At 44.9% G+C, this 81061-nt stretch carries 78 protein-coding genes and 1 pseudogene (1 of these 79 only partly in view); 63 read left to right on the plus strand and 16 right to left on the minus strand.

Annotated features, from left to right (window positions below; translation table 11 throughout):
- The 12 genes from CBF27_RS08095 to CBF27_RS08150 all read left to right on the plus strand — a co-directional run.
- Positions 1 to 809, plus strand: partial view of an extracellular solute-binding protein gene (locus tag CBF27_RS08095; RefSeq protein WP_126813811.1) — the 3' portion only. The gene continues 454 nt to the left of window position 1, outside the view; 809 of the gene's 1263 nt are visible here — the last part of the coding sequence; its start codon lies off the left edge, out of view; its stop codon occupies positions 807 to 809.
- Between the two features lie 59 nt (positions 810 to 868).
- Positions 869 to 2173 carry a carbohydrate ABC transporter permease gene (locus CBF27_RS08100; RefSeq protein ID WP_126813812.1) on the plus strand — a complete coding sequence of 435 codons (1305 nt, stop codon included), beginning with the start codon at positions 869 to 871 and terminating at the stop codon, positions 2171 to 2173.
- A gap of 1 nt (position 2174) precedes the next feature.
- Positions 2175 to 3023 carry a sugar ABC transporter permease gene (locus CBF27_RS08105; protein ID WP_126813813.1) on the plus strand — a complete coding sequence of 283 codons (849 nt, stop codon included), beginning with the start codon at positions 2175 to 2177 and terminating at the stop codon, positions 3021 to 3023.
- A gap of 9 nt (positions 3024 to 3032) precedes the next feature.
- Positions 3033 to 3854: a hypothetical protein gene (locus CBF27_RS08110; protein ID WP_126813814.1), complete on the plus strand. Its 822-nt coding sequence runs from the start codon at positions 3033 to 3035 to the stop codon at positions 3852 to 3854.
- A 4-nt stretch (positions 3855 to 3858) separates the two neighbouring features.
- Positions 3859 to 6147 (plus strand): glycoside hydrolase family 65 protein, encoded by a 2289-nt coding sequence (locus CBF27_RS08115; protein ID WP_281273680.1) that lies wholly within the window; start codon positions 3859 to 3861, stop codon positions 6145 to 6147.
- Between the two features lie 29 nt (positions 6148 to 6176).
- Positions 6177 to 6839, plus strand: a complete 663-nt coding sequence (gene pgmB, locus CBF27_RS08120; RefSeq protein WP_126813816.1) for a beta-phosphoglucomutase — start codon at positions 6177 to 6179, stop codon at positions 6837 to 6839.
- Between the two features lie 151 nt (positions 6840 to 6990).
- Positions 6991 to 7920, plus strand: coding sequence for an HPr(Ser) kinase/phosphatase (gene hprK / locus CBF27_RS08125; protein WP_126813817.1), 930 nt, complete (start codon positions 6991 to 6993; stop codon positions 7918 to 7920).
- 10 nt (positions 7921 to 7930) lie between these two features.
- Positions 7931 to 8749, plus strand: coding sequence for a prolipoprotein diacylglyceryl transferase (gene lgt, locus CBF27_RS08130; protein WP_126813818.1), 819 nt, complete (start codon positions 7931 to 7933; stop codon positions 8747 to 8749).
- Between the two features lie 2 nt (positions 8750 to 8751).
- A complete protein-coding gene (locus CBF27_RS08135) occupies positions 8752 to 9396 on the plus strand; it encodes an HAD-IA family hydrolase (RefSeq protein WP_126813819.1) in 645 nt (214 codons plus the stop codon).
- A gap of 26 nt (positions 9397 to 9422) precedes the next feature.
- Entirely contained in the window at positions 9423 to 10442 is a 1020-nt protein-coding gene (locus CBF27_RS08140) for an NAD(P)H-dependent glycerol-3-phosphate dehydrogenase (RefSeq protein WP_126813881.1), read from the plus strand.
- An 11-nt stretch (positions 10443 to 10453) separates the two neighbouring features.
- Positions 10454 to 11356 carry a UTP--glucose-1-phosphate uridylyltransferase GalU gene (gene galU, locus CBF27_RS08145; protein WP_126813820.1) on the plus strand — a complete coding sequence of 301 codons (903 nt, stop codon included), beginning with the start codon at positions 10454 to 10456 and terminating at the stop codon, positions 11354 to 11356.
- 61 nt (positions 11357 to 11417) lie between these two features.
- The gene (locus CBF27_RS08150; protein ID WP_126813821.1) at positions 11418 to 12410 is read left to right on the plus strand and encodes a nucleoid-associated protein; all 993 of its coding nucleotides are present in this window, start codon (positions 11418 to 11420) and stop codon (positions 12408 to 12410) included.
- 102 nt (positions 12411 to 12512) lie between these two features.
- On the opposite strand, the gene CBF27_RS08155 is transcribed toward CBF27_RS08150, so the two are convergent.
- The gene (locus tag CBF27_RS08155; protein ID WP_126813822.1) at positions 12513 to 12716 is read right to left on the minus strand and encodes a hypothetical protein; all 204 of its coding nucleotides are present in this window, start codon (positions 12714 to 12716) and stop codon (positions 12513 to 12515) included.
- Between the two features lie 103 nt (positions 12717 to 12819).
- The gene (lexA, locus tag CBF27_RS08160; RefSeq protein WP_126813823.1) at positions 12820 to 13440 is read right to left on the minus strand and encodes a transcriptional repressor LexA; all 621 of its coding nucleotides are present in this window, start codon (positions 13438 to 13440) and stop codon (positions 12820 to 12822) included.
- A 135-nt stretch (positions 13441 to 13575) separates the two neighbouring features.
- On the opposite strand from lexA, the gene CBF27_RS08165 reads away from it, so the two are divergent.
- From CBF27_RS08165 to CBF27_RS08185, 5 genes are all read left to right on the plus strand, one after another.
- The gene (locus CBF27_RS08165; protein ID WP_126813824.1) at positions 13576 to 13815 is read left to right on the plus strand and encodes a DUF896 family protein; all 240 of its coding nucleotides are present in this window, start codon (positions 13576 to 13578) and stop codon (positions 13813 to 13815) included.
- Positions 13816 to 13918: 103 nt separating this feature from the next.
- Positions 13919 to 15916 carry a transketolase gene (tkt, locus tag CBF27_RS08170; RefSeq protein ID WP_126813882.1) on the plus strand — a complete coding sequence of 666 codons (1998 nt, stop codon included), beginning with the start codon at positions 13919 to 13921 and terminating at the stop codon, positions 15914 to 15916.
- A gap of 379 nt (positions 15917 to 16295) precedes the next feature.
- Positions 16296 to 17768 (plus strand): glycosyltransferase family protein, encoded by a 1473-nt coding sequence (locus tag CBF27_RS08175; RefSeq protein WP_170175054.1) that lies wholly within the window; start codon positions 16296 to 16298, stop codon positions 17766 to 17768.
- A 168-nt stretch (positions 17769 to 17936) separates the two neighbouring features.
- The gene (locus CBF27_RS08180; RefSeq protein WP_126813826.1) at positions 17937 to 18932 is read left to right on the plus strand and encodes a glycosyltransferase family 2 protein; all 996 of its coding nucleotides are present in this window, start codon (positions 17937 to 17939) and stop codon (positions 18930 to 18932) included.
- Complete coding sequence (locus CBF27_RS08185; protein WP_126813827.1) at positions 18901 to 20469, plus strand: glycosyltransferase family protein; 1569 nt, start codon at positions 18901 to 18903, stop codon at positions 20467 to 20469. The genes CBF27_RS08180 and CBF27_RS08185 overlap by 32 nt, the downstream gene beginning before the upstream one ends.
- Before the next feature lie 40 nt (positions 20470 to 20509).
- Here the strand turns inward: CBF27_RS08185 and CBF27_RS08190 are convergent, their stop codons facing one another.
- Complete coding sequence (locus tag CBF27_RS08190) at positions 20510 to 21934, minus strand: APC family permease (protein ID WP_126813828.1); 1425 nt, start codon at positions 21932 to 21934, stop codon at positions 20510 to 20512.
- Between the two features lie 94 nt (positions 21935 to 22028).
- On the opposite strand from CBF27_RS08190, the gene lepB reads away from it, so the two are divergent.
- From lepB to tagD, 20 genes and pseudogenes are all read left to right on the plus strand, one after another.
- The gene (gene lepB, locus CBF27_RS08195) at positions 22029 to 22577 is read left to right on the plus strand and encodes a signal peptidase I (protein ID WP_425469924.1); all 549 of its coding nucleotides are present in this window, start codon (positions 22029 to 22031) and stop codon (positions 22575 to 22577) included.
- 41 nt (positions 22578 to 22618) lie between these two features.
- A complete protein-coding gene (locus tag CBF27_RS14035) occupies positions 22619 to 22870 on the plus strand; it encodes a hypothetical protein (protein ID WP_148112287.1) in 252 nt (83 codons plus the stop codon).
- Positions 22871 to 23002: 132 nt separating this feature from the next.
- Positions 23003 to 26578, plus strand: coding sequence for a PD-(D/E)XK nuclease family protein (locus tag CBF27_RS08200; protein WP_126813830.1), 3576 nt, complete (start codon positions 23003 to 23005; stop codon positions 26576 to 26578).
- Complete coding sequence (gene addA, locus CBF27_RS08205; protein ID WP_126813831.1) at positions 26568 to 30311, plus strand: helicase-exonuclease AddAB subunit AddA; 3744 nt, start codon at positions 26568 to 26570, stop codon at positions 30309 to 30311. The genes CBF27_RS08200 and addA overlap by 11 nt, the downstream gene beginning before the upstream one ends.
- 59 nt (positions 30312 to 30370) lie before the next feature.
- The gene (locus tag CBF27_RS08210; protein ID WP_211334641.1) at positions 30371 to 31216 is read left to right on the plus strand and encodes a DUF975 family protein; all 846 of its coding nucleotides are present in this window, start codon (positions 30371 to 30373) and stop codon (positions 31214 to 31216) included.
- Between the two features lie 343 nt (positions 31217 to 31559).
- Positions 31560 to 32012 (plus strand): annotated as a pseudogene (gene tnpA / locus CBF27_RS08215) (IS200/IS605 family transposase).
- Between the two features lie 463 nt (positions 32013 to 32475).
- A complete protein-coding gene (wecB, locus tag CBF27_RS08220; protein ID WP_281273679.1) occupies positions 32476 to 33618 on the plus strand; it encodes a non-hydrolyzing UDP-N-acetylglucosamine 2-epimerase in 1143 nt (380 codons plus the stop codon).
- Positions 33619 to 34227: 609 nt separating this feature from the next.
- Complete coding sequence (locus CBF27_RS08225; protein ID WP_126813884.1) at positions 34228 to 36030, plus strand: polysaccharide biosynthesis protein; 1803 nt, start codon at positions 34228 to 34230, stop codon at positions 36028 to 36030.
- A gap of 10 nt (positions 36031 to 36040) precedes the next feature.
- A complete protein-coding gene (locus CBF27_RS08230) occupies positions 36041 to 36658 on the plus strand; it encodes a sugar transferase (RefSeq protein WP_126813833.1) in 618 nt (205 codons plus the stop codon).
- A 2-nt stretch (positions 36659 to 36660) separates the two neighbouring features.
- Positions 36661 to 37533 carry an NAD-dependent epimerase/dehydratase family protein gene (locus tag CBF27_RS08235; RefSeq protein ID WP_126813834.1) on the plus strand — a complete coding sequence of 291 codons (873 nt, stop codon included), beginning with the start codon at positions 36661 to 36663 and terminating at the stop codon, positions 37531 to 37533.
- Positions 37534 to 38295, plus strand: a complete 762-nt coding sequence (locus CBF27_RS08240; RefSeq protein WP_126813835.1) for a glycosyltransferase family 2 protein — start codon at positions 37534 to 37536, stop codon at positions 38293 to 38295. It abuts the gene before it with no gap.
- 85 nt (positions 38296 to 38380) lie between these two features.
- On the plus strand, positions 38381 to 39199 hold the full coding sequence (locus CBF27_RS08245; RefSeq protein WP_245986001.1) for a glycosyltransferase family A protein: 819 nt from the start codon (positions 38381 to 38383) through the stop codon (positions 39197 to 39199).
- A 61-nt stretch (positions 39200 to 39260) separates the two neighbouring features.
- Positions 39261 to 40373, plus strand: coding sequence for an O-antigen ligase family protein (locus tag CBF27_RS08250; RefSeq protein WP_211334642.1), 1113 nt, complete (start codon positions 39261 to 39263; stop codon positions 40371 to 40373).
- Complete coding sequence (locus CBF27_RS08255; RefSeq protein ID WP_126813837.1) at positions 40345 to 41241, plus strand: glycosyltransferase; 897 nt, start codon at positions 40345 to 40347, stop codon at positions 41239 to 41241. The genes CBF27_RS08250 and CBF27_RS08255 overlap by 29 nt, the downstream gene beginning before the upstream one ends.
- 25 nt (positions 41242 to 41266) lie before the next feature.
- Positions 41267 to 42136, plus strand: coding sequence for a glucose-1-phosphate thymidylyltransferase RfbA (gene rfbA, locus CBF27_RS08260; RefSeq protein ID WP_126813838.1), 870 nt, complete (start codon positions 41267 to 41269; stop codon positions 42134 to 42136).
- A gap of 13 nt (positions 42137 to 42149) precedes the next feature.
- On the plus strand, positions 42150 to 42710 hold the full coding sequence (rfbC, locus tag CBF27_RS08265) for a dTDP-4-dehydrorhamnose 3,5-epimerase (RefSeq protein WP_126813839.1): 561 nt from the start codon (positions 42150 to 42152) through the stop codon (positions 42708 to 42710).
- Positions 42710 to 43693, plus strand: coding sequence for a dTDP-glucose 4,6-dehydratase (gene rfbB / locus CBF27_RS08270; protein ID WP_126813840.1), 984 nt, complete (start codon positions 42710 to 42712; stop codon positions 43691 to 43693). Before rfbC ends, rfbB begins: the two co-directional genes overlap by 1 nt.
- 11 nt (positions 43694 to 43704) lie before the next feature.
- Positions 43705 to 45111: a lipopolysaccharide biosynthesis protein gene (locus tag CBF27_RS08275; protein WP_170175056.1), complete on the plus strand. Its 1407-nt coding sequence runs from the start codon at positions 43705 to 43707 to the stop codon at positions 45109 to 45111.
- 18 nt (positions 45112 to 45129) lie between these two features.
- Positions 45130 to 45975, plus strand: a complete 846-nt coding sequence (rfbD, locus tag CBF27_RS08280; RefSeq protein WP_126813842.1) for a dTDP-4-dehydrorhamnose reductase — start codon at positions 45130 to 45132, stop codon at positions 45973 to 45975.
- Between the two features lie 70 nt (positions 45976 to 46045).
- Positions 46046 to 46447: a glycerol-3-phosphate cytidylyltransferase gene (tagD, locus tag CBF27_RS08285; RefSeq protein ID WP_126813843.1), complete on the plus strand. Its 402-nt coding sequence runs from the start codon at positions 46046 to 46048 to the stop codon at positions 46445 to 46447.
- A gap of 89 nt (positions 46448 to 46536) precedes the next feature.
- Here the strand turns inward: tagD and CBF27_RS08290 are convergent, their stop codons facing one another.
- Positions 46537 to 46872, minus strand: a complete 336-nt coding sequence (locus CBF27_RS08290) for a helix-turn-helix domain-containing protein (protein WP_126813844.1) — start codon at positions 46870 to 46872, stop codon at positions 46537 to 46539.
- A 373-nt stretch (positions 46873 to 47245) separates the two neighbouring features.
- On the opposite strand from CBF27_RS08290, the gene CBF27_RS08295 reads away from it, so the two are divergent.
- From CBF27_RS08295 to CBF27_RS08315, 5 genes are read left to right on the plus strand one after another with little or no spacing between them, the layout of a single operon-like run.
- The gene (locus tag CBF27_RS08295) at positions 47246 to 47482 is read left to right on the plus strand and encodes a PTS sugar transporter subunit IIA (RefSeq protein WP_245986004.1); all 237 of its coding nucleotides are present in this window, start codon (positions 47246 to 47248) and stop codon (positions 47480 to 47482) included.
- A complete protein-coding gene (locus tag CBF27_RS08300; protein ID WP_126813845.1) occupies positions 47479 to 47949 on the plus strand; it encodes a PTS sugar transporter subunit IIB in 471 nt (156 codons plus the stop codon). The genes CBF27_RS08295 and CBF27_RS08300 overlap by 4 nt, the downstream gene beginning before the upstream one ends.
- Before the next feature lie 16 nt (positions 47950 to 47965).
- Positions 47966 to 48733 (plus strand): PTS mannose/fructose/sorbose/N-acetylgalactosamine transporter subunit IIC, encoded by a 768-nt coding sequence (locus tag CBF27_RS08305; RefSeq protein WP_126813846.1) that lies wholly within the window; start codon positions 47966 to 47968, stop codon positions 48731 to 48733.
- 18 nt (positions 48734 to 48751) lie between these two features.
- A complete protein-coding gene (locus tag CBF27_RS08310; protein WP_126813847.1) occupies positions 48752 to 49567 on the plus strand; it encodes a PTS system mannose/fructose/sorbose family transporter subunit IID in 816 nt (271 codons plus the stop codon).
- Positions 49568 to 49603: 36 nt separating this feature from the next.
- Positions 49604 to 50569 carry an SIS domain-containing protein gene (locus CBF27_RS08315; RefSeq protein WP_126813848.1) on the plus strand — a complete coding sequence of 322 codons (966 nt, stop codon included), beginning with the start codon at positions 49604 to 49606 and terminating at the stop codon, positions 50567 to 50569.
- A gap of 76 nt (positions 50570 to 50645) precedes the next feature.
- On the opposite strand, the gene CBF27_RS08320 is transcribed toward CBF27_RS08315, so the two are convergent.
- Entirely contained in the window at positions 50646 to 51602 is a 957-nt protein-coding gene (locus CBF27_RS08320; RefSeq protein ID WP_126813849.1) for an LPXTG cell wall anchor domain-containing protein, read from the minus strand.
- Positions 51603 to 51758: 156 nt separating this feature from the next.
- Entirely contained in the window at positions 51759 to 52955 is a 1197-nt protein-coding gene (locus CBF27_RS08325; protein WP_126813850.1) for an AraC family transcriptional regulator, read from the minus strand.
- A gap of 120 nt (positions 52956 to 53075) precedes the next feature.
- On the opposite strand from CBF27_RS08325, the gene CBF27_RS08330 reads away from it, so the two are divergent.
- Entirely contained in the window at positions 53076 to 54047 is a 972-nt protein-coding gene (locus CBF27_RS08330) for an NAD-dependent epimerase/dehydratase family protein (protein ID WP_126813851.1), read from the plus strand.
- Between the two features lie 83 nt (positions 54048 to 54130).
- On the opposite strand, the gene CBF27_RS08335 is transcribed toward CBF27_RS08330, so the two are convergent.
- From CBF27_RS08335 to CBF27_RS08345, 3 genes are all read right to left on the minus strand, one after another.
- The gene (locus CBF27_RS08335) at positions 54131 to 54343 is read right to left on the minus strand and encodes a DUF2922 domain-containing protein (protein WP_126813852.1); all 213 of its coding nucleotides are present in this window, start codon (positions 54341 to 54343) and stop codon (positions 54131 to 54133) included.
- 14 nt (positions 54344 to 54357) lie between these two features.
- On the minus strand, positions 54358 to 54561 hold the full coding sequence (locus CBF27_RS08340; RefSeq protein WP_126813853.1) for a DUF1659 domain-containing protein: 204 nt from the start codon (positions 54559 to 54561) through the stop codon (positions 54358 to 54360).
- A gap of 81 nt (positions 54562 to 54642) precedes the next feature.
- Positions 54643 to 55173, minus strand: coding sequence for a sigma-70 family RNA polymerase sigma factor (locus CBF27_RS08345; RefSeq protein WP_148112288.1), 531 nt, complete (start codon positions 55171 to 55173; stop codon positions 54643 to 54645).
- 218 nt (positions 55174 to 55391) lie between these two features.
- On the opposite strand from CBF27_RS08345, the gene CBF27_RS08350 reads away from it, so the two are divergent.
- Positions 55392 to 56168 carry a competence protein ComK gene (locus CBF27_RS08350; RefSeq protein ID WP_126813855.1) on the plus strand — a complete coding sequence of 259 codons (777 nt, stop codon included), beginning with the start codon at positions 55392 to 55394 and terminating at the stop codon, positions 56166 to 56168.
- Positions 56169 to 56222: 54 nt separating this feature from the next.
- Here CBF27_RS08350 and CBF27_RS08355 read toward each other — a convergent pair whose 3' ends face one another.
- On the minus strand, positions 56223 to 58343 hold the full coding sequence (locus CBF27_RS08355; RefSeq protein WP_126813856.1) for a heavy metal translocating P-type ATPase: 2121 nt from the start codon (positions 58341 to 58343) through the stop codon (positions 56223 to 56225).
- A gap of 154 nt (positions 58344 to 58497) precedes the next feature.
- On the opposite strand from CBF27_RS08355, the gene recX reads away from it, so the two are divergent.
- The 4 genes from recX to CBF27_RS08375 all read left to right on the plus strand — a co-directional run bounded on the left by recX (position 58498) and on the right by CBF27_RS08375 (position 61700).
- The gene (recX, locus tag CBF27_RS08360) at positions 58498 to 59322 is read left to right on the plus strand and encodes a recombination regulator RecX (RefSeq protein ID WP_126813857.1); all 825 of its coding nucleotides are present in this window, start codon (positions 58498 to 58500) and stop codon (positions 59320 to 59322) included.
- Positions 59291 to 60505: an A/G-specific adenine glycosylase gene (gene mutY, locus CBF27_RS08365; protein WP_126813858.1), complete on the plus strand. Its 1215-nt coding sequence runs from the start codon at positions 59291 to 59293 to the stop codon at positions 60503 to 60505. Before recX ends, mutY begins: the two co-directional genes overlap by 32 nt.
- Before the next feature lie 89 nt (positions 60506 to 60594).
- Positions 60595 to 61131 (plus strand): nucleoside tri-diphosphate phosphatase, encoded by a 537-nt coding sequence (gene ntdP, locus CBF27_RS08370; RefSeq protein ID WP_126813859.1) that lies wholly within the window; start codon positions 60595 to 60597, stop codon positions 61129 to 61131.
- A 107-nt stretch (positions 61132 to 61238) separates the two neighbouring features.
- Positions 61239 to 61700, plus strand: coding sequence for a GNAT family N-acetyltransferase (locus CBF27_RS08375; RefSeq protein ID WP_170175057.1), 462 nt, complete (start codon positions 61239 to 61241; stop codon positions 61698 to 61700).
- A gap of 7 nt (positions 61701 to 61707) precedes the next feature.
- Here the strand turns inward: CBF27_RS08375 and CBF27_RS08380 are convergent, their stop codons facing one another.
- Entirely contained in the window at positions 61708 to 62142 is a 435-nt protein-coding gene (locus CBF27_RS08380; protein ID WP_245986006.1) for a GNAT family N-acetyltransferase, read from the minus strand.
- Between the two features lie 109 nt (positions 62143 to 62251).
- On the opposite strand from CBF27_RS08380, the gene CBF27_RS08385 reads away from it, so the two are divergent.
- The 6 genes from CBF27_RS08385 (at position 62252) to CBF27_RS08410 (ending at position 67448) form a co-directional block, all read left to right on the plus strand.
- Entirely contained in the window at positions 62252 to 63367 is a 1116-nt protein-coding gene (locus CBF27_RS08385; protein WP_126813861.1) for an AI-2E family transporter, read from the plus strand.
- 95 nt (positions 63368 to 63462) lie between these two features.
- Positions 63463 to 64818, plus strand: coding sequence for a hemolysin family protein (locus tag CBF27_RS08390; RefSeq protein WP_126813862.1), 1356 nt, complete (start codon positions 63463 to 63465; stop codon positions 64816 to 64818).
- An 80-nt stretch (positions 64819 to 64898) separates the two neighbouring features.
- Positions 64899 to 65453 (plus strand): helix-turn-helix domain-containing protein, encoded by a 555-nt coding sequence (locus tag CBF27_RS08395; RefSeq protein WP_245986008.1) that lies wholly within the window; start codon positions 64899 to 64901, stop codon positions 65451 to 65453.
- Between the two features lie 122 nt (positions 65454 to 65575).
- Entirely contained in the window at positions 65576 to 65953 is a 378-nt protein-coding gene (locus CBF27_RS08400) for a GntR family transcriptional regulator (protein ID WP_126813863.1), read from the plus strand.
- A complete protein-coding gene (locus CBF27_RS08405) occupies positions 65950 to 66666 on the plus strand; it encodes an ABC transporter ATP-binding protein (RefSeq protein WP_342774789.1) in 717 nt (238 codons plus the stop codon). Before CBF27_RS08400 ends, CBF27_RS08405 begins: the two co-directional genes overlap by 4 nt.
- Before the next feature lie 131 nt (positions 66667 to 66797).
- On the plus strand, positions 66798 to 67448 hold the full coding sequence (locus CBF27_RS08410; protein WP_126813864.1) for an ABC-2 transporter permease: 651 nt from the start codon (positions 66798 to 66800) through the stop codon (positions 67446 to 67448).
- A gap of 96 nt (positions 67449 to 67544) precedes the next feature.
- Here the strand turns inward: CBF27_RS08410 and dhaS are convergent, their stop codons facing one another.
- Positions 67545 to 68096 carry a dihydroxyacetone kinase transcriptional activator DhaS gene (gene dhaS, locus CBF27_RS08415; RefSeq protein ID WP_126813865.1) on the minus strand — a complete coding sequence of 184 codons (552 nt, stop codon included), beginning with the start codon at positions 68094 to 68096 and terminating at the stop codon, positions 67545 to 67547.
- A 156-nt stretch (positions 68097 to 68252) separates the two neighbouring features.
- Between dhaS and dhaK the strand changes: the two genes are divergently transcribed.
- The 5 genes from dhaK to dhaQ all read left to right on the plus strand — a co-directional run bounded on the left by dhaK (position 68253) and on the right by dhaQ (position 72456).
- Positions 68253 to 69239, plus strand: coding sequence for a dihydroxyacetone kinase subunit DhaK (gene dhaK, locus CBF27_RS08420; RefSeq protein ID WP_126813866.1), 987 nt, complete (start codon positions 68253 to 68255; stop codon positions 69237 to 69239).
- A 12-nt stretch (positions 69240 to 69251) separates the two neighbouring features.
- Positions 69252 to 69830 (plus strand): dihydroxyacetone kinase subunit DhaL, encoded by a 579-nt coding sequence (dhaL, locus tag CBF27_RS08425; RefSeq protein WP_126813867.1) that lies wholly within the window; start codon positions 69252 to 69254, stop codon positions 69828 to 69830.
- 1 nt (position 69831) lies between these two features.
- Positions 69832 to 70200 (plus strand): dihydroxyacetone kinase phosphoryl donor subunit DhaM, encoded by a 369-nt coding sequence (gene dhaM, locus CBF27_RS08430; protein ID WP_126813868.1) that lies wholly within the window; start codon positions 69832 to 69834, stop codon positions 70198 to 70200.
- Positions 70201 to 70218: 18 nt separating this feature from the next.
- The gene (locus CBF27_RS08435; RefSeq protein ID WP_126813869.1) at positions 70219 to 71349 is read left to right on the plus strand and encodes a glycerol dehydrogenase; all 1131 of its coding nucleotides are present in this window, start codon (positions 70219 to 70221) and stop codon (positions 71347 to 71349) included.
- A gap of 111 nt (positions 71350 to 71460) precedes the next feature.
- Positions 71461 to 72456: a DhaKLM operon coactivator DhaQ gene (dhaQ, locus tag CBF27_RS08440; protein WP_126813870.1), complete on the plus strand. Its 996-nt coding sequence runs from the start codon at positions 71461 to 71463 to the stop codon at positions 72454 to 72456.
- A gap of 100 nt (positions 72457 to 72556) precedes the next feature.
- On the opposite strand, the gene CBF27_RS08445 is transcribed toward dhaQ, so the two are convergent.
- From CBF27_RS08445 to CBF27_RS08455, 3 genes are read right to left on the minus strand one after another with little or no spacing between them, the layout of a single operon-like run.
- The gene (locus tag CBF27_RS08445; protein ID WP_126813871.1) at positions 72557 to 73327 is read right to left on the minus strand and encodes a LytR/AlgR family response regulator transcription factor; all 771 of its coding nucleotides are present in this window, start codon (positions 73325 to 73327) and stop codon (positions 72557 to 72559) included.
- Positions 73324 to 73929: a GHKL domain-containing protein gene (locus CBF27_RS08450; RefSeq protein ID WP_126813872.1), complete on the minus strand. Its 606-nt coding sequence runs from the start codon at positions 73927 to 73929 to the stop codon at positions 73324 to 73326. Before CBF27_RS08450 ends, CBF27_RS08445 begins: the two co-directional genes overlap by 4 nt.
- Before the next feature lie 50 nt (positions 73930 to 73979).
- On the minus strand, positions 73980 to 74621 hold the full coding sequence (locus CBF27_RS08455; protein ID WP_148112289.1) for a hypothetical protein: 642 nt from the start codon (positions 74619 to 74621) through the stop codon (positions 73980 to 73982).
- Positions 74622 to 75285: 664 nt separating this feature from the next.
- Between CBF27_RS08455 and CBF27_RS14480 the strand changes: the two genes are divergently transcribed.
- The 4 genes from CBF27_RS14480 (at position 75286) to CBF27_RS08475 (ending at position 80683) form a co-directional block, all read left to right on the plus strand.
- Positions 75286 to 75840 carry a lectin-like domain-containing protein gene (locus CBF27_RS14480; protein ID WP_126813874.1) on the plus strand — a complete coding sequence of 185 codons (555 nt, stop codon included), beginning with the start codon at positions 75286 to 75288 and terminating at the stop codon, positions 75838 to 75840.
- Position 75841: 1 nt separating this feature from the next.
- Positions 75842 to 78004 (plus strand): SpaA isopeptide-forming pilin-related protein, encoded by a 2163-nt coding sequence (locus CBF27_RS14485; RefSeq protein WP_126813875.1) that lies wholly within the window; start codon positions 75842 to 75844, stop codon positions 78002 to 78004.
- 14 nt (positions 78005 to 78018) lie between these two features.
- Complete coding sequence (locus CBF27_RS08470) at positions 78019 to 79587, plus strand: SpaH/EbpB family LPXTG-anchored major pilin (protein ID WP_126813876.1); 1569 nt, start codon at positions 78019 to 78021, stop codon at positions 79585 to 79587.
- A 241-nt stretch (positions 79588 to 79828) separates the two neighbouring features.
- Positions 79829 to 80683, plus strand: a complete 855-nt coding sequence (locus tag CBF27_RS08475) for a class C sortase (RefSeq protein ID WP_126813877.1) — start codon at positions 79829 to 79831, stop codon at positions 80681 to 80683.
- A gap of 187 nt (positions 80684 to 80870) precedes the next feature.
- Here the strand turns inward: CBF27_RS08475 and CBF27_RS08480 are convergent.
- Positions 80871 to 81061, minus strand: a 191-nt coding sequence (locus CBF27_RS08480; RefSeq protein WP_148112290.1) for a transposase domain-containing protein, incomplete at its 5' end; no start/stop codon positions are given.

The following is an 81061-nucleotide window of genomic DNA, read 5'->3' on the forward strand; positions in this document are numbered from 1 at the left end:
CAGAATTATTAAACGAAGCACCAAAAACATTTAACGAATTGGAAGAAATCGCCAAGGACGACAAATTTGCTTTTGAGAGCGAACAAGGCAAAAACGTCGGCTTCCTGGCTAAATGGACCGACTTCTACTTCTCTTACGGTCTGATTGCCGGCTACGGCGGCTACGTCTTCGGCGATAACGGCACGAACCCGCAAGAAATCGGTTTGAACAATGAAGGGGCGATCGAAGGTATCGAGTACGCAGTGAACTGGTTTCAGAATGTTTGGCCAAAAGGCATGATGGATATCAAGAGTGCCGGTGATTTTGTAACAGACCAGTTTACAAAAGGCAACACTGCGGCAATCATTGACGGACCATGGGCAGCCAACACGTACAAAGAAGCCGGCGTGCCGTTCAGCACAGCGAAGATTCCGACATTAGTAAACGGAAACGAGTATGAAGCATTCGGCGGCGGTAAAGCATGGGTTGTCAGCAACTACTCCAAGAACAAAGAAGTCGCTCAAAAATTTGTTGACTACGTGACTAACGAAGCCAACCAGACAAAATTGTACGAAATGACAAATGAAGTACCAGCGAACAATAAATCACGCGATGCAGCTGCCAAAGGCGATGATGCCTTGACTCAAGCGGTTATCGCTCAGTATGAAAATGCGTCGCCGATGCCGAATATCCCAGAGATGGGCGAAGTTTGGACCGGTGGTGAGAACTTGATGTTTGATGCTGCTGCCGGCAAGAAATCAGTCCAAGAAGTTGCGGACGCAGCGGTACAGACAATCAAGGAAAGTATTGCCCAGAAATACGGCAACTAAATGTTATAAAACGGCAGAGTTGCATCGCTTCTCTGCCGTTTTTATAAGATAGGAGAAAAATGATGGACAAAACACAGCAAAACAAAGATGTAAAAAAAGCGACATTATTGTCTCTAGTTCCTGGCTTGGGGCAATTTTATAATCAACAGCCGCTGAAGGGTGTCCTGTTTTTACTGATTACTGTTGCATTTGTTGTCGAACTGTTTCTGTTTGGATTTAGTGCAATTAAAGGATTTATAACACTCGGCAGTACACCGATTGAAGACAACTCGCTGTTTTTACTGATTGAAGGTACCCTGCAGCTGATTATCACAGTTCTGTTTCTTATTTTTTACGCCATCAATATTCGTGATGCCCGCATTATTGCAAAACGGTGGAATTCCGGACAACCGGTCAACACGTCAGCTAAAGCTATTTTGGCAAATCTTTTTGACCAAGGATTCCCGTATTTGCTGACATTTCCTGCGTATATTGTCATGACGATCGCGATCGTGTTCCCTGTGCTGGTGACACTGTTTATGGCATTTACCAACTATGACTTTTATCACATCCCGCCGGCCAACTTGATTGACTGGGTCGGGTTTAAAAACTTTTTCAGTATTTTCTTTTTAAGCTCTTATCGGGCGACATTCCGTTCAGTTTTAAGCTGGACAGTGATTTGGACATTGTGCGCCTCCACGCTGCAAATCGTGCTGGGGATTTTCACGGCGGTAGTTGCCAACCAGCAATTTATTAAAGGCAAACGCATCTTCGGCGTCATTTTCCTGCTGCCGTGGGCGGTGCCGGCGTTTATTACGATCATGAGTTTTTCCAATATTTTCAATGACAGTATCGGCGCGATTAATTCACAAGTGATTCCGTTGTTGAATAATCTCCCGTTCGTTGATATCAATGCCATCCCGTGGAAAACCGACCCGTTCTGGACGAAAGTCGCCATCATCATGATTCAAGGCTGGTTGGGCTTCCCTTATATTTACGTGATGACGACAGGGATTCTCCAATCGATTCCGTCAGAATTGTATGAAGCTGCCAAAATCGACGGTGCCAATGCTATCCAGCGGTTCAAAAATATTACCTTGCCGATGATTCTCTTTGTGGCGGCACCGGTTTTTGTCACGCAGTACACAGGCAACTTCAACAACTTCTCGATGATTTACCTGTTTAACGAAGGTGGACCGGGCAGTGTCGGCGCCGGTGCCGGTTCAACGGATATTTTGATTTCATGGATTTACAAATTGACCACCGGTAGCTCGCCGCAGTACTCAGTCGCTGCCGCAGTGACACTCTTGATTTCGATTATCGTCATCAGCGTCTCGATGATTGTCTTCAAACGGACGAAAGCATTTGATATGGAGGGGATGTAACATGAACCAGCTGAAATCAGTTAAAGTGAATCGCTTTTTGACCCGCTTTTTTACGTATCTTTTTTTAGTCGGCTTGTCAATCGTGATTATTTACCCGCTGCTGATAACCGTCAGTACTGCGTTTAAAACAGGGAACATCAGTGCTTTCAGTTTGGACTTCAACAGCCAATGGACGCTTAACAACTTCAACCGCTTGTTTAACGAAACGCTTTACGGCGACTGGTATAAAAACACGCTGATCATCGCCATTGTCACCATGTGCTGTCAGGTCGCCATCATTACGCTGGCCGGCTACACATACAGCCGTTACCGTTTTGTCGGCAGAAAAAACAGCTTGAAATTCTTTCTGATTGTACAGATGGTGCCGACGATGGCCGCTTTGACCGCTTTCTATGTCATGGCACTGCTGCTTGATGCCCTTGACCGTCCGTGGTTTATCACACTGATTTATATCGGCGGCGGTATCCCGATGAATACGTGGCTGATGAAAGGTTACTTTGATACTGTGCCGATTGATTTGGACGAGTCGGCCAAACTGGACGGTGCTGGTCATGTCCGGATTTTTGCACAAATCATTTTGCCGCTGGTCAAGCCGATGATTGCCGTTCAGGCGCTGTGGGCGTTTATGGGACCGTTTGGCGACTTCATGCTGGCAAAATTCTTGCTGAGAACACCTGAAAAATTCACCGTTGCGGTCGGTTTGCAGACGTTTATCAGCAATCCGCAAGACCAGAAGATTGCACTGTTTTCAGCCGGAGCCATTCTGATTGCCTTGCCGATTTCAATTTTATTCTTCTTCTTGCAGAAAAACTTTGTGTCCGGCTTGCTGTCAGGAGGAACGAAAGGATAAGGAAAAACAATGAAGAAAGTGCCCTTTCCAGTGAACTATTTCCAGTCGATTATCCATCCGGCCAAAGCATTTGCCAACCGCCGGTCATTGACTGTTTTGCAGCTTGTCATCGTGTTTATCTTTCTTAATATGCTGCTCATCAACCCGATTGTCTTTCATGCAGCAGCTCATCCCGCGGTTCAGCTGCAAGATGTCATGCCGGGGGTTGTCGAACAACTGGATGACCAGACATTTGAGCACCTGCAGCAGGTGCTAAAAGATGGCGCCATACCTGAAGATCAGCCTGCAGAGTTCATGAACGACCAGCAGACAGTGGGCGTCAACCTGACACAGACGCAGTTTGACGGTTTGACGAAGGGCATCAATGTGACACATGAGGCCATCTTGTTGAAAAGCGGCAGTGCAGCCGTGTTCACAGTGCCGTATTCCAAAACCTTCGACTGGACAAAGCCGGCAAACAGCCGGGAGCTGCAGGAAGCCGTCAGCCAAGAGTGGCAGTTGAGCAACAGGGTCAACTTGATGCTGACCACGACAGCTGTTTCCGGAGGGCTCATCGTTGTCAGCAATTTCTTGATCGTCCTTGGCGTCGCCGCCTTTGTCTGGCTGACCCGGATGAGCAGCTATTCGGCTATCCGGACGTACAAAGAATCAGTCAATCTCATTTTGAATTGTCTCGGTCTCAGCAGTCTTGCTGCGATGATAACCGGGTTCGTTCAGTTTGATGTGATTGTGATGATGATGGTTCAATCGTTCGGCATGGTACTGATGCTGCTGGCAGTGTTTGCGAAAACTAAATTTCAGGATAAACAAATGATTAAAATGAAAGAGTGAGGAAATCAACATGTTTAAACGACTTTTCGATATAGACCCTTGGAAGCTGACGTGTTCAGCTTTCGACAAAGAGAATGTCAGACTTCAGGAGAGTCTGACCGCCATCGGCAACAGCTATATGGGCATGCGCGGCAACTTTGAAGAAGGTTACTCGGGCGACTGCCATCAGGGGACATATATCGCAGGAATCTGGTATCCTGATAAAACACGGGTCGGCTGGTGGAAAAACGGCTACCCTGATTACTTCGGCAAAGTGATCAATGCTACGAACTTCATCGGTGTCGACATTATCATCAATGATGTCAAAATCGATTTGGCCACGGTTGCCCACAAAGACTTCTACATCGAATTGGACATGAAGTCAGGTATCTTCAAACGGAATTATACCGTGGAGCTTCCTGACGGTGTTGTGGCGAAGCTGGCGTTCGAACGTTTCGTCAGCGTTGCAACCAAAGAGCTGGCACTGATCAACGTGCACATCTCCTTGCTTGCCGGCAGTGCCTCAGTACAGCTGGTCCCTTATATGGACGGGAATGTGGTCAACGAGGACAGCAACTACGAGGAAGTTTTCTGGAATGAAACAGCCCGTGCGGCACAGCCATATCCGTTTTTGACGATGGAAACCAAAGAAAACCCGTTTGATGTGCCGCAGTTCAGTGTCACGACAATGATGGCTAACCAAGTGTCCTCAAACGGCAACATCCTCAAAGCACATACCGGCCAAAGGGAAAAATACCTCAGCGAGACGTACACAGTCGCACTGGAAGCCGGCGGCGAAGTCAGTCTGGAGAAATATGTGGCGGTCGTCACGAGCCGTGATGTCGCCGAAGAGGCTCACAGCCAAACGGCTGCGCTGATTCTGGAGGATGCTGTTGCTGAAGGTTACGGCCAGGCATTCGCAAAACATCAGGCCGTCTGGGCCGAGCGCTGGGAAAAAGCCGATGTGACGATTAGCGGCGACGATGAAGCACAGCAGGGCATCCGTTTCAACATCTTCCAGCTCTTCTCGACATATTACGGCGAGGACGAGCGGTTGAATGTCGGACCGAAAGGCTTTACCGGCGAAAAATACGGCGGTGCGACATATTGGGACACGGAGGCGTATATCGTGCCGATGTATTTGTCGGTGGCAGACCCGCATGTCACACAGCAGCTGCTGAAATACCGTCACAACCAGCTGCCGGGGGCATTTCACAATGCCCGCCAGCAAGGGTTGAAAGGTGCTTTGTACCCGATGGTCACTTTTACCGGTGTCGAATGCCACAATGAGTGGGAAATTACGTTTGAAGAAATTCACAGAAATGCCGCGATTGCCCATGCCATTTACAATTACACCATGTATACAGGTGATGAAGCGTATCTGGTGACAGACGGCATTGACGTCCTGGTTGCCATAGCCAGATTCTGGGCAGACCGTGTGCATTATTCCGCACGCAACGACAAGTACATGATTCACGGCGTGACGGGACCAAACGAATATGAAAACAACGTCAACAACAACTGGTATACAAATACGATGGCCGTCTGGGTCTTGCGCTACACGCTCGAGTCCCTGAAAAAAGTAGCTGCTGACAAGGCAAAAGAGTTGGCGGTCACAGCAGACGAGCAGGCTAAATGGCAAGACATCATCGACAAGATGTATTACCCTGAGGACAAGGAGCTGGGCATTTTCGTGCAGCACGATACGTTCTTGGATAAGGACTTGCAGCCGGTGTCGACACTTTCCAAAGAGGACTTGCCGCTCAACCAGAACTGGTCATGGGACAAAGTGCTGCGCTCGCCGTACATTAAACAGGCAGACGTGCTGCAAGCACTGTACTTCCTGAATAACGAGTATACACTGGAAGAAAAACAGCGCAACTATGATTTCTATGAGCCGCTGACGGTTCACAAATCGTCCTTGTCGCCATGCGTGCACAGCATTTTGGCTGCCGAGCTGGGGATGGAAGAAAAAGCTGTCGAGCTGTATGCCCGGACCGCCCGTCTGGACTTGGACAATTACAACAATGACACAGAAGACGGCCTGCACATCACTTCCATGAGCGGCAGCTGGCTGTCGATTGTCCACGGCTTTGCAGGGATGCGGACGCTGGACGGCAGTTTGACCTTTGCACCGTTTTTGCCGCAAAACTGGCAAGGCTACAGCTTCAAAATCAACTACCGCGGCCGCTTGATTGATGTGGCTGTTTCGCGGGGAGAAGTGGTATTCAAACTACTCAAAGGTGCTGCGCTTGATGTGACCGTCTGCGGGCAGCCAATGCGTCTGACAGACAGCAGCCGCGTGACATTGTAAGAAAAAATGACAGTCAGTGAAAGGATAAGATGATGGCGATTAAAGGATTTGTATTTGATTTGGACGGTGTCATCACCGATTCGGCAGAGTATCATTATATTGCCTGGAAAAATTTGGCAGCCGGACTGGGCATTGAGCTGGACCGCGCATTTAACGAACAGCTAAAAGGCATCTCGCGGATGGATTCGCTCAACAGGATTTTGGCCTACGGCAATCAGTCTGACATGTATGATGCGGCGCAGAAAGAAGCACTCGCTCAGAAGAAAAACGACGAGTATGTCAAACTGATTCAGCAGGTGACGCCGGCAGATATCCTGCCGGGCATCAGCGAGTTGTTTGCGGATTTAAAGGCAGCCGGCATTCGCATTGCCTTGGCATCAGCGAGCAAGAACGGTCCGTTTATTTTGGAACGGCTGGGATTGATGGCTCAAGTCGATACAATCGTTGACCCGGCAGAGTTGGCAAACGGCAAGCCTGACCCGGAAATTTTTCTCAAAGCAGCGGAACAGCTGAACTTGGCGCCGGCCGAATGTGTCGGCGTGGAAGATGCCGAAGCCGGGATAGAGGCAATCAACCGTGCGGGGATGTTCTCGGTCGGGGTCGGCACGAAAGAGGCAATGAAAGATGCTGATTACTATGTAACATCGACGCAAGAGCTGAAATTATCAGAGATTCTGCGGCGGGCATCGTAACAAGACAATGAAACAGCGGACAGGAAAAGAACACCTGCCGCTGTTTTTTTGTGTGCTTTCACAGTGGAACAAGGCGTGAAAGCTAGAATAATCCGCTATTAAATGATAAAATGTAACAGTTAGAAAGAAAGCGAAAAAAGGAAGTGAATCTGTGTTAACAGTTAAGGAATTAGTCAATGAACTCCAGCTGGAAGTCGTCTCCGGCGACAACTATTTGGAGCGTGAAATAAAATCAAGCGAAATTTCAAGACCCGGTCTGGAGCTGACAGGCTATTTCAGCTATTATGCCCACGACCGCATTCAATTATTCGGTAAAAAAGAATCCACGTTTTCTGACCAAATGACCTCAGAGGAACGCTACATTATCTTTAAGCGTCTGTGCGGGGAAGAAACGCCTGTTTTTGTGTTTGCAAGAGATTTAACAGTGCCGGAAGAGCTCAGCAAAGTGGCAACCGACAAGCACATCCCGATTCTACGTTCGCCAATCCCGACATCGCGGATTTCCGGCGTGATTTCCAATTTTGTCGAAAGCAAGCTGGCAGAACGGACAACAATCCACGGGGTATTGGTCGAAGTTTACGGCTTAGGTGTATTGATTCAGGGACAAAGCGGTATCGGCAAAAGCGAGACCGCACTTGAACTGATTAAAAAAGGACACCGGCTGATTGCGGATGACCGCGTGGATATTTATCAGCAAGATGAACGGACGATTATCGGCGAACCGCCGAAAATTTTGGAACATCTAATGGAAATCCGCGGTATCGGCATCATCGACGTGATGAATCTGTTCGGTGCCAGTTCTGTCAGAAACCATGCCCACATATCATTGGTGGCCAATCTGGAAAACTGGACGCAGGACAATTCATTCGACCGCCTTGGCAGCGAGCCGGAAACGATTCTTCTGGCCAATGTACCAGTGCCGAAAATTTCAATTCCTGTTTCAACCGGGCGTAACGTGTCAATCATGATTGAAGTGGCGGCCATGAATTTTCGGGCAAAGAGTCTGGGATACGACGCTTCGAAAAAATTCGAAGAAAATCTGACACGCCTGATAGAGGAAAATTCAAACGAGACGAAGTGAGGAGAAGAGCATGGCAGCATATATTGATCCGACGGCATTTACATTCTTCGGCATCGACATCAAATGGTACGCGATTATCATCGTGTCGGGCATTGTGCTGGCCGTCTGGCTGGCCAACAAAGAAGCAGTCAAAGTCGGACTGCGCGAAGACGACATCACCGACTTTATTTTATGGGCGCTGCCGCTGGCATTTATCGGCGCACGGCTGTACTATATCATCTTTGATGACTGGCGCTATTATCTGGAAAACCCGCTGATGATTCTGGCTTTTCGAAACGGCGGACTGGCCATTTACGGTGGCTTGATTGCCGGCGGACTGGTGGTTTACTTTTTCACACGCTACCACTTTATTTCAACTTGGAAGTTTTTAGATGTCGCAGCACCGAGCGTGATTATTGCGCAATCCATCGGCCGCTGGGGAAATTTCATGAACCACGAAGCATTTGGCGGCAACACGACCCGCAGTTTTCTGGAAGGCCTGCATTTGCCTGAGTTTATCATTGACAACATGTACATCGACGGCATTTACCGGCAGCCGACTTTTTTATATGAAAGTCTGTGGAACCTGCTCGGTTTTATCGTTCTGATTGTTTTGCGCCGCCGGAAAGAATTTTTCCGCGAAGGCGAGATTTTTCTCAGCTATTTGCTGTGGTACGGATTCGGACGCTTCTTTATCGAAGGGATGCGCACCGACAGTCTGATGGTTTTCGGACAGCTGCGGGTTTCGCAGCTGTTGTCGGCAGTCTTGTTCTTGGCGGCGGCAGGACTGATTGTTTACCGCAGAAAAGTGGTACAATCGCCTTATTATGACCGTAAAAAGGAGAAGTGATTATGACGGCCATTGATACGATTTTATTTGATTTTGACGGCACACTGGGGGATACGAACCGCTTGATCGCGGAATCTTATCTGTATGTATTCGACAAGTATTTTCCCGGCCAGTATGATTTGAACAGCGTGCGGAAGTTTAACAGTCCGCCGCTCTACGACGTTTTTGCCGAAGTCTACCCGGAGGATCCGCAAAAACTGGTGGATGAGTACCGGGCATTCAATCAGGAAAAGCACGATGAACTGATCCGGCCGTTTCCGCATGTGACAGAAGCGCTGGATGAACTGAAACACCACCACCTGCAGCTGGCAGTGGTCTCGACGAAAAAGCGGAGTGTGCTGAACCGGGGGCTGAGCGCTCTGAATCTGACTGGCTATTTTGACGTGATTTTAGGCGGCGATGAGTATCAACATGCCAAACCGGCACCGGACGGACTGGATACAGCTGTCACGCTGCTTGGCGCAGAAAAGGAGCAGAGCATCATGGTCGGCGACAACTGGCATGACATCGAAGCAGCGAATCAGGCGAAGATGCGCGGCGTTTTTGTGGAATGGTCTGAAAAGCCGCTCACGGAAATCTTGCCTTACAAGCCTTATAAAACTGTAAAGAGTATGTTAGAATTAACTTCATGGGTTCTTTCTAGCTAATTAAACGGAGGAAAAAAAGAAGAATGATCAAACAAAAAGTTGCCGTTTTAGGTGCCGGTTCTTGGGGCACAGCACTGGCAAAAACGCTCGTGGAAAACGGACACGATGTGATGATATGGGGCAATCACGAAAAGCAGATTGACGAAATCAATGAACACCACACCAATACGCATTATTTGCCGGACGTCAAATTGCCGGAAGCACTGAAAGGCACGCTTGATTTGGCAGCTTGTATTGCAGATGCGGACGCGGTGCTGTTTGTCGTGCCGACCAAAGCAACACGTGAAGTTGCAGCCAAATTTGCAGCAGTGTGCCAAAACAAACCGGTCGTCATCCATGCCAGCAAAGGGCTGGAGAAAGACACGCACAAGCGGATTTCAGTCGTACTGGCGGAAGAAATACCGGCAGACAAGCGGCAAGACATTGTGGTGCTGTCAGGCCCCAGCCATGCGGAAGAAGTGGCTGTCCGGGATGTCACGACCATTACGGCAGCGAGTGAAAACTTGGCGTCTGCCGAATATGTGCAGTCACTGTTCTCAAATGAATATTTCCGGATATACACGAATCAGGATGTCATCGGCGTGGAAACCGGCGCAGCGCTCAAAAATATCATTGCGCTGGGTGCCGGCGCACTGCACGGTTTAGGCTTCGGGGATAATGCCAAGGCAGCCATCATGACCCGGGGACTGGCGGAAATCAGCCGTCTTGGTGTCGCAATGGGCGCAGACCCGCTGACATTTATCGGCTTGAGCGGCGTCGGCGATTTGATTGTCACCTGCACCAGCGTCCACTCGCGTAACTGGCGTGCCGGTGATTTGCTCGGAAAAGGGCACAAGCTGGACGGTATCCTCGAAAACATGGGCATGATTGTGGAAGGTGTTTCCACCACCCGTGCCGCTTATGAACTGGCGCAGGAGATGGGAATCGAGATGCCCATCACACAGGCGATTTACGATGTGCTGTACAATGATGTCGACGTTGACGACGCGATACGGGCCATCATGCTCAGAGATTACAAATCCGAACAAGAATTTACGTTTAACTAAGGAGGAAGAAGATGCAAAAAGTGAGAAAGGCAGTTATTCCAGCTGCTGGACTGGGGACACGTTTTCTGCCGGCAACCAAAGCCATGGCCAAAGAGATGCTGCCGATCGTTGATAAACCGACGATCCAGTTTATCGTAGAAGAAGCCAGAGAAGCCGGTATAGAAGATATTTTAATCGTTACCGGCAAGGCGAAGCGGCCGATTGAGGACCACTTCGATTCCAACTTGGAACTTGAAATGAATCTGAAGGAAAAAGGCAAGACGGAATTGTTGAAGCTGGTGGAAGAAACGACCGGATTGAACCTGCACTTTATCCGCCAATCCCATCCGCTGGGTTTGGGGCATGCTGTGCTGCAGGCAAAATCCTTCGTTGCCAATGAGCCGTTTGTCGTCATGCTGGGCGATGACATCATGTCTGACAAGGTTCCGTTGACTAAACAGCTGATGACCAATTACGATAAAACTCATGCGTCAACGATTGCTGTCATGGAAGTGCCGCGCGAAGAAACAAACCGCTACGGCATCATCAACCCGGGCGAACAAGTCGCCAAAAATGTGTTCAATGTCATCAACTTCGTCGAAAAGCCGCCGGTTGAAGAAGCACCGAGCAATATGGCGATTATCGGACGCTACTTGCTGACGCCGGAGATTTTCAACATTTTGGAAAATCAGAAGCCCGGCGCAGGCGGAGAAATTCAGCTGACCGATGCAATTGATTCGCTGAATAAAATCCAACGCGTCTTTGCCTTGAATTTCACAGGAACACGCTATGATGTGGGCGACAAATTCGGCTTCATGAAAACCAGTATCGAATACGGTCTGCAACATCCGGAAGTGAAAGATGATTTGACTCAGCTGATTCTCGACTTGAGCGACCAGATCCGCGCTGAGAAAAAACCAAAAACAAAAGAGTAATCAATGAAAAGAAGGAATGTACTTCCTTCTTTTTATTGTCGCAAGCAGGAGGACATGACAAATGGAAATCACACAAGCGATACTGCATGTGCTGGACAAGGAAGCCAATACACTGGTCTGTTCCCAAAAGGAACTGGACATCACTGAGTATGCAGTCAAAAATTATTTGGAAAGTATTGTGAAACGTCTGCAAAAAGCTGATGTCAAACTCGGCAAGCTGGCGGAGAGTTCCGATGTGGCGCAAGTCGTCACCAATGACGCCCTCGATTTCGTTGACCAGAGCAGCGAGTTGGCAAAGCTGCTGTTTGACTTGGTTGCAGTCGGGGAAGATATACCCGGCGGCGACTTGCTGGTATTTACCGCCCGCACGTTTGACGAGGAGCCGCTTTTGGGACTGGTCAAGCTGAACTACAAGCCCTTTTTCACCCATTATGTGGACTATGTGGACGATGAAATGCGCAATAATATCATTGTCAATAAAACGATACTCCCTGCTTTGACCCAAAAACTGGATGAATTTGCCCTGATTAATGTTGACACGCTGGAAACGCAGCTGGTTGAAAAGAAGTATCTGTTTGAAGGAGAGAAAGTCCAGCTGTGGTCGGAGCGGTTTTTACAAGTTGATCCGACTCCGACGGTGACGGAGAATATTAAAATCGTCAAAAAGGCGGTGAAGGAAGTCGCCGACAAATACAATGAAGAAAAATTCATCAGCATGTCCAATGTGCAGCAGGCCGTATTTGAAAGCATCGAAGAAGACGGCATCATCAGTAAAGAGCATATTGCCGACGTCGTATTTGAAGACAATGCCTCAGCCAAAACCGAGTATTTGGAAAAAATGGCGCAAACCCGCTTTACGGAGCATGTGCCGATGGACGTGCCGAAATATGAAAAAAAATACAGCAAACAAAAATTTAAACTAGCCAACGGGATTGAACTGTCGATTCCTGTTGACGTGTTTAAAAACAAAGACCTGGTGGAGTTCATCAACAATCCTGACGGCACCATCTCAGTGATGATTAAAAACGTGGAGGATATTGTCAGCAAATTTTAACCGTATGGCCAAGCAAAAAAGACAGGGAAATCGTCAAAGATTTTCCTGTCTTTTAAAATAAACGGTCAGTCAAAAAGGCACTGCGTCGTATCACGGGGCAAGCTACTGCTGGTGTTTGTAGACATAGCCGTCCTGATAGTAGCGCTTGTACTGTGTACGGCGGTAACTTTTTTCATCCCAAAGCATAAACCAGATGAGGACCAGAGGCGCTATCGTCAGCAAAGCAATCTTCCAGCCAAGCATGCCCAGAACCACACCCACCAATAAAACCACTAATAATAATGCATATCTTCTAATTGCTGCCATTTTTCTCACCTCATAAGTTATGGAACGTTTGTTCGTATCTATATTATACGAATAAACGTTCGCTTTGTAAAGAGGGAATTTAAAAAAGCATGAAAATCATGCTTTAAATGTGGCTGCGGTAAAGACCGACGACTTTGCCGAGTATTGTTACAGTGTCGAGAATAATCGGCATCAGCTGGTCATTTTCCGGTTGCAGCCGGAAGTGGTTTTTTTCTTTGTAGAATCGTTTGCAGGTTGCCTCGTCTTCGGCGGTCATGGCGATGACAACATCGCCGTTGTCGGCAGTTGCCTGCTTACGGACAATCACATGGTCGCCGTCAAATATTCCGGCGTTGATCATACTGTCGCCCCGGATCGTCAGCATGAAGAGCGAATTGTCCTCGTACTTCAAATCAGGCGGAATCGGGAAGAAATCAGACGCATCTTCCACTGCCAAAATCGGTTCCCCGGCTGTGACAGTTCCCAGCATCGGAATGACATTGGGACGGATGCCGATGGATTTCAAACCGGCGGCAGTCAGTTCGATGGCGCGCGGTTTTGTCGGATCGCGCTGGATAAGACCTTTCTTTTCCAAACGGGACAAATGGCCGTGAACTGTCGAGGTGGAGGATAAATCGACCGCTTCCCCGATTTCACGGACAGTCGGCGGATATCCTTTTTCTTCGACCTGGTCGTAAATATATTGTAATACCTGAAGCTGGCGCGTTGATCGTTTGTTTGTCATGAATATCCCTCACTTAAGGTGGTTTACTAAAGTCTACCATAACCGCTGTTAAAAATCAAACATCCGTTCGCATTCGCATTCGTTGTGTTTTTGCATAAATTACGATACTATATGACTATCTGGGAGGAATGGAACATGTTATCAAAAGAAAAAATGACCCGCATTAATTTTTTGGCTAAAAAAGCCAAAGCAGAGGGCCTGACGCCGGCTGAAAAAGCAGAGCAGAAGCGTCTCCGCGAAGAATATATCAAAGTGTTCAGAACAGGCATGCGTCATCATATCGAATCCATGAAAGTGGTTGATCCGGAAGGCAATGATGTGACGCCTGAAAAAGTTAAGAAAATTCAGAAAAGAAAAGGACTGCATGGGAGATAATTGTCGGAAACTTACAAAAGAGCATTGCTTTTCATCAATGAAACGTGTAAAATATAATATAAGTAAAAAAAACCTAAAACCTATTATGGAAGGAATGATTAATTTGTTCGACAATATTGATCAGCTAGGGGTAAACACGATCCGTACTCTCAGCATGGACATGATTCAAAAAGCGAATTCCGGACACCCGGGATTGCCGATGGGCGCCGCACCGATGGCTTACGCTTTATGGACAAAGCACCTGAAAATCAACCCGGCAACATCGAGAAACTGGGCAGACCGCGACCGTTTCATTTTATCCGCAGGTCATGGCTCGGCCATGCTGTACAGTCTGCTGCATCTAGCTGGCTATAATGTGACGATGGATGACATCAAGCAGTTCCGTCAGTGGGGAAGCGCCACACCGGGACACCCTGAAGTCCATGACACAGACGGCGTGGAAGCGACTACCGGACCGCTTGGACAAGGACTGGCAATGAGTGTTGGCTTTGCTATGGCGGAAGCACATCTTGCCGCAACGTACAACAAACCGAACTACCCGATCGTTGATCACCATACGTATGTGATTTGCGGCGACGGCGATTTGATGGAAGGGATTTCCCAAGAAGCAATCAGTTTAGCTGGTCATTTGAAGTTAGGCAAATTAATTGTTCTCTATGATTCGAATGATATTTCCCTTGACGGTCCTTTGGAGAAAGCGTTTAGCGAAGATGTCAAAGGTCGTGTGGAAGCGTCCGGCTGGCAGCATATCCTTGTGAAAGACGGAACTGATTTGGCGGCTATTTCAAATGCCATCACAGAAGCACAGACAGAAACCGGCAAACCGACATTGATTGAAATCAAAACAGTAATCGGCATCGGAGCACCTCTTGAAGGCACAAACAAAGTGCACGGCGCACCTCTGGGAGCCGAGGGAGTGGCAGCTGCAAAAGCGTCTTACGGCTGGGATTACCCGGAATTTACCGTACCGGAAGAAGTAGTGGCACGCTTCCAAGAAGCTGTCAAAGATAAAGGGGCCAAAGCCGAGTCTGCTTGGAACGAGTTGTTTGCAGCTTATCAAGCTGAGTATCCGGAATTGGCAGCCCAATTCAAAGCAGCCTTTTCAGGTGAAGTACCTGCCAACATTGATGAGATTTTACCTAAGTTCGAGCTTGGCACCAGCGCGGCCAGCCGTGTTACAAGCCGTGACACAATTCAGGCACTGGCTAAAGAAATGCCGGCTCTGTGGGGCGGTTCGGCCGACCTGTCTTCATCTAACAACACGATGATTGCCGACAGCACTGACTTTGCGGCTGATAATTATGAAGGAAGAAACATCTGGTTCGGCGTGCGTGAGTTCGGCATGGCAGCAGCGATGAACGGGATTGCACTGCACGGCGGTACGAAGGTGTACGGCGGGACATTCTTTGTCTTCGTAGATTACTTGAGACCGGCACTGCGTCTTTCGGCCATTCAAAAAGCACCGGTGACCTTTGTCTTGACTCATGACTCTATTGCAGTCGGTGAAGACGGCCCGACGCATGAACCGATTGAACAACTTTCCAGCTTGCGCAGTATGCCGAATGTCAACCTGATTCGTCCGGCTGACGGTAATGAAGTAGCTGCTGCCTGGAAGCTGGCAGTCAGCTCGACAGACACACCGACAGTGCTGGCGTTGTCACGTCAAAATCTGCCTGTTGTGGAAGGCACTGCTGAACTGGCACTGGCAAATGTGGCAAAAGGCGCATACGTTCTGTCTCCGCAAGAAGGCGATACCCCAGACGGTATCATCATCGCTACCGGGTCGGAAGTTTCCTTGGCTGTGGCAGCGCAAAAAGAACTGCGCAAAGCAGGTCAGGATGTATCCGTCGTGTCAATGCCAAGCATGTATCTGTTTGAAAAACAAGACGCTGCATACAAAGAATCTGTCTTGCCAAAAGCAGTGACTAAGAGACTCGCAGTGGAAATGGGTGCAAGCTTCGGCTGGGAACGCTATGTCGGCTTTGAAGGCGGCACTGTTTCCGTCGACAAATTCGGTGCAAGTGCTCCAGGACCGCTAGTGATTGAAAAATATGGCTTCACTGTGGAAAATGTGGTTGCAGCCTTTAACCAGTTGGGATAAAAACAATTTAGCGCACAAAAAACGCGGAAGGAAACTTCCGCGTTTTTTGTGCAGATGCGTGTCCGCCTGATTGCCGTCGGGCGGTCAGGTACGTCGCTTTTCAGTCACGGGTTTCGTTTATTCTAATAAAAAATTATGATATAATGGTATGAAAAATTCTTTGTTAATGATCCGTTTAGCAAAAATGCGATATAATCGATTTTCTGAATTAACGATCAAATGAGGGAGACATTAAAACTTTGTATTGTGAGGGTAAATAATAATGACAGCTAAAACAGTAGATAGAATACGTAACCAGCAAAACAAAAAAACATTGTGGCATAAGTTATTGTCAAAAGGACATTATATTTTTTTATTCCTAGTTGCGATTGTAACTATAATGATTGTCAGTAAAAATTCGCCACTCTATATTCTTAACAACTGGGTAGATTTAAATGCATTTTTGACGATGGGAAAAGGATGGGCACATGGCCTGATCCCTTATAAAGATTTGTTTGAACAAAAAGGGCCGGCGTTATTTTTTATTTTTAGAATTGCCGCTTGTCTATCAAACAGTTATTTTGGAGTCTTTCTGGTAGAGATTGTATTCTTTTTTGTGACTCTTGTGCTTATTTTCAAAATTGCGCGGTTCTTTCTGGATATTAAATCAAGTCTGATTATGTGCTTTATTAGCACTGTTTTTTTGACGATGGGACCTTATTTCAGTAACGGCGGCAGTGCGGAGGAGCTGGCTTTCCCAGCTATTTTTTACACGCTTTATCTGATTTTTAAATTTCAGCATTATGGTTTTCGACTGAATCCGCCATCATACATTTTAGCCGGTGTCTCTTTAGGCTATTTGTTTTGGTCCAAGTACACGATGATTGGCAGCTGGATTGGTTTTTTCGTTGCACTGGCCATTTGTTTGCTTATATTAAAAGATCTGAAGCAGCTGATTCAGGCAGTGGTGTACAGCTTGTTTGGTTTTTCCGCGATAAACTTTCTAGTGTTTGCTTATTTTTATGTCAACCAGGCATTAAATGATTTGTATTTTGCTTACTTTTATTCCAACATAAAGCTTTATCCGACGGCTCAATTACCAACCGTGTTAAGCAAACTAGTCAATGCGGTGATGATATTTGTCGCTCAATTTAAAGATAAACCTCTGCTGCTGGTGTTTCTGATTATAGGGATATTCGTCACCCTGTTTGACAAAAAAATTTTTCAGTCGAACTACACTGTTTTCCTGTATTTGTCAGCTTACTTTTTGTTGATTCTAACTACTTTCTATGGAGGCAAGACGTTTATTTATTATTATTTGATTTTGATGCCTTTTGCGTGTGTGCCGATACTGTCATTATTTGTTAGAATTAATCAAGATCACATGTCATTTTTGCGTCTTGGACTACTTAGTCTGGCCTGTGCAGTTCTGTCAATGGGTATGAACGGCAATATCAGTTATTCCAAAATTTTCCCTCAAAACGCTGGTGTCTCCTTAAATAATACTGACTCAGAACCTGCCCAAGTGAGGTTTGCCAAAATTATAAGACAGGAAAAGAATCCGACATTGCTGAATTACGGACATTTAGACATGGGACTTTACCAAGCTGCAGATATTCTGCCAATCAACTATTTTTTTCATCGGGTCAATATTCCACACAATCATTTGCCGGAAATGATGGACGAACAAAATCGTGTTGTCAATAAAAAACAGGTAATGTTTGTTGTGTGTCGGACACCTTATGGGAAAAAAGAAGAAGATATTCCCAAAAATATCCGTGATAATTATGAACTGGTTGCAAAGCAAGATCAGTATAGCGGAATGGATTTGACATTCTGGCTGTACAAAGTCAAAGGTCAGTCAACCCCTTAACAATAGTTCTGCCTGCTTGTAAAAATCAGACTGGTGCTGATTTTTTGCGAAAGATTCACTTATCATTGCGGGTCACCGTAATAGATGTGCTATAATTTTAAAAAATAAACGAACGTTAAACAAAGGCTGAAGGGTAATAGAAGTCCAACCCGGAGTAAGGTGATTAGGATGACACACACATTAACCATCATCATTCCTTGTTACAATGAGGAGGAGATGCTGCCGGTATCAAGCGCGAAAATTACTGAGGAGCTGACCCGTTTAATCGATACGAATAAAGTGTCGGCTCAAAGCTGTCTGCTGTTCGTCGATGACGGCAGCCGCGATGACACCTGGCAAATCATTGAGCAGCTTCATGAAAAGAATCCGGTCTGGCTCAAAGGGTTGAAGCTGAGCCGGAACTTTGGCCATCAGCATGCCTTGCTTGCGGGGATGTCGGCAGCATGCGGGCGCTCGGAGATGGTAGTTACGATTGATGCGGATTTGCAGGATGACATTCATGCCATTGAGAAAATGGTGGATGCTTATAATGAGGGCTATGATGTTGTTTACGGCGTTAGAAGCAACAGGGACACGGATACTGCGTTTAAAAGACAGACGGCGGCACTGTTTTATCAGCTTATGAGAAAAATCGGCGTGGAGATGGTGCCGAATCATGCGGACTTCCGTTTGTTGAGCCGAAGAGCGGTTGCGGCTTTGCTTTCTTTTAAGGAGCAAAATCTTTTTTTAAGAGGTTTGGTCCCGCTAGTCGGCTTTCCATCTGCCAAGGTCTATTATTTCAGGGAAAAGCGGGCCGCCGGGGAGTCTAAATACCCGCTCAAAAAAATGGTGCAGTTTGCCATGGAAGGCATCTCGTCCTTTTCGATTATGCCGATCAGGCTGGTTCGCAACTTAGGGCTGTTGACGTTTTTAATAGGCATTGTTTATATGTTCTACGTGCTTGTTCAAAAAATGAGCGGAAACACAGAAACAGGCTGGTCATCACTTGCGATGAGCATCTGGCTTTTGGGCGGGGTCCAGCTTATCGGTCTGTCGATTATTGGCGAATATATCGGCAAAATCTATTCGGAAGTGAAACGCAGACCGCGGTTCATTATTGAAAAAAATTTATACAGTGAGGAACAACACCATCATGAGTCAACCGACACTACCCATTCAATCTGAACAATCGGCAAGTATGAGGTATCAGGATAAATACACCTATGTTCTGCTTCTGTTGTTTGCGGCCGGCATCATGTTGGTCGTCAGCAAAAGCTCACCGCTTTATGTCATCAATGACTGGGTCGATTTGAATGCCTTCTTGACGATGGGCAAAGGGTGGGCGCACGGTCTAGTCCCGTACAGGGATTTGTTTGAGCAGAAAGGGCCGGTTTTGTATGTTCTGTTTTTGCTCGCTCATCAAATAGCCAACAGCTATCTGGGCGTTTTTATCATAGAAACGTTGTTTTTCTTTCTCACGCTGGTCATTCTTTTTAAGACAGCCCGTTTTTTCTTGTCCAGCCGGATGAGTCTGGTGCTGTGTTTCATCAGTGCCATTTTTTTGACGCTGTCGCCTTTTTTTAAGGCCGGCGGAAGTGCTGAAGAATTAGCATTTCCGGCAATCGTTTATACGATTTATTTGGTGTTCAAACTGCAAGCGCAAGCGTTTAAACTCAGCAAGATGTCATATTTATTGTCAGGTGTGTCGCTGGGCTGTCTATTTTGGGCCAAATATACTATGATCGGCAGCTGGGTCGGTTTTTTTCTCTCTTTGGCTGTTTGCCTGTTAATCCAAAAAGAACTGAAGGAGCTGCTTGGCGCCGTGACATATAGTCTGCTCGGATTTAGTCTTGTCAGCTTTGCGGTACTGGCCTATTTTTATGCTACTGGTGCGCTGGGTGATTTGTATCATGCGTATTTTTACGCCAACATCGCACTGTATCCGCCCGAGGGGGCATCGTCTGTCGCCGGCAAATTAATCAATGCTATCGTGATTTACGTGAGCTACTTAAAAGATTATCCGCTGCTGTTTGCAGCACTGCTTGGCGGACCGTTTATCGCCCTATTCGATAAACAAATTTTTCGAACAAACGGCGTTCTCTTTATGTATCTGTCCTCGTACTTTCTGTTGATTGCCACGACATTTTTTGGCGGAAAGTTTTATGAGTATTATTTTCTGGTTTTATGCCCGTTTGCCTGTCTGCCGCTCTTGTCGGTATTAGTCCGGCTCGACCGGCAGCCTGTCACGCGTCTGCGGCTTTTGCTGACCAGTGTGACGTGCCTGTTGTTCAGCATGGGCATGAACGGCAACATCGTTTTTTCCAAACTGTTTCCTGATAATCCCAGTATTTCACTGGACGGCTCTGCGCCGGAGCCGGCTCAGCTGCGGTTTGCAAAACTTATCAGACAGGAAGATAACCCGACTTTGCTGAATTATGGCCAGCTTGACATGGGACTATACCAGGCGGCAGATGTCTTGCCAGTGAACTACTTTTTTGAAAAACAAAATATACCGGACAGCCGCCTGCCGCAGATGATGGCCGAACAAAACCGACTGGTTGACGAAAAGCAGGTCATGTTTGTTGTGGTGAGGACGCTGCAAGGGAAAAGCGAAACAGAAATACCGGAACATATCCGTCGAAATTATGACCTGATTGCTGTGCACGACCAGTTTTTCGAGCAAGACCGGACGTACTGGCTGTATAAAGTAAAACCGGATTAGCAAAAAACATCCTGATGTTTAATCATCAGGATGTTTTTGGTCAAGATGCGGCTGTCGCGTGTTTATCGGCGTACAAATAACCTGCCAGACAAAAGAAAAAGCAGATCGCTGCAAAAAGCGACATAGACAACGGATTGGCGAGGAAACCGCCGAGGACGATAATCACACTGCCCAGCATGCCAAGGAGCGGTGCGACGACGCCCAGAAACACATTGGTGATGTCTTTTTGCCGGTAGAGCTGCATGACTTTCACGTACAACAGAAAATAGCACGCATAGCCAAATACAATGGCGATTTCGCTGACATCGCCGGGAGCCATGATACCTGTCAGCTGTGTCACGTAATGAACTGCATACCAGAACAGTGAGCAGACAACGCTGACTTTAGCAGAGGGCATGGAGAGCGACCGCTTCAAATCAATTTGGCGGATGCGCTCGGCATCAGGAATCAAGCCCTTTGATGCCAGAGCTTGCGGCATACGGAGATGCCCCAGCAAAACACCATTGACCACGCCGAGAATCGCTATTAACACAAATATCAGCAAGATGGTGGACCCGAGCTCGCCAAAAAGCATGTAGCCCAGCGTCATGACAGCATCATCGCCGGTCGAAATAATGAACTGCGGCCCTAAAATCGCGTTCATCCCTAAAAAGTAAGCCAGATAAACGACCAGCACCACCAACGGGCCAATAACCAGCGCTAAAGGCATGTTTCGCTTCGGGTTCTTCACCTCGTTGGTGATGCTCAACGCAATCGGCCAGCCGTCATACGAGAACGCAGCTGGTGCCAGCGCAGCCAGCCAGCCCCAGCCGACATCGGTCAATTCTTTGACGGCAACACCTTCCGGGATAGGCGGCGCTTCTTTTGTCCAGAAAAAACCTAACAAACCGATACCAATCAGCGGAATCAGCTTGGTCACGGTGGACAGTACTTGGAAATACCCGCCGGCTTTGACTGATAAAATATTGATGGCATAAAATAAGAGCAAGTAGCCCAGTCCAAGCAGCATCTGCCTATTTAACGTATTGTCCAAACCAAACAGCATGCACGTATAAATACCCGCTGCCCATGAAACGACGACCGCAATCGTCGGGTAATAAAGAAATGTTTGAAACCAGCCGAACGCACTGGCCATTTTATTTGAGAAGAAGGCCTCAAAATAGCCGACCATCCCGCCGCTGTTGGTCGTTCTGACAGACAAACTGGTCAGACTGATGCTGCCGAAGATGATGGCTAATGCACCGATGATGAAAATCATGGTGCCCAGCAGGACATTGCCGCCGGTAAAACTGAGGATATCATCCACCTTAAAAAAGATACCGGAACCAATGCAGATGCCGACGATCATTGTCGTGGCCGTCCACAAACTATAAGTTTTTTTATTAATGTAGAAAACTCCTTTCGAACATGAATGCAGCACACCATATTTTACCACAAATCGGAACGCGTGGAAGAAAGTTGTCATTCTTTTTTGCTATGACATCTATTTTCTTTATGGTAGAATGTAAAGAACAGCAGACGAAGCAAAAATGCTTACGTTTCAGGAAGGATTTTTAAGTATCATGTCAAAATTTAAAATTACAATCAGTGATGTTTTATGGGTAGTCGGTCTGATCATTGTGGTTTGGCTGCTAAAACAATATGTGTTTTTGTCGGTGATAGTCTCAGGGAGTTCCATGGACCCGACAATGGCAGACGGCGAACGGGTAATCGCCTTAAAAATGACCGAGGTGGAACGCTTTGATATCGTCACGTTTCCAGCTCCCGATGCCCCGGATAAAAGCTACATCAAACGGGTAATCGGTCTGCCCGGCGACACCGTCGAATACCGTGACGACACGCTTTATATCAACGGCAAAGCATATGAAGAACCATATTTGGAAGAGTTTAAAAGCCGATTGCCGGAAGGCCAGCTGTTAACGTATAATTTTACGCTGGAAGAAGTGACAGGGCTTGACACTGTACCGGAAGACAGTGTGTTCGTTATGGGGGACAACCGCCAAAACTCAAGAGACAGCCGGTCGTTCGGTTTTATTAAAAAAGCTGATATTTCAGGCGACGTCTGGTTCAGCTTCTGGCCGCTGGATAAAATCGGTGCAGTAGACTAGCTGCCACATCTCCGTGCCATGAATTGTACGGCTTAAACAACGTGAAAGCCATGATTGTCTGTGGCGCAGCTACAGCTGAATACTTTATAGAACAGTATCTGTTTATCGGATGTCACCTCCAAGTATATTTGAGCGGTCAAATAACTATGGAGGTGGCATATTTGTGTGTTTTGCCAGATATTTCTACACAAGTAAGGGAGCAAGCATTATCCCGGACCAAAGTCGAAGCTGTATCAATGCCTGCCCTGACCGGTGAAAGCCCGGCAATTTTTCTGGGCAGCAACAAACAGTAAACAGCCTGACTCTGGTATAAGGGACAGGCTATTTGGCGTGTAGATACCGTTTTATCAGGCGTTTACGTTTTTTAATAGCTGAACGCCAAAATATGTTACACTAAACACATCAGAATAAAGCGAGGGCTATGAATGGGATTGAAATTTATTATCGGTACCGGAACACAGCGTCACGACGATGCGTTATTGGCTAAAGCAGTTGCTTGGCTTGACCAAGATCCGCGACGCGACGTGTTCTATCTTGTACCTAATCATATAAAGTTTGAAACAGAAGTATCCGTGCTGACCAAGCTGGGCCAACAGCCCGCTTTTGAGGACAAACACGAAGTTGCTGCCACACGTCTTCAAGTATTCAGTTTCTCCCGGCTGGCATGGTACTTTCTACAGAGGGAACCAGTCAGGCAGTTTGAAAAAGTCAGCGACGTGGGTGAGCATATGCTTGTCCGCAAAGTGCTGCTGGAAGAAATGGATAACTTGAAACTCTTCTCGCGGGATATCAAAAAGCAGGGATTTATTGAGCAGCTGGTTGCTTTGTTCGGTGAATTGCAGGAAGGCAATGTCACTGATGCTGATTTGGCAACGGCTGTCGGTATGCTGGGGGACTCCGCATCAGATGCTGATGCCCGTCTGAAACTGACCGACCTTCAGCAGCTTTACCACAGTTATCTTGCCAAAAAAAGCGCGCTGAACATGGGCGATGTGCCTTTACTGACTCAATTGGCAGAGCATCTGAGCGGGAAAGATTTGTCCCACGTGATGTTTGCGATATCCGGGTTTCATTCTTTTAATGCGGTGGAACAGCAGCTGATTCAAACACTGCTGCAAGTGGCCGGCAATGTGACGTTGGCTTTGGTTTTGGATAAAGCCCATGTCCACGAGCCGCCGCAGCCGCAAGACCTGTTTTACAGTACAGGCCGTATTTATTATGATTTTTACCAGTTTGCCCGTGCCAACCAGCTGGCTGTGCAGCGGGACACGGTTCTGCGACAAGGTGCGACGGCTGATTTCGATACGCTTGACCAATACTGGCAGGACAGCCAACGCCTGTCGCCTGTTCAGACACATCAACTGCGGGAAAACCGCATCGTGCTTTGGGAAGCCGGCGACAGTTACCGTGAAGTGACAGCTGTTGCTGCGGAAATCCGCCGCCTGGTGACAGAAGGACCTTACCGCTATCAAGACATACAAGTACTGACGCGGGAGATGCCCTATTACCGCCGGATTATTCCCGAGATATTTTCAAATTATGAGATTCCATATTATTTGGATGAAGAAATGGCGATGAAGCATCATCCGTTGCTGGAATGTCTGCTGGCGCTGTTCGATATGCTGCAAAACCGCTTCAAGTACCGGGACATCATGCGCTTTTTACGGACGGAGCTTTTCTTGCCGGAAGCCGCACAGTTGACCGCTTTATCCGAGTGGGCAGAGGCGCAGGCCGCTTATCGCCGGAAAATCGACTACACAGAAAACGTCATCCTTGCATACGGCTATGAAGGCCACTACTGGACACGCGAGGCTGACTGGGAGTATGTTGATTATGCATATGAAGTTGACGATGCTGCCAGTCAGAAGGACCAGCTCGTTCAACAACTTTCCAATGAGGTGCGCCGGGATGTCAGACAGCTTATCGTGCCGTTTTTCAAAGAGATTCGCCAAGCCACGACCGGCAGAGAAGCTGCGGCAATCTTTTACCGGTTTTTGACACACATCGGTATCGACAAACAGCTGATGTTTATCAGAAATCAGGAAATCGAGCGCGGTGATCTGGTCAAAGCCCGCATTCACGAGCAGACATGGGAGGCGTTTGTTTCAGTGCTGGATGATTACGCGGCACTGCTGGGTGATGAGCCGTTTGAACTGGACGACTTTGTCCAAATCATCCGCAGCGGGCTGGAAGGGTTGACTTACAGCAAAGTGCCGACCGCTATTGACCAGGTACAAGTTTTGCCGCTGGATATGGGCAGCAGTATCAAACGCCGTGTGACGTTCATTATCGGCGGTACCGACCAAGTCCTGCCGAAAAAAGTGGAAAATCAATCCGTACTTTCTGATGATGAGCGGGCGCGGCTGTCCGAGCAGCTGGCGGATGGCAAATATTTGCGCGACAATCCGCTGACTGAGCTGGCGAAAGAGCCGTTTCAATTTTATGTGGCGCTGCTGTCAGCAACAGAAAAGCTCTACCTCAGCTACCCGCTGACACGGGATAATGCGAAAGATCTGAAGCCGTCGCCGTATTTTCGCCGCTTGCAGACACAGCTGGGCGTGCCGGTGTCTCGTTACACCCAAGCGCTGGATGTGACCGACCGCACTTTGTTTGAGCCGTTCAGCACGTACCGCACCTTATTACCGGCATTGGTCGCTGTCAGGAGACAGGCAACAGAGGAGAAGCAGCCGCTGCCTGCACTGGCACGAATGCTGGAAAAATTGCTGGATTACCGCTATCCGGTCGAAACAGAACGTTTGATGGACAGTCTTGCCCACCGGAATGTACCGGAAACATTAACAGCAGAAACAGTCAATACACTTTACGGCAAAGTGATTCATGCCTCTGTGTCAAAAATCGAGAACTTCAATCATTGTGAATACCGTTATTTCCTGACGTACGGTCTGAATTTGAAAGAGCGGGATGTATTTGAATTGTCGCCGGCAGCGGCTGGGGATTTCTATCATGAGGCGTTGGACTTGCTCTTTAAAGAACTGCTCCGGCGCAACATCCTGCTTTCCGAATTGACGGACGAAGAGGCTGCCGAACTGACGGAGGCGGTCTTGCTTCAGGTGCTGGGAGAAAATAAATTTGCGATTCTCAACAGTTCCAATCGGATGAACTACATCCGTTACCAGCTGAAGCAGACGATAAAACGTGTCGGCTGGGCTTTGAGGCGGCAAAGCAGCCGCACTAAGATGACGACACTGCAGACAGAAGTGTTGTTTGGTCAAGTCATGCAGGAGACAGGGATTGAAAGTCTGAATTTTTCATTGAAAGGCGACAAACAGCTGAAAGTCCGCGGAAAAATCGACCGGCTGGACGCAGTGACGGTCAAAGACGACTTGTTTTTTGCTGTCGTGGATTACAAATCCAGCCAGCACCGCTTCGACTTCCGCGATGTGTATTACGGTCTGGCGATGCAGATGGTGACCTATCTGGATATCGCCTTGAAAAATACAGTCAAACTCGTCGGGAAAAAAGCAGAAGCCGGCGGGGCATTTTATCTGCACATTAAAAATCCTTTGTTGGATACGACCAAAAACGGCAGTCTGGAGGAACAGCAGGAAGAACTGCTGCGGACATTCGGATATCAGGGGATATTATTAAAAGACGAGGCATTGGTTGACCAGCTGGATGTCACCGTTGAACCGAGAATGAGTTCGGCAGTCTATCCGTTTTCCCGGACGGCCAAAGATGAACTGCGTTCTCCCCAGTTTGTCAGCCGCGAGGAAATGCAGCAGCTGATTGCCCATAACCGGAAAAACTTCCAGCAGGCCGGCGAAAAAATTGTTGACGGTTCAATTAAACTGAACCCTGCTTACAAAGACAAGACACGCATTGCCTGCAGTTACTGTCCGTTCCGCAGTGTTTGCCAGTTTGACGTGATGCTGCCGGAAAACAGTTACCACCGGATTGACAAATTGAGCAAGGACAATGTATTGGATAAATTAAATTCGGCAGCATTGCCGGAAAAGGAGGAAGAAGCCGATGACGAATAAACTGCCATTAAAACCTGCCGGCAGTACGTTTACCGACCGACAATGGCAGGCAATATATGATAGCGGGAAAAACATTCTGGTGTCTGCTTCTGCCGGCTCCGGAAAAACCACTGTCCTAGTGGAACGCGTCATTCAAAAAATCAAAAACGGGACCAATGTGGACGAACTCCTGATTGTCACTTACACAGAAGCGGCCGCCAAGGAAATGAAACAACGGATTCAGGCAGCCGTCCAAGAAGCTGTCGGAAAGGAGAAGGAGCTCTCAGCCAAGCAGCACCTGATGCACCAGCTGACACTTCTGCCGACAGCCAATATCAGTACACTCCACGCTTTCTGTCTGCAAGTCATCCGCAGATACGGTTACTTGATTCATTTGGACCCGGTGTTCCGTCTGTTGACAGATGAAACGGAGATGCTGCTCTTAAAAGAAGATGTCTGGGGGGAACTGCGCGAAAAACTATACGGGGAACATCAGGAAGCTTTTTATCAGCTGACGGAAAATTTTTCCAACGACCGCAACGATGACGGTTTGATGGAGCTGATGTTTGCCCTTTATGATTTTGCCAAGGCCAACCCCAGCCCGGAAGACTGGCTGGCTGAGCTGGCTGATGCCTATCAGGTGACTGAAGGTGTCAGTTCGTCGCCTCTTTATCAGACGGTTATCAAAAAACAATTGCAAGACACACTCTTCGGGGCACAGCGCAACAGCGAGCGCATGAAACGGCTGGCTGAGGGCGAACCGGAACTTGAAAAAACACTGGCGCAAGTGCTGACCGAAGCGGCTGAGCTGGACGATTGCCGGCAGGCGCTTCAGGCAGACGATCTGACGGCTTTCTACCAGCTGATTAATGGGCTGGCGTTTCCGCGTTTTGCCGGGGCTAAACGCAACGCCGAAGACGCGGTGAAACAGACAGCGGCGCAAATAAAAAACTTGCGCGATGAAAATAAGAAAGCCGTCCAGACGATTCAGAAAGGTCTGTTTGCCTATTCGCCGGATGAGATGAAAGAGATAATGGAAAAAGCGGGGCAGACTGTGACAGAAATGTCGCAAGTGGCATCAGCCTTCATCCAAGTGTATCAGGACAAGAAAGAACAGCTGAACTTAGTGGACTTTAATGACTTGGAGCACTACACGCTGCAGATTTTGGCTGACAGGACAGCAGACGGCGGCTGGACCGCCACAGAGGCATCTGCCCATTACCGGGAAATCTTTGCGGAAGTACTGGTAGACGAGTATCAAGACATTAACCGCCTGCAGGAGAGTATTTTGTACTGGCTGCGCCGCCCTGCAGAGGATGCGGGTAATTTGTTCATGGTAGGCGATGTAAAACAGTCCATCTATTCTTTCCGCTTGGCTGACCCGACGCTGTTCATTGAAAAATATGAAGCATACGGCAAGAAGGAAACAAAAGACACACGGATTGTCCTGCCGCAAAACTTCCGCTCCCGCAGTTCAGTGCTGGATTTTACCAATTTGGTTTTCATGCAGCTGATGAACCGGACCGTCGGGCAAATTGATTACGATGAGGATGCGCAACTGATAACCGGCGCCACAAAGTACGCTGCAAGCAACCGGCACCATACAGAGCTGCTGATATATGAAACAAGTCAGGAAGAAGAAGACGCGGAAGCTGACCTGCCGCTGGACTTTGTTATTGATGACAAGACTGAGGGCGAGCTGCGCGTGGTCGGGCAAAAAATCAAAGAACTGATTGCAGAAAAGTTCCCGGTTTTTGACAAGGAGACAAAGGGAACCCGGCCGATACAATACCGGGATATCGTCTTGCTGACACCGACCAAGAAAAACAATTTGACATTGCTGGATATGTTTAAAACAATGAACATCCCGCTGTATATTAATGACACACAAAACTATTTTCAAGCCACTGAAATCCGGGTCATGCTGGCACTGTTTCAAATGATTGATAATCCGCTGCAAGATATTCCGGTGGCAGCAGTTCTGCGCTCGCCGCTGGTCGGTATCAAAGAAAATGACATGGTGGCGATTCGTTCATACGACGCAGGCTATTATTATGAAGCACTGACCGCCTTTTTGGAAAACGCGGATCAACATACAGCTCTTTATCAAAAAGTCAGCCGGTTTCACGATCAGTTTCTGACGTGGCGCGAACTGTCGCGGCGCGAAGAACTGGTGACGCTGATTTGGCGGATTTATCAGGATACGGGGTTTCTGGATTACGTGGGCGGGCTGCCGTCCGGCAAACAGCGTCAGGCGAATTTGCATGCTCTGTACGAGCGGGCGGCCAGCTACGAAGAGTCCAGTTTTAAAGGTCTCTTCCAGTTTATCCGCTTCATTGAAAAAATGCAGCAGAAGGACAAAGACCTAGCTGAGCCGACCAACATCTCAGATGACGAGGATGCTGTGCGCGTCATGACCATCCACGCCAGCAAGGGACTGGAATTTCCTGTTGTTTTCGTGCTGGACATGACCAAGCGCTTCAATCAGACGGACATCCGGCGGCATTATATTTTTGACGAGAAGCTGGGTGCCGGCATCAAGTATGTCGACACGATGGCAAGATTGTCTTATGTCACTTTGCCGTACCTGGCCATCAGACAAGAGCGGAAAGCCAAGCTTTTGGCAGAAGAAATGCGCAAACTGTATGTCGCCCTGACGCGTGCGGAAGAAAAACTGTTCTTGGTCGGTTCCTACAAAGACCGGGATGCGGCATTGAAAGAATGGGCGCAGTCAGCGGATATGGAGGAGCTTGTGCTGGCGGATGATGTCAGGCTGAACAGTCAGACATTTATGAAATGGGTCGGCATGAGCCTGATGCGCCATCCGGACATGGCAGATGTCAATCAGGCGTATCCAGTCGTCAAACTGGCTGAACTGCAAAATCACCCCGCCCGGTTTGCTGTCAGCTTCTTCAGACAAGAAGACTTGCTGACAGCTGAGACAGCAGAAACAGAAGCAACCTCACTGCCGGAGCTTCAGCCGGACGAGTTTGACGAAGAACGCTATTTAGACATCGTCCGCCGGTTGGACGCGGTTTATCCGCATCAGATGGCTGCACGCACAACGAGTTACCAGTCAGTCTCGGAAATCAAGCGTGTCTTTGAAGACCCGGACAATCAGGAACTGCTGGTGCTGGACTTGTCAGACGGCCAGCCAAAATCTGCGCGCCGCTTTGTTGAAGATTCGTGGGCCGAGCCGGCATTTCTGAGCGGCCAGAAGAAAGTCAGTACATCCGAGCTGGGCACGGCGACCCACTTGGTCATGCAGATGCTGGATTTGAGTGCAGCACCTACGGATACATCGCTAGTTTCACTGATTCAAAGTCTCGTCTCGGCCAACATGATCCGCTCTGAAGCCGCCGAACAGATAGACCGGCAGTCGATTTTAACATTTATGGCATCGCCGTTTGGCCGCTATCTGCTGGACAATGCGGCGTCAGTGAAGCGCGAGCAGCCTTTTTCAATGCTGATGGAAGCCGGCCGGATATTTTCCGACTACGGGCCGGATAAAACTGACCGTGTACTCGTGCACGGAATCATAGACGGCTTTATCGAAACGCCGGATGAACTTGTCTTGTATGACTTTAAAACAGACAGACGGCATTCGGCTGAGCAAACGTTGACCTCAATCAAACAACGTTATCAAGGACAGATGAACCTGTACCGCATCGCACTGGAGCAAGTAACGGCCCGGCCGGTAACCGGGATGAAGCTGATACTGCTGAATGAGCAGGCGGTCTTAGACATGATTTAAGAAAAGATATACATCAAAAAGAGAGTTTGTTATAATAAACGAGAAAAGGGGGAGTAATTTTGTATAAAACAAGCTCAGAGTTAAAAAGAGAAGCAAAAAATGCGTTAAAGGGGCGTTGGGGCCAGGCAATTTTACTAAATTTGGTGCCGGCGATATTAAGGGCAGTTGTCACCTTTTTTTCAGTTATTGCGATTGTGTTCAGTGTGACGCTGTTTTCCTTCGTCACGGATAGTTTCACATCAACAGGCAGTCATCATTATGAGCAAACAGAAACTTTTTGGGAGGATGGTGATATCGTCGGGGTGAATGACTTTATGCCGTCCGACGGAACAGGCTCATGGCGTACTACGTTTAATCCAGCCAAACTCGTATTTGATTTAGTGCTGTCATTTCTGACTATCGGGATTTCGTATACATTTCTGGATGTCATCCGCTCACGTGAACGTAAGATAGATGCTTTCCGCGATGCGTTCAGGGTGTTCAACGGCGTGGATTTTGTGCCGCTCCTGCTGATTAATATATTGATGACCGTTTTTACGACACTATGGTCACTGCTGTTGGTTATACCGGGTATTGTCAAAGGCTACTCTTATTCACAATCTAATTTTATTTACAAAGACTTGTCGAGCCGGCAGGATGTCCAAAGCATGGGAGCCACCTCTTATATCACAGAGAGCCGGCTGCTGATGGACGGTCACAAAGGCCGCCTGTTTTACATTGATTTGAGTTTTATCGGCTGGCATATATTGTGTCTTATGACATTCGGACTGGGCTACATTTTTCTGGAGCCGTACATGAATGCAACCAAAGCCGCATTTTATAACGACTTGGCGAAGGACCGCTATACTGCTGTCGAACAAGTTGAAGAAGTCATCGAAGAAGAGGAAGAGTGGACCAGCTTTTAGCAGAACAAATGAGAAAAAACTTATTTTTTTCTTATCTTTTTAATAGGCATTAATCAAACGAACTTAATGCATACCTGCTATGATTGCATCATACCAATTATCCCGAATTGGTTTTTCATACTTAACTCCTACCGAGAAAGTAAATAACAACCTTCATTTCCACTAAGACGACGGTCTTAGTGGTTTTTTTCATGACTTTAGTCAGTTTCGCTCGCAAAGCGTGCGAAACAAAAAAAACCGCGCGTTTCTATGCGTGGACGAAGTAGCTTTAGCGATAAAAAACTCCTTTCGATATACTGATAAGTGGCTACCAACCGCATATCAGCTCGAAAGGAGTTTTTTCATGTCTAATGACGATAAAAGTATAGCACATACTAGATGGAATTGTAAGTATCACATAGTTTTTACTCCAAAGTATCGGCGAAAAGTGATTTATGGAAAGTTAAGAGTAAGTATTGGATAGATATTAAGAAAATTGTGTGAAATGAAAGATGTCGAAATCATAGAAGCTCACGCCATGCCTGACCATATCCATATGTTAGTGAGAATACCGCCGAAAATCAGTATTTCCAGTTTTATGGGCTACTTAAAAGGACGAAGTGCCACCTTAATCCATGAAAAACATGCGAATTTGAAATATAAGTATGGGAATAAAAGTTTTTGGTCCAAAGGATACTATGTAAGTACGGTTGGGTTAAATCAAAAGACAATTGAAAAATATATTCGAGAACAAGAGGCAGACGATCGAGTCAGAGACAGTATAAGCAAACGAGAGTACGTAGATCCATTTAAATAATTAAAAAGAGATAAGGCTGTGAGCGGTTGGTGGTCATTTGAAAAGCCCCTTTTAAGGGGCTAGCGGGTGGTGAGCCCTTCTAGGGCTGTTAAAAAGCCACCCGTTTTCACGGGTGGATATTTACTGTTTATCTATAGAAAAATAATTTGACATGTAGAGAAATCATCGTAAAAAGTATTTCAGAAAAATTATTTTGTTTCTGTGTTGTCTGGCAACGCAAAAATAAAACGATTCATTGTTCTCTTTTCTCTGATCATCATTGCGAGTTGCTTCTGGCGAAATGATCTGTTATGCATATTAGTATGGATTACATAATAGGCTATACGTTTCTTTGAATGAAATTTTCTGAAAATACCGTTCTATAACAATTATTTATTTTGAACATACGCAGGAAAAACAGAATAACTATTGAATTGTAGCTGTTTTAACGTTATTATTGTTAAGAAGGTCAGTAAATTTCATAATGAGTGAAAGGAAACACGTCATGTTGGATAAACGAATAAAGGTATTGAGCGTGTTTGGTACCCGCCCGGAAGCAATCAAGATGGCACCTCTCATCAAGGAATTGGAGAGTAGGCCAAGCGTCTTTCAATCGTTTGTAGTAGTGACAGGACAGCACCGGGAAATGCTGGATCAAGTTTTGACAGCTTTGGATGTTCAACCTGATTATGATTTGGCTGTCATGGAACCGAGGCAGAGCCTGTCTTTGATTACCAGTAAGATACTGACACAGCTGGACAGCGTTATTGAAGTAGAACAGCCCGATATCGTATTAGTGCATGGGGATACGACTACATGTTTCGCAGCAGGGCTGTCGGCCTTTTATCACCAGGTTCCCATAGGTCACGTCGAAGCCGGTCTAAGAACTTGGAAAAAATATGCGCCCTATCCGGAAGAAATGAATCGACAAATGACAGATGTGTTAGCGGATTTGTATTTCGCTCCGACAGAAAATGGGAAAAAAAATCTACTAGCGACACGTCACCCCGAAGACCGCATTGTTGTGACAGGAAACACAGTGATTGATGCTTTGCAATTGACTGTAAAACCAGATTATCGGTCGAATGCTTTTCCAACGGTAGCGTCAGGTGACAAAATGATTTTAGTCACCATGCACCGCAGAGAAAATATCGGAGAGCCGATGAAGCAAGTGTTCCGTAGCATGCTACGCATTGTTGAAGAATTCTCGGATGTACACTTTGTTTTTCCTGTTCATCCGAATCCAAAGGTTCATGATACAGCTTACGGGATGCTGAACGGGCATGCAAGGATACATTTAATTGCTCCTTTAGAAGTGGTTGATTTTCATAATTGTATGAATCAGTCTTACTTCATTTTAAGCGATTCAGGTGGGGTGCAGGAAGAAGCCCCCTCATTAAATAAACCGGTCTTGGTTTTGCGAAATGAAACTGAACGTCCGGAAGGAATCGAGGCAGGCACATTGGAACTGGTTGGAACCGAAGAGGCCAATGTTTACCGGGCTATAAAGACGTTGTTAACAGATAAAGAGAAATACAAACGCATGTCAGAATCGCGAAACCCTTACGGTGATGGACGTGCGAGTCAGCGAATCGCCGATGCTATTGAACTTTTTTTTAAGAATTAGCGGGTGGTTATATTTTCATTTCTTTAGAAAAACTTTTTGTGGTATAATCAAGGGTATTGGGCAAGCGTATCAGATAACAAGCATTAGTATGTGAGCCGCAATAACTGTAATAAGTATGGTAAAGTAAACCGGCTTTACTAAAGTCTGTCTGTTCTTTTTGTACTTATTGTTTCTTATGCCGGTTTGTGTGATGTTCTCATCACCGCCGGCGGATCTGTTCAAAGAAACAAAGTATAAGTTGGCTTGGGGATTTTTTGTTTGGTAAACATAGAAGTCACGAACATCACGAATCTTGTAACATCAGAATGACTATTAAATAGAAAAAAACTGTCGTTTATGTTCACAAACAACCGGTTAAATGCTGATTTGTTCAAAATACAAGACTGGACGATATAAAAATCGATCGCCGACTTCTATTCTATTCGATAGAAAAGTGATTACCGGAAGAAAATGTGGTTGATTGACGAATCGTGTTCAAATAACGTTGTTTTAATTGGTTTGGAATTTATTTATGTATAAGGTGTGACGTATCATTTCGCTGAATGAGTGAGATGAGACAATATCTGTTTTTTTAGAAAAGTTTTGGAGGGTTCCAGGTTGAGTAGACGAATGAAAGTTATCACATTGCTAATAGTGGACACGCTATCGATTCTCATTGCTAACGGCATATCTTACGTGTATCTGGTATCGCTGATGCCAGTGTCCCGCAGGTTCGTTCTGATATCGACATTAGTTCAGATTGCAGCATACATTATCTTCGGTTTTTCCTTTAAAATTTTCAACCGAATCAATCGGTATACTAATTTAAACGAATTAATCGCTATTTTTTTTGCCGTACTGTTCTCTAGTTTGCTTGAATTAGTATTTTTTAAAGTGTTAAATCCGGGTCTCTCTCAAATTTTCACATTTTCAGTTTTTTTTCTAACGCTGTTGTTTATTTTAATGAGCCGGATTGTGTGGCGTCTGATTGTCGAATATAAGGTCAGACGGCTGATCGGTCATCCTTCAGATTTGAAAAATGCACTGATTATCGGTGCCGGTGAGGCAGGCCAACTTTTGTATACCACATTAAAGAACAACCCAAACAAATCACACATGAACATTATCGGTTTTATTGACGATGATCCAAGCAAGCAGCATGCGTATCTTGACGGCAAAAAAGTGTTGGGTACCACTGAAAAGCTGCCGGAAATCGTGGAACACTTTGGCATTCAAATGATTACTATTGCCATTCCTTCTTTAGATGCGGAAAATTACGAACGCATTCTTGATATCGTCAATCCTTTGGATGTGGAAGTCAACACCATCCCGTCGTTTGAAGAGCTGGCCAGCGGACAAGTCGCTGTCACGAAACTACGGGAAATCGATGTGGTCGACCTTTTGGGTAGAGAAGAAATCAAGCTGGACATGACCAGCATCAAAAATCATATCACGAACAAGGTTATCCTGGTGACAGGTGCCGGCGGGTCTATCGGGTCGGAAATCTGTCGTCAGCTGATGCCGTTTTCGCCACGTCGATTATTGTTACTCGGCCATGGTGAAAATTCAATTTATTTAATTGAAAAAGATTTGCGGATGAATTTTGGTCTAAAATCGACAGAGATTATCCCAATCATTGCGGATATTCAGGATCGGGAGCGAATTGACCGGATTATGAACACCTATCGTCCAGATATCATTTACCATGCGGCAGCGCATAAACATGTGCCGATGATGGAATATAACCCAACTGAAGCCGTCAAAAACAACATCTTCGGCACCAAAAATGTGGCCGAAAGTGCCATAGCCCATGACGTGTCTTCATTTGTCATGATATCAACTGACAAAGCGGTCAATCCGCCGAACGTGATGGGGGCGACCAAACGCATCGCTGAAATGATCGTGACCGGGTTGGATGGTGCTGGTACGACTAAGTTCTCTGCTGTCCGTTTCGGTAACGTGCTTGGCAGCCGCGGCAGCGTGATTCCGCTGTTTAAAGAACAAGTGGCCAAAGGCGGTCCTTTGACGGTCACCGACTTTCGCATGACCCGCTATTTTATGACCATCCCGGAAGCTAGTCGACTGATGATTCAGGCTGGCGCGCTCGCTAAAGGCGGGGAAATCTTTATTTTGGATATGGGCGATCCTGTCAGGATTTATGACTTGGCTCAAAAGATCATCAAACTTAGTGGCTATGAAGCTAAAGAAATAGAGATTATCGAAACTGGCATGCGACCGGGCGAAAAATTGTTTGAAGAACTGCTGGTTGATAAAGAACGTTCTGACCAACAGATTTACGACAAAATTTTCGTCGGAAATGTCAAAGGCTTCGACTATGAAACTGTGCTGGACAAAATCACACACTTGCCGGCAGATGAAGAATCATTAAAGAACGAATTGATAAAGTTTGCCAATGCATCAAGTAAGGGGTAGGTTGGTAGTCATGTACAGACATTTTTTTAAAAGAATCATTGATTTTATGTTGTCCTTGTCGGGATTAGTCATTTTATCGCCAGTATTCTTGGCAATCGCTCTGGCAATCAAACTGGATTCGCCTGGACCTGTCATATTTAAACAGCGCCGGGTCGGCAAAGACAAGCAGCTGTTCGACATTTATAAATTCCGTACCATGCGTATCGACACACCGAAAGAGCTGCCGACACACTTGTTGGCAGACCCGGATGCGTATATCACCCGAGTCGGGAAGTTTTTGAGGCGGACCAGTCTGGATGAACTGCCGCAGTTGGTCAACATCTTAAAAGGCGACATGGCAGTCATTGGCCCGCGACCGGCTCTCTGGAATCAGGATGACCTGATTGCCGAGCGGGATAAATACGGCGCTAACGCCGTACGTCCGGGCTTGACCGGCTGGGCGCAGATCAACGGCCGGGACGAACTGGAGATAGCAGTCAAGGCCAAGCTGGACGGTTATTACATAGCGCGTCAGGGACTGTTGATGGACATGCGCTGTTTCTTCGGGACCATCATTTCTGTCGTGAAGTCTGACGGTGTATTGGAAGGCGGCCCGACAATCGAAGACGAAGAAGTTAAAGGTGAGTGACGATGAAACGAATCTTAATCACAGGCAGGAACAGCTATATCGGGACATCTTTCGAGACATATCTGTCGCAGTTCCCGGAAGCATACCAAGTTGATACCATCAGCGTCAGAGGAGATGGTTGGCGGGAGGCTGATTTTTCTTCGTATGATGTGCTGTTTCATGTAGCAGGGATTGCGCATCGGAAGGAAACAAAAGAAAATCAGGAACTTTATTACCAAGTGAATTATGAATTGGTGAAAGAAGTGGCGGATAAGGCAAAGCAGGAAGGTGTCAGTCAATTTATTTTTATGAGCTCCATGAGTGTTTATGGCATGGAAACAGGTGTTATCACCGACAAGACTGTCCCGCATCCAAAAACAGCATACGGCAAGTCGAAGCTGATGGCGGAAAACTACTTGCACGAGCTGGAAACAGAGGCATTTGGAGTCACGATTTTGCGTCCGCCGATGGTGTATGGGAAGGATTGTAAAGGAAATTATCATTTGTTGTCAAAATTTGCGAAAATATCACCAATTTTTCCTAAAATTGAAAATCAAAGAAGTATGATTTTTATTGATAATTTAACTAATTATATAAAATTTGCTATTGATCATTCAATTTTTGGGTTACTTACACCACAGAACAATCACTATGTGAAAACGTATGAACTAATAGAAAAAATAGTTTTAGTTAATAACAAAAAAATACACTTAACATATTTTTTTAATCCTTTGATTAAGTTGTTAATGGATAAATCAACAATTGTAAGTAAAGTATTTGGTAATCTAGTTTATGAAAAGTTTGGGAAAGAGATTAAGATTGAACAAGTTGATTTTGAAAAATCCATTTTTTTAACAGAAAATAGTTACGATTTTGTAGAGCAAGGAGACACATAAGTGCAGAATTTGATTAGTATTATTATGCCAGTTTATAATGCTGAAAAATATGTAGGAGAAGCAATTAATTCAGTGCTTAACCAAACCTATTTGAATTGGGAGCTATTAGTTGTGAATGATGGCAGTACAGATAAATCAGTCCAAGTGATTCAGGACTATATGAAGACTGATACAAGAATTAAATTCATTAATAAGAAAAATAATGAGGGAATTGCTTCCGCAAGAAACAGTGGAATAAAAGAAGCTGAAGGGGACTATATTTGTTTTTTAGACAGTGACGATATGTGGAAAGTGACAAAGTTGGAGGAACAACTTAATATCATGAAAGAAAATAGTGCATCATTTTCTTGTACATCGTATAGTATAATTGATGAGCAGCATAACAAAATAGGCTACTTCAGGAGAGATCAAAAATTTTACAGTTACGAAGAGTTGCTTCATACCAATTTTATTGGGTGTTTAACTGTGATGATTACATCACAATTGATGAAAAAAAACCCAATGCCTAGTATTAAGCATGAAGATTACGCAACTTGGTTGAACATTCTTTCAAGGAACAAAAAAGTTTTTTTTATAGATCAACATTTGGCAATTTATAGGAAAACTTCTGGCTCAATCTCATCAAATAAATTTAAGACAATTGGTTGGACATGGAAAATTTTTGCATCCCAAAATAAGTTATCGAAATTTCAACGGGTTGTTTTTTTTATAAGATACATGTATTATACGATAAACAAATATGTGAATTTTAAACGATTTTAGTTTCATAGAAACACTATTTGTTGTTTACAATGAAATGAAGTCAAACACTTACGAAAAGTATATTGGTGAAAAATGAGGAGGAATAATGGAAATAGAAGTTGTTGTGTCAACAATGAATAATGACATAAGTCTTTATGACCAAATGAATCTACAGACAGATGCAATCATTGTTAACCAGGGCGATACTTTTTCATATAAAGAGCAGCAAAAGAAGAAGCTATGCCGTTTTTTTTCCTTTAAGGAGAAAGGGGTAGGACTCAGTCGAAACAACGGGCTAATGAGAGTGCAAAAAGAGATATGTGTGATTGCTGATGATGACATGGTGTATGTGCCTGATTACGATGAAATAATCAAGCGCAATTATCGCAAATATCCTGATGCGGATATGATAGTTTTCAATGTTAGAATACATGAGGAGAGTACTGTCAAAGACGTAATCAGAAAAAATCACAGAGTTAGAAAATACAACGCATTACGATATGGAGCTGTGAGTTTTACGTTTAAAACAAGAGTCATAAGACAGAGCAATCTTTTTTTCTCTCAATTGTTCGGTGGAGGTGCCCCCTACGGTTCTGGGGAAGATTCCCTTTTTATTTGGACGCTTTTAAATAGCCGAAAAAAGATTTATGCTGTAAATGATACAATTGCAGATGTTTATAATGAAGGTTCGACGTGGTTTGAAGGATATAATGAAAAATACTTTTATGACAAAGGAGCTTTGTTTAAGGCATTATCGCCTATATTTTTCCCTGTTTTAATTGTTCAATTTGTTATTAGAAAATTTTCTACCTTTTCAAATCACAGCTTTAATAGAGTGGAAATTCTAAGAATTATGTACAAAGGAGCAAAGCAGTTTGGTAATCGGGAAACTGTAAGATATGAAAATGAATGTAAAAATGTTTAAAATTCAAAGGAATAAGAGTAAGGCGCTTTTCCCCTTATGTTTGCTACTTTTTGTAATCAGTTTGGGTAAGGCAATACGGATTCCACTGGGAGAAGTAAGTTATAATCTGACTTATATAGAAATAGTTATGCCATTTCTATTTTTATATTTATTAATCAAGCATCGAAAAATCTATCTAACTTATTATGATAAACTCATTATGTTTCTGTTTAGCATTATTATAGTTGTAAATGTAGTACAGCCTTTTTTTTACGGTGATTTTTCAATGCTAATGGGTTTTATCATTTACTCTTATGGTCTGTTAGCCTATCTAATAATGGTGTTGTTGCGGACTCACATTACTGAAAAAGATATTATTATTTCGGTTAGGCTCTTTTCGCTGAGCATCTTTTTTCAGTTGATAGTGGTGTACTTAAAAAACAGCACATTAATTTTTAATTCTTTTTCTTACTATCAAATCAAAGATTCGATAGAATTATCCTTTGGTAAATCAAACTATATTGCTATTTTTGCAGCATTTATTTTGTTGTTGGAACTGTGGTTAAAAAAAGAAAAATGGCAGATATTTTCGTTTTTAGGGGGCATTTCGCTCTTGCTAACTTTGTCTAAAGGAGCAATTTTAACTTGTATATCAGTAATCCTACTTGCTTCTGTTTTTCAGATTATCCGTCAAAGAAGCAGTATGAAAAAGATTTTAAAATTAATCCTTATTTTAGGGCTAATCTTATTAATTTTTAGGCAAACGTACTTAGGTGCTATTTTTTTCGATGTTCTTAAATCAGGGTATCTTGCGGGCAGAGAGGAAATTTTTTCCGAAAATATCAGCGTGATAAAAAACAATTTAGTTTTTGGCACAGGATTTTCTAATGATAACAACCCGCATAACTATATCATCAAAGCCTTAAGGGATTATGGGGTGTTTTTTGGTACACTAAATATTTGTTTATTACTTTTCCCTTTGTCAAGAATAAAAATAGTTATGAATAACGAATCAAGCGAAATGCAAAATGCAGTTTTTTTTAGTATGTTTTATTTATTGATTCATACCTTAATGGAGATATTTTTCTCTACACCAGAATCGCTGATTTTCTTTTCCATGTTTCTTTTTATTTTAAATAATTTCACTAAAGATTTGGAGTTAAAAAATGAATGTTTTGATTGTGCTAAATTATAATGATTATGTAACAACAAACGATTTTGTTTTGAAAGTAAAAGATTATTCTTCTGTTGATTATGTCATAGTGGTTGATAATATGTCGACTGATAATTCTTATGAGGCTCTTTTGCCACTTGACCAACTTGACAATGTTGATGTGGTAAGAACACCGCATAATGGCGGTTATGGTTATGGAAATAATTTTGGTATTGATTATGCGAGGAGAAAATTTTCTGAAATAGATAATTTTATTATCAGTAATCCTGACGTCAAAGTTTCTAACGATAGTATTAAAAATATACTGGTAAAATTGTCCGAAAACAAGAAAGTGTCGGCTGCATCGGGATTAGTCAAAGATGCTCAAGGTAAAACCGTGCATAATTTTGCTTGGAAGGTTCCTGATTACTGTATGATGTTACAAAATACATCAATAATCTTAACTAAATTATCTATGAAGCTAAAAATCAGTAGGTTTTATGGCATACCTGAACATAGCGATGTTAAATATGTCGAAGTTCTTTCAGGTTGTTTTTTTATAATCAAACATAAAGCTTTTAAAGCCATCAATTTTTTCGATGAATCGACATTTCTTTATAATGAAGAAAACATTATTTTTTTTCAATTAAAAGAATTGGGATATAAGCAAATAGTGTTGCTTGACGAAGAAATCATTCATTTTGAAGGTCAATCAATCAGCCGAAGCGTTAAAAATTTTTTTAAAATGCAATCAATTGTCAAACAATCTGAATTGGTGTATTTAAAAAAATATCTAAAAATCAATCAGTTTTCAAGAGTTATTTATGAAATCTTTTTCCTTGTTGGCTGTATAGAAAAATGGACTATTAGTGCAATCAGAAGGAATTTGCATTTAAATAAGGATCACTAACAAAGATAATAAGGAAGTGAAAACTATGAAAGGCATAATCCTCGCAGGCGGCAGCGGCACACGCCTATACCCGCTGACCAAAGCAGTCTCTAAACAATTAATGCCGGTTTACGACAAGCCGATGATTTACTATCCAATGTCAATCTTGATGCTGGCAGGTATCAAAGAGATATTGATTATTTCCACACCGACGGACACCCCGCGCTTTCAGGAGCTGCTCGGCGATGGCCGCAACCTAGGGCTTTCGTTAAGCTACGCTGTCCAGGAAAGCCCGGACGGACTGGCGCAGGCCTTTATTATCGGCGAAGAATTTATCGGCAGCGACTCGGTCTGCCTGATTTTGGGTGACAACATTTATTACGGCGGCGGGCTGTCGAAGATGCTTCAGCGTTCAGCTGCCAACGATAAAGGTGCGACAGTATTCGGCTACCATGTGGTCGACCCGGAACGCTTCGGGGTCGTCGAGTTCGATGATGAGATGAAAGCTGTCTCCATTGAAGAAAAGCCCGACCACCCCAAATCCAATTACGCGGTCACCGGACTTTATTTCTATGACAACCGTGTCGTTGATATTGCCAAGAACATTCAGCCGTCCACACGGGGCGAGCTTGAAATTACTGACGTCAATAAAAAATATCTGGAACTTGGCGAACTGAATGTTGAAATCATGGGACGCGGGTTTGCTTGGCTGGATACCGGCACACACGAATCACTGCTGGAAGCCTCGACCTTTATCGAAACCATTGAAAAAAGACAAAATTTGAAGGTGGCTTGTTTAGAAGAAATCGCCTACCGGATGGGTTATATCGACAAAGACCAGCTGCTGGCACTGGCACAACCACTGTTAAAAAATCAATACGGGCAATATCTGCTGAGAGTTGCCCAGGAAAAATAGGAAGAGGGCTGACATGCAAGTAACAACAACTAATCTTGAAGATGTAAAGCTGATTGAAACAGCCGTGTTTGGTGATCATCGCGGTTTTTTCACGGAATCTTACACAAAAGACAAATTTATTGCAGCGGGAATCCGTCATGACTTTATCCAGGACAATCATTCGCTGTCGGCAGAAGCCGGCGTCATCCGGGGCATGCACTACCAGCTTGGGCCAAAGGCACAAACCAAGCTCGTCCGCTGTGTCACCGGGGCGATTTACGATGTGCTGGTCGATATGCGGAAAGGCTCGCCGACTTACGGCAAGTGGGAAGGCTACATTTTGAGTGCTTACAATCACCGGCAGCTGCTGGTTCCCAAAGGCTTTGCCCATGGCTTCTGCACACTGACACCGGACGTGAATGTCCTGTATAAAGTCGATGAACTGTATTCGCCTGAACACGACCGCGGTATCGCCTATGACGATCCGGCCGTGGCTATCGACTGGCCGATGACCAAAGTCATTTTGTCCGAAAAAGACCGTCATCACCCAACGCTTCAGGAAGCGGAAAATAATTTTGTCTGGGGAGAAATCTAATGAAACATATCTTAGTGACCGGCGGAGCCGGTTTTATCGGGTCTAATTTTGTCCGCTACATGTTAAACACACATCCGGACTATCATATTGTTAATCTGGATTTACTGACCTATGCAGGTAACCGGCATAATTTAGACGATTTAAACGCTCATCCAAACCATCATTTTGTCCGGGGCAATATCACCAACCGCGAACTGGTGTCTTACCTGGTGGCAACATACCAGATTGATGCCATCGTCAATTTTGCAGCAGAGTCGCATGTTGACCGCAGTATTTTAAACCCGTCGGTGTTTGTCGAAACCAATGTTCAGGGGACACTGGCACTGCTTGATGTGGCAAAGGCAATGCAAGTCGAAAAGTTTCTGCAAGTCTCCACCGACGAAGTATACGGATCACTGGGTGTGGAAGGTTACTTCACCGAAGACACACCGCTGGCACCGAACAGTCCTTACTCCGCCAGCAAAGCCAGTGCCGACATGCTGGTGCGTTCTTACTACGAGACATTCGGGCTGAATGTTAACATCACCCGCTGCTCCAACAACTATGGCCCGTATCATTTTCCGGAAAAACTGATTCCGCTGATGATCGGTAATGCCATTGACGGCAAACAGCTGCCGGTCTACGGCGATGGTGAGAACGTGCGGGATTGGCTGCACGTCTATGACCACTGCCAAGCCATCGACCTGGTCCTTCACAAGGGACGTAAAGGCGAAGTGTACAACGTCGGCGGACATAACGAACGCACCAATAATCAAATTGTTGACCTCATTATCGAAAAATTAGGTGTGTCGCCGGCATTGAAAACCTATGTTGAGGACCGTTTAGGTCATGATAAGCGCTACGCCATCGACCCGACCAAGCTGGAAACAGAATTGGGATGGCAGCCGAAATATACCTTTGAAACAGGGATAGTGGAAACCATCGACTGGTACTTGAACAACGAAGACTGGTGGCGGCCTCTGCAAAAAAGAGCGGCCCTGTAGGAGGTGCTCGTTTGAAAAAATTCCGAACGCTGTTTCTAAACATCTCCTATACCGTCAGCTCCAATCTGTTGACCTTGATAGTGTCCACCGTAGTGACGCTTTTTCTGCCTAAATTACTCGGCATCGAGGCGTACGGCTACTTTCAATTGTATGTGTTCTATGTTTCTTATGTCGGCTTTTTGCACTTTGGCTGGTGTGACGGTATCTATCTGAAATACGGCGGAGAAAGATACGACACGCTGGATAAAGCCACCTTCAGCGGCCAATTCTATGCCTTATTGATTTCGCAGACACTCATCACGCTCGCTTTTGTGTTGGCGATTGTCCTGTTTGGCGGCAGCAGCGGCGAAAAAGAACTGGTCTTGCTGGCATCAGCGCTGAACATTGTGATATTGAACATGCGGACGTTTTCCACCTTTGTGCTGCAGGCCACCAACCGTATGAAGGACTTTTCCGTCATTACGATTTTGGACCGGCTGGTCTATGTCATTTTGGTCATCGGCTTATTGGCCTTCCGGGTGGCTCGGTTTGAATACTATATCGCAGCTGATATGATTGGCAAACTGGTGTCGCTTATAGTATCCTTTGTTAAAATCAAAAGCATCGCGTTTCCAAAGAAAACAGGCATCGCCTGGGATAAAACAGAAGCCATCGACAACGTCCGAGTAGGTATCAACTTGATGTTTGCGAACATTGCCAGCACGCTGATTCTCGGCATCGTCCGTTTTGGCATCCAGACTCAGTGGAGTGTCGCGGTGTTCGGGAAGATTTCATTGACGCTGAGCATATCCAACTTATTGATGGTCTTTGTCAATGCGGTCAGCCTGGCAATCTTTCCGCTCTTAAAACGCGTCAAAGAAAGCGAGTATGCCCGGATTTATCCCATCGTCCGCAGTATTATCATGCCGCTCGTACTGGCGGCGCTGTTGTGTTATTACCCGCTGAACATTATTCTGGTCAAGTGGTTGCCGAACTATGCGGATTCGCTCAGATATATGGCCATCGTCTTTCCGATGGTCGTCTTTGAAAGCAAAGTCAGCCTATTGACCAATACCTATTTGAAGGCACTCAGAAAAGAACGGAAGATCTTTCAAGTGAATCTGATGAGTGCGCTGTTAAGTCTGATCAGTACACTGGTCTTGGTATTCGGCTTGAAGAGTCTGTTTCTGTCGATGTTGAGCATCGTGCTGCTGCTGGCCTTCAGAAGTTCCTACGCCGAGATGATTCTCGCCCGCTATATTGACATCACGATTTATCAGGATATGGCAGTGGAATTTTTACTGGTCGGCGCCTTTATCGTCACCAGCTGGCACTTGAGCATGGCGGTGGGCGCCATTATTTACAGTATTTTACTGGCAGGCTATTTCATCTGGAAGCGGCACGACTTTGTGCAAATCAGACAACTGATTAAATCATAGAAGAAATGAAGTGATGAATTGAAGATCTTAATAACAGGCGCCAACGGGCAACTGGGGAAAGAACTGCAAAAATTATTGAATGAACGCCGCGTGCCCTTTGATGCCGCCGCTAAAGACACGCTGAACATCACTGACCAACAAGCAGTCATGGCGTATTTTAAAGACAAACAGCCGGACTGGGTGTTTCACTGCGCGGCTTACACAGCCGTGGATGCGGCGGAAGATGAAGGGAAAGACCTCAATTATCTGATCAATGCCACAGGGACCGCACATATCGCGCAGGCTTGCCAACTGACCGGGGCGGTGCTGGTATATGTCAGCACCGATTATGTGTTTGACGGCACGAAAAAGACGGCAGAGTATCGCGTGGATGATGCGACCAATCCACTGAATGAGTACGGCAAAGCCAAACTTCTCGGCGAACAGGCTGTCAGGGAAAATTGCGAAAAGTATTACATCGTCAGAACATCATGGGTATTTGGCGAGTTCGGAAAAAACTTTGTCTTCACAATGAAACGCTTGGCGGAAACGCACGAGAGTTTGACCGTTGTGCATGACCAGTTCGGCAGACCCACCTGGACGAGAAGTCTGGCGGAATTTCTGGTATTTCTCATGACGGAGCGGCCGACTTACGGGACGTATCATTTTTCAAATGATGACAGCTGTAGCTGGTACGAGTTTGCGCGGGAAATATTGAAAGACGAAAAAGTCATAGTAAAGCCGGTGGACTCCTCGCAGTTTCCGCAAAAAGCCGCCCGCCCGCAGTACTCAGTGATGGATTTGTCCAAAGTAAAAGAGCTGGGTTTCAAGATAGAGACATGGCGGGAAGCGTTGGGAAAGTTTTTGGTTAGTTTACACCACTAGTCCCCACTTTTCTTTCATTTTTCACAAATCTATGGTAAGTTAAGCTTATACCATTTTATGAGGTGAAATCATGAGGAAAGTAATAACCTACGGCACATTCGATTTGTTGCATTATGGGCATATAAATTTATTAAAGCGTGCCAAGGAGCAAGGTGACTATTTGATAGTTGCATTATCCACAGACGAATTCAATTGGAACGAAAAGCAGAAAAAGTGCTACTTTGATTATGAGAAGCGCAAAATGCTGCTTGAGGCGATTCGCTATGTCGACTTGGTCATCCCTGAAGAAAACTGGGAACAAAAGCGTACAGACATTAAAGAATTCCAAGTAGATGTATTTGTAATGGGTGATGACTGGGAAGGCAAGTTTGATTTTGTTAAAGAAGAAGGCGCAGAGGTTGTATATTTGAGCCGTACACCAGAGATTTCAACGACTCAAATCAAAAAGGATTTGAACAATCAAAAAAAATAAAAATTAATACAGATAAAAAAATAGAAAACCGCATGCTTTCAGCGACAGCTGACCGCATGCGGTTTTTTATATCCTCTGTTATTCCCCGCTTATTCTCCATCTGTCATTTCTTTAATCAACTGCAGTAAAATTTCCGCAATTGCATCTCTTTTCTTTGTATTCAATGAATTTAATGCATTGAAAAGCTGAGCGATAGGAGTATCCTCATCAGTTTCAAGTGAGCCGAAAAATGACATATACGAAATGTTTAAGCCCTCTAAGATCCGGGTCAGTGTAGGTAATGTCAGATTGAATCTCCCGTTTTCTAGCTTGTTAATGTATTTTGGATCAAGGCCTGATTGTTCTGATAATTTTTCCTGACTAAGTCCTTTTTCAAGCCTGAGTTGTTTGATTTTTTTTATAATAATATCGTTTAAGTCAATCATAATTACACTCCGTTTTCTGTCTGATACTCTTATCGTAAGTGTTATTTTTTTAAAAGGTAAGTTGCAAAGAGTGCTATTTACACAAAATATAGTTCATTTTAATGATATAATGTGGTAGAATAAGTTCATTATATAGAAATAAATGGGGTGATGGTTATGAAAAAGTTAAATAGAATTAAAAAGGGGTGGTTTTATCAAAGAATGACACTTGGCTTATCATCAAGCTGTTTCAGAGTATAGCTGGTAAAAAGTTCAACCTTACACTTCTCATTAAATTATTTGCTACACTATGTTCACTAATAGGGGATTAACAGATAGGAGAAAACACATGAACACACTTATTCTTGCAAGTCATGGAAATTTAGCATAAGGGATGAAAGATGCAGCGGCGATGTTTATTGGTTCAGCGGAAAATGTTTATGCTTTATCAATGTGTAGAGATGAAGAAGCAGCTAGACTTATCACAGATATACTGGGTGGCAGTGTCAATAATAAAATGACAGCGCTTGTCATAAAGCTGGCACAACTAGTGGCGGAAAGTCGAGAAGGATTAATGGGGTGCAGGAAATTGTGTGAACAACCCATCAAAGCAAGAGGTGACAACTTATGATAAAACTGGTTCGGATCGATCAGCGGCTGTTGCATGGTCAAGTGGTGTTTGCCTGGAGCAAATCGTTGAATATTCAGCGGATTATTGTGGTGGATAATGCAGCGGCAGAGGATGAGCTTAAACGAATGACATTGAATTTATCCAGACCAAGCGGCATGAAGTTAAATATTTTTACAGTCGAAGAAGCGTTGCAGAAAATGCCCAAGGTCGAAACACTCAATGAAAACATCATGTTGATTTTTGGGAATACTGCAGAAACTCGGGCGTTTTGCGAGGCATATCCCAAAATAGACACAATTAATTATGGCGGGATTTTCAAAAAAGCTGGTGCCAAACAATTTGGCAACGCAGTTTTTCTTGATACGTCAGAACAGGCGGATGCCAAAGCGTTGAAGCAGCGGGGAATCAGCCAGTATATCCAACAGGTACCAACTTCTAGAAAAGAAGATTTGAATAAAATGCTGTAAAGGAGCGTGGAAGTATATGTTGGTTCAGTCAATTCTTTTAGGACTCGTTGGTGTGTTTTGTATTCTCGACTCCCGGCTGTTAGGACGGATGAATTTTGAAAGGCCGCTGATTGTCAGTACGCTGGTCGGGCTGGTTTTAGGTGATGTGGAAAAAGGGCTGATTGTCGGTGCTTCGTTGGAGTTGATGTCTTTGGGTATTGTTAATATCGGGGCCGCGGCACCGCCGGATATGAACATGGCATCGATTATTGCAACAGCGTTTGCGATTTTTTCGAATACAAATGCAGAAACCGCATTGACGATTGCAATTCCCATATCTGTTCTTGGGCAGATGCTTGGAATCTTGATGCGTACGATATTATCTAACCTGACGCACGTCGGCGACCGCTTGATTGGCGAAGGTAATTTCGCCGGAGCACGTCGTATTCATATTTTATACGGAACGAGTCTGTATGCCTTAATGTATTTTGTACCGATTTTTTTAGCAGTTTACTTTGGTACAGATGTCGTGAAACAAATCGTAGAAGCCATTCCCGCATGGATTACGGATGGACTGACGGTAGCTAGTAAAATTCTGCCTGCTTATGGTTTCGCCCTTCTGCTTCAAACAATGCTGACAAAGAAATTGCTGCCGTTTTTGCTGCTGGGGTTTTTAATCACTGCTTATTCCGGTCTGGGGATTACCGGCGTAGCATTTTTCGCCTGTATTGTGGCTTTTGTGATGTATGTGATTGACGAAAGGCAGCCATCCGGCGGCAGTGCGGACGACTTGTTGGAAGAATGATAAGGAGGAAATCAGAAAATGGCAAAAGGAAAAGACCCAAACCAGTGGAAGTACTGGCAATTTGTCTGGCGTTCCTGGGCGATTCAGGCATCGTGGAATTACGAACGTCAGATGAACATGGGATTTATGTACGGTATAGCTCCTATTTTGGATAAGATTTACCAGAAACCGGAAGACAAGGAGAAGAAAATCGAAGCTTATAACCGTCACATGCAGTATTACAACTGTACACCGCAGACAAGTGCGTTTGTTTTGGGATTGGCATCCTCAATGGAGGAGCAATATTATGAAGATCAGGAAAATGTGAATCCGGAAGCTATCAGTGCGGTGAAAACATCGCTGATGGGGCCGCTGTCAGGCGTCGGCGATTCGTTTTTTCAGGGGACCGTTCGAGTACTGGCTTTTGGCTTAGGGATTAATCTGGCGCAGGAAGGGAGTATTTTGGGACCGATTCTTGCAATGGTGATTTCGTTTGTGCCGTCGATTTTGGTGACATACTATGGCGGGAAATTCGGTTACACAATGGGGAATACTTATTTGGCCAAACTCTATCAGGAAGGCTTAATGGATAAAGTGATGTACGTTTGTTCGATTGTCGGGCTGATGGTCATCGGCGCGATGATTGCCAGCATGATTGGTATCACCACTCCGCTGTCCTTCGGCAAGGCATTTGTGCTGCAGGATATCCTGGATGACATCATGCCCCAGATGCTGCCGCTCGGGCTGACCTTCTTAATGTACTGGCTGTTGCAGAGGAAAGTCAAGACCGGCTGGCTGCTGTTGCTTTGTATTGTAGGAGGGCTGGTAATGAGTGTGCTGGGTATTTTGAACTAATGGGCGATAAAAATCAATAATGGGAGGAAGATAACAATGAATCCAAAGCAGATTATTCAAGAAATCGTTGCAGAAAAAGAGGTCGATCAAGTCGTTTTTGTCGGATGCGGTGCATCGAAGGCTGATCTTTATCCGGCAAAATACTTTTTGGAACAAGAAGCCAAAGAACTACGTGCAGCTCATTTTACGGCTAATGAATTCAACTATGCAACGCCGGTTTCGGTTGATGAACACACCGTGGTTATTTCTGCTTCTTTGGGCGGGACAACGCCTGAGACAGTTGCAGCCAACCGACATGCTCAAAAATCTGGTGCGACTGTTGTCAGTTTAACACGGAGCGTTGACTCGCCGTTAGCGAAAACAGCCGATTATGTGATTTACCACGGATTTGCGGAAAACTATGCGGCGAAATTGGAAAAAACAGGTTATGCTCTGCAATTGGCGGTGGAACTGCTGCATCAGATAGAAGGGTATGCCCACTACGACAGCATGCAGGAAGGTTTCGAAAAAATTTACGAGCTGGCCCAGCGTAGTGCCGAGGCGGCGGGCAAGTCTGCCAAAAAATTTGCTGAACGGTTTAAAGATGAATCCGGTATTTATGTCATGAGCAGCGGAGCGTCGCATGAAGTAGCCTATTCGACGTCAGCTTGTCTGATGATGGAGATGCAGTGGCTTCATTCAGGTACATTTCACTCCGGCGAATTTTTCCACGGTCCTTTTGAAATCGTTGACCGTGATGTCCCGTTCATTTTATTGATGAATGACGGCAGGACCAGAGATATCGACGCCCGGGCATTAGCCTTTTTGGAGCGTTTTGATGCGAAGACGGAGGTTGTCGATTCCTTGGATTATGGGTTGTCGTCGCATATTCCGGCTGAAGTGCTGGATTATTTCAATCCTTTTGTACTTACCGCCGTTTTCCGCGTGTATGCAGAAGAATTAGCATCTGCTAGGCAGCATCCGCTGACTAAGCGCCGGTATATGTGGAAACTTTCTTATTAGGATAGCCGCATACAGTATTACGAAAGACCGCCAAGATACGGCGCAACGTATCTTGGCGGTCTGTTTCATCAGCAAGTTATGGCTTTTTCTTTTTCATCACAAAGTACGCAGCAACACCGATGATAATGATGCCTCCCAGGCCGACCAGCCAGATATTGCGGTTTTCCCCGGCTTGCGGCAGCTTGCCTTTTTTATCGGATGCTGTCTGTTGTTTTTCTGTAGTGGTGGTTGTAGTAGTTCCAGTTTCTTTCGCGTCAGTCTGTCCGCTATTTTCTGTTGGCACGGGAATCCCATCAGATGCAACTCGGCTGATTCGGGCAATTTTTCCCGGCCAGTTCAGCATTTCGCCTTTGACTGTTTCGTCCAAATAAGTCAAGGCTTCTGTTAAAGCGTCATTAGTTAGTTTTTTGACACCGATGGCGCTGCTGCTTTCCGGATAGAGTGCTGCCAAATATGCCTGAAGCGCATCAATGTTGTCGATCAAGTCTTTATAACTCATCTCTTCGGGGTTAAAAGCCAATTGTCCCGAGATTTTTTCCCATGAAAGGGTCTGGTCATTATAGAGAGCCTGCAATACTCGAACATAACCGCCTGGGTCCATGCCGTAGAAATCGCGGTTGTAGCGGTCGAACAAGGTCATGGCGTTTTCCAGCTGCTCATCTGAATAGGCATCCAGTTCTGCTTTGTCAATGCCGAACTGGTCATTCAGAAGTACGTTGCGGATGCTGGCAGCGTCTGACATTCCTTCAGCATTGCCGGATTTGATACCAGTATCTTCTTCAATAGCGGCAACCACTTCTTCCGGTTTTTCTGCTGTTTCTGCCGGCTCCTTGCTTTCTGAGTCAATTGAAGGTTCCGGTATAGCACTATCAGTTTCTTGCACCTCGTTTGTCTGGTTTGTTTCGTTTGTTGTCAATATTTGCACGGTATTGCTGGTTGCAGTTTTTTCTTCTGCCTGTACTGTTGTTTGGGCAGGCAAAGCTGTCATAGCCAGCATACTTCCCAAAATAATTGTGCGTAAAATAGTTGTCATTGTTCAAATCCTCCTAGTATTACGGAATAACATTGCAATCAAATTGTAACATTTTGTAATATTGATGTAAACAAAGAACGTGTATTTTTTTTGTCAGCATCAACTAAGTCCTTTTCCAGTCATCATACAATGACTGTTAATATAGCTTAGGCTCAATCAAGTCAGGCTGAGTTTTTGGCGGCTTTCCCGGAGATAGACGCTTGGTGCTGTCCCGTACACCCGCTGAAAGTTTCGTGAAAAACTTAAAGGGTCCTGAAAACCGCTGAGGAGGGCGATGTCGCTGATTGATTGATCCAATGTGACAAGCAGGTTTCTGCCGACTTGTACGCGTACGGTGTTGAGAAATTGTGTAAAGGTTGTCTGGAATTGTGTTTTAAGCAAGTGTTGAATCTTTTTTTCTGTCAGGTGCAAGTGTCTGGCGGCTGTTGCGATGGTCAGCGGTTGTCGGCAGTTTTCCAGGATATAGCCGGCAAGCTCCCATACATCGGCGGAAATAGTTTCTGAGGCAGTTCCATCGGCACGGTATTCCTGAGGTGTGACGCCTTGAAGCTGTTTAAATGTTTTATAAAAGGCTGCTTCCGAGCGAAAACCGCTGATGGTTGCGATTTGGTTTAACGACAGTTCATGGAATTGGGTCAAGGCAGCAGCATTTCTAATTCTCACCTGGTTCAACAACTGATGGAAACCCATGCCGGTGAGTTGTTTCAGTTGCCTGTTGACTTCCTTTCTATCTATGCCAAAGGCCTCTCCCAGCTTATCCGGTGTCAGCTCTTCCTGATGATGAAGGTGGAGATATTGCAAAACCAGCCAGCCGAGGTTGTCCGTGACCGGTTTTTTGTCCAGCTCATTTTGATGGCGGCTGTAAATATAAGAAATAAATGAAATCAGTGCCAGATTCAGCGGCTCATGATTGTCAGGAGTCAGCTGGAATTCGGTTTCCAATTCCGCGCACAAATAGGTAATGTGCTGGCGGTAGCGCGGCTTCAGCGGGACAACAGGAATGGCGTTGTCGATTCTCTGGATTGAGCGCAGATAGGTGCTTTGATTGGTGCTCACCAACAGCAGCAGTCCGATTGAAAAACGGATACGGTAGCATTGGATTGTTTCATTGGCAGCCAAGAGAAAACGATGCACATGATAAGGCATCAATTGAATAAAATCACCGGCTGTGATGGTGGTGCTGAGGTTGTTGATTTCGATTCGTCCAGTTCCTGATAGTACGTAAAGGAACTCAATTTCATCACGGAACACTTTTTGAGTGCTCCTGCTTATTGTTTCTTTGGTCAAATGAAGTTCTTTAGGTTTGAGCTTTTCCGAAAAATAATCGCTGCTGATATAAGGAAAGTTGTCCATTTCAAATCGCCTCCAAGTTGATTTTATCAAAAAGTGAGTGAAATGTCTTTTTATGACAGGTATCAGCCGTGCGGAACGTTTATAATAATTGTGAAAACAAACACAATAGGAGGGACAAACATGTCAAAAGTATTTGTTTTAGGCGGTACCGGTTTTTTAGGGTATTACACGACCAGGGAATTGTTGAGCAGAGGTTATCAGGTGAAAACGATGGCGCTTCCGCCCATGCCGGCGGATGATTTGCTGCCGGAGGGTGTGGAATGCCGGCTGGGTAATATCAACGACTTAACGGATGAAGAAATTGTCTCCTTGCTGTCTGATTGTGAGGGATTTATTTATGCGGCAGGTGCCGATGAGCGGACTGTGCCTGACAAGCCGGCGTTAAAGTTCTTTTATGAAGCCAATGTCTTGCCGACACAACGGCTGGCAAGACTGGCCAAGCAAGCAGGAGTCAAGAATTTTGTCGTATTTGGCTCGTACTTCGCAGAGTTTGCTGAACGATTGCCGGAATATCATCTACGGGGTCAAGCTTATCCTAACACGCGTCTTTTGCAGGAACAAGTCGCTTTCGCAGAAGGGGAAGGTGCTATGAAGGTGTGTTCGTTGCGGCTGCCGTATATTTTTGGTACGATGCCGGGGCGTGAACCGCTTTGGCGGATGTTCGTGGACCGTGCCCGCGGTCAGGAAGTGTTTCCTAGCCCGGCAGGAGGAACGGCAATGGTCACTGTAGAGCAGGTTGCCGAAGCCGCTGTCGGCGCTTTGGAAAATGGCGCACATCGCGGCACGTACGCTATTTGTGCATTAAACATGAAATTTCAGCAGTTTTACGAAATGATTGTGGCAGCACTGGGGCAGACGGAGACGACGCAAGTGCCCGTTCTACCGTTTGAGCAAATGCAGCCCACATTTGAAGCGATTGATGCGCAGGCTGATGCCGCCGGAAAAGAGCACGGGATTCATATGGCGGTCAGTGGCAGACTGCAGTTTGAAGATTTGTACTTGGACCCGGCGGATACGATGCCGCTGCTGGGAATCAAAGAGCATGACGTCCTTGCCAGTATTGAAGAAACACTGGCGAGGTGTGTGCAGTAACAGCGAAACACCGTCACACAGCAAAAGAGCCTGCAGCTGTCTATTTTAGACGCTTGCAAGCTCTTTTGTTTTATCAGTTACTCTTAAAACAACTTCGTAATAATCGTTTCAGTATACTTGGCAGATTCCGGCTGGACGTAAAGCGGCTGGTTATTTTTTTGGAAAAGTGCCAGTTCGCAAATTTGTCCCATAACTGGTTTGACGACTTCTCCGGTCAAATCTTGTTTAGCAGCATTGAGCGTCAGGTTGGCACGTTTTCCTTCTGCATTTAAAAAGCTCATGGTCAGTTTTTTCATCAGTCAATTCCTCCTTATACTACGTAGCGTTGTTTGTCAATGACGACGACAGATGACAGGGTATCTGGCGACAGCTGGGCAATCAGCTGTCCGAACCTCACAATGTTTTCCCCGGAAGATTCCTCGGTTAAATAGCTGACGGTTTGCTTACGGGGTTTTTCTTCTCCGGCAACGTTGAAATACAAATCGGCTTGTTTTGCTTCAAAAACAGGCGGCATATGACATCTCTCCTTTTTCATTTATGTGCAGGGTCGCGACTGCCTACATTATTAGTAACGAAACAACAGGTGAAAGTGTCGCTATTTTTGAAAAAATTTTAAATATTTTAGTGCGAGTCTGTTGCGCCATTTGTAGACAGTGCTGCGTGAGACTTGGCGTTTGCGGGCAATTTCGACAACCGACAAGTCGTAGAGGAAGACATCGATTAAATAGTGGCGTTCTGCGGCTGTCAAATGCGGCAGGACAGTTTCGATAAACAGCTGATACTCAATTGATGCAGCTTCTGATATGGTTTGTTTTTCCGCCAGCTGTTGCAGCTGCTCGTCAGTTGAGCGGGCCATCTTGGATTGCCGGCGCTGTTCTTTTCGCAGTGCATCAGTTAGTTTCCAGCAGATTCTCTGGTAAATGAAGACGTTGAGGCGGCTGTTCGGATGATTGCCGGTCTGAAAAATCTTGTATGCTTCTAAAAGTGTGAGTCGCGCCAGCTGCAGGTAATCCTCGTACTGCTGAGAGTGGGGATAGATGCCGTATTTTTTCAGCGCACCGTGAATAAGCCTTTGGTTCTCAGGTGAGAGAATATCAAAGTCATCGTAAGTCATTTTTTTTTGCACCTCTTTGGCTATAAATTCAACTGGCCAGCTGCAAAAAGTATAGCCAAAATTGCGAATTCGCGAAAATGCTAATAACGCTTAAACTCCGTCAAAAAAACAAATAATAAATGAAATACAGCGTTTTCAATAAACGGTCCTTTTGTGCTATAATGAGTTGTTCTTAAGGGAATCAGCACTTAAAAATAACAAGCAAAAAAATATAAAGGAGTTAAGCCTATATGAATTCGGTCCATTATAACGACTTTGGACGTCTGAGGAAAAGAACCGCCCGTGATTCTGAGGTCTGCTATCAGTGCATATCAGAAATCGATTGGGGTTCAGCTGAGGAATATAATAAGACAGTGGATGAAACAATCGCAATGGTGCTTGTTAGTAATGAAAGCGGTGTGTACCGCTCACGTCTGCTGTCAGCTTCCGGCGTGCCCTATGTCAGCCGGGAAAGCAGCAACAAGTTGATCTTTGCTATCAACCGCAATGCAGCTGTCACGTATGATATTGCCCGGATGGCAATGTCGAAGCTGGTCAAGAAAAGGTTGTATAAATTTCCCTGTTTTAATCAGAAGTACTTATTCATGCCGTTAACAGGACCGATGGAGAGCAACACAACTTGGCTAAATATCCGCTATCTTGATAAAATCATGAGTGTTTCCAAGACTGGGGCCACTAAATTGTTGTTTTCAAACGGTTTTAGTTACACAGTTTTTTTCGGTTGTTCTGCTGTAAAAAAGCGGGTGATTCATGATATCCAGCTGGTGTTGGCATTTATGGTTCCCTATGCCGAGTTATCCCTGTGCACGTGTTCGGAAAAAGTTATCCAGTCGCTCTCGGAGTGGGAAGGGATGTTCATTTACGACCAGAGGCACAAAATTTCTCAACCGCTTCGGGTATTCAGCAGCGCCGAGTTGCACGCTGAACTGGCAAAGACGTATTATTTGAAAACGACTCCGGGAAAGAATTTATTGTTGGAAGAAGATGAGTGGTATTTTTTTCGATGAGAAGAATATAATGATATCTCCAGCTGGTTAAGTTGGAGATATCATTATGTTGCATTAGAGACGTTGGGCCCTCACTAGCCTCAAGGCGTTCAGCGTGACCAGCAAGGTGGCTCCCATGTCAGCGGCGATTGCTAGCCAAAGAGTCAGCCAGCCGGGGATGACTAGCAAGACGGCAAGAAGTTTGATGGCGAGTGAAAAACCAATATTTTGTTTGATAACAGCCATTGTTTTTCGGCTGAGAGAAATAAGCAGAGGCAGTTTTTCCAAATTATCACCCATTAACACGATATCTGCAGATTCCAAGGCAACGTCTGTGCCTGTGCCGCCCATTGCGACACCAACAGTGGCAGACGCCAGAGCCGGGGAGTCGTTGACGCCATCGCCGACCATGATGACATTGTGGCCGGCTTGCATCAGCTTTTGAATCTCCTTGATTTTGTCCTCCGGCATCAACTGACTTTTGACTTGCGAGATGTGCAACTGGTTACCGATGGCATTTGCCACGTCTGGATTATCTCCTGTTAGAAGAACTGTTTCGGTAATTCCCAGTTGCTTAAGCTTTTGAACTGTTGCAGCTGCATTGTGTCTTACTTGGTCTGCGACAGCCATCAGTCCGGCCGGTTTGTCTGCCGGCCCGAAGAAGATGACTGTTTTGCCTTGGACTTGCAGGTCGTGCAGTCTTTCTTCGTCAAGTGACGTGAGGACATCTGCATCTTGAAAAAGTGAGCGTGTCCCGACGATATAGGTCTGGCCGGCGACACTACCTGTTATTCCTTTGCCGGTGATGGCCTGAAACTGGTCAACAGCAAGGTGCTGGTAGGAAAGTTTTTTGGCCTGTGCTTCTTTGATAATTGCACTGGCAAGCGGATGCTGGGACTGGTTTTCCAAAGCTGCGGCAAGTGTCAATTGTTCCTCAAGGTCGTCACGCTCATCAAACAGGACGATGTCTGTCACGGCAGGACTGCCTTCTGTCAATGTGCCAGTTTTGTCGAATGCGACAATTGTTGCGGCACCAGATTTTTCAAGGAAAATGCCGCCTTTGATGAGGAGACCGTTTTTGGCCCCGTTGCCGATGGCTGACACGATAGCAACCGGTGTGGAAATAACAAGTGAGCATGGACAACCGACGACAAGTAGTGAGAGTCCTTGATAAATCCATTTTTCCCAGGCGGCACCTGTCACAAGCGGCGGGATGACAGCTGTCAATAGTGCGATAATCATGATGACAGGTGTATAATAAGCAGCAAATTTATCGACAAAGGCTTGTGCCGGCGCCCGTTTGGCCTGGGCGTCTTCCACTAAATGAATCATCTTTGAGAGTGTCGTGTCTGTCACGAGCTTAGTAACTATGACTTCCAGATAACCTTCTTCATTGATTGTACCGGCATAGACAACATCATCTATCTGTTTTTCAACAGAGAGGGACTCGCCCGTGATTGCCGCCTGATTGACACTCGAATGTCCACGGCTGACGATGCCGTCCATAGCGATTTTTTCCCCGGGCTTGACCATCATGACATCACCAATACGTACGTCTTGGACTGACAGAAGCAGCTCTTGGTCATGCCGGCGGATGAGTGCTTTTTTAGGGGCGTACTCGACTAGCGTCTGAATGGAACGGCGGGCGTTGTTGACGGCGTGCTTTTCCAGTGCTTCGCTGATGGCAAAGAGGATGACGACGATTGCGCCTTCTTCTTCGCTGCCGATCAGGATTGCACCAGTGATTGCGATTGTCATTAGTGTCTCCATTGTAAAAGTGCCGCTCAGAAGATTGGCAGCGCCTTCTTTGAACAAACTGGCACCACCTATCAAAATCGCCAGTAGAAACAAGACAGAACCATCAATCCCGGCTGTTGCTTCGAGAAGGTAGCCTACTGCAATCAGCAAGGCTGCCAATATTGTGCGTTTGTTGTCTTTAATTATTTGGGGCAATCCTCTGGGCTGTGGAAGAGTTTCTCTTTCCTGCGTTACGGTCAGTTTATCAAAGGCGCCTGCCTGCTCAATTTCTTCAATGGAAGCGTGGCCGACGACGGTTAGTTTGCCAGCACCAAAATTGATGCTGGCATCACTGACTCCCGGCAGCTGCTTGACATTTTTTTCAAATTTTCCGGCGCAGTTTGTGCATGAAAGACCGTTTACCCAATAGGTTGTTTCATTTCCTTTTTTCGGATTCATAGGAAGCCTCCTGCATCGTAAGTAATAGATTCTTTTATTGTACTCCGTCCAGTAGGGATTGTATAGAAAAAAAGCGGCGGCTGCGTGATTTTCACGGGCATCCTTTTTTATGGTATAGTTATAAAGAAATCTAAGAACAGAGGGATTGTGACAGATGACTGAAACGATAACAATAATCAAAAAAATAAAACGTAATCAATACGAGCTGCAGTGCGAGTCTGGTCGGAAGGTCATCGTATCGGAGGATTCTTTGGTCAAGCACCGCCTGTTAAAGGGGAGCGAGCTGACCGAGGAACAACTGAACCGTTTGGAGGAAGAGGCACTGCTTGACATCGGTTATCAGCTGGCGCTCAATTATTTGAATTTCCAGCTTCGGTCGGAGCAGGAACTGCGCAGGTATTTGAAGAAGAAAGAAATACCGTTCAATCACGTGACACCGATTATTGAACGGTTGCGGGCTCTTGATCTGGTCAATGACCGGTTTTTTGCTGAAAGTTATGTTCGGACAGTCATGCGTACATCGGACAAAGGCCCTCAAGTTATCCGGCAGCAGCTGGCAAAAAAAGGCGTGCAAGCGGCGGATATCGATGCTGCCTTGCTTCTTTATGATGAGGTAACACAACGGCATGCGGCTCTGACAGCTGCTGAAAAAGCGCTGAAAAAATACCGCGGCAAAAGTCATCAGGAGAAGCAGGAAAAGACGCGTCAGCTGTTGTATCAAAGAGGTTTCTCCGGTGATGTCATCACTCAGGCGATGGCGGAGCTGGCAGTGGAAAAAGACGAGGATCATGAACAGACGCTGCTTGAAAAAGAGGGCGGCAAGCTTTGGCGGCGCAACAGCCGTTTCGAGCCGGCAAAGCGAAAACAGAAAGTGATGCAGTCGCTGTTTCAAAAGGGCTTCGAGTATGATTTGATTCAGCAGTTTATCAATCAAAAAGAGATGGAGGATGACGGTGAGCAGGATGAGAGAATGGACTGAGGAGCAGACTTGTTTGTTTCAGGAGTCGCTTTTGAACTGGTATCAAACGGAGCAGCGGCTTTTGCCGTGGCGGGAAAACACTGACCCGTACCGGGTGTGGGTATCGGAGATCATGCTCCAGCAGACACAGGTCGCTACTGTGATTCCTTATTTTCTACGGTTTATGGAATGGTTTCCGAGCATTCAAGCTTTGGCGGAGGCGCCTGAAGACAGGCTGTTGAAAGCTTGGGAGGGGCTGGGCTATTATTCCCGTGTGCGCAATATGCAGACGGCGGCCAAACAGATCATGACTGATTACGGCGGCAAGATGCCAAAACGGCCCGAAGACATTTCTGCTCTTAAAGGCATCGGCCCTTATACAGCAGGTGCGATTGCGAGCATTTGTTTTCATTTGCCCGAACCGGCGGTGGACGGCAACGTGATGCGTATCTACAGCAGATTGTTTAGTATCTGTGATGACATCGCACAGGCGAAAACGCGGAAAATATTCGAAGGAAAAGTCAGACAGACGATATCCCCGACCCAGCCCGGCGATTTTAATCAGGCGCTGATGGATTTAGGGGCAACGGTGTGTACGCCGACTTCGCCGAAATGCGATATCTGTCCGCTTGCAGCATATTGTTCTGCTCATCATGCCGGGCGCATGACCGATTATCCGGTGAAGACGAAAAAGCCGAAGCCGGTGCCGGTTTATTATCTCGCTCAGGTGATTCAGAACAGCCGCGGAGAATTTTTGCTGGAACAGCGCAACAGTCAAGGGGTACTTTCTGGCATGTGGACGTTTCCGCTTCGTGAGGTGACTAAGGCAGCGTACCGGTGCTATCTTGACGGGTGGCGCTCGTATCAGCAGTCTAAAGAGGCACCGACATTGTTTGATTTAGTTGCCGAGGATGACGGTGAGACTCAGGCAAATGCTTTTCTCGAAGAGTTGGCTGTTTTTGGCAGTCAAGCAGTCTGGCAGAAGCAGCCGGTCGGCGAAGTGACGCATATTTTCAGCCATTTGAAGTGGTTTATCCTGCTTGCCTCAGGGTTTGAAAGAGCGGGCAGCGAGCTGACGCTGAAAGAGAATCAGCGCTGGGTCGCGCCGGAAGATTTTGCGGCGTTTGTTTTTCCCAAACCGCAACAAAAAATGGTTGCGCTCCTGTATAAAAATAATATTCTAAAAAGTGTCAGTGACAGTTAAACTATGATATAATGTTTTCGATGTCGGTGTAATTGAAACACCCTAACGTAAAAGTTGGCCTCTGGTCAAGGAAAGTAGGGTAATACGAAATGCGAATTCCTAGAGAAGGAGAGTTCGTGACGATTCAAAGCTACAAACATGACGGCCGCTTACATCGAACATGGCGTGACACCATGGTGCTGAAAACAAGTGAACATTCCATCATCGGCGTGAATGACCACACGCTAGTCACTGAATCCGATGGACGAAGATGGGTTACGCGCGAACCGGCAATTGTTTATTTTCATCAAAAATTCTGGTTCAATATAATTGCCATGATACGAGAAAAGGGGGTATCCTATTACTGCAATCTTGCATCACCGTATATTTTAGACGAAGAAGCCTTGAAGTATATCGACTATGATTTGGATATCAAGGTGTTTCCTGACGGTGAGAAACGTTTGCTGGATGTGGATGAATACGAACAGCATCGTATCGCAATGAATTATCCCAAGGAAATTGATTTTATCCTGAAGGAAAATGTCAAGATTCTTGTGGATTGGATAAACAATGAACGGGGTCCTTTTTCAGAGGATTACGTGGCTATCTGGTTTAAACGTTATCAGCAGCTTTCACGACGATGTTAGTCAGTCATGTTAAGCAGAATTCTCAAAAAAGCAAGAAGAACTTTCCGCTGATTCAGCAGGAAAGTTCTTTCTTTATAAAAAATCGACTCAATAAAAGAGGTGTTGAAATGACTGTGACGATCCATCAGGTGACCTATGACAGCGCTGACTACCACCGGCTGTTTTGGATACGGAATGACGTGCTGCGGCGGCCGTTGGGGTTGGTGCTGCAGCGCGCTGATTTCCCGGAAGAAGCGCAGACCTGTCATTTGGGGGCGCTGCATGACGGTGTGTATATCGGTGCCGGCTGCTGTCTGCTCAAAAATGGCGTCATGCGGGCGAGTCAGATTGCCGTGCTGCCCGAATATCAAGGGAAGGCTGTCGGGCGGCTGCTGATGAATGAAATTATTTCTTTGGCACGGGGCAAAGGGGCTGAAAGCGTGGTGCTGGATGCGCGGCAGACCGCCTTTGCCTTTTATGAAAAGCTGGGGTTTACTTATGCCGGCAGGCCGTTCACCAAACTTGGCGTGTCGCACCGCACGATGATATTGCCGCTAAAAAAAGCCCCTTCCGCAAGGGGAAGAGGCTGAGAGACGCTTAGCGAAGCTCTTTTTTCATGTCATAGTGGGGGATATTGGCATCCAAATATTCGTTGCCGTACGCCTCATACCCGAGAGTACAGTAAAATCCTAGTGCAGTGGTCTGGGCGCCGAGTACTAGCTCTGTTGCCCCGGCAGCACGGGCGAAATCCTCAGCTGCCAGCATGATTTTTTCACCGTATCTTTTTCCGCGGGCCGCCTTCAGTACAGCGACGCGCTGGACTTTGTAGATGGCGTCTGATTTAGGCAGCAGCCGGCAGGTCGCAAGCGGACGGCCCTCATCGTAAAGCACAAAATGTGTACAGCTGTCCTCTGCCATGATTTCCTCCGTTTCCGAGACATGCTGTTCTTTGATGAACACGTCTTTGCGGATAGCCAGCGCATCGCGGTAAACGGCTGATGTTGTATCGGCGGTGTGGCGGATTGTTATCACTCGAATCATCCCCTTGAACAAAATTATCGAAAAATGAAGCTTTTTTTTCTGAAATCAATTATACTATAAACTAGATGTATTCGCATGTTGTTATTTCTGGAGGAATGTCATGATAGATAAGTTAATGAAGTCCAAGCTGATGTTTTGGTCACTGGAGCTGTTGATTCTGGCAGCGCTGATTTTCGTCAGCAGTCAAATCAAGTTTCTGTTTGCCCCTTTGTTTACGTTTATCTCGACTCTTTTTGCGCCGATTTTGATTGCGGGCTTTTTGTTTTACGTCTTGAACCCGCTGGTACAGTTTCTGCAAAAAAGAGGTATTAAAAAAAATCTGGCTGTCGCCATTGTCTTTCTTGTGCTGATTGGCGCGCTGGTACTGTTGTTTGTTATGATTATTCCAAATCTTGTGAAGCAGTTCGGGCTCTTGATTAACGCCACACCCGGCATTATTGCCAAGGTCGAGCAATTCATCAATGACGTGGTGCAGCATCCCCAATTCAAAAATTTGGATATTGAATCGTATCTTAACCAGCTGGATATTTCATTTGGCGAAATCATCAAGTCAACTGTCAACAACGTCACCACCAGTATCGGTGCCATCGTATCGTCAGTTGCCAGTGTGCTGGTCGTGGTCTTGACCGTCCCGTTTATTCTGTTTTACATGCTGAAGGACGGCGACCGTTTTATCCCAAGCATCCAAAAGTATTTTCCGAAGAAGCACGAACAGGAGATTACTTCGCTGCTGGCAAAAATGAACCGGACGATTTCCAAATATATCAGCGGTCAAGTCATTGAGTGTACGTTTGTTGCTATTGGGACATTTATCGGTTATTTACTGATTGGTGTCGATTATGCTTTCTTGTTCGGCTGTATTGCCGGTGTAACGAACATGATTCCTTATATCGGTCCTTATCTCGGATTGGCTCCGGCGGTTTTCGTCACGGTATTTACCGACCCTTGGAAGGCGCTGTTAGCCTGCGTGGTCGTCCTGATTGTTCAACAACTTGACGGCAACATCGTTTTTCCGAATGTTATCGGTAAAAGTCTGGACATCCATCCATTGACGATTATCCTGATTTTACTGGTGGCGGGCAACATTGCCGGACTGCTGGGAATGATACTCGGAGTGCCGTTTTATGCTGTGGTAAAAACAATTGTTGTGCACGTTTATGACATTGTTAAACTTAACCAGCATGAAAAAATATTAAATCGGTCAAAAAACTCATAAACTCAGTATGGACTGATTGCCAAACGGGGTACTTTGTGATAGGATTTTTCTATAATGTGTACATTTTAATTTATTAAGTAGGGAGAGAATAGCTTATGAACGCTGACCCTGGGAGTCAGTCGCTTATTGCTAATATATTATTATTAGTTTTTCTAACTTTGTTAAACGCCTTTTTTGCCGCTGCTGAAATGGCTGTTGTGTCGGTTAATAAAAACCGAGTTGAACAGAAAGCATCAGAAGGAGACAAAAAGTCTCAAAAATTGCTGAACCTGATTATGGATTCCGGCAACTTTTTATCAACTATCCAAGTCGGAATCACCTTGGTGAATATCCTGTCAGGTGCCTCTTTGGCAGACAGCTTTTCTTCAAAATTAGCACCGTTACTGGGCGGCACGCTGATTGCTAAAAAAGCGTCACAAGTTATCATCCTGATTTTGTTAACGTATATATCCATTGTGTTTGGTGAGTTATATCCAAAACGTATTGCCTTGAACAAATCCGAGGAAGTTGCCAAGTTTGCCATGAAGCCGATTAAACTTATCGGAGTCATTGCCAAACCGTTTGTGTGGCTGCTTTCCAGTTCGACCAATCTGCTGAGCCGGCTTACACCGATGACTTTCGATGATGCAGATGATAAAATGACCCGTGAGGAAATGGCCTATATCTTGTCGACCGAGGACGTCCTCGACTCCGATGAGCTGGAGATGGTCCAGGGGGTCTTTTCACTGGACGAGACGCTCGCACGGGAAATCATGGTGCCTCGGACCGAAGCCTTTATGATTGATATCCACGACCCGATACAGGAAAATATCGATAAAGTGGTATCCAATACGTTTTCCCGTATTCCGGTCTACGATGACGATAAAGACAAAGTCATCGGTATATTGCACTTGAAAAATCTGTTAAAAGCTGCGCGGAAGGACGGTTTTGACAAAATCGACCTGCTGGATGTGATTCATGAGCCGCTGTTCGTACCGGAAACGATTTATATCGATGACCTGATGCTCGAATTGAAGAAGACTCAGAACCATATGGCGATACTTTTGGACGAGTACGGCGGGGTCGTCGGTCTAGTGACTCTGGAAGATTTACTGGAAGAAATCGTTGGTGAAATCGACGACGAGTCCGATGAATTGTCCATCGAGCAGCTGTATACGAAAATTGCGCCCGGCGAATACCTTGTGCAAGGGAAAATGCCAATCGACGACTTTAACAAATCCTTTAACACGACGCTTGATATGAGCGATGTGGACACGATGGCAGGGTACATGATTACTGCTCTAGGTGTCATTCCGGATGAAGGCGAGCGGATTTCCATCAACGCGGAAAATCTGACATTGACAACTGCGAAAATGGAGGGCACGCGCCTGTTGGAACTGCATGTCAAAGTTCATGACAAGCCGTCCGAAGAGGATGAACAGCCCGCAAAAAAATCGACAAAAGATGAGTAGATAAAACTTCCAGGCCGAACGCTTGGAAGTTTTTCAAAGTGTATGAAAACGGCAAAAATGCTTGCAAAGAGGTGACGTTATTGGAAAATATCGGTGCAAAAGTAAAGAAACTGCGGCAGGAGAAAAACCTGACGTTAAGAGAGATGAGTGAAAAAATTAATTTATCCACGGGCTATCTGTCACAATTTGAACGAGGTATCACGACCATTGCGGTGGAATATTTATACAAAATTTCAGATATTTTGGGTGTCAGCATCAATTATTTTTTTTCCGAGTCTGAACCGGCCGATTCGATAGTGTTGAGAAGCTATGAACAATCTGTCTCCAAAATCCTCAACCAGTGCGTGTACCGCTCGTTGAGCCACACATCGGCTGAAAAAAACATGGCCCCCGAAATCGTCGAGCTGTTGCCTGCGATGGGGAAGCCCGAAGTGGTAAAAGTTTACCCGCATGAAGGAGAAGAGTTTGTCTATGTGCTACAAGGTGTTTTGACACTGCTCTTTGAGGACGAAGAGTATCATTTGTATCCGGGCGATTCTGCCCATTATTTATCAGACACGCCTCATAACTGGATGAATGAGACCAATGATGTGGTGAAAATTCTGGTCGTTCACAGTCAAACGGAGATATGCTGAGAGGAGCCAATTGAAAAGCACTGTTCTGTAAAGCGTTGCAGAACAATGCTTTTTTTTTGTTACCAGAAGATAGTTAATAACTGTTAATAACTGTTATACACTGTTTATAGAAAGGAGGACTTATGAATATCATTATTAATAATTCTTCAATGATTCCAATTTATGAGCAGCTCATTGACCAAATAAAATCCCAAATCATTGATGGACGCATCAGTGAGGGAGAGAGTCTTCCTTCGGTCAGGGCTATGGCCAAGGAATTACGTATCAGCGCGCTGACGGTCAAAAAAGCGTATGACCTTTTAGAAATGGAAGGTTTTATTACGACTGTCCACGGTAAAGGGAGCTATGTCAACAGCTTGAATGTCAGCGTGTTAGAAGAGGAGAACAAAAAAGAAATTGAAGCGGCATTTGATCATCTGATAAAAAAAGCACGTCTTGCCGGTTTGACAGATGAAGAGATTGCGTCGTTATTTACAATGTTATTGGAGGGGGAACAATGATTTCTATCAAAAATGCGAAAAAAAACTACCCTAATTTTCAGCTGGAATGCAGCCTTGAAGTACCTGCCGGCTACATTAGCGGAATCATTGGAAGCAATGGTGCCGGCAAAAGCACCTTGTTTAAATTGATGCTCGGGTTGATTTCTGCAGATGGCGGGCAGATCGAGCTGTTGGGAAAAGACATCAGGCAGATGGATGCGAGGGATAAAGAACAGGTGGGAGTCGTACTGACAGACACCGGCTTTAGCGACTTTCTTAATATCAGGGAGATTGCCAAAGTGCTCGGTTCATTATACAGCAAGTTTGATAAAGAGCTGTTTCATTTATTATGCGACAGGTTTCAGCTGCCCCAAGACAAAAAGATTCAGGATTTTTCAACAGGGATGCGGGCAAAGTTAAAGACGATTATTGCTGTGACCCACGATGCCCAGCTTTTGATACTGGATGAAGTCACAGCCGGTTTGGATGTCATTGTCAGAAATGAAATCCTCGACTTGCTCCGGGAATACATGGAAGAAAATGAGGAGCGGACGATTCTAATTAGTTCGCATATCTCTTCGGATTTGGAGCACCTTTGTGATGATATTTACATGCTTAAAGAAGGCAAAATTATTTTGCATGAAGACATGGATAGACTGCTGAGCCAGTATGCCGTGCTGAAGCTGGATGAACAGCAGTATGCAAATATTGATAAAACATATATTATGGCGTAAAAAAAAGAGCCATTCGGTTATCTTTGCATGACTAATGAACGGCAGTATTATCTGGAAAACTATCCTGATGTCGTGATTGAAAAATCGGCCATTGATGAGCTGATGCTGCTGATGAATCGAGGTGAATTGCGATGATCGGGTTGCTGCGAAAAGATTTATATGTGCTGAAATCCCAGAAATTATTTGTCACACAACTTATTTTTGTAGTGATAGCACTGGTAATCGGGTATGAGGAACCGATTTTAGGGGTGTTTGCGGGGACGATTCTGGCATCAACGTTGAGTATTACGACGATTGCATATGATGATTACAATAACAGCAGCACCTTTTTGTTCACGCTGCCGATTTCCCGTAAAACGTATGTTGTCAGCAAATATCTGTTCAGCTTGCTGTTTTGTGTGGCTGTCAGTATGGTTGTTAGTCTGATTATATTTTTCTGGCATTTTTCGCTTTTGACTGCCGGCGGTCTCGGGACATGGCTGCTGCAGGTCCTGATTGTCACGCTGGCTCCGATGCTCTTTGCATCGTTAATGATACCAATCAACTTAAAATTCGGTACCGAACGGGGTAGAATCGTGATGGTCGTGCTCTTTGTAGCGGTTGGTATCTTGTCGCCGTTTGCCTCGGATTTGATTCAATCAGCAAGGGCTCAATCGTTCCTTTTGTTTATCAGCAGACAAGACACATGGATGTTACTGTTGCTGTTTGTCGCGGTCATCAGCTTGGTTGCTTTGTTTTCGGTGGTCATCAGCGTACATGTCATGCGCAAAAAAGAGTTTTAAGTATGTCGACTTTAAATTGGACTGTTTATAAAGGGGAAGCCTGCACTCGCTATTGATTGAGTGCAGGCTTTTTTTGCCTTTGTTCAGCAGTTTGCTTTAAACCGCTTTGCCGCAGAAATGGTTTAAGTTTTGACTAAGCGCGCTCTCAATCTGGGTAAGGTCTTCTTTGCAGTTTGAGGCAAGCCAGTCTTTGATTGTGCCTTTGAGGGCGTATGCTAAAAATTTGATTTGCTGTTCCTTAACGAGCGGGTCAGTGTACGGTCTGCCGGCTGTATCTGCAACAATGACTGCTACCAGCTCTTGGCAGTGGGGCAGGACGAGGTCATCAAATGCCACAGGCGGCGGCAAGTACAGCACCTTTTGGTAATACGGCTGATTCTTTTGAAAATGAACCAGCAAACGGTGGATGATGGCTGTCCAGTGTTCATATCCGATAAAGTCGGTGACGGTTTCTGTCAGTTCTTGGTGATAAATCCACGTTAGCAAATCATATTTATCTGTGAAATAATCATAAAAAGTCTGTCGCCGGTAATCGGCTGCTGTCATAATTTCTTTCACCGAAATTTTCTGGAAATCCGTTTGTTTCAGCAGGTTTTTAAACGAATAGGCGATGACTTTTTTTGTAATGAGCGAGCCGTTGGGCATCATAGTGTTACACCTCAATTTTCTTCTATCAGCATAACAAGTTATACAGGTCTTGACAAATCAATTTTTTGTTAAACGGACACATTTCGGAATCTGTCCATTACAAAGAAAGTGTTTTCACTATACAATGTGACTGTAACAACTTGAAAGGAGACGGACATGAAAAAGATAATAAACCGGACAGATGATGTCCTAACAGAAATGCTTGACGGCTTGACATATGCGCACGATGAGCTTGTTGCGCGTGTGAACGAAACCGGTATCATTACCCGCGTACAACACGAGGCGGGAAAAGTCGGGCTGGTCAGCGGCGGCGGCAGCGGTCATGAGCCAGCGCATGCGGGGTTCGTCGGAAAAGGCATGTTGAATGCGGCAGTTTGCGGGGAAGTTTTCACCTCACCGACACCTGACCAAATTTTGGAAGCGATTAAGCTAGCTGATCAAGGGAGCGGCGTTTTCCTGATTATAAAAAACTATTCCGGCGATGTGATGAACTTCGAAATGGCTAAGGATTTGGCAGAAATGGAAGGGATTGCAGTTGAGAGTGTGATTGTCGATGACGATATCGCAGTTGAAGACAGCACTTATACAGCTGGCCGCCGTGGTGTGGCGGGGACGGTCTTGGTTCACAAAATACTTGGTGCGGCCGCTGATCAAGGCAGAACGCTGGCTGATATCAAGCAGTTGGCAGAGGCATTGGTCCCGCGTGTCAAAACATTGGGTGTGGCGCTGTCGGGGGCAACGGTGCCCGGTGTCGGGCATCCCGGTTTTGTCCTGGAAGAGGATGAGATTGAGTTTGGTGTCGGGATTCATGGCGAGCCGGGTTATGAGCGGACTAAACTGCAAACGTCACGCATGCTGGCGAAAGAAATTGTCGGCAAGCTGAAAAAAGAAGTGCAGTGGACAGCCGGCGACCATGTCGCGTTGCTGGTCAACGGGTTGGGAGCAACGCCCTTGATGGAACAATATATCTTCATGAATGATGTCAAGGCGCTGATGGCTGAGGAAGGGTTAATCGTCGCTTTCAAAAAGGTCGGGAATGTGATGACGGCCATTGATATGGCCGGTTTGTCACTGACGCTGCTCAGTTTGACTGACGACTGGTTGGATTTGCTGCATTATCCGGTGCAGACAATTGCGTGGTAAGAGGGGAAAAACATGGAAAAAGAAAAAATCTTAACGTGGCTGCACTTATTTGCAGACAAGGTATCTGAAAACAATCAATACTTGAGTGACTTGGACAGCGCTATCGGTGATGGCGACCACGGGACGAATATGGCCCGCGGCACAACAGCAGTTATCGACGCCCTGGAAGAAAAACAGCCGGAAACGGTGACGGATATTTTCAAGCTGACTGCCATGACACTCATCAGTAAAGTCGGCGGAGCATCGGGTCCGTTGTACGGCTCGGCATTTATGGGGATGACAAAAGCTTCGATGCAGACGGACGATGTACAGCAGATCCTTGCAAGCGGTTTAGCTGAAATTCAAAAGCGCGGCAAGGCGGTCGCAGGTGAAAAAACAATGGTTGATGTCTGGGTACCTGTTGTATCGGCTCTGAAAGAAAATACTTTGACCGCAGACAGCATCACGCAGTTTGCTGAAGCGACCAAAGAGCTGCAGGCGACAAAAGGGCGGGCTTCGTATCTTGGCGAACGTTCGGTCGGACATATCGACCCGGGGGCTGTGTCAAGCAGCTATCTCTTTAGTACAATGCTGGAAGCAGGGGTGATTTAACATGGGATTGGGAATCGTCATCGTCTCCCATGTCGGAGAAATCGTTACCGGTCTTGAGCGGCTGCTGAATGAAGTGGCTAAGGATGTCGACATCACAGTGGCGGGCGGTCTTGAAGACAACGGCATCGGCACAAGTTTTGAAGCGATCACAGCGGCATTTGAAGCTAATCCGCAAGATAAACTGCTGGCATTCTATGATTTGGGGAGTGCCAAAATGAATCTTGAAATGGCAATGGAAATGTCTGAAAAAGACATCGTGCTTTACGATACGGCGCTGGTGGAGAGCTGTTATACAGCCGCCGCTTTGATTCAGGCCGGTGTTGATTTTGAAACAATTGATCAGCAGTTACAACCATTAAAGGTTAAATAATACTTAGGAGGAAGCAACATGAGAAAAGCATTTATTTGTCCAACAAAATACGTTCAAGGTGAAGATGAATTATTAAATTTGGGGTATTATATCAAATCATTCGGTCAGTCCGCTCTGCTGATTGCCCATCAGGATGATATCGACCGCGTGCAAAAACAGCTGGAGGAAACACAGAAGCGGTTTGGCGTGAGGATTGTTGCAAGCCATTTTAACGGGGAGTGTTCCCGACCCGAAGTTGCCCGTCTGCAAGCAGTGGCCAAAGAGCATAAGACAGACTGCGTTATCGGTTTAGGCGGCGGCAAGGCAATCGATACGTCCAAGTGTGTGGCGGAAGGCGAAAACTTGATCATCGTTCCGACTATTGCGGCGACCGATGCACCGACCAGCCACTCGGCAGTCCTGTACACGGAAGACGGCGAATTCGACGACTATGCTTACTTTAAACAAAGCCCAAGCGTGGTCATGGTCGACACGAAAATCATCGCCAATGCACCGACCCGTTTTCTAGTAGCAGGTATCGGCGATGCGTTGTCCACTTTATTTGAAGCGCGTGCGACAAAACAATCATTTTCCAATGTCAATGCCGGCTTGCCAAACGGCTATTTGACAAAAGAAACAGCACCGGCGAAAAACACGATTGCCGCATATACACTGGCTAAAGCCTGCTATGAAACCATCATGGCTGACGGCTATAATGCAAAAATCGCGTGCGATAACAACGTTGTCACGCCGGCATTGGAAAATGTGGTCGAAGCCAACATCCTGTTGTCAGGACTGGGATTTGAAAGCTGCGGGCTGGCGGCAGTCCATGCGATTCACGACGGGCTGACTGCGCTGGAAGGCACTCATCACTATTTCCACGGTGAAAAAGTCGCCTTCAGTGTGATTTGCCAATTAGTGTTGGAAAACGCGCCGAAGGAAGAATTGTACGACGTGCTGGATTTCAGTTTGTCGATCGGCTTGCCGGTTTGTCTGGCAGACATCGGGGTAGACAGCATTTCTTATGACGAGGCGCTGGCTGTTGCGGAAAAAGCATGTATCCCTGAGGAATCAATCCATGCTATGCCATTCCCGATTGATGTTGACCAAGTAGCCCAAGCTATTATTGCTGCTGATAAAATCGGACGGGATTACAAAGAAAACCATTAATAGAAGACAATCTCGATAGCCGCTCATGCAGCGGCTATTTTTGTCGATAGTCATTTCCTGAGTGAGTGTGATATGATAACAGATGAAAATGTCTGATAGGAGAGAGTGAGCATGACCCAAATCATCAATAACAAACAGGATATGGTGGACCAATCACTGGATGGCGTTGCGTTTATCCACAAACACCGGCTGGAACGTGTAGCGAAAACCGGTATCATCAAACGGAGAGACTTGCAGTCCGTCCGAGGAAAAGTAGCACTCATCAGCGGCGGCGGCAGCGGTCATGAGCCGGCTCATTTTGGTTATGTGGGGGCTGGCATGCTGTCGGCCAGTGTCAGCGGACCGGTTTTCGTTCCGCCGTCAAGCGCTGAAATTTATCAAGCAATTCAGCTTATGAAAGAAGCTAGCGAGGTATTGCTCATCATTAAAAATTTTGAAGCAGACGTGCGCGAATTTCTACTGGCTGAAAAAAAAGCCAAACAGGACGGGTTCTTAATCGACCATGTCATTGTGGATGATGATTGCTCAGTTGAGGAAGGCAGTTTGAAAAAAAGGCGGCGCGGGGTGGCAGGCACTGTTTTTGTCCATAAAATCTTAGGCGCAGCCGCTGCCGAAGGCAAAAGTCTGTCGGAACTGAAAGAAATGGGCGAAGAGGTCATTGCCAATATGAACACACTAGGAGTCGCACTCCATTCGGGGAAAATCACCGGTGAAACAAAAGAACTGTTCCAGCTCTCAGAGGGACAAATTTCTTTTGGCATCGGGATTCATGGTGAAGCGGGGTATCGTGTGGAGCCTTTTTATTCATCTGAATATCTCGCCAATGAACTGGTCAACAAGCTGGCAGCACAGTCTGACGACATCAAAGCCCACGATCTTGCAATTATGATTAACGGTTTGGGCAGTACGACCGCGATGGAACAGTTTATTTTCGCCAATGATGTCCAGCGGCTGCTGCAGCTCGAAGGCATACAAGTCGCTTTTCGGAAAGCCGGCAATTTTATGACATCGACAAACATGGCGGGGATTTCTTTAAGTTTTCTTATTTTGAAAGACACAAGCTGGCTGACTTACTTGGAAGCAGGAACTGACAGCTTTGCGTGGTGATGGAGGAAAGGCAGGAAAAAAAAGCAGTAAGCCCCTTTCCGCATCAACATGAAGAGGGGCTATGGTTGTTTTAAAAATTAGTTTAGCATTGTTTTAATAATTAGGATAAAGCATGTATTTGCCGTTCCTTTAAATACTTTTCGAAATAATTAATTTTTCTTTTGGAGATTGGGCAGGCAATGTTGTTGGGCAACAGTACCAGCCCTCTTTTTTTATCTATTTTTTCGATTTTAACTGGATTGACCAGACAGGATCTGTGTGTTTGAAATAGAAAAGAAAATTTTTTTTTGCATTGCGAGAGCGTTCCGTAAAATTCTACTATGTCATTATTAGTATACAGCAAGAGCTGATGGGAATTGGGAGAGCTTTGTAAACAGATGACATCATCAATAGCGACAAAAAAGGTTTTATCGAACAGTTTATAGCTGAAAAAATCATCATTGCTTTGCCATTCTTTATGAAAAAAATCTGAACAGTATGATAAACACTGATTCAGCCTGAAGAGCAGTGCTTCTTCGTCAAAATCTTTCAGGATATAATCAACAGCCTCTATTTTTTTTTCGAATACCGACATTGAAAATTCTGGATAAGATGTCAAAAAAATAATTTTTGCTTGCGGTAGCTGGCTGCGTATGTTCGCTGCTAAGTTTAATCCGTTTTTTTCATGATTGAGCACGATATCCAAAAAGAATATCTTACTGTCGCTCATCTCCTTCTGCTTAGTAGTAATATGTTCAATGATTTTATTAGGGTCCCCGGTGGCGAAATTGATTTTCATATCGAAATCATTAATCAAAATACATTTGTTGATAAGGGACATCAGTTTTTCTCTATATGAATCGTTATCTTCACAAACTATTAAATCAATCATTTGTTGACTGCTCCTTTATAAATTGTTAATGTTGCAATAAAGAAATGGTGAGCAACACTCAAGTTAACTCTGGTATTAGTACTTTTTTCAGATAGACTGAACAGCGACGACAATCCGATTCCACGGTCAGTCCCCTTCGTCGACACACCGTAAGTTGAAATCTTAGTGAGCGAAAGGTTGTTTTCTCTGACTGGGTTTTTGACCTGGATTTCAATACCGGTTGTTGAACTTTTTATCGTAATGAAATATTCGGAAAAGTCGTTTTTTTGACAAGCTTCAACGGCATTATCAATGAGTATTCCCAGCATACGAATGAGGGACAGATTATCAGTGAAAAAGGAATCGACTGGAGAAGCAACTTGAAAAATGGTCAGGATGTGACTGTCTGTATAAGCCATGATTGCTTTGCATTTTAAAAAGTTGCGCACGGTTTCGTCACTGATTTGATCCAGCACTTCCAAAGCAGGCGTACGTTTAAACACTGCCTGGTTCGCTTCTGAGATGATGGCCTGGATGTGTCCTTTGACGTGCCGACTCAGTTGATCCTGTTGCAGCTCTCCCAGAGATAATAGGATATTTTTCAAATCGTGTTTGAATGTCATCGTTTCCTTATAATTGTTTTCAATTGTTTTACTGTATGCCAGAAAACTGTCTAGCTCTTTTTTTTTTGGGTTTTTAGATGGTTCTCTTGCTCAACTGTTTTAAATGAAAAGAACATTACAAGGATAGTTACTGTGAAAAAAAGAAGCAAGAGTACGCTGAAAACCACAATGATTTCGATAGCGCTGTTGAAGTAATACGCCGTAAGTGCCAGTATAAACAGGCACGCAATTAGAGTCAGCTGAACCCCTAATATACTGTAAAAATATTTTTTATGCATTTTGAGCTTTGAAAGATATTCCGTCAAGAAAACGGCTGGTTTGTTTTTGGCAAATAAAACTCCGGCAAGAAAACACGTTAAAAAAATCAGCACGGCAATTTTATGACTGTAAAATGGGGGGAATTTGTACAAAATAGAAAGGTTCAATCCCCAATACAGCAGCAAACCGACCACAACTGACACTAATGAGAAAGACAACGCCGTAATAATTTTAAATAGATAGATAAAAAAGTCAAGCGGTGTCTCAAAATCTGTTATAACTATTAAAAATAACAGAAATAACAGGAACGACCAATTTCCGCCGGAAGTATAACTAAATGAGATGGGCAGCAGAAGAATAAGAACCCATACATCGTTAAGACGGAAGATACTTTTAAAATTTATTAAATGTTTTATTACAGCAGCAAAAAACATATAAATGAATAATGAGAATTCTAAATAAGAAAAAAAGATCATAAAACCACTCCGATTTCTTTTATTCATGTTCATTGTAAATTAATAGTATATAAAACACAAATATGACAATTTTTTTTGTTTAAGGTATTCATTAAATTTATATAAATCACCTTAATTGGCCAATTTCTCTGAGTTATTCATTAAACTTGCAGGTTCTGTTTAAACTATTTGCGGGGGATATCTATTAGTGTGATAAAAAAGTGCTGCTGTTTCATTTTTCCGATTATTTATAACTACTAAATACTCAAGTCTTTTATTAAAGGATACTTGAACGGACCCGAGATTACCTAAAAGGTTTTTTTAAAACGCTAAGGGCATCGGCGGCTGTCCTCTTTTTTTTCAGTTATAATAAGAATTAGTGGCGAGACAGTCTGTTTTTGCTTGAAAATGATTACCGGATTTTACTGAAATTTAACAGTTACACAAGCATCCTCTTTTAAAACACCATAAAAATTGTCTTAAATTTATATATTATTTATAAAAGAGGAAGGTTTGCCAGTTTATCAGGTAGTCTTGTTATTTATTGCAATCGATTGCGTTGGTTGCAACTTATACGCTCAAGTTAATTATGGCATCAGCTACTCAGAAAAGAATAAAAAGGAGGGGGGGGAGAAATATAAGAATGACAGAAAATACTAGAATATCTGGTTATTTTTTCCTAAAAAGGCTTATCATGTTTTTGTTTGTTGGGTTGTTTTTCTTTTTAGGGAAAAGTTTGATTGCATTTGGTGCTGATGAGTACTGTCCGGTTAGCCCAGCGCCACCACCAGTTTGGTCCGATGGTGTTCCGGCACCGCCCAACAACAATTTGGATCTCAGCCAATATTTTTACATTCCATCTGTTGGAACATCATCAGAGGCAACTAACACAGGGCGTCCGGATTGGTATAACCGAAGCGTTGCTGTCCTGACAACAGATAGCCCGGAGCAATTTGGGGTCATGTGGGGAAAGCCGCAAATCGATTTGACACAAGACTTTGAAATACATGCATACGTATATTTGAACAGCTTTAGCACACCAGAACTGCCTGCTGACGGAATCGCCTTTGTTCTGCATAATGACCCTGACGGGACCTATGCGTATGGGAGGCAAGGCTGGGGACTGGGTGCCTACGGGCATCGGGGGTCTAATTTGACACGTCCCGCAAAAAAAAATCAACAACGCGCTCGTTTTTGAAATGGACACATTTTACAACGGCGAAAAACCTGAAATAGGAGTCAACCAGTTTAATTACGGTCAAAATGGTGGCAACTATTATGACGGTCATACAGCTGTAATGGAAACGAATAGAGATACGACGGAGCCAGAAGATAAAAGTCAGTATGGAAAAATGTATCATCAGGCAGTCTATCATGGCGGGATAGATGGTCCAAAACTCGCAAGAAACGAATGGCAAGAGTTTTCAATGAAGTGGTTTGCACAATCTCAAACGGCTGTTTATAGTTTGGAAGGCTATCCTGATACTGTTTATAGAGTTAGAAACTTGGAGTATACTTTTGGTGGTACTAAAGCGTACTTTGGATTTACTGCTTCTACTGGCGGCTCATATTCTCACCAAAGGGTATCGATTGATAAAATACCTGGTGCTAGAGTAACCGTGTACTACAAAGATATTGATACAGGGGAAGAACTCGCACCGTCTGAAGAGTTATGGGGCTATTTGCAAGAACCGTGGGAGAGTGAACAAAAGCAGATTGACGGTTATACATTTGTAAAAGTAGAAGGTCCTGAACAATGCGGGTATGGACCGACCAACGGTATTTTTATGCCGGATGAACAGAGCGTAACTTATTACTACCAAAAACCAAAGAATTACAAAGTAAATGTAAAAAAACTTTCGTCAGTTGAGTCGCAGCCTCTTTCAGGCGCGCAATTCCGCTTAGAGGGCGCAGGCTTGAGTGTTGTTCTGAGAGACAAGGGAGACGGTACGTATGAATTTCCCAACAATGAAGTGTTAAAGTTCAACACTACTTACACATTGACGGAGATTAAAGCACCTGCCGGACATACTGTCCCAAAAGAGAAAACTTGGACGATAAGGATCGACGGCAAAGGCAATGTTCAAGTAAACGGCATGCCTTATGAAGTGAATGGCGATACGATTGCTTTGGAGATAGTGAATGAATTTAAACCGGTGCCTGTAGCGATTCGGAAGTATACCATGCTTGACGATAATCAGCAACACAACCTAGCTGGAGCTGTCTTCCAGCTTCAACGGGAACAAAATGGTTATGGTTATCAATTGGTGAAAGATGCTTCAACTGGGGCGGATGGTATCGCAGCATTTGCTATCAACTTGCCTGGAAATTACAAGATAAAAGAAGTTACAGCTCCTATCGGATACAGCCTAACTAGCGGTGACTATGAGTTTATGGTTGATTTGACTGGCAAGATTCACTATCGTGGCAATAACATAGACCAGAAACAATCTGTCTGGACACTCCTACATATGAATGAGCTAAAACCATTTAACTTAACCTTGGCAAAAGTAGATGAGAGCGGTAAGCCGCTAAAAGGAGCTAAATTTCAATTGACGGGACCGGAGTACGACATCACTTTACCGGCCGGAAATGAACAAATCGATAAATTCTCTTTTAATGATTTACCCCCTGGTGATTATCAATTAAGAGAAATCAAGGCACCCGAAGGCTATGATGGATTGACGAAGCCAGTCGACATCAAAATAACTAAAGAGGGCAAAGTGACAGTTGACGGGAAAGCTCAACAAGATGTATTGGTTGTAGGAAATGCAGCAAATCAAATCGCTATGACAATCAAAAATAACCAGCATCGGGAACCGTTTCAGTTTTATAAGGTTAACGAAGCTGGCAATCCTATGAAGGATGTTGAGTTTACATTATACGAGTGTTTAAATAAGGACAATGATCACATACATAGCTTGTTTTATGGCAATCCGATTGAGGGATGTTGGCAATTGAAAGAAGTTGTTAATAGTGGGAGTGATGGATTGGTATCCTTTAAAAATTTGGACGCCGGAAATTATTTGTTGTCGGAAACCAACACTAATTCAGGTTACGAATTACCTACGGGGTATTGGACAATCCAGTTTGATCCATCACAAAAGCATTTAGATGAACGCGTTCAAATAACCGCGCATGGTGACAAACTACCGCCTGCTTTTTTCAAAGAGCGTCAGGATGATATGGAAGTCTATAAATTGCCTAATTACCCTGTCACGATACTACCGATGACTGGAACAAACGAGCATTTAATTGTCATGATTTTGGGAGTGGTGATTATTGGATCAGGCATAATATTCAGCATCACAGTAAAAGAAACCAGTCCAGCAGAAAGAGCAACAAAAAATAAAGAGAAATAGAGAGGAAGTAACAAATGAAACGAGCTTTTACGAAATTAATATCAGTAGCATTGGCATTCTTGTTCATGTTTGTACCGATTATGAACTTAAAAGCGGAAGCATCATCATTGCCGCCGGAAAAGGGAAACCTATTTATTCACAAGTATTACATGGAGGATATCAGCAAGGCAGGGCTGCCTAATGACGGAAAAGAAACAGTTGTTCCTGATAAGGCGGTTCCGCTGTCAAATATCTCATTCAAACTGTATAAAGTCACACCTGAAAATGGCCGATACCCTGAAGGGAAAAGTGTCGTTGTTGACGCGACTGCACTAACTGTGACAGATGAAGATGTTACTTATAAGTTAGCAGAAGCAGTGGAGGTTAAGACTGATGACACAGGACTTGCCACCGCCAAAGATCTGGCACAAGGCGTTTATGTTGTTGTTGAACAACCAGCTGAACCTGTGACTATTGATGGAAAAGAAATCAATCTTAGTCCTGTAGAACCGTTTGTAACACATGTTCCTATGACAAATCCAGAAGGTAACGGTTGGTTGACAGATGTACATGTTTATCCAAAAAACGAAGGGTTAGTAGCTGAGAAAGTTGGAGGCACGTCACTTTCCAATCAAATCGGTGACATTATGTCTTACCGTATTAACACGAAAGTACCTAATGGTGTTTATGACGCCAATGAAGCTGTTAACGCTAAAATCAAGTACGGCATTAACGACACATTGGATGCTGCGTTGACACTGCAACAAGATACGGTAAAAGTTTACTTGACAGATGAACTGACTGGAAAAACTACTGAAGACAAATTACTTGTAGCTGGTGTTGACTACAACCTTGTCAGCAATCCAAGCTTCACAGTTGACTTTACAGATGTCGGACGTAAGAAATTATCAGACAGCAAGTATGTTGCGATAACATTTGATGCGAAAGTAAATGAAAAAATCTTGTCCAAAAAAGATGTTACTACAGTAGACAATACAGCAGTTGTTGATTTCACCAATAAAAATGGCGATAACATCACAACAGAAACACCGGCTGTTACAATTCATACATCAACAGTTCAAATCGAGAAAATCAGTGCCCGTGATAGTTCGAAATTAGCAGGTGCAACATTCCAAATTGCAAGCTCAGAAGCAAATGCAAAAGCAGGCAAGTTTTTGAAGAAAGACAAGGATGGAAACGTTCTTGATGTTGGTGCTACAGGTTATGATGAAGCAGGAGAGTGGGCTGAAATAACAGATGCTCAGGGTGTTGCTTCGTTTAAAGGAGTGAAAGATTATACCTCTGTCCTTAATGAGCAAGGAAAAGAAGAGCAAATTACTTATTTAAGTTATTGGATTGTGGAAACAAAAGCTCCTGCTGGATATCATTTGTTAGATGCACCAGTTCAGGTGACTTTCAATGAAGAAACATCTGCTGGGGAAAATCCGATGTACACAGTTAAAACACAAATTAAGAACAGTAAAAAAGGTCTACTGCCAAAAACTGGTAGTATGACAGCCATCGTTCTTTCAATTTCTGGTATAATTGTTTTAGGTGTCGGAGTTATGTTGAACATTATTTTCAGCAAAAAGAAACACGCATAATTGATATAAAGGAATGAAGGATCAGAGATTGAGTGCACGCAGTCAATCTCTGCCTTTTTTACAATAGTTTGAAAGTGACAGGCTGGCAGATGCTTATCAGAAAGACGATGGCGTCCAAACATGTTATGTCAATACCAAACATAATTTTATGAGAAAATTTTGAGACAGCGAATGTTCCGCTCACTCATTTATGTTATTAGTTGTACTGTAAAGCGGAATGCGGCATGGAATGGAGTTTGAGATGAGACGACGAATGCTGATTACACTTACGTTTGTCATGATTGGAGTAGGATTGATCGCATACCCACAAATCAGCAAACGGATATATGATAGTAAAATGACGAGTCAGACAGTGGACTATACTAGAAAGATCAGTCAGACTGAAAAAGATAAACTAAAAAAAGAATGGCAGAAAGCAGTTGAATATAATCAGAATCTTGTCGGGAAGCCCACACGCGACCCTTTTATCCCAAATAGCGGTATGACCTACCCGGATACTTATTTACAGGTTTTGAATTACCCTGACGAAACAATGGCTATTATAGAGATTCCCAAAATAGCTGTTCACCTGCCTGTATATCACGGTACGAACGAGTCTGTGCTGCAAAAAGGTGTCGGCCACATGGAAGGAACCTCTTTGCCGATTGGGGGAAAAGGTACTCATAGTGTTTTGACTGGGCATACTGGTCTCGCTCATTCTAAAATTTTTACTGATTTATCCGAGTTAGCAATTGATGATTTATTCTATATCCATGTGCTTGACAAAGTACTGGCTTATAGGATTGATCAAATCAAAGTGGTAAAACCTGACAAACTTGATGATTTAAATTTAGATGCCAAAAAAGATTATACGACATTGATAACGTGTACCCCTTATGGAGTAAACTCGCATCGTTTGCTGGTTCGCGGGGTACGTACAGAGTATATTCCGGCTGAAAAAGAAAAGATTCAACCTGTGACTAAAAAAACAGAAGCCGACAGGATTTTAGAAAAAGCGGTTATCATTACCAGCGGTATCATGTTATTTTTGATATTGCTCACTTACGTTTTAAAAAAATACTCTACCAAACGAAATGCAGAAATAAATAAATCATAAAACCATTTGAAGTAAAAATCACCTGTGAAAACGGGTGTTTTTTTACTTATTTAAAAGGTTCGGCTGTCGGTCGCGAAGCTTTTTATTAGAATGAGATGATTTCGTTTCCTGATATTATTTTGTAAGCGCCTGATAAAACAGTACCTACAAACCAAATAGCCTGACCTTTATACTAGAGTCAGACTATTTACTGTTTATCAAAAGTATATGTTGCCCGGCAAAGTTGTTGAACTTCCTCTGCCCAAGGTAAACATTGATCCAATGCGTCAGCGGTCAGCACCTCGAGATTGGGGATGCGCTCAAACAGGAATGTCAAATACTTTCCCGGATCAAGCTGGTTGGCTTTGGCCGTCCGAATGATGCTCAGGAAGATACCCG

The sequence above is a fragment of the Vagococcus acidifermentans genome, assembly GCF_003987655.1.
Classification (GTDB): Bacteria; Bacillota; Bacilli; order Lactobacillales; family Vagococcaceae; genus Vagococcus_B; species Vagococcus_B acidifermentans.

Coding starts and splice junctions, on each gene's coding strand:
- CBF27_RS08100 (WP_126813812.1), top strand. CDS start 869: ATGATGGACAAAACACAGCAAAACAAAGATGTAAAAAAAGCGACATTA.
- CBF27_RS08105 (WP_126813813.1), top strand. CDS start 2,175: ATGAACCAGCTGAAATCAGTTAAAGTGAATCGCTTTTTGACCCGCTTT.
- CBF27_RS08110 (WP_126813814.1), top strand. CDS start 3,033: ATGAAGAAAGTGCCCTTTCCAGTGAACTATTTCCAGTCGATTATCCAT.
- pgmB (WP_126813816.1), top strand. CDS start 6,177: ATGATGGCGATTAAAGGATTTGTATTTGATTTGGACGGTGTCATCACC.
- lgt (WP_126813818.1), top strand. CDS start 7,931: ATGGCAGCATATATTGATCCGACGGCATTTACATTCTTCGGCATCGAC.
- CBF27_RS08135 (WP_126813819.1), top strand. CDS start 8,752: ATGACGGCCATTGATACGATTTTATTTGATTTTGACGGCACACTGGGG.
- galU (WP_126813820.1), top strand. CDS start 10,454: ATGCAAAAAGTGAGAAAGGCAGTTATTCCAGCTGCTGGACTGGGGACA.
- CBF27_RS08150 (WP_126813821.1), top strand. CDS start 11,418: ATGGAAATCACACAAGCGATACTGCATGTGCTGGACAAGGAAGCCAAT.
- CBF27_RS08155 (WP_126813822.1), bottom strand. CDS start 12,716: ATGGCAGCAATTAGAAGATATGCATTATTATTAGTGGTTTTATTGGTG.
- lexA (WP_126813823.1), bottom strand. CDS start 13,440: ATGACAAACAAACGATCAACGCGCCAGCTTCAGGTATTACAATATATT.
- CBF27_RS08165 (WP_126813824.1), top strand. CDS start 13,576: ATGTTATCAAAAGAAAAAATGACCCGCATTAATTTTTTGGCTAAAAAA.
- CBF27_RS08175 (WP_170175054.1), top strand. CDS start 16,296: ATGATTGTCAGTAAAAATTCGCCACTCTATATTCTTAACAACTGGGTA.
- CBF27_RS08180 (WP_126813826.1), top strand. CDS start 17,937: ATGACACACACATTAACCATCATCATTCCTTGTTACAATGAGGAGGAG.
- CBF27_RS08185 (WP_126813827.1), top strand. CDS start 18,901: ATGAGTCAACCGACACTACCCATTCAATCTGAACAATCGGCAAGTATG.
- CBF27_RS08190 (WP_126813828.1), bottom strand. CDS start 21,934: ATGACAACTTTCTTCCACGCGTTCCGATTTGTGGTAAAATATGGTGTG.
- CBF27_RS08200 (WP_126813830.1), top strand. CDS start 23,003: ATGGGATTGAAATTTATTATCGGTACCGGAACACAGCGTCACGACGAT.
- addA (WP_126813831.1), top strand. CDS start 26,568: ATGACGAATAAACTGCCATTAAAACCTGCCGGCAGTACGTTTACCGAC.
- wecB (WP_281273679.1), top strand. CDS start 32,476: ATGAGTGAAAGGAAACACGTCATGTTGGATAAACGAATAAAGGTATTG.
- CBF27_RS08225 (WP_126813884.1), top strand. CDS start 34,228: ATGAAAGTTATCACATTGCTAATAGTGGACACGCTATCGATTCTCATT.
- CBF27_RS08230 (WP_126813833.1), top strand. CDS start 36,041: ATGTACAGACATTTTTTTAAAAGAATCATTGATTTTATGTTGTCCTTG.
- CBF27_RS08235 (WP_126813834.1), top strand. CDS start 36,661: ATGAAACGAATCTTAATCACAGGCAGGAACAGCTATATCGGGACATCT.
- CBF27_RS08245 (WP_245986001.1), top strand. CDS start 38,381: ATGGAAATAGAAGTTGTTGTGTCAACAATGAATAATGACATAAGTCTT.
- CBF27_RS08255 (WP_126813837.1), top strand. CDS start 40,345: ATGAATGTTTTGATTGTGCTAAATTATAATGATTATGTAACAACAAAC.
- rfbA (WP_126813838.1), top strand. CDS start 41,267: ATGAAAGGCATAATCCTCGCAGGCGGCAGCGGCACACGCCTATACCCG.
- rfbC (WP_126813839.1), top strand. CDS start 42,150: ATGCAAGTAACAACAACTAATCTTGAAGATGTAAAGCTGATTGAAACA.
- rfbB (WP_126813840.1), top strand. CDS start 42,710: ATGAAACATATCTTAGTGACCGGCGGAGCCGGTTTTATCGGGTCTAAT.
- tagD (WP_126813843.1), top strand. CDS start 46,046: ATGAGGAAAGTAATAACCTACGGCACATTCGATTTGTTGCATTATGGG.
- CBF27_RS08290 (WP_126813844.1), bottom strand. CDS start 46,872: ATGATTGACTTAAACGATATTATTATAAAAAAAATCAAACAACTCAGG.
- CBF27_RS08295 (WP_245986004.1), top strand. CDS start 47,246: ATGAAAGATGCAGCGGCGATGTTTATTGGTTCAGCGGAAAATGTTTAT.
- CBF27_RS08300 (WP_126813845.1), top strand. CDS start 47,479: ATGATAAAACTGGTTCGGATCGATCAGCGGCTGTTGCATGGTCAAGTG.
- CBF27_RS08305 (WP_126813846.1), top strand. CDS start 47,966: ATGTTGGTTCAGTCAATTCTTTTAGGACTCGTTGGTGTGTTTTGTATT.
- CBF27_RS08310 (WP_126813847.1), top strand. CDS start 48,752: ATGGCAAAAGGAAAAGACCCAAACCAGTGGAAGTACTGGCAATTTGTC.
- CBF27_RS08315 (WP_126813848.1), top strand. CDS start 49,604: ATGAATCCAAAGCAGATTATTCAAGAAATCGTTGCAGAAAAAGAGGTC.
- CBF27_RS08320 (WP_126813849.1), bottom strand. CDS start 51,602: ATGACAACTATTTTACGCACAATTATTTTGGGAAGTATGCTGGCTATG.
- CBF27_RS08325 (WP_126813850.1), bottom strand. CDS start 52,955: ATGGACAACTTTCCTTATATCAGCAGCGATTATTTTTCGGAAAAGCTC.
- CBF27_RS08330 (WP_126813851.1), top strand. CDS start 53,076: ATGTCAAAAGTATTTGTTTTAGGCGGTACCGGTTTTTTAGGGTATTAC.
- CBF27_RS08335 (WP_126813852.1), bottom strand. CDS start 54,343: ATGAAAAAACTGACCATGAGCTTTTTAAATGCAGAAGGAAAACGTGCC.
- CBF27_RS08340 (WP_126813853.1), bottom strand. CDS start 54,561: ATGCCGCCTGTTTTTGAAGCAAAACAAGCCGATTTGTATTTCAACGTT.
- CBF27_RS08350 (WP_126813855.1), top strand. CDS start 55,392: ATGAATTCGGTCCATTATAACGACTTTGGACGTCTGAGGAAAAGAACC.
- CBF27_RS08355 (WP_126813856.1), bottom strand. CDS start 58,343: ATGAATCCGAAAAAAGGAAATGAAACAACCTATTGGGTAAACGGTCTT.
- recX (WP_126813857.1), top strand. CDS start 58,498: ATGACTGAAACGATAACAATAATCAAAAAAATAAAACGTAATCAATAC.
- mutY (WP_126813858.1), top strand. CDS start 59,291: ATGACGGTGAGCAGGATGAGAGAATGGACTGAGGAGCAGACTTGTTTG.
- ntdP (WP_126813859.1), top strand. CDS start 60,595: ATGCGAATTCCTAGAGAAGGAGAGTTCGTGACGATTCAAAGCTACAAA.
- CBF27_RS08375 (WP_170175057.1), top strand. CDS start 61,239: ATGACTGTGACGATCCATCAGGTGACCTATGACAGCGCTGACTACCAC.
- CBF27_RS08385 (WP_126813861.1), top strand. CDS start 62,252: ATGATAGATAAGTTAATGAAGTCCAAGCTGATGTTTTGGTCACTGGAG.
- CBF27_RS08390 (WP_126813862.1), top strand. CDS start 63,463: ATGAACGCTGACCCTGGGAGTCAGTCGCTTATTGCTAATATATTATTA.
- CBF27_RS08400 (WP_126813863.1), top strand. CDS start 65,576: ATGAATATCATTATTAATAATTCTTCAATGATTCCAATTTATGAGCAG.
- CBF27_RS08405 (WP_342774789.1), top strand. CDS start 65,950: ATGATTTCTATCAAAAATGCGAAAAAAAACTACCCTAATTTTCAGCTG.
- CBF27_RS08410 (WP_126813864.1), top strand. CDS start 66,798: ATGATCGGGTTGCTGCGAAAAGATTTATATGTGCTGAAATCCCAGAAA.
- dhaS (WP_126813865.1), bottom strand. CDS start 68,096: ATGATGCCCAACGGCTCGCTCATTACAAAAAAAGTCATCGCCTATTCG.
- dhaK (WP_126813866.1), top strand. CDS start 68,253: ATGAAAAAGATAATAAACCGGACAGATGATGTCCTAACAGAAATGCTT.
- dhaL (WP_126813867.1), top strand. CDS start 69,252: ATGGAAAAAGAAAAAATCTTAACGTGGCTGCACTTATTTGCAGACAAG.
- dhaM (WP_126813868.1), top strand. CDS start 69,832: ATGGGATTGGGAATCGTCATCGTCTCCCATGTCGGAGAAATCGTTACC.
- CBF27_RS08435 (WP_126813869.1), top strand. CDS start 70,219: ATGAGAAAAGCATTTATTTGTCCAACAAAATACGTTCAAGGTGAAGAT.
- dhaQ (WP_126813870.1), top strand. CDS start 71,461: ATGACCCAAATCATCAATAACAAACAGGATATGGTGGACCAATCACTG.
- CBF27_RS08445 (WP_126813871.1), bottom strand. CDS start 73,327: ATGATTGATTTAATAGTTTGTGAAGATAACGATTCATATAGAGAAAAA.
- CBF27_RS08450 (WP_126813872.1), bottom strand. CDS start 73,929: ATGACATTCAAACACGATTTGAAAAATATCCTATTATCTCTGGGAGAG.
- CBF27_RS08455 (WP_148112289.1), bottom strand. CDS start 74,621: ATGTTTTTTGCTGCTGTAATAAAACATTTAATAAATTTTAAAAGTATC.
- CBF27_RS14480 (WP_126813874.1), top strand. CDS start 75,286: ATGACAGAAAATACTAGAATATCTGGTTATTTTTTCCTAAAAAGGCTT.
- CBF27_RS14485 (WP_126813875.1), top strand. CDS start 75,842: ATGGACACATTTTACAACGGCGAAAAACCTGAAATAGGAGTCAACCAG.
- CBF27_RS08470 (WP_126813876.1), top strand. CDS start 78,019: ATGAAACGAGCTTTTACGAAATTAATATCAGTAGCATTGGCATTCTTG.
- CBF27_RS08475 (WP_126813877.1), top strand. CDS start 79,829: ATGAGACGACGAATGCTGATTACACTTACGTTTGTCATGATTGGAGTA.